At 33.7% G+C, this 115,343-nt stretch carries 80 protein-coding genes and 2 tRNA genes; 44 read left to right on the forward strand and 38 right to left on the reverse strand.

The annotated features are described in order from the left end of the window. Positions 1-567: 567 nt before the first annotated feature. From OM075_RS01930 to OM075_RS01940, 3 genes are all read left to right on the forward strand, one after another. Positions 568-915, forward strand: coding sequence for a translation initiation factor (locus tag OM075_RS01930; RefSeq protein ID WP_301188775.1), 348 nt, complete (start codon positions 568-570; stop codon positions 913-915). Positions 916-983: 68 nt separating this feature from the next. Further along, a complete protein-coding gene (locus OM075_RS01935) occupies positions 984-1,340 on the forward strand; it encodes a hypothetical protein (protein WP_301188776.1) in 357 nt (118 codons plus the stop codon). A gap of 269 nt (positions 1,341-1,609) precedes the next feature. After that, entirely contained in the window at positions 1,610-3,997 is a 2,388-nt protein-coding gene (locus tag OM075_RS01940; RefSeq protein WP_301188777.1) for a TonB-dependent receptor, read from the forward strand. Between the two features lie 271 nt (positions 3,998-4,268). On the opposite strand, the gene OM075_RS01945 is transcribed toward OM075_RS01940, so the two are convergent. From OM075_RS01945 to pyrB, 4 genes are all read right to left on the reverse strand, one after another. Beyond that, on the reverse strand, positions 4,269-4,850 hold the full coding sequence (locus tag OM075_RS01945) for a PhnA domain-containing protein (protein WP_301188778.1): 582 nt from the start codon (positions 4,848-4,850) through the stop codon (positions 4,269-4,271). 92 nt (positions 4,851-4,942) lie between these two features. Continuing rightward, positions 4,943-5,542: a flavin reductase family protein gene (locus tag OM075_RS01950; RefSeq protein WP_301188779.1), complete on the reverse strand. Its 600-nt coding sequence runs from the start codon at positions 5,540-5,542 to the stop codon at positions 4,943-4,945. Positions 5,543-5,579: 37 nt separating this feature from the next. Next, positions 5,580-6,038, reverse strand: coding sequence for an aspartate carbamoyltransferase regulatory subunit (gene pyrI, locus OM075_RS01955; protein ID WP_301188780.1), 459 nt, complete (start codon positions 6,036-6,038; stop codon positions 5,580-5,582). A 10-nt stretch (positions 6,039-6,048) separates the two neighbouring features. After that, the gene (gene pyrB, locus OM075_RS01960; RefSeq protein ID WP_301188781.1) at positions 6,049-6,957 is read right to left on the reverse strand and encodes an aspartate carbamoyltransferase; all 909 of its coding nucleotides are present in this window, start codon (positions 6,955-6,957) and stop codon (positions 6,049-6,051) included. Positions 6,958-7,334: 377 nt separating this feature from the next. Here pyrB and OM075_RS01965 point away from each other — a divergent pair, with 377 nt between their 5' ends. Continuing rightward, a complete protein-coding gene (locus tag OM075_RS01965; protein WP_301188782.1) occupies positions 7,335-8,231 on the forward strand; it encodes a DMT family transporter in 897 nt (298 codons plus the stop codon). Between the two features lie 12 nt (positions 8,232-8,243). Here the strand turns inward: OM075_RS01965 and OM075_RS01970 are convergent, their stop codons facing one another. From OM075_RS01970 to OM075_RS01990, 5 genes are all read right to left on the reverse strand, one after another. Then, positions 8,244-9,428, reverse strand: a complete 1,185-nt coding sequence (locus tag OM075_RS01970; protein WP_301188783.1) for a MalY/PatB family protein — start codon at positions 9,426-9,428, stop codon at positions 8,244-8,246. Between the two features lie 154 nt (positions 9,429-9,582). Then, positions 9,583-10,035 (reverse strand): DUF4625 domain-containing protein, encoded by a 453-nt coding sequence (locus tag OM075_RS01975; protein WP_301188784.1) that lies wholly within the window; start codon positions 10,033-10,035, stop codon positions 9,583-9,585. Positions 10,036-10,269: 234 nt separating this feature from the next. Beyond that, positions 10,270-11,802: a ribonuclease Y gene (rny, locus tag OM075_RS01980; RefSeq protein WP_301188785.1), complete on the reverse strand. Its 1,533-nt coding sequence runs from the start codon at positions 11,800-11,802 to the stop codon at positions 10,270-10,272. A gap of 108 nt (positions 11,803-11,910) precedes the next feature. Further along, complete coding sequence (locus tag OM075_RS01985) at positions 11,911-12,201, reverse strand: cell division protein ZapA (protein ID WP_301188786.1); 291 nt, start codon at positions 12,199-12,201, stop codon at positions 11,911-11,913. 14 nt (positions 12,202-12,215) lie between these two features. Continuing rightward, on the reverse strand, positions 12,216-12,509 hold the full coding sequence (locus OM075_RS01990; RefSeq protein ID WP_301188787.1) for a coiled-coil domain-containing protein: 294 nt from the start codon (positions 12,507-12,509) through the stop codon (positions 12,216-12,218). Positions 12,510-12,798: 289 nt separating this feature from the next. Between OM075_RS01990 and OM075_RS01995 the strand changes: the two genes are divergently transcribed. From OM075_RS01995 to OM075_RS02005, 3 genes are all read left to right on the forward strand, one after another. Next, positions 12,799-14,511, forward strand: a complete 1,713-nt coding sequence (locus OM075_RS01995) for a M23 family metallopeptidase (RefSeq protein WP_301188788.1) — start codon at positions 12,799-12,801, stop codon at positions 14,509-14,511. 223 nt (positions 14,512-14,734) lie between these two features. Next, positions 14,735-16,147, forward strand: coding sequence for a type III PLP-dependent enzyme domain-containing protein (locus OM075_RS02000; protein WP_301188789.1), 1,413 nt, complete (start codon positions 14,735-14,737; stop codon positions 16,145-16,147). A 208-nt stretch (positions 16,148-16,355) separates the two neighbouring features. Further along, positions 16,356-18,026: a dipeptidase gene (locus OM075_RS02005; protein ID WP_301188790.1), complete on the forward strand. Its 1,671-nt coding sequence runs from the start codon at positions 16,356-16,358 to the stop codon at positions 18,024-18,026. Between the two features lie 74 nt (positions 18,027-18,100). Here OM075_RS02005 and OM075_RS02010 read toward each other — a convergent pair whose 3' ends face one another. The 6 genes from OM075_RS02010 to OM075_RS02035 all read right to left on the reverse strand — a co-directional run bounded on the left by OM075_RS02010 (position 18,101) and on the right by OM075_RS02035 (position 27,519). Continuing rightward, positions 18,101-19,204, reverse strand: coding sequence for a methyl-accepting chemotaxis protein (locus OM075_RS02010; RefSeq protein ID WP_301188791.1), 1,104 nt, complete (start codon positions 19,202-19,204; stop codon positions 18,101-18,103). A gap of 20 nt (positions 19,205-19,224) precedes the next feature. Further along, positions 19,225-20,121, reverse strand: coding sequence for a hypothetical protein (locus OM075_RS02015; protein ID WP_301188792.1), 897 nt, complete (start codon positions 20,119-20,121; stop codon positions 19,225-19,227). 429 nt (positions 20,122-20,550) lie between these two features. After that, positions 20,551-22,041, reverse strand: a complete 1,491-nt coding sequence (locus tag OM075_RS02020) for a leucine-rich repeat domain-containing protein (protein WP_301188793.1) — start codon at positions 22,039-22,041, stop codon at positions 20,551-20,553. Between the two features lie 235 nt (positions 22,042-22,276). Continuing rightward, positions 22,277-24,301 carry an AAA family ATPase gene (locus OM075_RS02025; protein ID WP_301188794.1) on the reverse strand — a complete coding sequence of 675 codons (2,025 nt, stop codon included), beginning with the start codon at positions 24,299-24,301 and terminating at the stop codon, positions 22,277-22,279. After that, complete coding sequence (locus tag OM075_RS02030) at positions 24,302-26,413, reverse strand: tetratricopeptide repeat protein (RefSeq protein ID WP_301188795.1); 2,112 nt, start codon at positions 26,411-26,413, stop codon at positions 24,302-24,304. A gap of 128 nt (positions 26,414-26,541) precedes the next feature. Beyond that, positions 26,542-27,519: a metallophosphoesterase gene (locus OM075_RS02035; RefSeq protein ID WP_301188796.1), complete on the reverse strand. Its 978-nt coding sequence runs from the start codon at positions 27,517-27,519 to the stop codon at positions 26,542-26,544. 86 nt (positions 27,520-27,605) lie between these two features. Between OM075_RS02035 and OM075_RS02040 the strand changes: the two genes are divergently transcribed. Both OM075_RS02040 and OM075_RS02045 read left to right on the forward strand, forming a co-directional pair. After that, positions 27,606-28,589: a Gfo/Idh/MocA family protein gene (locus OM075_RS02040; protein ID WP_301188797.1), complete on the forward strand. Its 984-nt coding sequence runs from the start codon at positions 27,606-27,608 to the stop codon at positions 28,587-28,589. 42 nt (positions 28,590-28,631) lie between these two features. Then, on the forward strand, positions 28,632-29,144 hold the full coding sequence (locus OM075_RS02045; RefSeq protein ID WP_301188798.1) for an O-acetyl-ADP-ribose deacetylase: 513 nt from the start codon (positions 28,632-28,634) through the stop codon (positions 29,142-29,144). Between the two features lie 64 nt (positions 29,145-29,208). On the opposite strand, the gene OM075_RS02050 is transcribed toward OM075_RS02045, so the two are convergent. From OM075_RS02050 to hutH, 6 genes are all read right to left on the reverse strand, one after another. Further along, positions 29,209-29,595, reverse strand: coding sequence for a diacylglycerol kinase family protein (locus OM075_RS02050; RefSeq protein WP_301188799.1), 387 nt, complete (start codon positions 29,593-29,595; stop codon positions 29,209-29,211). Between the two features lie 24 nt (positions 29,596-29,619). Further along, positions 29,620-29,967, reverse strand: a complete 348-nt coding sequence (locus OM075_RS02055) for a response regulator (protein WP_301188800.1) — start codon at positions 29,965-29,967, stop codon at positions 29,620-29,622. After that, positions 29,954-33,946, reverse strand: coding sequence for a two-component regulator propeller domain-containing protein (locus OM075_RS02060; protein WP_301188801.1), 3,993 nt, complete (start codon positions 33,944-33,946; stop codon positions 29,954-29,956). The genes OM075_RS02055 and OM075_RS02060 overlap by 14 nt, the downstream gene beginning before the upstream one ends. A 197-nt stretch (positions 33,947-34,143) precedes the next feature. Then, positions 34,144-35,367, reverse strand: coding sequence for an imidazolonepropionase (gene hutI / locus OM075_RS02065; RefSeq protein ID WP_301188802.1), 1,224 nt, complete (start codon positions 35,365-35,367; stop codon positions 34,144-34,146). A 250-nt stretch (positions 35,368-35,617) separates the two neighbouring features. Beyond that, complete coding sequence (hutU, locus tag OM075_RS02070; RefSeq protein WP_301188803.1) at positions 35,618-37,612, reverse strand: urocanate hydratase; 1,995 nt, start codon at positions 37,610-37,612, stop codon at positions 35,618-35,620. A gap of 276 nt (positions 37,613-37,888) precedes the next feature. Further along, the gene (hutH, locus tag OM075_RS02075; protein WP_301188804.1) at positions 37,889-39,379 is read right to left on the reverse strand and encodes a histidine ammonia-lyase; all 1,491 of its coding nucleotides are present in this window, start codon (positions 39,377-39,379) and stop codon (positions 37,889-37,891) included. A 172-nt stretch (positions 39,380-39,551) separates the two neighbouring features. On the opposite strand from hutH, the gene OM075_RS02080 reads away from it, so the two are divergent. The 3 genes from OM075_RS02080 to OM075_RS02090 all read left to right on the forward strand — a co-directional run bounded on the left by OM075_RS02080 (position 39,552) and on the right by OM075_RS02090 (position 41,646). Continuing rightward, positions 39,552-40,430 (forward strand): LysR family transcriptional regulator, encoded by an 879-nt coding sequence (locus OM075_RS02080; RefSeq protein WP_301188805.1) that lies wholly within the window; start codon positions 39,552-39,554, stop codon positions 40,428-40,430. A gap of 62 nt (positions 40,431-40,492) precedes the next feature. Further along, positions 40,493-40,831 (forward strand): sulfurtransferase-like selenium metabolism protein YedF, encoded by a 339-nt coding sequence (yedF, locus tag OM075_RS02085; RefSeq protein WP_301188806.1) that lies wholly within the window; start codon positions 40,493-40,495, stop codon positions 40,829-40,831. A gap of 44 nt (positions 40,832-40,875) precedes the next feature. Beyond that, the gene (locus OM075_RS02090; protein WP_301188807.1) at positions 40,876-41,646 is read left to right on the forward strand and encodes a class I SAM-dependent methyltransferase; all 771 of its coding nucleotides are present in this window, start codon (positions 40,876-40,878) and stop codon (positions 41,644-41,646) included. A gap of 411 nt (positions 41,647-42,057) precedes the next feature. Here OM075_RS02090 and OM075_RS02095 read toward each other — a convergent pair whose 3' ends face one another. From OM075_RS02095 to OM075_RS02105, 3 genes are all read right to left on the reverse strand, one after another. Then, a complete protein-coding gene (locus tag OM075_RS02095; protein ID WP_301188808.1) occupies positions 42,058-45,237 on the reverse strand; it encodes an efflux RND transporter permease subunit in 3,180 nt (1,059 codons plus the stop codon). Positions 45,238-45,240: 3 nt separating this feature from the next. Beyond that, complete coding sequence (locus OM075_RS02100) at positions 45,241-46,434, reverse strand: efflux RND transporter periplasmic adaptor subunit (RefSeq protein WP_301188809.1); 1,194 nt, start codon at positions 46,432-46,434, stop codon at positions 45,241-45,243. A 296-nt stretch (positions 46,435-46,730) separates the two neighbouring features. Next, entirely contained in the window at positions 46,731-47,852 is a 1,122-nt protein-coding gene (locus OM075_RS02105; RefSeq protein ID WP_301188810.1) for a GNAT family N-acetyltransferase, read from the reverse strand. A gap of 221 nt (positions 47,853-48,073) precedes the next feature. Between OM075_RS02105 and OM075_RS02110 the strand changes: the two genes are divergently transcribed. The 9 genes from OM075_RS02110 to OM075_RS02150 all read left to right on the forward strand — a co-directional run bounded on the left by OM075_RS02110 (position 48,074) and on the right by OM075_RS02150 (position 54,958). After that, the gene (locus OM075_RS02110) at positions 48,074-48,598 is read left to right on the forward strand and encodes a flavodoxin (RefSeq protein ID WP_301188811.1); all 525 of its coding nucleotides are present in this window, start codon (positions 48,074-48,076) and stop codon (positions 48,596-48,598) included. A gap of 181 nt (positions 48,599-48,779) precedes the next feature. Continuing rightward, the gene (locus OM075_RS02115; protein WP_301188812.1) at positions 48,780-50,102 is read left to right on the forward strand and encodes an aminotransferase class I/II-fold pyridoxal phosphate-dependent enzyme; all 1,323 of its coding nucleotides are present in this window, start codon (positions 48,780-48,782) and stop codon (positions 50,100-50,102) included. Between the two features lie 183 nt (positions 50,103-50,285). Beyond that, a complete protein-coding gene (locus OM075_RS02120; protein ID WP_301188813.1) occupies positions 50,286-50,519 on the forward strand; it encodes a 4Fe-4S dicluster domain-containing protein in 234 nt (77 codons plus the stop codon). 71 nt (positions 50,520-50,590) lie between these two features. Beyond that, positions 50,591-51,676 (forward strand): 3-methyl-2-oxobutanoate dehydrogenase subunit VorB, encoded by a 1,086-nt coding sequence (locus tag OM075_RS02125; protein WP_301188814.1) that lies wholly within the window; start codon positions 50,591-50,593, stop codon positions 51,674-51,676. Between the two features lie 3 nt (positions 51,677-51,679). Beyond that, positions 51,680-52,441 (forward strand): thiamine pyrophosphate-dependent enzyme, encoded by a 762-nt coding sequence (locus OM075_RS02130; RefSeq protein ID WP_301188815.1) that lies wholly within the window; start codon positions 51,680-51,682, stop codon positions 52,439-52,441. 50 nt (positions 52,442-52,491) lie between these two features. After that, complete coding sequence (locus OM075_RS02135; protein WP_301188816.1) at positions 52,492-53,037, forward strand: 2-oxoacid:ferredoxin oxidoreductase subunit gamma family protein; 546 nt, start codon at positions 52,492-52,494, stop codon at positions 53,035-53,037. A 214-nt stretch (positions 53,038-53,251) separates the two neighbouring features. Next, a tRNA-Arg gene (locus OM075_RS02140) sits at positions 53,252-53,325 on the forward strand. A 725-nt stretch (positions 53,326-54,050) separates the two neighbouring features. Further along, positions 54,051-54,124: transfer RNA gene (locus OM075_RS02145), tRNA-Arg, on the forward strand. A gap of 591 nt (positions 54,125-54,715) precedes the next feature. Further along, a complete protein-coding gene (locus tag OM075_RS02150; RefSeq protein ID WP_301188817.1) occupies positions 54,716-54,958 on the forward strand; it encodes a hypothetical protein in 243 nt (80 codons plus the stop codon). A 119-nt stretch (positions 54,959-55,077) separates the two neighbouring features. Here OM075_RS02150 and OM075_RS02155 read toward each other — a convergent pair whose 3' ends face one another. From OM075_RS02155 to OM075_RS02170, 4 genes are all read right to left on the reverse strand, one after another. Further along, positions 55,078-57,024 (reverse strand): RagB/SusD family nutrient uptake outer membrane protein, encoded by a 1,947-nt coding sequence (locus OM075_RS02155; protein WP_301188818.1) that lies wholly within the window; start codon positions 57,022-57,024, stop codon positions 55,078-55,080. Between the two features lie 212 nt (positions 57,025-57,236). Continuing rightward, complete coding sequence (locus tag OM075_RS02160) at positions 57,237-60,527, reverse strand: SusC/RagA family TonB-linked outer membrane protein (RefSeq protein ID WP_301188819.1); 3,291 nt, start codon at positions 60,525-60,527, stop codon at positions 57,237-57,239. 734 nt (positions 60,528-61,261) lie between these two features. Then, positions 61,262-62,434: a glycoside hydrolase family 43 protein gene (locus OM075_RS02165; protein ID WP_301188820.1), complete on the reverse strand. Its 1,173-nt coding sequence runs from the start codon at positions 62,432-62,434 to the stop codon at positions 61,262-61,264. A 268-nt stretch (positions 62,435-62,702) separates the two neighbouring features. After that, positions 62,703-63,857, reverse strand: a complete 1,155-nt coding sequence (locus OM075_RS02170) for a glycoside hydrolase family 88/105 protein (protein WP_301188821.1) — start codon at positions 63,855-63,857, stop codon at positions 62,703-62,705. Between the two features lie 392 nt (positions 63,858-64,249). On the opposite strand from OM075_RS02170, the gene OM075_RS02175 reads away from it, so the two are divergent. Beyond that, entirely contained in the window at positions 64,250-68,311 is a 4,062-nt protein-coding gene (locus tag OM075_RS02175; protein WP_301188822.1) for a hybrid sensor histidine kinase/response regulator transcription factor, read from the forward strand. A gap of 74 nt (positions 68,312-68,385) precedes the next feature. Here the strand turns inward: OM075_RS02175 and OM075_RS02180 are convergent, their stop codons facing one another. Continuing rightward, on the reverse strand, positions 68,386-68,805 hold the full coding sequence (locus OM075_RS02180; protein ID WP_301188823.1) for a hypothetical protein: 420 nt from the start codon (positions 68,803-68,805) through the stop codon (positions 68,386-68,388). A 430-nt stretch (positions 68,806-69,235) separates the two neighbouring features. After that, complete coding sequence (locus OM075_RS02185; RefSeq protein ID WP_301188824.1) at positions 69,236-74,458, reverse strand: InlB B-repeat-containing protein; 5,223 nt, start codon at positions 74,456-74,458, stop codon at positions 69,236-69,238. A 954-nt stretch (positions 74,459-75,412) separates the two neighbouring features. Between OM075_RS02185 and OM075_RS02190 the strand changes: the two genes are divergently transcribed. Further along, positions 75,413-76,192 carry an EFR1 family ferrodoxin gene (locus OM075_RS02190; RefSeq protein ID WP_301188825.1) on the forward strand — a complete coding sequence of 260 codons (780 nt, stop codon included), beginning with the start codon at positions 75,413-75,415 and terminating at the stop codon, positions 76,190-76,192. Positions 76,193-76,251: 59 nt separating this feature from the next. Here the strand turns inward: OM075_RS02190 and OM075_RS02195 are convergent, their stop codons facing one another. The 6 genes from OM075_RS02195 to OM075_RS02220 form a co-directional block, all read right to left on the reverse strand. Beyond that, positions 76,252-78,891, reverse strand: a complete 2,640-nt coding sequence (locus OM075_RS02195) for a glycoside hydrolase family 3 protein (RefSeq protein WP_301188826.1) — start codon at positions 78,889-78,891, stop codon at positions 76,252-76,254. A 213-nt stretch (positions 78,892-79,104) separates the two neighbouring features. Further along, positions 79,105-79,953 (reverse strand): sugar phosphate isomerase/epimerase family protein, encoded by an 849-nt coding sequence (locus OM075_RS02200; protein ID WP_301188827.1) that lies wholly within the window; start codon positions 79,951-79,953, stop codon positions 79,105-79,107. A 24-nt stretch (positions 79,954-79,977) separates the two neighbouring features. Next, positions 79,978-81,369, reverse strand: coding sequence for a carbohydrate porin (locus OM075_RS02205; RefSeq protein WP_301188828.1), 1,392 nt, complete (start codon positions 81,367-81,369; stop codon positions 79,978-79,980). Between the two features lie 213 nt (positions 81,370-81,582). Next, a complete protein-coding gene (gene fucP, locus OM075_RS02210; protein ID WP_301188829.1) occupies positions 81,583-82,956 on the reverse strand; it encodes an L-fucose:H+ symporter permease in 1,374 nt (457 codons plus the stop codon). A gap of 38 nt (positions 82,957-82,994) precedes the next feature. Next, on the reverse strand, positions 82,995-83,897 hold the full coding sequence (locus OM075_RS02215; protein WP_301188830.1) for a carbohydrate kinase family protein: 903 nt from the start codon (positions 83,895-83,897) through the stop codon (positions 82,995-82,997). Positions 83,898-84,053: 156 nt separating this feature from the next. Then, the gene (locus tag OM075_RS02220; protein ID WP_301188831.1) at positions 84,054-85,055 is read right to left on the reverse strand and encodes a LacI family DNA-binding transcriptional regulator; all 1,002 of its coding nucleotides are present in this window, start codon (positions 85,053-85,055) and stop codon (positions 84,054-84,056) included. 466 nt (positions 85,056-85,521) lie between these two features. On the opposite strand from OM075_RS02220, the gene OM075_RS02225 reads away from it, so the two are divergent. The 21 genes from OM075_RS02225 to OM075_RS02325 all read left to right on the forward strand — a co-directional run bounded on the left by OM075_RS02225 (position 85,522) and on the right by OM075_RS02325 (position 113,780). Next, positions 85,522-86,238, forward strand: a complete 717-nt coding sequence (locus OM075_RS02225; protein ID WP_301188832.1) for an ATP-binding protein — start codon at positions 85,522-85,524, stop codon at positions 86,236-86,238. Further along, entirely contained in the window at positions 86,238-87,455 is a 1,218-nt protein-coding gene (locus OM075_RS02230; protein WP_301188833.1) for a radical SAM protein, read from the forward strand. Before OM075_RS02225 ends, OM075_RS02230 begins: the two co-directional genes overlap by 1 nt. 13 nt (positions 87,456-87,468) lie before the next feature. After that, complete coding sequence (locus tag OM075_RS02235) at positions 87,469-89,028, forward strand: polyprenyl synthetase family protein (protein ID WP_301188834.1); 1,560 nt, start codon at positions 87,469-87,471, stop codon at positions 89,026-89,028. Next, positions 89,025-89,891, forward strand: coding sequence for a prenyltransferase/squalene oxidase repeat-containing protein (locus tag OM075_RS02240; RefSeq protein ID WP_301188835.1), 867 nt, complete (start codon positions 89,025-89,027; stop codon positions 89,889-89,891). The genes OM075_RS02235 and OM075_RS02240 overlap by 4 nt, the downstream gene beginning before the upstream one ends. A gap of 61 nt (positions 89,892-89,952) precedes the next feature. Beyond that, positions 89,953-91,698, forward strand: coding sequence for a prenyltransferase/squalene oxidase repeat-containing protein (locus tag OM075_RS02245; protein WP_301188836.1), 1,746 nt, complete (start codon positions 89,953-89,955; stop codon positions 91,696-91,698). 48 nt (positions 91,699-91,746) lie between these two features. Then, positions 91,747-92,952: an outer membrane protein assembly factor BamB family protein gene (locus tag OM075_RS02250; RefSeq protein WP_301188837.1), complete on the forward strand. Its 1,206-nt coding sequence runs from the start codon at positions 91,747-91,749 to the stop codon at positions 92,950-92,952. 24 nt (positions 92,953-92,976) lie between these two features. Next, the gene (locus tag OM075_RS02255) at positions 92,977-94,404 is read left to right on the forward strand and encodes an outer membrane protein assembly factor BamB family protein (RefSeq protein ID WP_301188838.1); all 1,428 of its coding nucleotides are present in this window, start codon (positions 92,977-92,979) and stop codon (positions 94,402-94,404) included. A gap of 36 nt (positions 94,405-94,440) precedes the next feature. After that, a complete protein-coding gene (locus OM075_RS02260; RefSeq protein ID WP_301188839.1) occupies positions 94,441-95,349 on the forward strand; it encodes an NHL repeat-containing protein in 909 nt (302 codons plus the stop codon). A gap of 44 nt (positions 95,350-95,393) precedes the next feature. After that, positions 95,394-96,428, forward strand: coding sequence for an NHL repeat-containing protein (locus OM075_RS02265; RefSeq protein WP_301188840.1), 1,035 nt, complete (start codon positions 95,394-95,396; stop codon positions 96,426-96,428). Positions 96,429-96,438: 10 nt separating this feature from the next. Next, entirely contained in the window at positions 96,439-97,014 is a 576-nt protein-coding gene (locus tag OM075_RS02270; RefSeq protein ID WP_301188841.1) for a 4Fe-4S dicluster domain-containing protein, read from the forward strand. A gap of 134 nt (positions 97,015-97,148) precedes the next feature. After that, the gene (locus OM075_RS02275; RefSeq protein ID WP_301188842.1) at positions 97,149-98,435 is read left to right on the forward strand and encodes a 4Fe-4S binding protein; all 1,287 of its coding nucleotides are present in this window, start codon (positions 97,149-97,151) and stop codon (positions 98,433-98,435) included. A 56-nt stretch (positions 98,436-98,491) separates the two neighbouring features. Beyond that, positions 98,492-100,429, forward strand: a complete 1,938-nt coding sequence (locus OM075_RS02280) for an outer membrane protein assembly factor BamB family protein (RefSeq protein WP_301188843.1) — start codon at positions 98,492-98,494, stop codon at positions 100,427-100,429. 1 nt (position 100,430) lies between these two features. Next, entirely contained in the window at positions 100,431-102,833 is a 2,403-nt protein-coding gene (locus tag OM075_RS02285; RefSeq protein ID WP_301188844.1) for an NAD(P)H-dependent oxidoreductase subunit E, read from the forward strand. An 87-nt stretch (positions 102,834-102,920) separates the two neighbouring features. After that, positions 102,921-103,916, forward strand: coding sequence for a 2Fe-2S iron-sulfur cluster-binding protein (locus OM075_RS02290; protein ID WP_301188845.1), 996 nt, complete (start codon positions 102,921-102,923; stop codon positions 103,914-103,916). A 12-nt stretch (positions 103,917-103,928) separates the two neighbouring features. Then, positions 103,929-105,083, forward strand: coding sequence for an outer membrane protein assembly factor BamB family protein (locus OM075_RS02295; protein ID WP_301188846.1), 1,155 nt, complete (start codon positions 103,929-103,931; stop codon positions 105,081-105,083). A 4-nt stretch (positions 105,084-105,087) separates the two neighbouring features. Beyond that, positions 105,088-105,759: an ABC transporter ATP-binding protein gene (locus OM075_RS02300; RefSeq protein WP_301188847.1), complete on the forward strand. Its 672-nt coding sequence runs from the start codon at positions 105,088-105,090 to the stop codon at positions 105,757-105,759. Beyond that, the gene (locus tag OM075_RS02305; RefSeq protein WP_301188848.1) at positions 105,756-108,887 is read left to right on the forward strand and encodes an ABC transporter permease; all 3,132 of its coding nucleotides are present in this window, start codon (positions 105,756-105,758) and stop codon (positions 108,885-108,887) included. Before OM075_RS02300 ends, OM075_RS02305 begins: the two co-directional genes overlap by 4 nt. Before the next feature lie 58 nt (positions 108,888-108,945). Continuing rightward, positions 108,946-110,205 (forward strand): glycosyltransferase family 4 protein, encoded by a 1,260-nt coding sequence (locus tag OM075_RS02310; RefSeq protein ID WP_301188849.1) that lies wholly within the window; start codon positions 108,946-108,948, stop codon positions 110,203-110,205. Between the two features lie 35 nt (positions 110,206-110,240). Further along, on the forward strand, positions 110,241-111,497 hold the full coding sequence (locus OM075_RS02315; RefSeq protein WP_301188850.1) for an outer membrane protein assembly factor BamB family protein: 1,257 nt from the start codon (positions 110,241-110,243) through the stop codon (positions 111,495-111,497). A gap of 291 nt (positions 111,498-111,788) precedes the next feature. Beyond that, positions 111,789-112,799, forward strand: coding sequence for a sensor histidine kinase (locus OM075_RS02320; RefSeq protein ID WP_301188851.1), 1,011 nt, complete (start codon positions 111,789-111,791; stop codon positions 112,797-112,799). A 228-nt stretch (positions 112,800-113,027) separates the two neighbouring features. After that, positions 113,028-113,780 carry a LytR/AlgR family response regulator transcription factor gene (locus OM075_RS02325; RefSeq protein ID WP_301188852.1) on the forward strand — a complete coding sequence of 251 codons (753 nt, stop codon included), beginning with the start codon at positions 113,028-113,030 and terminating at the stop codon, positions 113,778-113,780. A 5-nt stretch (positions 113,781-113,785) separates the two neighbouring features. On the opposite strand, the gene OM075_RS02330 is transcribed toward OM075_RS02325, so the two are convergent. Both OM075_RS02330 and OM075_RS02335 read right to left on the reverse strand, forming a co-directional pair. Further along, a complete protein-coding gene (locus OM075_RS02330) occupies positions 113,786-114,556 on the reverse strand; it encodes a pyrroline-5-carboxylate reductase family protein (protein ID WP_301188853.1) in 771 nt (256 codons plus the stop codon). A gap of 127 nt (positions 114,557-114,683) precedes the next feature. Beyond that, positions 114,684-115,340, reverse strand: a complete 657-nt coding sequence (locus OM075_RS02335) for a hypothetical protein (RefSeq protein WP_301188854.1) — start codon at positions 115,338-115,340, stop codon at positions 114,684-114,686. Positions 115,341-115,343 lie beyond the last annotated feature (3 nt).

The following is a 115,343-nucleotide window of genomic DNA, read 5'->3' on the forward strand; positions in this document are numbered from 1 at the left end:
ATTCTTTGAACCATATGATCAAAGTTAAGATTTTTAGAAGCTAAAGCAAGATGCACTAAAGTGCATAGTTTTAACTACTTTTGAGACCAATAAAAATTTACATCTAAGCATTCTGCATAAATTGCTTTTATTTCATTCAATTCTTTAGACTTTACCATATCATTTTAATTTTATGATTATTCAAATTTTAAATAACAAAAGTATAGCAACACAAGGATGAATATATTACCAAATAAGACCAATCACTTATGAAAACAGATCAAAACCTCATAGAACAATTTCACATTCCATTAGTAAACGACATCGTACCCTTTGTAAAAAGAAATAAATTACAACATATGCAGAGATTGGTACGAAACGCAATACAGAAATATGACCCAAATTCAAAGCAAATTTATGACCCTATACAGATTAGATCCAATAGTTAAATTGGTGGTTTAGTAAATTAAATATCCCCAGAAAAGACACTATGCTTTATAAGGTTGGTTTCAATATTTCTTATCTTATTAGCTATTTATTTTAATTAATATTTCAAAATTCTATTTTTGCATCAAATATTAAAGTTATATGGCTAAGAAAAACAGAAAATTAAGAGATGGTATCGTATTTTCAACCAATAGTGATTATGAATACCAATATGATGATGAAACTCAAGAAGAAACACTACCTCCGCAACAACAAAACCTTAGAGTGATGCTTGACAAAAAGCAAAGAAAAGGTAAGGCAGTTACTCTAATCACAGGTTTTATTGGTGAAGAAGATGACTTAAAAGATCTGGGCAAAGATTTAAAATCAAAATGTGGTGTTGGTGGTACTGTTAAAGATCGAGAAATATTAATTCAAGGTGATTTTAGAGATAAAGTTTTAGACCTACTGATTAAAGCTGGGTATAAAGCAAAAAAAGCTGGTGGTTAAATAAAACCCCCAATAATTGGGATAGGATATTTGAAAGATATCGACCATTTTTGCATTGGAGATATTTAATGAAGAGGATAAGAAACATATTAGCCGTTGGATTTGCATCTTTAATGCTTTTTATCAATGTTGGTTTAACACTGACGTTGAACTTGGGATTGCACGTGCATTTCCTTGGTGATAATCAAATCCTTGTTCATTATCATACTACAGCAGGAACAGACAAACCTCACCATAGTCAGGATACCGGGTGTTCCTCTCATTATTCCTTTTCTACCACAATTACCTATTTAAATAATGCTCAAGGCATTCATTTAAATAATATTTGTGCTGAACTAAACAACAAATTAGTATTACCTCAATACTCATTTTATAGTAAGAAATATTATCATTGTTCTCCCTTAAGAGCTCCCCCTATTTCATAACAAGACAACATATTTCATCTAATTAAACAAAATAAACTACAGTTATTCTAATTAGATGATCTCATTACGAATAGTATAGAAACTCCTTCTGATTACAAGTTTAAAGGTTAATCTCAATTTTATAACATCTTAAAAATTGGGTTATACCCCTTTACTATTCTCCATCAGAAACAAACGTTATGTATCACAATTTTTGTGAATGGGATTGGTATATCATGTATACATGTAATATACCAAAATAGCCATTGAACACTTTAGAACAAGACAAAATGAACAAGATAATTATATGTATTCAACTATTAGTTTTTATAACTATAAATAGCTTTGCAAAGCCTGGAGTACCACCTATTCAAGGTGAAATTACTAACGGGAAAGATCCTATTCCCTTTGCAACAGTTCAATTAAAATCTACTACCATTGGTTCTGCCTCAGATTTAGATGGTAAATTTTATTTAGTGGATATACCAGAAGGTAAGCATACCCTTGTTATTCAAGCCTTAGGTCATGTTACAAAAGAAGTTGATATCAATTTATCTTATGATCATCCTTTAAATCTTGATATTTCTTTAGAAGAAGATGTTTTAGGTCTGGAACAAGTAGTAGTTACTGCTGATAAAACACAAAAGAGACGTATTGATGCCTCTAACATTGTAAACACAATGACTCCAAAACAACTGACGCAGGTTCAGGCAGTAACCCTAAGCGAAGGTTTAAACTTTACAACAGGATTAAGAATGGAAAACAACTGCCAAAATTGTGGAGCAAACCAATTACGAATGAATGGCATGGAAGGTTCTTATTCGCAAATACTGGTAAATGGCCGATCCATTTTTAGTGGTTTGGCTAGTGTTTACGGATTAGAAATGATACCTGCTAACATGATACAACAAATAGAAGTTGTTAAAGGTGGTGGTTCCGCTCTATATGGAAGCAATGCTATTGCCGGTACAGTTAATTTGATAACGAAGGAACCTTTAAACAACATTTTTGAAGCAAGTATTCAAAATGGAAGAATAGGTATCAATGATAAAGCTAAAAACGATTTAAACATTAATATCAATACAGCAATTGTTTCTGAAGATAAAAACTCTGGACTATCATTATATGCCACACACAGAAAAAGAGAAGGATATGATGCCAATAATGATTCTTTTACAGAACTTTCAAAATTAAACAATAACACTTTTGGTGCTAACCTGTATCACCGCATGGGCTACAGAAATAAGTTAACACTGGACTACTTCCATATTGAAGAAGAAAGAAGAGGTGGTGATATGCTGGATGCATTAGAGCACGAAGCAAACATTACAGAATCAGCGAATCATAAAATTAATACAGGATCGGCAACCTTTACAAGATTTATTGGAGAAAACAACGGTCAGTTATCAGTATACGCATCAGCACAAAATGTGGATAGATCGACTTATTACGGAGCGAGATCATATGCATCTGATTACATCTTTGATTTACCAATGAATAATCCTGAGCAGCTATCTGATGGTACCCCAGATTTAAGTGCTTATGGAATCACTCAGGATTTATCCTATTCCTACGGAGTACAATTTAAGGGTGGTGTTGGTCGACATTCATATATTACAGGTATTGAAAATGTGGGAAGTAACCTGGAGGACAAAAAACTTGGTTATACAGATAGTGAAGGATATCACGATGAAGTCATTATTTCTGATCAAAAAATGAATACTATCGGATTGTTTGGTCAATACGATTATGAATTTAATAAAATGACGGTATCTGCAGGAGTTAGATTAGACAACTACAATATTAAAAACAAAGCAGACGATAGTGATGATTTATCGAATACTGTAATAAGTCCCAGATTAAATCTTTTATACAAGCCACTAAAACAACTTCAGGTAAGAGGAAGTTTTTCAACCGGATACAGAGCTCCTCAAATTTTTGACGAAGATTTACACATAGAAATTGCAGGAAACAGAAAAGTGATTCATGCCAACGGTAAAAACTTAAAACAGGAAAGTAGCTATTCATTTGTTGGCTCTATGGATTACCAAGGAAAAATAGGAACATCTAACTTCGAAATTTTAGGCGAATATTTTTACACAAACCTTACTGACGCTTTTGCGAATGAACAAAGTGCACCCGATGAAAATGGAACTGTAACATACACAAGAATTAATGGTGGAAAAGCATTTGTTAACGGACTAAACATTGAGGCCCGCTATTTTCCTTCAGCAAACTGGGATTTTGAAATTGGTTTTACAACACAAGTAAGTAAATATGATGACGCTCAGGAATACGGTATTAGCAATTTCACTAAAGATTATCTTAGAACACCTAATAATTATGGGTATTTTACCTTGAACACCGATCCTTTAAAAAACTTCTCCGTTTCATTAAACGGAACTTACACCGGAAGTATGAAGATTGAATATTATGGCAACAATTCAAATGGTGAAATATTAGATACTCAAGACTTTTATGATGTTGGATTAAAAGGAGAATACTTTTTTAGATTTAATAAGGGTTTCGATCTTGGGATTTCATGCGGAATTAAAAATATATTTAACTCCTATCAGAATGATTTTGACAAAGGAATCAATAGAGATCCTGCATATATCTATGGCCCATCTTTACCTCAGAGCGTATATTTTGGTATTAGAGTAGGAAACTTATTATAAATAACATTTTAATTAAACAGTTTAGTTCTTTCACATAAGAATTAAACTGTTTTTTTTACAATTGAACCAAAGGATGTTTTACAAAAAACTCTGATCCTGTTCCCTTTTGCGAATGAAACCATATTTTACCATTTAATAATTCTGTCAGGCTTTATATGTCTTCCCCACTTCAATATTCGCCAAATATATAGACCATATTACATCATCTACACCTACAAAAAAGCCCGATTAATGAATTAATCAGGCTAACTATAATATAAAAAAAATATTATTAATTCGTTTTCTTTAAATATTGAGTAAGAAGTACAATTTGCTGTCCATTTACTCTACCTTCAATTTGTTCAGGGTTATCATGAACCAAACTGATGTTTCTAACCGCAGTTCCTCTTTTTGCAGTAAAACCACCACCCTTAACATTTAAATCTTTAATTAACACAACTGTATCTCCAGCCTGCAATACAACACCATTACTATCCTTATGTACAATGGCATCTTCATTATCTTCACCTTCACCTGCTGCTTTGGCCCAATTTAATACATCTTCCTCTAAATATAACATATCTAACAGATCCTGAGGCCATCCTTCAGACTTTAAACGATTTAACATTCTCCAAGCCATTACCTGAACTGCTGGAACTGTACTCCACATACTATCATTTAAGCATCGCCAATGATTAACATCAACCGATTCTTTATCTTCAATTTGACCTTTACAAGTAGAACATACATATACATTTGCATCCACTCCTTCAACCGGAGATGATGGTACCTCATATGCACTTAATTCATTGGTTGAACCACACAACTCACAAACAGAACCACTTCTTTTGTCTAATTCTTTTTCTACACTCATTACTATTAAATATGTTACAAATTTTGCGCAAAGATATTTTAATCATTGAAAAACAACAATTTATTATTAAAAATATATTACAAAGAGTAACATTAGGCTTTCTTATTACCTCTATTTTTCTTTTTTTTCTTCTTTTCTACAGCATGTCCAAATTTTCCAATTCTTTTACCAACCTCATAATAATGACCATGTGAATAGCATATTGGTTTGGCTTTGCTTAAAGAAAATGCACCTGTCTTTTCATCAATATAGGCTTCATCAGCTTTAACATTTACCACTTCCGCCATAAACATATCATGTGTACCTAACTCCACAACTTGTGTAACTTTACACTCTATATTTACAGGTGATTCTTCAATTACTGGTGCTTTTACAACACTGGCCTTTCCTGCTGTTAAATTCATTTCTTTAAATTTATCATATTGTCGACCGGATCTTACTCCACACCAATCTGTTGCATATGACAAATCCCTGGTTGTTAAATTAATAACAAATTCACCAGTTTCTTTTAGTACAGAATATGAATGACGCCCCTTTCTTACTGATATATATAACATGGGAGGATCGGAACATATAGTTCCTGTCCATGCAATAGTTATAATATTATAATTTTCAGGTTTATCACCAACACTAACCATTACTGCCGGTAAGGGATATAACATATTACCTGGTTTCCAATCTACTTTTGCCATTTTTGATATAATTACAGAATCACCTTAAAATAATAGATTATAAAATTACTAAATGTTCTTTTGTTGTAATTTTTTCGCAGTAATGACACTTTAATGCAATCTCCTTAGATACTACTAAGGAAAATTTAGTGGCCATAGCCTCAGTATTTGTAATACATTTAGGATTAAAACATTTTGCAATACCAACAATTTCATTTGGAAGTTCAACTTCCCTTTTTTCAACTACATCATAATCTTTAATTACATTAAAACGGGCTTCTGGAGCAACCAATGCAATTTTATTCAGATCTTTTTCATCAAAAAATTTATCAGCAACTTTAACGATAGCTTTTTTACCAAAACGATTACTTCCTAAGTTAGTACCAAATGTGATTAGATTTTTACATCTGTCTAACTTAAGTATACTGATAACTTTAAACAATTTATTTGCTGGAATATGATCTATTACTGTACCATGTTGAATGGCACTTACTCTTAATTCTTTTTTTGCAGTCATGTCTATGTCTTTAAACTAAACCTAAAATAGAAGCGATAATGGCCATACGAGCATAAACCCCGTTTTCAGCCTGCTGAAAATAATATGCTTTAGGATTTGCATCCACATCTGTGTTGATTTCATTTACACGAGGAAGTGGATGAAGAATACGTAAATTATCTTTAGTGTTTTTGAGCATCGAGTTTTTAAGAATATAAATATTCTTTACTTTCTCATACTCCAAAGGATCTGCAAAACGCTCCTGTTGAACCCTGGTCATGTACAAAATATCAGCCCTTGATAAAATATCTGTAAATTCGGTATGCTCATAAAAAGTAATTCCTTTTGAATCAAGCCAAAATTTATACTCATCAGGCATTCTTAATTCATCCGGGGAAATAAAATTGAAAACCGGATTAAAATGACTCATGGCTTGCAATAAAGAATGTACTGTTCTTCCATATTTTAAATCCCCAACCATAAAAATATTTAAATTTTCAAGTGTACCCTGGGTTTTCTTTATGGAATACAAATCCAATAAAGTTTGAGTCGGATGTTGATTAGCCCCATCACCAGCATTAATAATTGGCACTCTGGATTCTTCATCAGCATACCTGGCGCTCCCTTCCAACGGATGTCTCATAACAATTAAATCGGCATAATTACTTACCATTCTAATTGTATCTTTAAGTGTTTCACCTTTTGTAGTGGATGATGACGACGCATCAGAGAAACCAATAATTCTTCCTCCAAGACGATTTATAGCTGTGTCAAAACTTAATCTCGTTCGGGTAGATGGTTCAAAAAACAAGGTAGCAATAACCTTATTCTTCAATAATTCCTGGTTAGGATTCTCTTCAAATTTTGCAGCTAGATCTACAATTTGAAGAATTTCTTCTTTTGAGAAATCGTTAATAGAGACTAAACTTCTGTTTTTCATTTAAATGGGTTTAGTTCCTAAGCACATAATACCTGAGCATTATATACTGGAAAATTGTTTTATAATTATGACGATTTAATGATTGAATGCAATAGAACAATTTGCCCTTAAAAGAAATCTGTTGAGTAGTTGACATTTCCTTTACTTTAGGGCAAAAAAAAGACCTATTAAAATAGGCCAAACATATAGAAATATCACTTGTAGAAAGAAAAAAACACTTATTTGATTCATTATTAATATATAATGAATCTGCACTATGTCTCTCTTTGGATATCCTAAAAACTTTTCTCATTCCAAAATGTAAATGTAATACAAAATTTACAAACGCTTAAAGATTTAAAACAATATCTTTGAACAAAATTTATCAATCATAAAAAATGCAAAGATCCTATACAAAAAGCTTTATTCTATTTCATTTTATTGTAGTGATATATGGATTTACAGCTATAATCGGCAAGCTAATTCATATGAATGCCCTACAAATGGTTTGGTATAGAATGTTATTTGCAGCCATTAGTTTATTCATCTTTTTAAAATGGAGAAAAATTAATCTTTCCATCGCTGAAAAAGATATTCTAAAACTAATTGGTATAGGATTAGTTGTCGCTTTTCATTGGATTACTTTTTTTGGTGCTATAAAAATTGCAAATATCTCTGTAACACTTGGAATTATGGCTTCCGGAACTTTATTTGCAAGTATATTGGAACCTATTTTTTTTAAACAAAGAATAAACTGGCTCGAATTTCTAATTGGAATAGGTATTGTTTTAGGACTTTACTTAATATTCAGTTATGAGATTCATTATATCAAAGGAATATTAGTCGCTATTTTATCAAGTATTTTAGCTACACTATTTACCATCTTAAATAAATCATACACCCATAAATTTACACCTACATTAATTAGTTTTTATGAAATGACTGGGGGATTTATTGGTATCACTATTTATTTATTAGCCTCCCAACAGTTTAATCATGAACTGCTTACTCCTTCTGTAAGTGATGTTATATATATGTTATTATTAGGTGTAATATGCACAGCTTTTGCGTTTGCTGTTAGTGTAGATGTAATGAAAGAACTTTCTGCATATAACATATTACTGGCTATTAACATGGAGCCGGTGTACGGTATAATGCTAGCCTATTTTATTTTTGGAGAATCTGAGTATATGAGTGGTGGATTTTATATAGGTACAATTGTAATCCTTTTGTCAGTATTTTTATACCCAATGGTAAAGGCCAGGTTGAAACGAGAAAAACTCAAATCTGCCTGACCTTATTAGATTTTATTTGATGAAATGATTACGCACTTTGAGAATACGTTCCATTCCTTCTTGTATTACAGCTTTAGGTGAACCAATATTTAACCTTTGAAATCCATCACCTTCTACTCCAAATGACAGACCATCATTTAAGCCTACTTTACCAATTTCTATCATTGCTTTTTTAAGATCAGCATGTGGTATGTTCCACTTTCTAAAATCCAACCAAAGCAAATAAGTCGCTTCTGGTAGAACAAAGCCGACTTCAGGCATATTTTTGTTGATAAATTCCTTTACAAGGAGTGCATTACCTTCCAAATATGTTTTTAACTCACTTAACCATTCTGCACCTTCATTATAGGCAGCAGTTAATGCAACTCCTCCAAATAAATTACCCATGTACATTTGATAAGCACTTAACCTTTTATCAAAACGAGTTCTTAATTTATTATCTTCAATAACTGCGTATGCAGTAGATAACCCCGCAATATTAAAAGTTTTACTCGGAGCCATACCTGTAATAATACGATCTTTAAGTTCAGGACATAAATTGGCTAAAACAATATGCTTATGATCAAATAAACACAGATCGCTATGAATCTCATCTGAAACAATTAATAAATCATGCTTAATACAAATATCTGCAATTTTCTTAAGCTCTTCTTCATTCCAAGCTCTTCCTACAGGATTATGAGGATTTGAAAAAACAAATAATTTGGCTTTAGGATTACTCGCTTGTTTTTCTAACAATTCAAAATCAATAGTATAATATCCATCAGTTTCAATCAGTCTGTTTTGAACCAATTCTCTATTATTTTCCTTCACGATTGAATGAAAAGGAGGATAAACCGGAGTTTGAATAATTACCCGATCTTCTTCTTCAGAAAACTCATTAATTGCAATTACTAATGAAGCCAGCACTCCAGGTATGAATTTGACCCATGACTCTTCAATATTCCACTGATGTTGTGAACTTAACCAATTTTGAATAGCACCTGTAAATTTACTATCGCGAATTGTGTAACCATATATTTCATGCTGTGCGCGCTCCTTAATAGCATTAATAACAGCAGGAGGCGCTTTAAAATCCATATCTGCAACCCAAAGAGGAAGTACTTCATCGGTGCCAAAGAAGAATTTTCTTAATTCTAATTTAAAAGCATCCGTATTTTCTCTTTCTAGTATCTCATCAAAATTATATTGTGCCATATAATGTTTTATTATTATTTAATCAATTTAGAATTACAAAAGAAAGCAAATGAAACTAAAGATCCACCATGATTTGTATCATATATCATAGTAACTAGATAGGTATAAAAAAAGCCCGTTATAAAAACGAGCTTTTCAAATAAAGAATATATTCTTAGTAATTTGTACTTCCTAAATTCACCGTAATATTTTCTGTAGCTGAATTATCAGATGCATCTGTACAAACAATGGTTAACTGATAAACACCATCATTAACTCCTGCCGGAATAGTATAAATTGCTTCATCAATTTGCTCTGAAGTTCCAGTAAGAGGAAAAGTTACGACTTCTGGTGACCACAAAGGATCATCTATACCGGTAACAGCTGGGGCTGAAATTTTTGACACAGAAAAAGTGACTTGCTTCAACTCTATATCATCAGTAAAAGTTCCTGTATAATGAAAGGATCCACCTAAGGAGTAACTTTGATTAGCTGCTGGAACTGTTGTCTGTATTGTTGGAGATGTGGTATCTACTGGAGGATCATCTTTTTTATCTCCTCCGCAGGAGGATAATATCACCATACCAACAAATAAAAAAGAAATCATCTTTGGGAAATAGATTTTCATTTCAATATTGTTTTAGTTTATAAAATTTTAACACACAAATATATTAATTTTTAATCCATACCAATAAAGAAAATCAGTTCTAAAATAAAAGAATTCTACCTATTCAAAGATTATTCCATTACCAATCCATATTAATATGTAAGTATAATATCTATAAACAATTTAGGCCAATAAGTTTATCAAGATAAATAAACTATTGGCCTAAATATTAAAAGTTATGATATAACTATTCAATTATTTGGCATAATTGATAGCTCTCGTTTCTCTGATTACTGTAATCTTAACCTGACCTGGATAAGTCATTTCTGTTTGAATCTTTTTAGCAATCTCATAAGATAGTGTTTCTGCATCCTTATCTGTAACTTTTTCACTACCTACAATTACTCGCAATTCACGACCTGCCTGAATCGCATAAGTTTTCAACACTCCAGGGTATGATAATGCAAGATTTTCAAGATCTTTTAAACGTTTGATATAAGAATCAACAACTTCTCTACGTGCACCTGGACGAGCTCCTGATATAGCATCACATACCTGTACAATTGGTGCCATCATTGTTGTCATTTCTATCTCATCATGGTGAGCACCTATAGCGTTACAAATATCTGGTTTCTCCTTATATTTTTCAGCAAGCTTCATACCTAGAATTGCGTGTGGTAATTCTGGCTCTTCATCAGAAACCTTACCTATATCATGCAGTAATCCAGCTCTTTTTGCTTTTTTAGGATTTAATCCAAGTTCACTTGCCATTACAGCACAAAGATTGGCTGTTTCTCTTGAGTGCTGTAATAAGTTTTGTCCATAAGATGAACGATATTTCATCTTACCTACTAATTTAATTAATTCAGGATGTAAACCATGAATACCTAAATCAATGGCTGTTCTCTTACCTGTTTCAATGATCTCTTCTTCTACCTGCTTACGTACTTTATTTACCACTTCCTCAATACGTGCTGGGTGAATTCTACCATCAGTAACCAATTGATGTAACGCTAAACGAGCAATTTCTCGTCGCATAGGATCAAATGCACTTAAAACGATAGCTTCCGGTGTATCATCTACAATAATCTCAACACCAGTAGCCGCTTCTAAAGCTCGAATATTTCTACCTTCTCGACCAATGATTCTACCTTTAATTTCGTCAGAATCTATATGGAAAATTGTAACAGAATTTTCGATTGCATTTTCTGTTGCAACTCTTTGAATAGTTTGTAATACAATTCTCTTTGATTCTTTAGTAGCATTAATTTTAGCCTCGTCCATAATATCATTAACATAGGACATAGCTTCTGTCTTTGCTTCAGCTTTAAGTGACTCAATCAGTTGTCTTTTTGCTTCATCAGCAGTTAAACCAGAGATTGCCTCCAATTGTTCCACTTGTTGCTTATGCAACTTGTCCAGATCTGCCGATTTTTTTTCAACAATCTCCAATTGATTGTCTAAATTTTCACGAATTGCATCAGATTCTTTTCTTTTACGCGTTAATTCTTCCTGCTTTTGAGAAAAAGAAACCTCACGTTGTTTCAATTTATTTTCAGCACTCAAAAGCTTATTATTTCTTGCATTAATTTCTTTTTCATGATCTGATTTTAATTGCAAGAATTTTTCTTTGGCCTGTAAAATTTTATCTTTTTTAATTACTTCAGCCTCATTCTCAGCTTCCCGAATGATTTTGTGGCTATGAGATTTTAAAATTTTACCGTATACTATCCATGTGCCCAAAATCCCTATTACCAGGGCAACAATTCCGACTATTGTTATCTCCATTTCACACTTTATTAAATAAAACAAAACCGCAATCATTATATACAAATTCAAACACATAAGTGCCTGTTTGTAAAAACAATGCGGATATTATTGACATATATTGATTAATTATTCTCTCTCAAGAATTTCCGTTAGTTGCTGATCCAGCTCTCTGGCCATTTCAACTATTGGAGAATCATCTTGCTTCTCTTCAAACTCAAGAAGTTTAATTACAAACTGCAATGCAGCCATTCCCAAAAAATCCTGATGATCTTTATCAGAATAGTGTTGTTTATATTGTAATACTTTTTCGTTGATCATTTTAGCTGCTTTACGGATACGCTCTTCATCCTCACGATTTATCCTTAAAGGATAATACCTATCGGCCACATTAACCCGTATTGAAAGCTTATCGTCCATTTAGCAACTAAATATTATCTGTTTAAAAGAGCAATGCATTTATCAATTTCCCGCACAATCTGATTGATTTTAATTTTTGCAAAGTGAACGTCTCCACTACTTGCCTCAATCGTTTTAGAAAATTTTAATGTATTGTATTTTTCTTTTAAATCTGCCATCTCTCTGGCAGATCCTTCTAACTGGGTGGTAAGTTGATCGTTCTGCATCTTCAATTTTTCATTGTCCGATCGCATTCTCTCATACCGTTCAACCAACCGCATTATTTTATCTTGTAAATTATTTACTATTTCTATATTTTCGTTCGCCATATTTACAAAAATGCCATACAAAGTTAATATTGCAATTAAGAAATAAAAATAAACATAAACTTTCTTTTTACAATCTATTTAGATAAATAGAGATAAATTCTAAATATGAAGTATTTACAATGTAAAAAAAAGATTTGTTTACCAATCGAAAACTTTTGTCTTCTGGCATCGTTACAATTATTACAAGAAATAAATTGCCTTATGAAACTAGCCATAAGAAGGAATTCTCACACATGAGGATGATTTAATTGGCGAGTTCCATATGTCAATTAAAAACAAATTAAGACATATGAAATATACTATTCTGACTATAACACTACTCGCACTATTTATTACTTGCAACATTAAAGCTCAAAAAGTCAACCACGATGATTTCATCTTTCCTTTATCTATTGAACCTAGCGTAAGTGGTTCATTTGCAGAATTAAGATCAAACCATTTTCATTCCGGAATAGACCTAAGCACTAACGGAAAAACGGGATTACCTGTAAAATGTATGGCTGATGGTATTATTTCAAGAATTAAAGTTTCTCCAGTGGGCTATGGGAATGCCATTTATATTAAACATAAAAATGGTTATACAACAGTATACGGGCATTTAAATGCTTACGCAAAAAAAATTGAAAACATAATAACTAAAGAACAATACAAAATACAACAATTTTCAATTGATTATTTTCCCGAAGACTCTATCTATGTAAGCCAGGGCGAAACCATTGGATTTTCAGGAAATTCAGGAAGCAGTGGAGGTCCACATCTTCACTACGAAATTAGAGATAGTAAAACTGAAGAACCTTTAAACCCGTTCTTTTTTCAATCAAAAATAAAAGATGATGTTCGACCAAAATTACTGACTGCAAGAATATACCCATTAGATTCCAACAGTAGAATAAATGGAGAAAACAATGCAAAAAGCTACCCTATTGTATTTTACGATGGTAAATTTCATTTAAAAGGAAATCCTAAGATTTATGCTACCGGACACATTGGTATTGGAATAGAAATGCTAGACTATATGAGTGGTTCATGGAAGAAATGCGGTGTTTATAGTTTAAAAATGAATGTTAACAATACAACTACTTATGCTTGGAATCTGGATCGTTTTTCATTCAATGAATCCAGATATATAAATAGCCATATTGATTATGCATATAAACAATATTATGGCAAAAGATTTCAAAGATGTTACAGATTACCTAATAATCAATTAAGTATATATAACCATATTGTAAATGATGGTATCATTGCAATGGATAGCATTAAAAACATTCAAATTCTGGCATATGATGCAGCACAAAATCTATCTGAACTAAACTTCACGCTATTAAAAGGGCAATCGGTAAATATTGCCTTGGCCCCAGAAGAGAACCATACACAAATTTTAAAATATGATATAGATAACACGATAAAAGATAAATCCTTGAGTTGCTTTATCCCCAAGCTTACATTATATGATAATACTGAATTTATTGTAAAAGATGAAATTATCAACAACCAACCAATATTTTCAATTGGAAAAAAGAGTATTCCTTTACATAAAAACATCAGAATTACTGCCATAATTCCAGATTCGTTATTAGCTTATAAAGAACATTTATGTCTGGCATCCATTAATGGGAATAATAAGAAATACTTTGCAGGAGGAACTGTTAAAAATAATACTATTGTATTAGATACCAGAAATTGTGGAAAATATACATTCTATACCGATAGTATTAAACCAATCATTAAATCAGTTAATTATTACAATAATAAAACATATACAAGATCCTCAAAACTTATCTTTAAGATTTCCGATAACTTTTCAGGCATCAATAATTTTAAAGGTTATTTTAATGACACATGGGTACTATTTGAGTATGATGCAAAATCAAACACTCTATCTTGTCCTTTAAATAAAGCTCCTCAACAATGCAATGGAGAAATAGCCTTAAAAATCATTGTAGAGGATCAGTGTAATAACAAACAAACGTACAAAGGTAATTTCATATTACAACCATAACATTAACGCCTCAATATTCAAAGTTTTAATTATGTGATTGTTATATTTTTTTTGGTATTTTTTTGTAGCTTTATTAATATTATTCAATAAAAAAATATTTCTTTGCAACGCTATACCATTATTTATAGGAAGCACAAATATTTGGGAATAACTACAATGCAATATTCCACTGTTAATTAATTTTAGTTTTAATTACCTACTGGTTTCTATACTTTATATTTAAATGAAAAACACCTATTTTGATCTAATTGAACAAAGTTATTATTTTCCTCAGGAAGGATTTGACCTAAGAGATGGATACTTAACATTCCATGGAGTTTCGTTAAAATATCTGATTGAAAAACACGGAACACCCTTTAGATTTATTTATTTACCCAAGATAGGTGATCAGATAAAGAAAACACGAAATTTATTTAATCGTGCTATAAACAACAATGCTTATACCGGTAAATATCATTTTTGCTATTGCACAAAATGTAATCACTTCTATCATGTAATACAAGAAGCATTAAAACATAATGTAAATCTTGAAACTTCATCTTCTTTTGATATTGATTTGATTTTAAATCTTTATAAAAAGAAAAAAATAGACAAATCCAGAATTATCATTCACAATGGATATAAAACTGATGGCTATTTAGAAAAGATTGTAAGGCTACAGGAAATGGGTTTTGAAAACTCAATAGTTGTTTTAGACAGTATTAATGAATTAAGACGTCTTCAAAAGGTAAATACCAAAGAGAAAATAAAGGTTGGTATTCGTATGGCAATTACTGAGGAACCACAATCCGCATATCATACGTCTAGACTAGGAATTCCTCCTAATGAAATCCTTAATTTTTTTAAGGAATATATTAAAGAAAATGATAAAGTTGAACTAAAAATGCTTCACTTTTTTGTTGACTCAGGTATTAAAGATGCCATTTACTATTGGACAGAGTTTCAAAAGGCAGTAAAATTATACACTGAATTAAGAAAAGAATGTGAAACTTTAGATTCATTGAATTTAGGCGGAGGATTTCCAATTCGCAACCACTTGGGATTTGAATATAATTATGAGTACATGATCAATGAGATCATCACTAACATTAAGGACGCATGTACTAAAGAAAACATTCCTGATCCTAATATTTACACAGAGTTTGGTAAGTACACTGTTGGTGAAGCTGGGGCTATTATTTTTGAAGTATTAGAACAAAAACAACAAAATGATACTGAAACCTGGTATTTGATTAACAACAGTTTGATGAACACAATTCCGGATGCGTGGTCCATTCATGAAAAATTCATCTTATTACCTGTTAACAAATGGAATAATGAATATGGCAGGGTAAATATTGGTGGAATCAGTTGTGACCATTCAGATTACTATAACTCAGAAGATTTAAATCAAGAGATTCTTCTTCCCAGATATGATGCTGAAGAAGAAAAAAAAGAACCTTTATACCTTGGATTTTTCCATACCGGGGCTTATCAGGATTCAATTAGTGGTTATGGAGGAATCAAACACTGCTTAATTCCCGCTCCAAAACATGTAATCATAGACAGAGATGACAAAGGAAATATTATTGATTATGTGTACAGAGAAGAACAATCTGTTGATGAAATGTTCCATATTCTAGGATACAACAAATAACAAAGAATTTTTTATATCGTATAAAGGCTCAGAAATTCTGAGCCTTTTTTTTTATTTTAAAGTGTCGATTCAAACTCCCTGTACTTTTTTTAACAATTATTAAATAGTCTATCCCCTTGCAACCATCATTTTGCATTTCATATTGTTAGAATTAATTTATTTTTGTGATTACATAAAAGAATAACAATCAACAAAATATAAAATGTATATGAGTAAATTAAAAATTACCCTTATTGCATTACTAGCAATAAGTCTATTTTCCCCCACAAATTCAAAGGCTTGTACTAACTTTTTGATTACAAAAAATGCATCAGCAGATGGTTCTACAATGATTTCATATGCTGCTGATTCTCATGACTTATTTGGAGAACTGTACTATTGGAAAGGACAAACATGGCCAGCAGATGCAATGCTTGACATATATGAGTGGGATACTGGAAAATACCTTGGTCAGATAAAGCAAGCTGCACAAACATACACTGTTATCGGCAATATGAATGAAAACCAGGTTGCCATTGGCGAAACAACTTTTGGAGGACGACATGAACTTGTTGATACTACTGGTATTATTGATTATGGCAGTCTAATTTACATTGCCTTACAAAGATCCCGAACAGCTCGTGAGGCCATTAAAATCATGACAGACCTAGTTGAAGAGTATGGATATTACAGTTCAGGTGAATCTTTTTCTATTGCAGATCCAAACGAAGTTTGGATTATGGAAATGATAGGTAAAGGAGTTGGAAATAAAGGCGCCGTTTGGGTTGCAAGAAAAATTCCTGACGGAATGGTTTCCGGTCATGCTAATCAGGCAAGAATCACGACATTCCCACTTAAAGACGAAGAGAACTGTCTATTTGCAAAAGATGTGATTTCTTTTGCACGTGAAAAAGGCTATTTTGATGGTAAAAATAAAGAATTCAGTTTTGCTGATGCATATGCTCCACTTGATTATGGTGCGTTACGTTTCTGTGAAGCCAGAGTTTGGTCTGGATTTAGAATAATGAATCCTGAAATGGATAAATACGAAGGCTATGTAAAAGGAGAATCATCTGAAAGAATGCCTTTATGGATTAAACCATCAAAAAAAATATCTTACAGAGATCTTCAAAACATCATGCGTGATCACTACGAAGGTACTTCAATGGATATGACAACTGATGTTGGAGCTGGGCCATTTAAAAGCCCCTATAGATTTCGTCCATTAACCTGGGAAGTTGAAGGTGAGGAATATTTTAACGAAAGAGCTATTGCTACACAACAGACTGGCTTTTCGTTTGTAGCTCAAATGCGTAACTGGTTACCTAACGCCATTGGAGGTGTACTTTGGTTTGGAGTTGATGATGCAGCATCTACCGTTTATGTTCCTATGTATTGTGGAATTAATAAAGTTCCTCATGAGTTTGAAGTAGGAAACGGCAATTTATTAGATTTTTCATGGGAATCTGCATTTTGGGTTTTTAACTGGGTTTCTAACCAGGCTTACGCCCGATATAATTTCATGATAAAAGATATCAGAAAGGTTCAAAAAGAGCTTGAAGATAAATTTGAAACCAACCAACAAGCCATAGAACTTGGAGCCAGAAACTTATATGAATTAGATCCTCAACTGGCAAAAGATTACTTAACTGACTACAGCTTAAACCAAAGTACTATAACTTTAAGTTTATGGAAAAAACTAGGTGAGTTTTTAATGGTTAAATATCTAGATGGAAACCTTCACCGTGAAGAAAATGGTAAATTCCTTAAAAATGCACATGGAAATCCGGCACATGCAGAATTTCCTGGTTACGACAATAACTACTATAAGAAAGTTGTTGATGAAACCGGCGACAAATTAAAAATGAAAAAACTAGCTAGTGAGGAATCTTCACATTAAAAAATAAAAGGTCGTCAAATAATTGACGACCTTTTATTTTTTTAATTATTGATCAATAATTAAACTAATCAACCTTAAATTCTAAAGAACGAAATTAAGTTATTTAGTTTCGTAGATTGATCCATAAGCTGATTTGCACTAGCTGTCATTTCTTCACTATTAGCACTTGATTCCTGAGTAACTAAATTTAGCTCTTGCAACGAATTAGAAATTTGATTCATGGCTTGCTTTTGTTCCATGGCACCAGCACTAATTTCATCAACTAACGAGGCTGTAGAAAGAACTTCAGGAGCCATTTTAGCCAATGAATCAGAAGCCTCAACAGCAAATGTTAAAGCTGCGGATGACAATTCCTGAATAATATTTGAAAAATGTTTACTATTTTGAGCCAACGCCTGCACTTCATTTGCCACAACCGCAAATCCTTTACCATATTCACCTGCTCTGGCTGCTTCAACTGAAGCATTTAACGAAAGAATATTGGTTTGCTCACTGATGTCATTAATTTTTCCAACATTTTCGTAAATATTATTAATAGACAGTTTAGTTTCTTCAGACTTCTTAATATTATTTTGAATACCATTAGCTGCAAATGTTGAAATATTCTTAGCATTAATGGCATTCGTATTACTTGAATCAATAACAGAAATTACTTCTTCAATTGAACTACTTATCTCTTCTGTAGCTGCTGCCTGAGTACTTGTTCCATCTGCTAACATCTGAGCGGCAGACTTTAACTGCGTACTATGTGACACTACTTCTTCGGAAACATTTTTAATCTCACTCATAATATTTGCAAGCTTCACAGACATCTCCTGGATACTATTTGAGATATTACCTAATTCATTATTTTGTTTTAAAATTTTAGGATTTATATCTACGTCTATATTACCTTCTGAAAACTCTCTAATAACATTTTCAACTTCTCCAAAAGGCTTCTTTATTTGCCTTAAAAGAGAAATAAATGCAATAAATATTGATCCCAAAGCTGGAACAAATAACCAATAATTCATCGTTAGGGCAAACGAAAATGATGTATATGCTAAAATTAATAGCGGCATCATAAAAGTCATGGCTATCTTCCATACAATAGAACCTCTACCTATATAATAAGCAAATGGTACATAAACGATAGATGATAAAACAAGTAAAATCAGGTATAGTTCGTATTTATTCATTGTAGTATAAATTAGTAATATTATATCCAACAGGTCAACCTAGCGGAATATTCTGTATCGTCATTACTAAAAGCAAATGTATCTATTACATTTTCATCAGAACTTTCTGTACTACTTTCTAAAACACTTTTAACACTCATGGTTTCACCTGCAAACAAAAACGACTTGGCATATAAGATTACATGCTTAATTTTCATTGGTTCAGTAAGACCACTAGCGTTATTCTGAATTCCGGCAATTGATGTTAAAACCTGGGCAATCCTTGCAACAGGTAAAGCTGGATAATCATCAAAATGACCTACACAGATGTCTTTATTAATGACACCTAATGTTGCGGAACTGCTATCTTCACTGGTTTTAAGATCAAACAATGGAATACTTTCGGCATATGGATTGTATCCTTCTAAACAAGGAGTTTCCTGTTTATGCTGTTTGAACATTCTCTCAAACAATCTCCATGAAAGAACTTGGTATTCAACGGTTATAGTATATACCTTTTTTCCGGTTTTTGTGTTAAGATAACCTTTCGCAATTCCTTTTTTTCGGTCAAAATGAATCGTACTCATATACCCTACATGTTCTATTTCATCATAAGCCTGCTGGTAAACCCTTTTTACATAGGCTTTAGTAGCAAGATAATAATGTTTTTCTTTTACAGGATTTGATTTAGCTAATGCTAATGATCCTAAAATTGCAAGGTGGCGCCCAGCCTCTGAATAAGACATTCCTTTTACCTCGTGAGCGCAATCCAGTTGCTTATTCACATCGGCTTTCAGAACATTTTCTTCATCAATTGACAGATTCGTTAAAGAATAATACGGTTCTGTAACTTCAATAAGACTTTTTAATGAATCTTCCAGGCAAATTTCTTCTCTTTGAATTTGCTTTTCTTTGGTTTGATTTAATGTTTGATACATCTTTATAGGTTGTTTGTTTGTAACGGTTAAAAACGGGGGTTTATTAGATTTTAGGTAAATCTTAAACTAATTAGTAAGATTATCATGTGTTTATAATTATAATTTTTATCACATGGAACCACCCTTAAAACTAAGCCATTTCGTGTGTGAGAAATTACTCCTTTAAGATTGTTTCACCTGTTAATAATGCTTGTAAATATGTTTAAAATATTTTAAAATAATAAGTTCAAATATTCTAAATTAATATTTTTTCAGTCATTTTAACATTATATCACTAATTAGCAATACATTACTACAACAGTGTTTTACAACATATAAAAATACATAAATCAGTTATTCCATAATTAAACCGATACTTGCAAGTAGCTGCAAATTATCGGTTTAATGTATTTTTTATAATATATTATTAGTTATTAAATAAATTATTAATTACAATTTGATGGTACAATCAGGTAAAAGCTTCTGAATCTTTTCTACTTCTCCAGCCTTTAATGGATTTCCTTTAAGAACTAAAGTATTCAATTCTTTTAATTCTCCTAACTCAACTGGTAATTCAGTCAATTCATTTTTGCTAAGATCAAGTCTCTTAAGATTAACTAATTTCTTAATATCAGCAGGAATCGTTTTAATATGATTATTTTTTAGTATCAACTGATTTAATTGAACCAAATCACAAGCTTCAACTGGAAATTCCTCTAATTTCTTCATCGCAGCTTGTATCTCAGCCAAACTAGTTGCGCCTAATGAAGTTGGTAAAGAAAGCATATATCCCTGGGTTGCACTATGAAGCACTTTATCCTGATATTTATTAACTTCTCCCGAAGCTACTGCTTCTTCCTGAATCTTCTTTGCCTCAGCAATTTTATCAGTCATATCATCACGATTATAAGATGCATAATCACTCTTAAAATCAGCAAATGAATTTGTTCCTAAATCCTGAATAACTATATCATTAGAAGCAGTAGCTAGTTTAACTTCAGCCTCTTTGTTCATCTCATAATACTTCTTTTCATCATAAAGTCGCGATCTAAGAGATTCACAAGCAACTGTGAAATTATTTGAGATTCCAGAATACATAGCAAGACTAGCATTTAAACTTTTTATAGCATTATCATAGTCCTGACAATAAGCATAGGCCAGCGCTATATTGTGATATAATCGGCCAGCAGACCTTCTATTAATTCTGGCCTTTTTATCATTAACATCTTTTTGCGCAACAGCAGCATCCCAAACCTTAATAGCTTCCATAAGTTTTCCTTTGCCAACCTGATCCGCATAATTATTTTTTAATGCATTATAGCCATCTATTGCCGTATTAGCAGCTTGAAGTAATTCAGGGTATTGAAACTCTTTACTATCCTTAACATAGTACACTTCAATATTTTCAGTCTCATAGTAAAATGACAATGATTCATTAACAAAGTCTTGTGCTTTTTTATACATAGCACTTTTTTCATTTGCGATAATCATTGAATCATTCTTTGCCTTCATTTTATTGTAGGCACTTTCAAGAATTGCTTCTAAAAAATAACACTCATTTTTTCCAAAGTAATCATAATCGGAAGCTTTCTCACTTGTCTTTTTAATATATACAACTTCTCCAGAATTGTTTTTTATTCTAACAAAAGCATCTGGTGAAGTATATTTTATCTTGTAATAAAAAGTTTCAATGGCTTGTGCATCTTTTAACTTTGCACCTTTTGCCTTACATAGATTTGTTTCTTTAAGTACAGATTTTTCATCAGATACTGTAATTTCTCCATGTGAAAACTCAATTTTTGCAGTAGTTAAATCTATTTTTTCAATAGGTACTTTGGGATAAACCAAATAAGATGATTCTGTTTTTAGTTCTTTAATACTCTGAGCATAAGCACCAAAAAACACACAGAATCCAATTAAGATTAGTGATAGTTTTTTCATTTTCAATCAAGTTAAGTGTATTACTTTCCCTAATACCTTGAACTTGTAAAAAGGTTACTATACAAACAACAATTCTACTTTTCGTCTCTAATAGTCAATTGTTCGTCCGTAGATTCAAACCATTAATCAAAATTTACTGTCGTAATCATAGAAGCAATGTTTATCTTAAAAAAATTAGAAACCAAAAAATCTTAAGAGTAACTAATCAAAGTATTATCTTTTGTATATGAACAGCTTAATCCTTATGATCATCTTCTTCGTCTTCAAATCCAAGATTTCCTGAAATATTTCTATACTTCTCAGCTTCTTCGTCCTCCCCCAATCTTTCACAAACAAGGGACAAATAATAATACGAATCAGCATGATCATCTTTTAAACGAATTGCTTTTTTAAAATCATTGTAGGCCCCGTTATAATTTTTAAGTAAAATTCGGGTTCTCCCTCTATTATAAAAGATTTTAAAAGTTCTGGGCTTTAATTTACTGGCTAAGGTATAATCTTTATCTGCACCTTCTAAATCACTGATCTCTATTTTTAATCCAGCTCGTTTATATATGGCGTCAAAAAAATCAGGTTTTAGCAAAATCGCTTTATTTAAATTAGCTATTGCAGCACTTTTATCCCGTGCTTTTACCAAGCACTCATTAGCCATTAAAAAGTATTCACGCGCGAAATCTTCCAGTTGTTTATTTCGTTTTCTCTCTTTTCGCTCTAGTTCCGATACTCGTTTACGAAGTTTAGTAATGACTGAAAGTTGTTTGGCAATAAACCTTAAAACAACAGGTTTTGTTAAATCATTTCGCTTCGTAATAGCACTACCAAGACTTTCCATAGCAGAATGAAAGTCTCCCTTTTTATATGCTTTTAAAGCTGCTTTATAGTTATCATCAGCCTGAGCAGAATCTAAACTCTCTTTAATCAGTAATTTATTATTCGACTTTCTACTAAAATCAACACATTCTCTTTTTACAATAACATCACGTTGAGAGACTGTGGATTTCATTATGATGCCTTCTAGTGATCTGCAACGACTCAACGCTACATATAATTGACCTCCGGCAAATGCTCCTCCTGAAAAATCAATCATCACCTTATCAAAGGTTAAACCCTGACTTTTATGCACGGTAATAGCCCATGCCAATTTTAGAGGGTATTGTTTATAGGATCCTATTTCTTCTTCTATAACCCTATTATTCTTCTCATCATAATTATATCTTAGATTTTGCCATATTTCCTTCTCAATCAAATGGATTTCTTCATTTTCCATCCTAACATATATGCCATTATCGTTAATCTCATCAATTCTTCCCAGACTGCCATTATACCACCTCCGTTCCTGATCATTTTTAATAAACATGACCTGGGCATTTTCTTTAAGAATAAGTTTTCGGGGAGTTGGTAATGCTGATTCCGGGAACTCTCCTGTTACAGAACCTTCAAAAACAATTTCCTCTCCATTCAATTCTTCTAACTTATGATCATTTATAAAGTCTACAGTATCTCTGCGTGTAGCCAGCGTTATAAATAACTCATCTATTGGAGCATTAAACTTTGGATTAAATCGCTGATTTACTCTCTTAATATCATCTTGCTTAACAGCATTTACCCTAACCCTATCAAGAAGATTAACAAATTCAGGATTATTTTGCCTGTAAACCTTTTTTAATTCAATTTGAACCATAGGCAAATTTCGAAATACACGCGCCGAAAAGAAAAAAGGTGTTTGATAAAAGCGACTCAAAATGCTCCATTCTTCTCTTTTAACAACAGGCTCAAGCTGAAAAACATCACCTACCATTAACAATTGCTTACCTCCAAAAGGCACTTGCATATGACCTGAATACACCCTCAAAACACGATCAATAAAATCAAGAATATCCACACGTAGCATGGATACCTCATCAATGATCAGTAAATCAAGTTCTCTAATTAATTTCTGGTGATTCTTGCGGTACTTTAAGAAATCATAAATACGACCATCCTTTGTGCTTAAGTCAGGATCATCTGGTAAAATAGGCCTGAATGGTATCTTGAAAAATGAATGCAAAGTTTGTCCTCCTGCATTGATTGCAGCAATACCTGTAGGCGCAACTACAACATACTTTTTATGCGTATTGGCACATATATATTTTAAAAAGGTACTTTTACCTGTACCTGCTTTTCCTGTTAAAAATACAGATCGATTTGTAAACTGAACCAATTTAAATGCATCCTGAAATTCCGCATTATCCGTATCTATATTTTCAAGCCATTCATTCATTTACTCCTCACTTCCTTCATCTTCCTTGCTCACATTTTGCTTACCATAGCGCTTTATAATATTATAAGCTTTATATAAGCCTAACTCTCCTGCACGGCTAAGGTCCATGGTACCCTCTGAATCTTGCTTCAAATATATCCTTGTTAACCCTCTGTTAAAATAAGCCTCTGCAAATTGAGGATTTAATTTAATTGCGTTACCAAACTGACGCACTGCACCTTCAAAATCCTTTTTTATACAGTATAAAATACCTAAGTTATAATAAGCAAACTCATATCCCGGATTAATTTCAATCACCTGTTTTAAATCACGTTCAATAAGATCATAATCAAGCATTTGTTTTACTACCTTATCTTCTTTATTATCATTTTTATTACTTCCACCTGTGATTAAATCTTCTGGTAATTCTTCTTCTTCAAATGATTGCATGGCTTCAACCATTTTATATCTGATTGCAGCTCGGTTTAAATAATAAAATAATAGGTATGGATGATCTTTGGGAGTATGATCAATTAAATAATTATAATCATTAATTGCATTACTATAATTCATGATTACTCCATAAAGTATAGCCCTAACAAAACGTAGATCATTATTATCAGGATATGTATTTAGTTTCTGCGTAATCTCTTCTATAGATCTATAATAATGCCAGGTTAAGTCTCCATCATTTTCCAACTCTTTATTAGAAAACGCTAAAGTTCGATCTGTTGTATTTCGAGAATTAAAACTGGTAACCTCAGGTTTAAAATATCTACTACTATTCACTGTATTATCTTCAGAAAAGAAAGTTAAACTAAACACCTTCTCTAAATCTATAATAATGTTTCTATTCTGAATCTTCCCTTTGAGATCCTGTAGTTCATCAACATCATTATCTTCAACAGTAAAGTCATCCAACACTACAATTTTATCATGATTACTAATGTCTTCATCCTTTTCACTTCGAGTTTCCTTAGGCTTTTTATTTGAAACCCCGGCTTGAGCTAATTTTTCATTTTCTTCTGCTCTCTTTCGTTCATCTTGCTGAAGCTTCATAGCCATATTTCTATCCTTAGCTTGTTCCGCTTGCATATTTAATCCGGCATAAGCCTGGCTTCTGGCATAATAAGCATCTGAATAATTAGGATAACGTTTTATAATAAGATTCAAATCAGAAAGTGCATCTTTAAATTGACCAACTCTTATATACAATAATGACCTATTGAACAGTGTCAATAAATCTCCGGGATTAAGAGCAAGTACTCTGGAGAAATCATCGATAGCATTATTTACATCTCCAATTTCGGTTCTTAGCATCCCCCTGTTTGCATATGCATATATATTATTAGGTTGTAACTTAATAACCTTATTAAAATCTGCCATTGTTCCCTTAAGGTCATCCATCTGATACCTGATAACCCCTCTTAACATATAATAAACAGGCTCAGAACCATCCAGATTAATACTTGAATTAATACGTTCTAAAGCCTTACCAAATTTATTTACATCATAATATATAGCTGCACTAAAACGATAAGCTTCAGCAACCAGAGGGTTTACAGCAATAGCCTCATCCATATCAGTAACTGCACCAATGGTATCCTTTGCATTTAACTTGGCAATAGCACGATAAATATATGCTCCATATTGAGCAGAGTCAATTTTTAGTACCGAAGAAAAGTCATCAATACTATTTCCCCAATCTTTCATATCAATATGTACTAAGCCCCGATTAAAGAAAATACCTAAATCACCAGGTTCTATTTCTAATCCCTTGTCATAATCCTGTAGTGCTTCAGTATGCTTACCTAACCGACCTCTGATATCACCTCTGAATCTGTAAAATTCATAATAAAAAGGAATAATTTCAATAGCCTTATTCATATCAAGCTCTGCTCCTTTTAAATCATCAAGGTTATATTTAGCTCTTGCTCTGAAGTAATAAGGTAAACCCAGATAAGGTTTGCTTTCAATAGCTTTATTGAAGAATGAAATGGCAAGAACATATTCCTGCTGATATAATGCATATCTACCAGCTTCAAGTACTCTGCCTGTATTTATTTGAGCAGTACCACTTAAAGAAATAAGTAAAAACAGTGATACTAAAAGTGTTTTAATCAATTTTATCATAAATAAACAATTGGTAGGTATACCCTATTTAATCAGCAAACAAATATAATAAGATTAGGCAATTGAAATAAATACCATGCCAAAAGTTAATGTCAAAATGATATTTTATCAGAAAACAATAATTGATTTTAGAAGAAGCTGAATATTTGCTTTACAAAAATCATATTTTCAGGATTAATGGTGCTTTCACCATTCCATCTATAGGCAGCCAATGAGCCTCCATTTGCAACACAAGCATCTAAACAGCAAATATTATCTTTCGGATTCATTTGTCCGCTCCCCATGCAATAATGCCCAAAAAATACAGGAGGCTCATGATCCTCATATATTTCATATGGAAAAAGAATTTGTTCAGGAATAGTATAATCTGGTAATTTAAATTTATTACCATAACTTAATTCATGAAAAGTTTTTCCTTTAGGAGATTCCCACCATCTGACTCTAAAGTTATTACGACGAATATTATTTGAATCCTTAATGATTAAATCTTCGGGTAATCGAAATTCTATTCCTTTGGTAATTCTATTTATTGCGTTACACAACGGATGATTTGGATCAGCCATCATTTTCAGAGTTTTCTTTTTAAAACGACCATCAACTCGATATTCATCTATCAAATCGATATAATCATCATTCCAATATGCGTGAACAATTCTGAATTTATCGAAGCACAAGTATACTGGTAATGTCCTTAGCCACTTTACATATTTTTTAAGTAACTCTGGTTCATCCTCAAACTCATCTTTTACTTTTTCAATCAATTTCCTACTTGATTCTGAAGGCTTTCGAATAGGTTTACCATTTTCTTTGGTAAGATACATAATCAAATTTAGTTCATGGTTGCCCAAAATGGCATGCGCAGAACCAAACTCCACCATTCCTGATACTATTTGAAGGACTCTTTTTGAATCGGGGCCTCTATCAACAAAATCACCAACAAAAATTGCCTTTCGCTGTGCATGTCTCCAAATTCCACGTTTTTGGGTATAGCCAAGTTTTTCAAGCAGTTCTTCCAACTCGTTTGCAAACCCATGAACATCCCCTATAATATCATATAAACAATCTTCCTGAATTGTTTTTCGTCTATTTGTATTACCGAGCAACAAAATTCAATATATTTGATTTAAGCTTTGGCCAAAATTAAAAATTTTTACTTTAAATTTTATTTCAAATCAATAATAGTAGTCAAAAAATGGGCAATAAAATAAAATGGGGCATTATTGGATGTGGGGATGTAACTGAAATTAAGAGTGGTCCGGCCTTTAATAAGGTTGAGCATGCAGAGTTAACTTCGGTAATGAGAAGAGATTTTGATAAAGCAAAAGATTATGCAGAAAGACACAAAGTTGAACATGTGTATAAAACTGCAGAAGAATTAATTAACTCACCCTATGTAGATGCTGTTTATATTGCTACACCACCATCTTCACATGCTGAATATGCCATCTTGTCGATGAAAGCAGGTAAGCCTGTTTATGTTGAAAAACCAATGGCTACAAGCTACAAAGAGTGTGTTAAAATGAATGAAGCTTCAGAAAAATATAATATTCCTCTTTTTGTTGCCTATTATAGAAGAACACTTCCCGGATTTTTAAAGGTTAAAGAACTTTTAGATGATGGTGTTATAGGAACACCTTTAACAGTTCAAATCAGATTAACTCGTCCGGCACTTGAATCAGAAAAAGAAGCTTCGTGGAGGGTTGATAAAAACATTGCAGGTGGAGGTATTTTTTATGATCTGGCATCTCACCAATTTGATTTTCTTGATTTTATTTTAGGTCCAATAGTTAAAGCCTCTGGTTTTGCTACAAATAATAATAACTGGTATACGGTTGAAGACACCGTTACTGCAACTTTTCAATTTAAAAATGGGTTAATAGGTAGTGGAATATGGTCGTTCAATACCCATACAAATGAAGATCAGGATGTAATGGAAATAATTGGAACCAAAGGCTCCATCCTCTTTAGTGGATTTAATCATAATCCTATAAAATTAATTACTGAAAAAGGCGTGGTTGAGTTTCCATATCTGAATCCTGAAAATATTCAGTATAACCTTATTAAACAGGTTAACGACGAACTAAGCAGCAAAAATAAATGTGTTAGCACTGGAGCTACAGCAGCACGAACAAATTGGGTTTTAGAACAAATTATTCCCTTAAATCAAACTGAATAAACTCCATAAGTCAGATTTAATATTTATTAAAAATCTATTCTGATGAAAATTGAACTTATAAAAGGAGATATAACCAGGCTAAATGTTGATGCCATTGTTAACGCTGCCAATTCAAGTTTACTTGGGGGAGGTGGCGTTGATGGTGCCATACATAGGGCTGGTGGTAAATCAATTGTGGATGAATGTATTCTTATACGCAATAAACAAGGAGGTTGCCCATCTGGTGAAGCTGTAATAACCACAGCTGGAAATATGCCAGCCAAATATGTTATTCATACAGTAGGTCCAATTTACAAAAATGGCAAACATGATGAAGCAAAATTATTAGCTAACTGTTACATCAACTCACTCCTTTTAGCCGCTAAAAATAATTGCAAGTCGATTGCTTTTCCAAATATTTCAACCGGTGTATATGGATATCCCAAAGCAGAGGCTGCTACAATAGCTTTTAATGCAGTTTCAGAATATAAAAACTCAAAAATTGAACAGGTAATTTTTGTATGTTATGACGATGAAAACTATAATCTGTATAAAGAATTAATGCATGCAGACTAATTTATAGATTCGCAAAGTACTATTTGTGTAAGTGAGTTTTTTGTAAGTAATATTAATTTCTATACTATTGATAAAGTACATCTAATATTTTAGGGATAAAGATTATACAACCTACTACAACTGCAACTATTGCAGCAATTAGCACAGCTCCCGCACAATAATCTTTAATAAGACCAATTTTAATATTATGTTTAGGTTCTATAAAATCTGCCAGTCGCTCCATTGCTGTATTAAAAAGTTCAGATAAAATAACAATTCCTGAAACTATAACTATTGCCAACCATTCGATTATTGAAATTTGAAAAACAAACCCTAAAACAACTACACAAAACAATGCGATAAAATGAATACGGGCGTTATGCTCATTCTGGATTAATGACTTAATTCCATTGAAAGCATACTTAAAACTCTTTAACCTTTGTTTTAAAGAAAATTTTGCAGAGTTATTCATAGTTCATTTTATAATATTTAAATCTTATGACATAAAAGTCATCATCTTAGTAAGTAGTTGCTCCCTTGCTATTGGTTTCGCGATATAATCATCAAACCCCAAATCCCTTATTGTTTGTTCCTCATTAGCCATAGCAAAAGCTGTTTGAGCAATTACTGGAATATTATTATTCTGCTCTTTTATTTCCTTTACAACCTCAAAGCCATCCTTTACAGGCAATTTTATATCCAATAGTACCAGATCAAGTTTTGTACTATTTTCTTTAAACAAATGCATAGCTTCAACTCCATCCTTTGCCCAAACTATTTCAACATTTGTATTTCTAAGCACTTTTTCAATCAGAATATAATTAGATTCCTCATCTTCTACCACTAAGATTTTTTTTACTCGTCCAATTAGGAATAACATCAATACTTTCCACCTTTTCATCAACATATCCGCCGGTCTTATATATCAATTTAGGTAGCTTAAAAATAAATTCCGATCCTTTACCTACTTCTGATTCCACCCATATTTCTCCATCCAGTAATTCTATTAAATTCTTAATAATAGACAAGCCCAATCCTGTTCCTCTGTATAAAATAGAAGTATCATCCTCAATTTTTCGAAAACGATCAAATATTACTTTCTGATTTTCTTTAGCAATACCAATACCTGAATCTTTTACATAGAAAACCAATTTATCCTCATCTGCTTCTTTATACCCAAATTCAACAATCCCACTATCGGTGAACTTTAGTGCATTATCTAATAAATTCCTGAATATTTGTTTTAAACGATACGGATCTGTATATAAACAAGGCTTTACACTTATTTCATCCTGAGCAAGAGACTTTTGCAAAGCTACTTTTTTGCCCATACTCTGAATTTGAAACAGATAAGTATGATTAAGTTCATTTAATAAATTATCTACATCTACATTTGATTTTGATATAGACATTTGTCCTGCTTCTATTTTTGAAAAATCAATGATATCACTGATAATTTGCAAAAGTGAATCAGAATTAACTCTGATAACACCAGCCATATGCTCCTTTTCTTCCGGACTAAGATCCTGTGAAACCAAACAATCAGAGAATCCAACAATAGCATTTAATGGAGTACGTATCTCATGACTCATATTTGCCAAAAAAGACGTCTTCAGACGATCACTCTCCTCTGCCTTAAATTTAGCAACTTCAAGCTCTTTGGTTCTTTCTTTTACTTTTTGCTCCAACGATTTTTGCTGTTGTTCTAATTCTTTATTTTGACGGTTAACAATCCTGTAAGCATTAGCATTATCTAAAGCAATAGCAATATAGGACCCCAAAGTTTGCAAAGTAACGAGATCGTTTTGCGTATAAGCATTTAGCTTATAGCTTTGGACCAATAACACACCTATATTTTTCCCTTTTACTGTTAAGGCCAAATACATTACCGACTCAGGCATCACTGCATTTGGAAAGTAATATCCATCTACATATTTTAGATAATCACTTTTAAAGTTATTACTATATATAACATCCTGATTTTTAAAACACCATACAGCCAGACTTCTTTTACTATCTAAAGGTACACTAAAACTTTTTATTGGATGACCATCCTCAAAATAGGACGGAAATTCTAAACGATTCTTCTCTGGATTATATATTCCAATACCAAAAACAGGAACATCAAGGAGCGTTTTTACGTAATCAAAAATTACCCGGTTGATTTCTGAAAGACTTAAAATATTTGTGAGTTCCTGTCCAAATTTATTAAGAATAGCCATTTTTTGCGATTCTTTTTCCAGTTGTTCCTTCTTTTCCTGAATTTCATTTCTTTGAATCAGAATTTCTTCTTTTTGGGCATTTAATTCGATGTTAGCCTTATTTAAGTTATCAGTTCGTTCTTTTACTTTTTCTTCTAATACTGTTGTTTTTATTTTGTGAACTTTTTGCCTCAAACGTAAAAGAATAAATACTGCTAAAATTAAAATGCAGATTATAAAAACCTTAAAAAATATTGTATTCCACCAGGATGGTATCACTTCAATACGTATCGATCTTCCTTCTTCATTCCAAATACCATCATTATTTGATGCCTTTACTTTAAATATATATTTACCCGGGTTAAGATTGGTATAGGTGGCTGAATGATTAGTATTGACATAATGCCAATCTTTATCAAAACCAACTAACATATATGCAAACTGATTTTTATCTGAAGAAATATAATTTAAAGCACTAAAATCAATTGAAAAAGCGGAATGATCCGTAAAGAGTTTTACTAATTCTGCTTTATTAATGTGTTTTTTCAAAATAGGATTATCAGATCCCGGAATTACAGATTCATTAAGCACCTTAAAATCTGTAAATATTATATTAGGTATATGAGGATTAATCATTATATCCTCAGGTTTAAAGTAAGTAAAGCCTTTATTTCCACCAAAAAACACTTCTCCATCCTTTGATGTTGCATATACTGTAGGAGCAAACTCGTTATTACTCAGTCCGTCCTCATCTGTATAAAGAGATGAATATCCTGTTTTATAGTCAAACTGTACTATCCCAACATTAGTGCTCATCCAAACTATTCCATTACTATCAATTGATAATCCGTAAATTGAATTTGTTGGCAAACCGGTGTATGTATTAAAAACCTGAAATGAATTGGTTTCCGGATTGTATCTGTTAAGTCCGTTTTTTGTACCAATCCATAAACAATGCTCGGCATCTTCAATGATACAATGTATAATATTATCAGAAATACTATTGGAATCCCTTTCAACATGATAATATCTTACGAATTGATCGGTGGTACTATCGTAACGATTCAGACCAAAGCTGGTTCCAAACCACAACTGGTTCTTGGAATCTCTGAAAATAGATATGATTCCATTACTTGAAATACTACCTTCTGTATGCGAAAATTTATAATTTTTGATTTTTTTTCGACTTTTAATATCGAATACATCAACACCATTTTGATGACCTGCTATCCATAATTTACCATCATCTAAAAGTAACGATCGGATATTATTAGTAGATATCGTTGTTGAGTCTTTGGGATCATGCTTATAACAAATACATTTCCCTGTTTTTTTATTGAATAAATTTAAACCGCCATTCATAGTACCTACCCATAAAAAACCGGGTTGTGCATCACAGATAGCAAAAATATAATCATCACTTATACTTGAAGGATCAGAAGGGTCGTGTTGAAAATGAGTAAATGTTCGGGAAGTTTTATCAAATTTACTCAACATTCCTCCAGCCTTTGTGCCTATCCAAATATCGCCATTACGATCCTCATAAATAGTTTTAACCTTATTATTTTGCAACCCGTCTGCTTTAAAATTATCATGTATATTATTAAAGCGTTTTTTATGTGGAGAATAAAAATTTACACCACCATCAAAAGTTCCTATCCAAAGATTATTATTCTGATCTTTATAAATACATTGCGGCACATTTGAGTTAATACTGTTTTTATCGTATTTATCATATCTATAAACCTGGTACGAATTATTTATCCTGTTAAAACAATAAATACCATTATCCCGAACTGTATACCAATCAAAACCTTCATAATCAACTAATACATCAGTAACAACATAGCTACCTTGCACATCTTCAAAGAGCACTTTTGAAAAATTAATTTCATTCACAGATGGTGTTATATACCTCACAAAATTTCTTGTGATGGCCATTATCCCATCATTATATCTGGTTAACTTTACAAAATTTCCATCTTTAATATGAGTAAATGACTCCAAAACAGGGTCAAACATGTCTAATCCCTTATCTGTTGCAACCCATACTTTTTTATTTATATCAATATATAAGTCACTTACATTATTTGAACTAATAGAATTATTCTTATTTAAATCGGGTACGTAACCAACCAATTCTTCTTTTTCAATATCAAAGGTTACTAATCCGGCATTGGAGGCAATCCATAATTTACCATGAGAATCAATCAATAACTTACGTATACTGGATTGAGAGAGTGCTCCTACCTTGTCATTATTATACCTTTTAAAAAGATTTTGTTCTTTATCAAATCTACAGAATCCGCTAGTTGTACCAACCCAAATATATCTTGATGACTGTTCACAAATAGAAATAACATTATCATGACAGATGGTAGTAGTATCATTAGGAGAATAGGAATAGATATGAAACCCATATCCATCATAACTCGCAAGCCCATTGTATGTCGCAAACCACATCAGACCGTCTGAATCCTGAAGAATTTGACTTACATGATCAGAAGGCAATCCTTCATTTTGAGTAATATGATCAAATATCATTCTATTTTCGCCGAAAACAACGTGTATTCCAGTCCATAACAAGAAGAATGATATCAGGAAATTATTTTTTTTATTCATAGTAGTTGTGCTGAAAAACTATATATTTAAAGGGATTTGAATATACTTAAAAATTAATAAATAACAATTTCTGTGCACACATTACAACCTCGGATTCCCCCTACTTTCGATGATAAATAAAAATGGCCTGATTTGTTTGTTTAACAATCAAGCCATTTTTCAATTAGATCCTAATTTATTTAAAACCAATAAATATCCTACAACATCAGACTTTCAATATGATTTACTCCAAAAGAGTAAGCTATTGTTACATATGAATGAATGGGTTTAGTGATCATCAAATGGGCTTTTTTCCCTTTGGTAATACTCCCTAATTCTTTTTGAACACCCATAGCATAAGCTCCGTTTAATGTTGCTGCATTCATAGCCTCCTCTGGCGTCATTTTCATTTTAATACATGCAGTTGCTACAACCAGATTCATATTTCCTGAAGGTGTTGATCCCGGATTATAATCTGTAGCCAAAGCCAAAGGTAAACCTGCATCAATAATTTTTCGTGCTGGGGTATATGGAATGCTTAAAAAGAAGGAACATGTAGGTAAAGCCACAGGCATGGTTCCTGAATTTTTCAATATTTCAATATCCTCATCATTTATTAATTCCAAATGATCTACAGTTAGCGCTTTGTATTTTACAGCAGCTGCCACCCCTCCTATGGCATTAAACTGGTTGACATGTATTTTAGGCACCAATCCATACTTTTGTGCTGCAGCAAGTAGTTTTTCGGTATGTGCCACACTGAAATAGCCTTTTTCGCAAAAAATATCAATATAATCGGCAAGGTCTTCTTTGGCAATTTGTGGCAACACCTCTTTTATCAGCATTTCAATATAAGCATCGGCATTACCGTTATATTCCTCAGGAATGGCATGTGCCCCCAAAAATGTAGATTTTATAGCAATTGGATAATCTTCTTTTAATCGCTTAATTACCCTCAACATTTTTAGTTCTGATTCTGCTGTCAAGCCATATCCCGACTTTATTTCAATAGCTCCGGTACCTAACTCCATCACCTCTTTTAATCGGGATAAACTTTGCTCATACAAATCCTCCTCTGAAGTATTTTGTAATAGTTTGGCAGAATTTAAAATACCACCTCCCCTTTCTGCAATTTGTTCATAGGATAACCCATTGATTCGATCTACAAAATCTCCTTCACGATTTCCTGCATAAACAATATGAGTATGCGAATCACACCATGCAGGCATTACCACTCGTCCAATACAGTCTATTTCCTCGTACAAATTGTTTTGCGGACAAGTATCCATACTTCCGTAATCAGAAATAATTCCTTCTTTAACTAACAGCCATGCATTTTCTATAACAGGTAAGTCTTTCATCTCCTGCCCCTGTACATAGGCAATTCCCTCATCTCTTACCTGAACCAATTGCTTTATGTTTTTATATAATATTATCATCATTAATAGATCTTAGAGTTTAGATTATAGATATTAGACTTTAGATAAAAGATAATAGGTTTTAGGTGTTAATCTCACCTTAAGAGAAAACATTTCTCTTAAGGGAGGAATATATACATGATGTAAATCTATTCTCCTCCTTTTCAAGCCCGAGTTACGAGGGGGAGGTGGTTTTAATCATGATCCTTTATCTTTTATAAATCCTATCAAAGCTGCATATCAACTTCACCCTTGTTATAACAATTGATAGAGACTACAAATTCTCCAATAATTCATCATCTACCAAATTAGGTAAAGTTACTTTTAAATTTGGTGTACGTTTCATTTCACGTTCAATGGCAAAACGAGCCTCCTTATTTCGGGCCCAACTACGCCGAGCGATACCGTTATTCACATCATAAAACAGCATACTCTTAATTCTGTCTTCTGTTTCAGATCTTCCATCCAGCACCATTCCAAAACCGCCATTAATTACTTCGCCCCATCCTACGCCGCCACCATTATGTATAGAAACCCAGGTAGCTCCTCTAAAGCTGTCGCCTATTACATTCTGAATAGCCATATCTGCAGTATATTTACTACCATCATAAATATTGGATGTTTCTCGATATGGAGAATCTGTACCACTTACATCATGATGATCGCGACCAATAACTACAGGACCAATTTCTCCATTTGCCACAGCATTGTTAAAAGCTAAAGCAATCTTGGCTCTGCCTTCTGCATCAGCATATAAAATTCGAGCCTGCGAACCTACAACCAGATGATTAGCTTTTGCCTCACGAATCCATGTTATATTATCATGCATTTGCAATTGTATTTCTTCGGGCGAATGTTCCATGATATCCTGAAGAATATTGGCAGCCATTTTATCTGTTTTATCCAGATCTGTAGGTTTACCTGAAGTACAAACCCAACGAAACGGACCAAAACCATAATCAAAACACATTGGCCCGAGTATATCCTGAACATACGATGGATACCTGAAATCTGTACCATTCTCAGCCATTACATCGGCTCCTGCTCTGGAAGATTCTAACAAAAATGCATTTCCATAATCAAAGAAGTAAGTTCCTTTAGCAGCATGTTTGTTGATGGCTGCAGCATGTCTTCTTAGCGATTCCTGAACCTTTTCTTTAAATACTTCAGGTTCTTCACGAATCAATCGGTTCGACTCTTCATAACTAACATCCACAGGATAATATCCTCCTGTCCATGGAATATGCAATGAGGTTTGATCTGATCCTACATGAATAAAAATATCCTCCTGATCAAAACGCTCCCATACATCTACTACATTACCAATAAACGCAATGGAAACGGTTTCTTTATTTTGTTGTGCTCTTCTTATTCTGGCAATCAATTCATCCATGGAGTCAATCAATTCATCAACCCATCCCTGCGAATGTCTTTTGGTTGCCGCTGCTGAATTCACCTCAGCACAAACCGAAACACATCCAACAATATTTCCGGCCTTGGGCTGAGCTCCACTCATACCGCCTAAACCAGCAGTTAAAAACACTTTACCGGCAGTTGTTTCTTCTTTGCTGAGAATTTTTCTGAATGCATTCATTACTGTAATGGTTGTTCCATGAACAATACCTTGCGGACCAATATACATGTATGATCCTGCAGTCATTTGTCCGTACTGCGAAACACCTAAAGCATTAAAACGCTCCCAATCATCAGGCTTTGAATAATTAGAAATAACCATTCCGTTGGTAACCACAACCCTTGGAGCGGCTTTTGATGAAGGAAACAATCCCATTGGATGCCCTGAGTACATATGTAAAGTTTGTTCATCAGTCATTGTTGCCAAATACTGCATTGTTAACAAGTATTGAGCCCAGTTTTGAAAAACAGCCCCATTACCACCATAGGTAATTAACTCCTCAGGATGTTGAGCCACAGCAGGGTCAAGATTATTCTGAATCATGAGCATAATAGCTGCAGCATGTTTACTCTTTGCAGGATATTCTTGTATTGGGCGAGCATACATAGGATATTCCGGCATAAAACGATACATATAAATTCGTCCAAATTCTTTTAACTCTTCAGCGAAATCTATAGCTAATTCCTTATGCCATTGTTTTGGAAAATAGCGCAGAGCATTACGTACTGCCAACTTCTTTTCGTCCTCACTTAAAATATCCTTACGTTTAGGAGCATGATTTGCTCTAGTACTATAAATTCTTTTTGCCGGCAATTGCTCTGGAATCCCTCGTAATATTTCTTCTTGAAAAGTCATCGTCTTTTTGTTTAATTAGTTTAAGGATTAGATTGTAAGTAGAGATTATAACCACCACCCCCTCGTTCCTCAGGTACTCCTCCTTGAAAAAAGGAGGAGAGTGATTTACAGCACTTATAAGTATCCTCTTCGAAGGAAAAATGGTTTTGAGCAAGAACATTCCCCGCCTTTTCAAGGAGGGGTACCAGATACGAGGCACGAGTAGCTGACTGGGTGTTTTAATTATAACATTTACCCTTTGCTCCATGCTCCGTGCTACAGCTCTTGGCTTTCAACTCACCTCACTACAAAAGCTCTATCCTGCACCAGTTTAACCATAGCTTGTATATCATCTTTTATTAATCTGTCATCTTCTAATTTATCCACCTTTTCTCTAACAATGGCAAAGTTTTGCTCTATAACCGGAGAAAACTGATTGGGTCGGCGAAACTCCATAGCCTGTGCTGCATACATTAACTCTATGGCAAATATCTTTTCTAGGTTACCCAATATCTGATTGAACTTTCTACCTGAAATACTTCCCATAGAAACATGATCTTCTTGACCTAATGAAGTTGGAATACTATCGGCCGAAGGAGGAAAACACAGTGACTTATTTTCTGTTACTAAAGCTGCTGTTGTATATTGAGGGATCATAAAACCTGAGTTTAATCCTCCGTGAGCTGTTAATAATCGTGGTAATCCATACTTACCTTCCAGCAATAGGTAACATCTTCGATCCGATATATTACCCAACTCAGCTGTAGCCAATGAACCATAATCAATAGCCATAGCCAATGGCTGACCATGAAAATTACCTCCGGATATGGCCAACTCTTCAGTTAATACAATTGGATTATCTGTAACCGAATTCATCTCTATCTCTGCCAACTCATTTAAATGATCAAAAGCATTACGACTGGCTCCATGAACCTGTGGCATACATCTGATAGAGTATGGGTCCTGAATACGTTGGCAATGCTCATGAACTTTTACATTTTCAGAGTCTGTTAGTAAAAATCGAATGCGCTCAGCAACACGTAAATTCCCTTTAAACGGACGAATTGTATGAATCTCTTCTCTGAAAGGAGAAGCACTTCCCATTAAACCTTCCAAACTCATTGTCCCAGCCACATCAGCTAAATCGAGCAAGTATTCCATTCTGTACAAGCCCATAATGGTATGAGCCAAAATAAACTGTGTTCCATTAATAAGCCCTAAACCTTCTTTTGCTGCTAACTTTATTGGTTTAATATTCTCCTGCTGATAATACTCTTTGGTACTAACAATTTGGTCACCAATCCATAACTCGCCTTCACCTAACAATGGCAAAAACAAATGCGACAAGGGAGCCAAATCACCAGAAGCTCCAACTGAGCCCTGTTCCGGAACTACTGGTAAAATATTATTATTAATAAAAAATAGAATCCTCTGAATTACGTCTAATCGTACACCTGAAAAGCCATGACACAAAGCATGTACTTTACAGATTAACATGATTTTAGACAACTCTTTATCAATGAGATTACCAACGCCAACCGCATGAGTAAGCAATAAATTCTCTTGTAGTTTACTCGTTTCTTCTGGTGATATTTGCGTATCGCATAATGGACCAAATCCAGTGTTAATACCATATACTGGAACATTAGACTGAGCCATAACTTCAACTTTACGTCTGCATTCCTGTACTTTTTTAATGGCTTCATCCACCAACACTGCCTTCTTTTTTCCTATTACAATAGCCATAACCTTTGCTACTGTTAAATGATCTATGCCGTATTTAAACATGTAACTTAATTTTAAATCAGGAGTCACTGGCTTTAATAAAAACCAATGACTCATTTCTCAATACACTATTAACTTTTGTTTTAGCTTAATGAATTAAGCACGCTCCTGTTATTACAAATTTACAAGTAGTTTTGATACGAAATGAGACTATTTTATTCTATATTTGATAACTATGAGTAATCATTTAGAATTTAGACATTACAAATATTTTTTAGCTGTTGCTGAAGATTTACATTTCAGAAAAGCTGCAGAGCGCTTGTTTATTTCACAACCAGGTTTAAGCAGACAGATTAAACAAATGGAAGATGAGCTGGGAATAAAACTTTTTAAGCGACACAACAGAAAAGTTGAGTTAACAGAAGCTGGTTTATATTTGCAACAAGAATTAAAAAACAATTTCCGACAGTTAGATGACCTGATTCATCATGCCAAATTATTAAACAGCGGAATCAATGGTCACTTAAACTTAGGCTTTGTTGGTTCGGCCATGCAAAAAGTAATTCCGGATTTATTAATGAAGTTTCGTAATTCTCATCCTAATATTACCTTTAGTTTAAACGAGATTGACAATAACCAACAAGTAAAAGCGCTTATCGAACAAGAAATAGATATTGGTTTTGTACGCATTGAACGTGTACCCAAAGGACTTGAAATGAAACCATTATTCAAAGATACCTTCTCGTTAGTATTACCCAAGAATCATCCTATCGATGAAACAAATTTTAAATCGCTATTACAGTTCAAAGAAGAACCTTTTATTCTGTTTGATCCAACCTATAGTGAATCTTACTATGAAAAAGTAATGCAAATATTTGACGATTCAGGCTTTGCTCCTATTGTATCGCACTCAACCGTTAATGCCATATCAATATACAGACTGGTTGAAAATAATTTTGGCGTATCTATTGTTCCAACCACATTAAAAGAAGGCTTTAATCTGGATGTTAAATTCATTGAGCTCAAGAAAATTAAACAACAAACCACTTTAAAAATCATTTGGAACAGCAAAAACACAAACCCTATATTAAAAAACTTCCTTGATATTATTTAAAACGAAATCTGTGTTACATTTGCTTTTACAATAAGCAAAATTGAATCTAAAAATATATTACAATGAATAATACTCTAATACAAATCAACAATAACGGAATGGGTCAGGGCGATGAAGAGTTAGGCCTTTTATTAATCAATAACTATCTAAAACTAATTAGTGCAGAAAATAACCTTCCAAAATTTATCACTTTCTATAACAGTGGCGTTAAAATTATTTGTGAGGACTCTCCTATTATTGAAAACCTAAAAAACCTTGAAGCTGCCGGAGTAAAACTAATTGCATGCAAAACATGTTTAAATCACTATAACTTACTTGATAAAATAAAAGTAGGAATACCCGGAACAATGGTTGATATTATTGAACTTCAAAAAATGGCTGATAAAGTTATTAATCTGTAATCACCAGTAAATCACATGAACTATCTTGAAATCAACCGTAACCTTTGGAACAAAAAACAGATATCCATTATAATTCGGAATTTTACGATATCAAATCCTTCAAAGAAGGACAAAGCTCCTTAAAACCTGTTGAACTGGAATTATTGGGAGATATTACAGGGAAATCGGTGCTTCATTTACAATGCCATTTTGGAATGGATACCATATCGCTTTCCAGATTAGGAGCTAAAGTGACTGGTATTGATTTATCGAATAATGCTATAGATAAGGCCAAAGCATTAGCATCTGAATTAAACATGGATACTGAATTTATTCAAAGTGATGTATACGCTTTAAAAGAGAATCTTGAACAGAAATATGATATTGTATTCACCTCGTATGGTGTTATTGGGTGGCTACCTGACATGGACAAGTGGGCTCATATAATTTCGTACTTTTTGAAACCCGGAGGTAAGTTTATAATGGTTGAATTCCACCCTGTAGTATGGATGTTTAGTTATGATTTTAAATCTATTGAGTTTAATTACTTTGGAGGTGAACCAATCATTGAAGAATTAGAAGGAACCTATACCGATACTGAAGAAAAATCAAATATTAAAGAAAAATCCGTTTCATGGAATCATAGCCTTAGTGAAGTCTTTAATGCCTTACAAGTAAATTATCTTACTTTAAATAGCTTTAAGGAATATGATTATTCTGCTTATAATTGCTTCGAGCAAATGATTGAAATTGATAAGGATAAATACCAAATAAAAGGTACTGATGGTAAAATTCCGATGATGTATTCTGTAGTATACGAAAAGTTACAAGACTAAAGCTATTACAAAAAAAATTAATTTATAATAAAACAAAAAAGAGCTTCTCTTTGAGAAAGCTCTTTTTCTATTAACCCTAAACTCTAATCTATGAAAAAAAATCTAATCAAATCTATTTACTACTATAACGTTTTCAGATAAAAAAGGTTCGAAATAAAAACTTAAAAAATGTTAGTTAAAATGGAGCGTTATAAAAACGCTCCATAAAACTTAAACCCTAACCTAATTTATGAAAAAACACTTTTGCTCTTCGAGTAAAATATTATCAAATCATATGCCATAAAAAGAGTATAATGTATTTCAATCTTATTTTTAACAAGTATTAACAAGTGTAGTAACACAATCCCGACCAATTAGATACAAAACACCACTCAACAAGTATTAAATCAAGAGATTACACATACCAACAAACTATTTTTTATCTCCATTATCTATTTTAGTCTGTGCATTAATCCAGGCAATTTCTACATGTTCTCTTTCAACGCTATTGCCTTTAAACTTTTTTCGAATAAAATATCTCATATCATTCAGTATCATAATTAAGGCTGGAAAAAACAAAAGAATAAACAAAGTACCAAATGCAACCCCATAAACTAAAGATATAGCCATTGGAATTAAAAACTGGGCCTGAAAACTTGTTTCCAAAATAAGAGGATATAAACCAAACGATGTAGTTAAGGTAGTTAGAATAATAGGGCGAAGTCTTGCTTTACCTGCCTCAATAATCGCATTCTTCACTTTAAGTCCTTCTTCTATAAGATTATTGTACTTAGCCAAAAAAACTACTGCATCATTAATGATAACTCCAGTTAAGGCTACCACTCCCCATAGACTTAAAATAGACAATGGTTTTCCATGAATTCCATGCCCCCAGATAGCACCTAAAATAGAAATCGGAATCATTAAAATGATAATCAAAGGCTGCTGAAAGGATTTGAAATTAATCATTAAAATAAAAACTATGGTTAGAAAAGCTAGAGGAAACAAAAACATCAAGTCTTTCATATTTCGCTTACTTTCCTTTTGCTGACCTTGCGACTCAACAGTAATTCCTGGAAAGTTCAATTTCAATTGAGGGATCACTTCTTTGAAAATTGCTTCATTTATTTCTGTAACAGAAGCATCAGGATCTACCAAATCAGCATTTACCCGAATCTCTCTTTTACCATTAAATCTATTGATATTAACTGGCCCTCGTTTCAATTCATAATCCACCAATTCTGTTAATGGATATTCTCCCTGATAAGTAATAATTTTCATATCCTCAAGCTGACCAATTCGTTGTCGACCCTCAGGAGGGTATCGCACCCATATTCGTAACTCATCTCTTCCTACTTGTAAACGCTGAGCCTGTCCTCCATAAAAAGCCTGACGAACCTGACGTGCAATTGATGCTTCATTGAGTCCCATCATGTAGGCCTGCTGCTTCAATTTTAGCCGGACTTCTTGCTTTCCGAGTGCATTATTGGTTACAATATCTTTTAACTGCGGATATTCATGTAACTTCTCCATCAGGAAATCTTTTCCTTTCTCCAATTCTTCTATATTTCGGGAAAGTAAACCTATAGAAATTGGGTCCCCAAATCTTCCTCTGGCACCAATTGTAAACTTTTTGGCTTCATTTACAGCTCCTATCTTCTTCCGTATTTTTTCAATAATGTAATAAGTACTTATACCCGTTTCTTCAGAGTTTCGGGGAGATACATAAACATTTCCGGCATGTGCACCGCTTTCTGAACCATCAAATGCAGAACCTAAATACAAAATACTATTCTCTATTATTGGAATGGTATCGTTAAACTCCTCCATTAATTCATCATTAACCACCCAAACCACACTGTCAAATCTTTCAAGATAATCCATCGTTTGCTTTTCACCAGCTCCAGGAGTAAACGCTATATTAATATTAAATGAATCAAACTCCATCCTGGGGAAAAATGTCATTTTTATTTGTTGCCCTTTAAGAAGCCCCCAGGTAATTAACATCATTGCTAAAGGAATACCTATAACAACATAACGCCACTCAACTATTAACTTTAATACCCTGTCATAGGCATATTCTCTCAACCACTTAAAAAATCCTTCGGTGTATTTTTTCAATCCTGTAGGTTTTATATGGAGAGCTTTCTGATTCAATACTTTTTCATTTCCAATATGAGCAGGTAAAACTAAAAATGCCTCAAATAAAGAAACAGCCAAACTAAAAATTACAATTAAGGCCATTTCAAACATAAACTCCATTCTACCAGTAATAAAAATCAAAGGTGAGAAAGCCACGATGGTTGTTGACACCGATGCTACCACAGCTGGAATCACTTCCATAACACCATCAACAGCAGCCCTTTTGGGACTTTTCCCTTTTTCAAAATGCTGAAATATATTTTCGCCAATAACAATACCATCATCTACTAAAATTCCGATTACCAAAATCATCCCGAACAAGGAAATCATATTTATAGTAACCCCCATTGCATTAACTATAATAAACATCCCTAAAAAGGAAGCCGGAATTCCCCATGCCACCCAAAGAGATAATCTCATACTTAACATTAGGCTCAAGATTAATATTACCAAAATTAATCCCTGACCGCCATTGTAATACAACAGATCTAACCTTGAATGCAATAACTCCAAAAAGGATCTGGAATAAATGAGTTCTACTCCATGATTATTTTTATTAAAGTCTTCAACATAATCTCTTATATAAGTATCAATATCATCCAAATCCTCTGTAATCAATTTCATTACGTTTACACGAATCAGCGGATTACCATTTTCGAGCGCTTTGTTGGGAATTTCTGAAAATTTAATTTTTACTGATGCAATATCTCTGATTCTAATCACACTTCCATCAGAATTTGCTCTTAGAATGATATTTGCAATTTTATCAGGATCTGCACTTCTTGACCTTAACCGGATTAGTAGTTCTTCATCATCAGAGCGCAATTGTCCACCTGAAACATCCTGGTTATTTTGAGAAATAGCATTTTGCAAATCATCAAAAGTAAATCCATAACGCAACATATCAACTTCACTTGCTTCTACTGATATTTCCAAAGCCGGATAGCCGGAAATTGAAACCTGACTCATTAACCCTGAAGCCAGAAAATCTTCTTCAACCTGTTGGGCATAACTTTTAAGCGTCAATAAATCTACATCTCCTGTTACTAAAAGGTTTGCTGCTGGCGATGTAGTTCGTGATTTTGAAACAATGGGGCGTTCTGCAGCCGATGGAAGCGATGATATTCCATCAACAGCATTTTTTACTTCGATAAGTGCTTCATCAATATCATATTTGGGTTCTATTTCTATGGTAACAGAAGAACTATTTTCTGAAGAAACTGAATTGATTTCATAAATGCCAGGAATGGCTCTAACAGCTTCCTCAATCCTTGAAGTAACTCCTTCCTCCATTTCAACAGGCGAAGCTCCGGGATAAAAAACCCTAACTCGTAAAATATGAGATTGTCGCTCGGGGAAAAACGACTTTTTCATAGAACTTAAACTCAATCCTCCAATTATGACAAAAATGAGCAGAATCAGATTTGCATAAAAGGGGAACTTTACAAAAACCTCAACAATCTTTCTCATAATTTACTTCGTTTTTGATTGATGGTTTAAATCCTTATCCTTTTGCTTATTCTCAGGTTGCTCTTCATCACTACCCAGTATACTTACAGGTGTATTTTCCTTGGCGTTAATCAACGGTTCAACCACAACGTTGTATCCCTCAGGAATACCTCTGAATATTAAAGAGTTTTCATTTAACTTAAGAACCTCAAGCTGTGTTTTTTTAAGCATTCCATCTTTAACTATAAAAGCCTCATTAAAATTAAATATGGCATTTCTAGGAATCTCCATTGCTTGTTCAATCTCTTGCCCGGAGAATACAACTTTTTTGTAACCCCCAACAACAAGCTCATCTTCATTAAAGTCAGACACCAGAACAAAAACACTTCGGGACTGGGTATTGATATCAATAAATTTTGCTTTACGAACAACCGTTCCTTCCATAACAGAGACTTCATTTTCAGAAAACACCTGAACCTTATCTCCTATTTTAATCCATTTGCTATTTATATTTTTAACAGGAACTTCTATTTCCAGTTGATCTGTTCGAATCATCCTTGCCACTTGTGAACCTGTATTTGCATAGGATCCAGCCTGATAACTTACATTAGTAAAAGCACCATTGAATGGAGCATATAAACTATGGCGCTTTAACTTCTTCTCATCCTGAAGAATGCCATAATAAGCACTTAAAAGATTTCGGCTGGCCAGAAAAACTTTAAACTGATCATTCTCATAAGAAGGAAGATCAGGTAAATCTTTATTAATATCAATTTCTCTAAAAAATTGAGTAAATTCAGAAATATAATCAGGATAATCTACATTGATATCAGGCAATAAGTTAGCTATGGTATTCAAGAACTCACTTTTGCGAGCCTTTAACGCTAATTCAACTTCATCCTTGTAAATAACAGCAAGTAATTGTCCTTTTTTAAATGAGGTTCCCTTTTTAAGTACGACACTTCCTTCCTCTATTTTTCCGGCAGCTTCCGCAATAAGAGCAACCTCATGACTTGACACTACTCTCCCCTTGGCTGCTAAAGGCGATACAATAGTTGAATACTCAACTACTTCAGTTTTTACATATCGCTTTAATTCAACAGGAGGTTTTTTGGGTGATTCGGGTTTTAGCAATATAAACAAATAAGATAAACCAGCAGAACCTCCTAATAATACAATAAGAGCTACAATAATAAAGGTAGTTTTTTTTCTATTCATGATTTTTCAGGTATGCAGTATAAGACTTTATCTTTCTTTGAATCAACAAATAAAATACGATTCAGTTGAAAGATAAGAAAATCCTAATAGATATACACCACCTAAATTTGAATATATTGAGTCTAAAAGTGAAGAAATTAACCTTACACCCCTATAATATTTAAGATTTAATATAGGTTTAATAAATAAAACCGATATCACTTTCTGTTGGATAAAAACAATTTTGTGTACAAAAACGTCTGGATACAAAAAAAGCTGGATAAACCAGCTTTTCTAAATCACTTATATTGTTGTAACTAAAAAGTCTTTTTATAACAACGTTTTCGTTTATGTTGTATATGATCAAATGATTTCCACATTTGAATGGCAACATGATTGTTTTCTAGCATACCGGTAGTTTCAACATACTTAACTCCATCACTATTAGCAGTATTCCACAATTCGTTCATTAAAAGTGATGTTAATCCTAATTTTTGTAACTCCGGACGTACACCAGTAAGCATCAAATCCATTTCTTTGGGTTTATCCAATGCATTTTTCAAATGCCACCAACCAAAGGGTAATAATTTTCCATTAGCTTTCTGAAGCGCTTTTGATAACGAAGGCAGAGCCACAATAAAGCCAGCCAGCTGTTGATCTTTATCCAAAACAATTTTCACATATCTTGGATTTATTGAAGGGAAAAATTTGTCAATATAAAAGTTCACCAGATTGTCTGGTAATTTAAATGTTCCAAATAATCCTACAAAAGCATCATTAAAAACATTAAAGATCATTTCCCTATATGGTTCCAGCTCGCTTCTGTTTTTAAAATTCTTTACAGTTAAACCATAACGTCTTTTAATCATATCAGCTACCTTAAATGCTTTTTCCGGTAATGCATCCGGGAAAGTTATTCTAAACTCTAGCCAGTCTATTTCTTTTTCGTATCCAAGCGATTCAAAATGTGTTTTATAGTACTCAAAATGATAATCACTAGCCATACAAGGAAGATAATCATGACCTTCAATAAGTACACCGGAATGATCAAGGTTAGAAAAACCTAATGGTCCCATAACTCCAACCATACCTTTCGACTTTAAGTAAGCTTCAGCAGCTTCAAAAAGCGCTTTAACAACTTCTGCGTCATCAATAAATTCAACTCTTGTTATACGCCCGATCTTCTCACCAATCTTTTCAATCCAAAGATCATTAACAATAGCACCGATTCTTCCTACAACCTTTCCATCTTTATAGGCTAACCAAAACTTAGCTTCACAAAAATCAAAAGACGGATTTTTTTCAGGAGTAATTGAAGTTAACTCATCAGCCTTTAATGGTGGAACCCAATAAGCATTGTTTTTATATAATTGGTATGGTAATTCAACAAACTTCTTCCTTTGTGCCTGATTTACTACCTCTTCGACTTGAACATTCATGTTTTTTCAATTGGATTATGGCCACGAAAATAACTAAAAAAAATAAACTAGTATAAACAATCTTTCTTACTCACTTCCCTTTTTCTTAAAATCTGACTAAATTATAAAACAGAACCTTTAATTCTGTATTAAATAATATGACTATGAGAAATGTTATTGTTTTAATGATAGATTAAAAAGAAATTTGATAGAACAGATATAAACTATAAACAAATTAAAATATGGGAAAAATTGGTATTTTTTATGGTCCAGAAAAAGGTAGTGTTGGTAAAGTTGCTGAATTAATTGCAAATATTTTTGGCGATGATCATGCTGATCTTATTCTTGTTAAGGACTGTGATGCAAAAATTATAAACCAATACGACAAAATAATATTCGGTATATCTACAATTGGCACTTCCAATTGGGATTCTGAACATACAGACACTGATTGGGATGTATTTTTCACTCATCTACCAGAAGTGGAATGGAAAAATAAAACCGTTGCTATTTATGGATTAGGAGATCATATTAATTATCCTGAGCATTTTGTTGATGCTATTGGTTGGTTATATGAAAAACTAAAACCGCTTAATGCAAATATTGTGGGCTTCTGCGATACAAACGAATATGATTTTAATGAATCAGAGGCAATCGTAGATGGAAAATTTGCAGGGCTACCCCTTGATGAAGATTATGAAAGTGAAAAAACTGAAGAAAGATTAACTCAATGGATTAATATGCTTCAAAAAGAGAATGGTTATTAATATAAGATAAGGATTCTATAATATTATAGAATCCTTTTTACTCTGATTATATATCCTACTTTAATAACGTTTAAAGTTGCCATCAATTTTACCTGAATAGATAATGATTACATCGTAAACCCATCATTATTTCATGTTCATCTAGAATGGAATATTGTTTTTACCCTTAAAATCAAAAGTCATGATGGACACCGAACATAAAACTATAATAGACCCGGAAATTGTAAAATCTACACTCGAGCATAAAAACATTTCTGATCTGGGTCACTCAACAATTAGAGAAGTTGTTACCATTGTAAATGAGATTGAAGAAAGAACCGGAGAAAAATTTATCCGGATGGAAATGGGCGTTCCAAGTCTCCCTCCTTGTCCCATTGGTGTAGAAGCTGAGATTGAAGCACTCAAAAATGGAGTCGCATCAAAATACTCCATGCTCGAAGGAGTTCCAACTTTTAAATCCGAAGCCAGTCGTTTTGTTAAAGCTTTCATGAATATTGATGTTGATCCCGCAGGATGTATTCCTACAAACGGATCCATGCAAGGCAGCTACGCCTTATTTATGGGAGTATCTAAAATTTGGCCACAAAAAGATACCATATTATTTATTGATCCTGGGTTCCCTGTGCAGAAAATCCAATTAGAGGTATTGGATATTAAGCATGAAACTTTTGATGTTTTTCATTATAGAGGAGAAAAATTAAAGGATAAGTTAGAAAGCTATCTTGCCAAAGGAAATATTTGTGCCATAGTTTATTCAAATCCTAATAATCCTACATGGATCTGTTTTCATGAGGACGAATTAGAAACCATAGGAAACCTTGCTAATCAATACGATACCATAGTTATTGAAGATTTGGCTTATTTCGGAATGGACTTCAGAACTGACATATCCATTCCCTACAAACCTCCATATCAACCAACCGTTGCCAGGTACACTGATAATTTTGCACTGTTAATATCTAGTTCTAAGGTATTTTCATATGCCGGACAACGTTTAGGAACCCTCTGTATTTCCAATAAATTATTCAACTCTTATTTTGAATCGTTAAAAATAAGGTTTGGAAAAGCTAATTTTGGGCGTGTAATTGTAGGAAGATTATTATATTCGCTCTCCGCTGGCGCAAGTCATTCTGCTCAATATGCAATTGCAGCAATGTACAAAGCCGCCTGCGACGGCAAATTCAACATCGTAAAAGAGGTAAAAGAATATGGCATTAGGGCCAGGTTAATGAAAGAATTGTTCGTAAAATATGGATTTTCCATCATTTACGATATGGACATTGACACACCCATTGCTGACGGGTTCTATTTTACAATAGGATATCCAGGGTTCACCGGAGGTGAATTGTTGGAAAGATTATTGTGTTATGGAATCAGTGCTATTGCACTAAAAAATACTGGCAGTGAAAAAGAAGGGTTAAGAGCTTGTGTTTCTCATACCGAGCAAAGCCGATTCCCTATTCTTGAGGAACGATTAAAGCTGTTCGCTCAAAGTCTTCATTAACTACCGTCGAAAAGAAAAAAAGTAGTAGTTCTTATTAAAATTTTATTTTTGCGAACACAAAGCATTGAGTTGTTTTTTTGTTCCAATGAGGTGTGATTTTTAACATAGTATTAATATGACCCTCATCATAAATAAAAATAGCTTATTTGTATAAATTGCGGTTAAAATTTAAAAATTTAAATTATGGCAAAAGCTAAAGGAGCGATAGTTGTTGATATTGAAAAATGCAAAGGATGTAGTGTTTGTGTATCAGCATGTCCCGCTCAGGTAATTAACTTAGCAGCCGAAGTAAATGATAAAGGTTATCATTATGCTTACATGGAAAATCCTGACAATTGTATTGGCTGTGCAAATTGTGGTGTTGTATGTCCCGACACCTGTATTACTGTATATCGCGCTAAACCGGTAACGGCATAGCAAAAATCAAGTAAAAAGTTTCTACTTGCTATTATAGGTAAGTAGCAAATAAGAAAATAAATTTTAGACAAATGAGAGAACTAAAATTAATGAAAGGAAATGAGGCCATTGCTGAAGCTGCCATCCGATGCGGAACTGACGGTTACTTCGGCTATCCTATTACTCCTCAAAGTGAAGTAATGGAGACACTAATGGCTGAACAACCCTGGAAGACAACAGGAATGGTTGTTCTTCAAGCAGAAAGTGAGATTGCATCTATAAATATGGTATATGGAGGTGCCGGTTGTGGTAAAAAAGTAATGACCAGCTCCTCAAGCCCCGGAATTAGTTTAATGCAGGAAGGATTAACATATATTGCCGGAGCAGAACTCCCTTGTGTTGTAGTAAACGTGGTTAGAGGGGGCCCGGGACTAGGAACTATTCAACCTGCTCAGTCAGATTATTTCCAGGCTGTTAAAGGTGGTGGTCATGGTGATTATAAATTAATTACGCTGGCTCCCGCTTCTGTACAAGAAATGGCAGACTTTGTTGAACTTGCTTTTGACCTGGCTTTTAAATACAGAAACCCAGCAATGATTCTATCTGATGGTGTTATTGGACAAATGATGGAGAAAGTTGAGCTTAAACCTCAAAAACCAAGAATGACCGAAGAAGAAATCATTGAAAAATATGGAGATTGGGCAACCACTGGTAAAACAAGAAATCGTAACAGAAATATCATTACTTCAGTTGAGCTTTCTTCTGAAAACATGGAAAACTTCAACCATAAACTTCAGGCTAAATACAAAAAAATGCAGGAAGAGGAAGTAAGATATGAATCCATTAACTGTGATGATGCTGAATATCTTTTAGTGGCTTATGGTTCAAGTGCTCGCATTTGTCAAAAAACAGTTGAATTAGCAAGAGCACAAGGTATTAAAGTAGGATTATTAAGACCAATTACATTATTTCCATTCCCTGAAAAGCCTATACATGAATTAGCCAAACAAACAAAAGGTATTTTGAGTGTTGAAATGAGTGCGGGTCAAATGGTTGAGGATGTAAAACTTTCAGTAAACGGTATTACTCCTGTTGAGCACTATGGTCGCTTTGGAGGAATTATTCCTTCACCTGCTGAAGTTCTTGAAGCCCTTAAAAGTAATTTTTTAGAAGGATAAGCCATGGATATTAAAGAAATTATAAAAGAAGAAAATATAGTATACAAAAAAACTTCTGTTCTTACCGACAAAGTAATGCACTATTGCCCGGGATGTACTCATGGTGTTGTGCACAAACTGGTTGCTGAAGTTATTGAAGAAATGGGTTTACAGGAAAAAACCATTGGTGTTTCACCGGTTGGTTGTTCTGTATTTTTATACGACTATATTGATATTGACTGGCAAGAAGCTGCTCACGGTAGAGCTCCTGCCCTTGCTACAGGTATCAAAAGATTGATGCCGGATAAAGTAGTATTTACTTATCAGGGAGATGGTGACCTTGCTGCTATTGGTACTGCTGAAACAATTCATGCCTGTAACAGAGACGAAAACATTGTAGTAATTTTCATCAACAATGGTATTTATGGTATGACAGGTGGCCAGATGGCACCAACCACACTTCCGGGAATGAAAGCCTCAACTTGTCCTTTTGGTAGAGAACCTGGTCAGGATGGTCATCCTCTTAAAATTACAGAAATCGTTGCTCAATTGCCAGGAACTACTTTTGTAACTCGTCAGGCATGCCATACACCAGCTGCTGTACGAAAAACTAAAAAAGTACTTAAAAAGGCCTTTGAAAATCAAATTAATAAAAGGGGGACTTCTTTTGTAGAGGTTGTTGCTACTTGTAATTCGGGATGGAAAATGTCTCCTGTAAAGGCGAACGAATGGATGGAAGAGAATATGTTCCCATTTTATCCATTAGGCGATATAAAAGACATTTAAAATAAATTACCTATTGGGTATAATATTTACTCAATGTTAAATAAAACAAAATGACAGAAGAAATTATTATAGCCGGATTCGGAGGCCAAGGTGTACTTTCAATGGGTAAGATACTTGCATATTCAGGAGTAATGCAAGATTTGGAAGTGTCATGGATGCCTTCATATGGTCCTGAAATGAGAGGAGGAACTGCAAACGTTACTGTTATTTTAAGTGACGATAAAATTAGTTCTCCCGTTTTACATGAGTACGACACCGCGATTATTCTAAATCAGCAATCAATGGATAAGTTTGAGTCGCATGTTAAACCTGGCGGAATCTTAATCTATGATGGTAATGGAATAACTCATCACCCTACTAGAAAAGATATTACCATTTACCGAATTGATGCAACAGAAGAAGCTGCAAGAATGCGTTCTGCTAAAACATTTAATATGATCGTACTTGGAGGATATTTAAAAGTTAATCCAGTTGTTAAAATGGAAAATGTAATCAAAGGTCTTAAAAAATCCCTTCCTGAAAGACATCACCATTTAATACCTATGAACGAAAAAGCAATTAACAGAGGTATGGAAATTATTAATAAGGTAGAATAAATTATCCCCTTTTATATTTAACAAAAGCGTATGGTATTAATCATACGCTTTTTTTTTATTTATGATATAACACTCTAATATCTGACTATCAATCTACAATAAAATCACACTACAAAAAGGTTTATATTTTCTTTATTTTTTTTCGCTTATACTATTGCAGAAACAAATAATTTTACGATCTTTGCATCGCCTTAAGAAAAAGGAACTAAAGGATGGTCTAGTAGCTCAGTTGGATAGAGCAACAGCCTTCTAAGCTGTGGGTCACAGGTTCGAATCCTGTCTGGATCACAAAAGCCTTACAATCATAAGATTGTAAGGCTTTTTTTGTATCCAGGAGCTACAATATAATCTCACTTATTTTCCCTTTTTATCCTTTAATTCCACAAAATTAGTACTGATATTTTTTCTTTCCACATTCTATTTCAATAGCAGACTTTATGAATTAATTTATTTAAAGATAGATTTAATTTGGACCTAAATTTAAATGAAGTCCTTTCCTATTATTTACTCAAATTCGAAATTTCATTTCTTTTAAAAATCTATTTCAAATTATCCTTATGTAAAATTGCAAGCACGTATTTTCAGAAGAAATTAACATCCTTAGCAAATATTTTTCATTAACAGCACCGTTTATATTTCCATTGCTTCATTGAGTGGAAAACCAACTTTGGATAATTTATATTTATGACTGATTTTGTTAATTTTCTAATCCGAAATTATTTTTTTATATTTTTTTTGCTTTAGTTTTTAAGTTACCTATAGTACTTGGCCATTCACTATAAGACACTGATGTTCCATCACACACATCTACTTGTTTCCTATTGACTATGAATGCAAAAGCCACACCACCCTTCCTTCAATCTAAACCTAAAAATACTATCAGTAATACTCAAAATTGAGGTTATATCTATTATTTAAACAGAGACTAAACAAACATCTTCAAAGCCTTTTTTCTTGCAGAAACAAAAAAAATTGCGATATTTGCATCGCCTTTGAAAAAAGGCATTAAGGATGGTCCAGTAGCTCAGTTGGATAGAGCAACAGCCTTCTAAGCTGTGGGTCACAGGTTCGAATCCTGTCTGGATCACGAAAAGAAAAAAAAAAAAATTAAAGCTTGCATGTTAAAAGATATGCATGCTTTTTTTTTTGTTTCATAAAGTTTTAAAATACCAATGCAGGATCCGATTGCTTCCAACTTCAAAAAAAAGGATTACTTAATATTTAGTCTTTATCTAATTTCATAGAGAACCTGCGCTATATCCCATTATCTTTAAACAAGTGGTACATGGTACAAGTAGGTACCACAGACGGACCTGATACGTACCATAAACCGAACAAATGCGGATATCACTCACTATTCACTCACTTATCCTTCACTATTAGCTCACTATTGACTCACTACTGAGTGAATTAATAGTGATGTATATATGTAGAATATCAATAATATATTTATTGAATATCCATAGCAGGTGCGTTGCCTGTACGTTTATGTTACGTTGCAGACCTCATTCTGATACAACACGATTGTATCATTGTTTTAATTATTCCATTTTCCAAAACTGATCCAACAATTATTCTAAAACAAAACTCGTTGCTAATAGCTACCATTCCTAAATACTATTCTGTTAAGAATAAAATTACATGAACTATCATATAATAATTCAAGTATCTTTGCAATATGAACACGGCCTTGTATTATTTTTCAGGAACTGGTAATAGTTTAAGTGTTGCACAATCCCTTAATACGATTATTAAGGAAAGTGAATTATATCCTATTATTGGATGCCTAAAACATAAACCGGTACAAATTAAGGCACAAAGAGTAGGTATTATATTTCCTATTCATTTTATGACCATACTACGAATGGGAAAAAAGCTCATCACAGAAATTAATTTTCAAAAGCCCAAAATGTTTTTGTAATTTGTTAACTCCTCATACAAAAAAGAGGTTGTCTCAATAAAACATGAAACAACCTCTAAATAATTAATAAAACTTTCTTTGATAACGAGTGCTTGTATTATGATATAATCATAAACTTATTATTCATCTGCTACAGCATCTTCCCAATTAGTCCACACGTCCACATTAGGATCATAACCATCGTAGCCTGGATTTTGGCTTAATACACCTTCTCTGTTTGCATTAATTGCATATTGAGGGATTGGCCAATAGATGTTATTTGGAGCTATAGTATATGGTCTGTTACTTTGTTGCCATACATATGCATTAGCTTTATTATAAAATCCATTTAATCCATTAACTCTATTCCACCAGTAACTATCTGAAGCAAGAGTATTAACATCATAAGTATTTCCCCATTCGTCTGCTTTTCCACTCATGGCCAAACAATATGAAACTCTGCTTAATTCCATGTGACGCCATTCTTCAAGATAAAGCTCGCGAGCTCTTTCATCCATAATATCGCCAATAGTAACTGTAGTAAACAATTGCTCACATCCTGCACGCTCTCTAACTTTATTTACGTCTTCAGCCGCTCCTGTAGCATCACCATTGTAAAACTTAGCTTCAGCTCTTAATAAATATGTTTCTGCCAAACGATAGCAATACCAATCTCCTGCTCCTCCTCTATGGTTAGCATTTGTTGATGTAAGCTCAGTAGGACATTCTACATACATTTTATAATGTGGCCAATCAAACCAACAACGAATCGTATCCTGACAAAGAATATTGCCATTATCATCATACAATTGAAGATTTTTTCCATACCACTCTTCATCTGATGAATTATTATACTTAAGATCAGTCATTTTAACCCAGTTACCAACTGTACTACTGTGTCTTAAATCTCCGGCATCTTCAACATTATTCACATTCCAGATTTGATGCGTATAATAATAAGTAGGACGGATATGCGCAATACCTCTACCATAAGCTGTTCTGTAATCTAAATTCTCATCATAGCTCGACCAACTTGGAGCTGTATATCTAATTGCATTAACACCTGCTGGTGATTTCAATTCCCATCTGTTATCCAATAAAGGAAGCCAGTTACGCATTGATCTCATTTTAATAGAAGCATCAGTATCTGCCATATTAGGTAATCCCAATATAGTTTCTGTATTTGATGATGCACATTTATTTACAGGTCGGTGCAAATCCCAAATTACATTACGTGTGATTGGCCAAGTTGCTTCTTTAGGATCTTGAAATACTCCAAAACTATCCATCATAAGTGAATATCCGGATTCATTAATTAGTATATCAGCCTGTTCAATAGCCTTTTGCCATTGTCCTGTAGCTAAATAACACTTAATCAACAATTGTCGACATGCACCTTTACTTACCATTCCGATGTAATCCATTTCTGATTGCTCCGGAACGTACTCAACGGCCTTTTCCATATCCAATGTGATCATTTCAAGAATAGCCTCACGTTTGGTGCTTTTGTAATCAAATTTAGGTCCCTGAACTAACTTAGAAATTAATGGAACATCGTTAAACTGAAACACCAGTGCCAAATATCTGAATGCTCGGTGAAAATAGGCTCTACCTAAAAATGTTTTTTTCGTATTTTCATCTAAACCTTCCACTTTATCAACATAACTAATTACTGTATTAGCATGTTTGATACCTAAAAAGTGTTCATTCCAAAAATAGGCAATTCCATTTTGGTCGTTATCACTAATTGCATTAGTAGGAGTTAATGTACTTGCAATGTCTGCAAACACTCCACTATTATCTGTCATTGCAGCCACAGCCTCTTCGGAGAACATATATTCAGTACTGATTGGAAGCGCTCTATCTCTGTCTTGATAATAAGTCCAATAAGTACGAATATGTCTGTCGCACATTGCTAACGTTGATTCTAAACCAGCTTCTGTAGTAAAAGTGACTGCCGGTTCATAAAACGATAGTGGGTCAGGCTTTAAAAATTCCTCATTACAGCTTCCTAATCCTAATAAGAGCGAAGCTGAAACCAGAAATTTTCCTGATATAGAATATATATGTTTAAATGTATTTTTCATGTGTCTAAAATTATTTTATTTGGCCACATGGAACTCGCCTAAATAGTCATTCTCGTGTGTGAGAAGTTTTTATCATGGCTCGTTTCATGTGTTTAATAATTTGTTTTTTATGGTCATATGGAACTTGCCAGTTTTGTCATCCAAGTGTGTGAGAAGAAGTTTGACTTCGTCGAACTCACGATTCTCACAGCTCGAACCATATCGTTTTTTTTTTACAATACAACATTAACACCAACAGTAAATGTTCTTGGAGCAATACTTCCTGTTTCAGGATCCCAATAATTCCAATCTTTGGCCCAAACAGCAACATTACGAACATTACCATATACTTTTAACTTTTCCATTCCTAATCGTTTTACAATTCGGGAAGGGACATCATAACTCAATGCAATGTTTTCAAGACGAATAAAATTACGGTTGAATAATCTACCTGGAGATGTTAATCCAGTAGGTCCACTAGCGTTTAATCGACCATATTTATTGGATGGATTATCTATTGTCCAATATTTTCTTTTATAAACATTATAGTTATTATCAATTTCTGATCTATTATTAAGTCTGTTCAAGTAATCTGTAGAAAGACTCTTGTGCCCCATATAAGAATAAATATTGAACGAGAAACTTAAGTTTTTATAGAAGGTAAAATCATTTCGTAAAGACCAGTTAACTGGAGGTGCTGACTGACCTAAAAATTTCTTATCCTCATCGTTATAAACAGGCCTCATTGTACCATCTTCATTTTGAACATCGTCAGCTGTATATCTGTTCTCAACTTTTGGATCTCCAGGTCGCTGACCATAACGTGCAGCCTCATCAACTTCATCTTTTTGCCAAATACCTGTTACATTGTAATCCCAGATAGTACTAATAGGTTTTCCTATAAACCATTTGTTTGAAATATCATCATCCTCTTCTACTGATAATACATTACCATTTTCATCGTAGGTTGTAGTGTAAGTATAATACAAGTGTTTGATTACATTTTTATACTTTGAGAATCCAATAGAAGTATCCCATGTAAAATTATGGTTATTCACATTATGCGTTGTAATAGCAATTTCAAAACCTTTGTTATTTACTTCTCCAAGGTTACAAGTAATTGCGCCAAATCCGGTAAAATTAGGCAGACTTTGATTCATGATCATATCTGTTGTAGACATGTCGTAATACTCAAACGACCCAGTAAATCTATTACCAAAAAATCCAAGATCTAATCCAACATTCACGGCAGAAGTTTTTTCCCACTGTAAATTTGTATTTGCAAGGCGTGTAGCTTTTAATACCTGAAATTGATCATAACTACCATCGTTCGTATAGTAACCTTGTGTACCAAGTGCTGAAGCTAAATTTGCTAAAGCAATGTATGGATCACTTAAAGATCGGTTTCCATTTTGTCCCCATGAGAATCTTAATTTACCCATACTCAATGGTTCCCAGTTAATAAATTCCTCATTAGCAAAAGTCCATGCTAAAGCCATAGAATAAAAGTTAGCTCGTGGATTTGATGTCCCGAAAGCAGAATAACCATCACGACGAATAGATCCTGTAAACATATATCGCTCATCATACGAATAGAATAAACGACCTAACATACCATCAGCAGTTTCATGACTATCATAACTATCAAAGGAACTTTTATCTTTATTTGCATTCCTTGTTGAGTGGAATCCTAAAGCATCACTAGGAGTAATATCTCTTGCTTCAATTCTATCTTTCCAAAATTGTCTTTCTTCCGCTTCCTGAACAAGTGTGACGTTAAAGTGGTGTTTATCTGCAAAAGTTTTATCCCAGTTAATTGTATTGTTTAACGACCAATCAAAACTTTTAGATTGCTCTCTGTTCACTAAACCATTAGTACCAGCCCAATCGGGATGATTAGCAGATTCAAAATATCTATCGTAAAAGAACTGATAACGAGGAGACGCATTAAATGAATAAGTGATATTAAAAGGTAATGTTAATTTTGCTGTAAAAATAGAGTTAAGCACTGTAAAACCTTTTTCTAACTCTCTGTAAGGTCTGTCATAGTCATAATTATATCCCTGCGCATAACCACCATCATTCATTGGATGAACTACTAAATCGCCATTTTCATCTTTATAGCTGGCAAACGGACTATTCTCAATTATTTGTTTTCCCCAGTCTATGCCAAGATCTCCATCGGTTCTTTGTTGAAAATTAACATTTGCACCAATAGTTAATCTGCTGTTAACTTTTCCTTCAACTTTTAAATTTGAACGAATTGTTGAATAATCATTTCCTATAGCAACACCCTGGTTATCCAAATATCCTATTGACATATAATAATTCATATTATCGCTGGCACCAGAAACACTAAGATTATAATCCTGATTTACACCTGTACGAAAAGAATGATCGTACCAATCATAAGTTTTACCTTGTAAGTAATTATCAAGCGTTTTATCCTTAATACCTAGTCTTTCTGCCCAGATTTGGTCATTCCCTTTATCAGGAGATACATTTGATTCGTATCCTCTCCATTGATCAGAAGTTACCCCATATTGAGAAAAATTTCCTGAAGAAGGATTTGAATAATAACCGGGTTGATCAACTCTGGTTGTTTGATATGCTTCGTAATTACCTGTTGCTTCATTAACACCATAAGTTGGTGCAGTATACCAATCTTCATAAAACTGCATATAGCCATCCGGACCGTATACTTCACGATTAGCACCCATTGTTACAATACCTGTAGAAGCTGTGAAATTAATTTTTGGTTTTCCTTTTTTACCTTTTTTTGTGGTAATAATGATAACACCATTGGCAGATTTAGCTCCATATACTGCAGCAGCAGAAGCATCCTTTAACACATCAATTTGCTCAATATCATCAGGATTAACCTCAGATAATTCTCCATAAAAAATCATTCCATCTAATACAATTAAAGGATTGTTATGACCACCATCTGTATAAACAGAGCGTTGACCGCGAATAGTCATATCTCCACCTCCTTTTGCATCAGGACTGAATCCTACGCTTAAACCTGGCTTACCACGAAGTAAGTCAGCAACTGTGTTTGGATTTTCGTTAGCCACCTTATCTGGCTTAACCTGAGTAATTGAACCTGTTAAATCAGATTTTTTCATTGATCCATATCCAATTACAACTACTTCATCCATACCAATGGACTCTTCAACCATTTTAACATTAATAATTGACTTTCCCTCTACTGGTAATTCCTGTGTGTGCATACCAACAAAAGAAAAAACAAGCGTACCATTAGCTGGAATTCCCTTTAAGGAATAATCTCCATCAACAGATGTTATTGTACCAACTGTTGTACCTTTTAAAACAACAGAGACTCCGGGAATTGCATCTCCTGATGAATCTATAACTTTTCCTGTAACTCCTATTTCCTGAGCAAAAGACTCAATAGGAATAAATGCAATCATAACAATGAAGGCCAATAACAGAACTGATTTCTCTTTCCATTTTCTGTAACATGTCCTTCGACAATTAAAACTAGATAACTTTTTTTCCATAGTCGAATTTTAAATAATTAATCATTCATGTTAAACTTTATATAGATTTTCACTTATTGTTAGCAAAGTAATTTTGAACAATAATTAAGAACTATTAACATTGCGAATGTACCCACGGCTATATGAAAAAAGGTTCATAGATCATTCGATAATCCCGAATTATGTACCACCCCTATAAACAAAGGGATTCGTGCATCTTTCTGATCTATTTTTAATCTTTTTTGAATGGTATTTTTCTTAAAATATTGGCAAGTAAAAACGTTATACCTTCTATAATAATCCGATAGAAAATTAACTCTGGAAAAGCAAATTTATTAGGGCTGTCTATTGTTAAAAGAATAGAAAAACACACTCTTCAACTTGTTATATTGACAAATAAATAATACAACTCAGAAGTATCGTATTGAGAGAGAAAAGGAGAATAACATTTAAATTAATATCTTATGTATTTGAAAAAAAACTCTAATAACCCCTACCAAAGCTCAAGTAATTTGGCACAACTGACAATTACTCAATAGTACCCCATAAAAAAACCACAATGGAAAATACATCCATTATGGTTTAAATATGAAAGAATATCTGAATATTGATTTTTGAAATAAAATTTATATTATTCAATAATGATGAAGAATATTGACTATTAATAAAATATTCTATTTCAGACTAACTATAACTTACAACAAACAACTTAGCTATCTCATTAAAATCACTTATAAACAACAAACATCTTTCTTTTATTTTAATACCCATTCATTATGCCATTTAATAAGAGGTTTATCTTTTTCAAAAGTAATGGGTAGCCAAATATACCTTCCATCAATATGTTTCTGGGGATTCCATCTGTCACCCATAAAAATAAAAGCATCTTTTTTTCCTTCAACAGGTAAAACAAAGGTACTTTGCGAATTAAATGTTAACTCTTTATCCTCTCCAACACATGGATTTCCTACCTGCTTCCATGGTCCCCATATTGATTCTGCAACAGCTAATCGTGCTTCATTAGGAGCCCAACCTGTACAACCAGATGTAATTAAATAATAAATGTCTTTTCTTTTAAATAAAGCAGGTGCTTCATTATGCCCACCGGGGAACATTCGTATATACTTTCCTGTATAATCTAGGTAATCATCAGTTAATTCTGCAAGATGTAAAGTCAAATTATCCTCGGAAGAATAGATATGATATGCTGTACCATCATCATCAACAAAAAGAGACATATCACGCGACATTTGTCCCCCTTCAAAATCACGCCTTACAAACATTCCTCCTTTTATCGCCTCCATCCAATCCGGAGTCCACCATTTATCAAAATTACCAGGTTTTATTGACGACAAGCGTTGTTCTTCAGTCATATTCATTGGCCATTTGCCGGCGTTAGGGCGCAGATTTTTAATAAATTCATAAGGACCCTGAGCATTTTTACTTACAGCAATACCAACATTAGCTGCACTATAGCCTTTCCCTTTCAGTTCAAGATGAAAAAACATAACAAACTGATTGTTCATTTTATTATAAATTACTTTAGGTCGCTCAATCGTACAACCTTTTGTAATTGGGCTCAAGGTATCGTTTTTTACAACTTCAAGAGCAACTCCCGAATCAGTCCAATTATATAAATCTTTTGATTTATAACATTTCACACCTACCAAGGCAGAACTTGTATGTTCACTTTTATGCTCACCAAACCAATAATAATAACCATCATGAAATAAGATACCCCCGCCATGAGCATTGATATGAGTTCCATTATTATCTAACCAAAGTTCTCCTGGATGAAATTTTTCATACTCCTTGTCTCTGTTTTGAGCCGACAGGTTTACTCCAAAATAGTTATTTATGGTTATAACAAACACATTAAAAATAAAGAGTAAACAAAATAATTTTCTAATTCTTCCTTTAAATACCATATTAATACACATTTTAATTCACAACTAAGATCATTAATAAATGGTATAGAAAAGTTCAAATATCATCCTGAAAGGGATAAATTTCACCCAATAATTTTACATATAAAGACCACTCACAACTAGTGTTTTCATTAATTACTAGCAGATTACCTCAAATCAACGAAGGTAATTCTGCTAGTAAACCAATACAAACCTATACTACCTGACTAACCCAAAAACATAATTTGTCCCCATGTTTTTTATACAAAATTCAATAATCCTGATTTTATTAATTCTTACTATTTTCGAGAAATTTAAAAACTTCTGAAGCCGCCAATAAAAAAGCCCCTACACCAAAGTTTGCCGTTGAATTTTCATCAACATGCTGGCCCGGGATAGCTCTTTCGCCTATTGGTTGTACATAACCTATTCCTCCATCTTTTTGTAAAGCTACTTCCGTTAGGTACTTCCACGACTTATCCACTACAGGCATATATTCCTCTTTATTTAAACATCCGTTATTTATTCCTGATAAAAAACCATATGTAAAAAATGCGGTACCACTCGTTTCAGGCCCGGGAGCATACTCCGGATCTAAAAGACTTCTTGTCCAATAACCTTCGGACTGTTGTGTCTTTTTTAAAGTAACAGCCATTTTTCTATAAATTTCTATGAATTTATTTTTATGCTTGTAAGTATCTGGTAAATCCTGAATTGTTTTTGCTAAACCGGCGAACACCCATCCTTCACCTCTGGCCCAAAAATCTTTTTTACCATTTGTTGTTTTGTGTTTCGGATAAACATATCTGCCATCCCTATAAAATAAACCTGTTTCTTCATCATACATTATAGAATGAGCATACTTATAATACTGATATAACTTATCTAGATACAGATTTTTTCCTGTGATATGATAAAGTTTGACCATAACCGGCATTACCATAAACAAACCATCAGCCCACCACCAATAATCATTATTCTCTGTTCTCATCTGATACTCCATAACCTCTATGGATCTGGCAATCATAAATGAATCTTTCTTTTCAGAAAGATTAAATAAATCAATATAGGTTTGAAAACAACTTTGCCAATCACCGAAAAGAACATATTCAGGAGATTCTCCATAACTATATTTCCACAGATTTTTATTATCGGACATGGCTCCTTTCCAATTATTATGATTTGCCCATGCTAAAGAATAGTTTTTATATTTCTCTAATTTAGTAATTTCATATGCAGCCAAATTACCTGTATGATATGCTGAATGATCCCAAAAAGCTCTGCCTTTATAACTATTGTTCTTTTGCCAGTTATCATTTACCTTGACAATAATATTTACAATATCTTGTTGCGAATAATTTTTACTAATTGAGATATTTTGGGGCTTACGAGCACATGCAAGTAAAAAAACGCTAACAACTAGTAATAAATACATTCTATTCATAAACTCTAATTTATTTTCATTGACTGTATGGAACTCACCATTTTTGTCATCCTATTGTGTGACAACTTTTTATCATGGTTCATTTCATTTAGAAAAATTTATTTTAAATATTTTAGTTGGATTTAATTACGTATCTTAAACTAAATTGAATTAAATCATTGTACTTTGATTCCGAAAAGTGATGATTCCATACCACAAATAGGTTCAACAATTATCCTATTAAGTTGAATTTAAATGCAACTCTTTAAAATAGACAGATGCGGAATATTGATGACTTATATACCGCTATTTTTTGAACGTTTTTTACCCCGTAAAAAGAAAGTTAATTTGTTAATATTTAATATTATTACACCATAAAAATCATGTCGACTCAATAAAAATTATCATAACAAATGAAACTAAGCTACTTGCTATTCATAATATTATTAACACTTTGCCAATCAACACTCACGCAAAATATTTCGATTAATCAGCTCGACATATTGGATAAATTACCTTCAAATTCAATAAGAAGTATTTTTCAGGATAAAGAGGGATATATATGGTTCGGTACAACGGAAGGATTATGCAGATATGATGGTTATAGGATTAAAACATTTAAATCCGGACTTAATGACAAGCACTTGTTATCAAATAATGAGATAAACTGCATTACTGAAGTTGATAAAGGAAAATTACTTATTGGAACTAAAAAAGGTTTAAACATTCTTGATAAATCAACTTATCAAATTAACCATTTCCCAGACAGTATTTTAAAGGATAGAAACATAAATAATATTGTATATGGTAGTGATTCTACAATATGGGTTTCCTATAATAATGGATTAAACAGATACAACAATCACTTTAAAATTATAGAACGATACATGGTGCCTGATGAAAGGTTTAACATACCAATGGGAGGAGCACATGTGTATGAAGATTCCTATAAAAATATTTGGGTAACAGTATGGGATCGGGGTTTATATAAACTTAACAAAGAGTTAAATGAGTTTGTAAAATATCCCAAAATTGGTGAGTTTGATAATCCATTCTTTGTTTTTCAGGATAATAAAAACAATTATTGGGTAGGGACCTGGGGGCAAGGCCTTTACCAATTCTTCCCCAATTCAGCACCAGAGAATACATACAAAAAAATGCCGGTTCCTCAATGGATGGAACAAAACATAAATCAACAATATTATTCCATCACACAAGACCAAAACAATGAGTATATATGGGCTATGTCATATTCCGGAATAATTACTTATAAATACAATGAGTACGGAAATATTGAGATAGTCGATAACAGATATCTATTTAATAACACCAATAATATCTTTAGTAAAATAATAAAAGATAATAAGGGTAGCTTATGGATTGGAGCTTTTAGCGAAGGTGTATATAAAATAGACTTTGATAAAACGAAAATATCCAATTTCCCTTTAGAAAGACTTGATGATAAAATAAATATTGCCCCATCATTTTCTAATTTATGTGAAGACAAGGATGAAGATGTATGGATTAAACAAAATAGAGGACAAAGCTATGTATACTCTGAAAAAACAAAAGTTTTAAAGAGACTTACTGACTTTCCTGAATTAGCAGCAATTCCGGATTTCAACTATATCACCTACTTGTCATATATTCCGGGACGCGATGAAATTTGGGCATGTAAATGGAATGAATCAACCATTTATAAAATAAAGAAGAAGAATGGAAAAATAAGGAAAATAACCTCACAACCACTTGATAAAGAAAATGCCACTCCCGGTGATGTTAAAATTATTTATGAAGATTACTTTGGAAATGTCTGGATTTCAACCGACCATTCCATATATGTTCAACCTGCAAATTCAGAAAACATTTCTATTGTACATGAAGGAATTACTAAAATTACATCTATCTCAATGGATATAAATAACAACTTATGGCTAAGTTCTGCCGAAAATGGCTTTTACAAAATAGAACTTCCGTCAAAGTTAGAAGAGGATAATATACCAGAGCTGAAAAATAAAATTTATCAACACCTAGAAAAAGGCAAAAACATACAGGCTCTTGTTGCTGATTTAAGTGGAAACATCTGGATAGCAGATGAATTTGGCAACTTATTTTCGTATAATCTGATTGATAAAACTTTTAAAACCCAAACTCGTAATTGCGGTCTAGATGACGAAATAATTTACGACTTAATTGTAGATCAATTTAATCATTTGTGGATTGTAAGTCATAAAAAAATAATAGAATATAATCCAGAAAACAATGCTTCTTATATTTATGATACACATAATGGATTATCTATCAATACCCATATGAAAGGTGCTTTTTTTATGTCTAAACTATCTGAAAAAATATATTTTGGAGGAAACCGAGGATACTCTTGTATTACTCCATCTGAAAGATTAAAGCAACCTGCACAGCCTACCAAAACAATTTTAACTGATATCAAAATCCAAAATGAATCTATAATTAACAACAAGGATATTTATAATAAAGAAGATAACACCCTAACCTTATCTCCTGATGACCGAAATCTTGAAATTCATTTTTCGAATTTAAACTATGACGATCCTTTGAAAATAAGATATGCCTATAAACTTGAAGGTATAGATGAAGACTGGATAGAGCTAAAATATAACAGGCAATTTGTTGTATTCAACCAGTTAAAACATGGTAATTATACGTTTAAGGTTAAATCCACAGACATCCATAACCTATGGAGTAATAATGAAACTAAATTAACTGTAATACGAAGACCTGCATACTATGAAACTTCATTCGCGTTCTTTGTATATTTTGTTATGGCTGTTGTGGCAATTAGCTTCCTTGTTTATTTTATTCGTGGTAGAATTAAATTGATTAACAAGCTGGAAATGGCTGAGTTTGAAAAAAATAAAACTGATGAATTAACGCATCTTAAACTAAAGTATTTTACAAATATATCGCACGATTTACTAACTCCACTTACAATTATTTCATGCATTATTGATGATATTGAAACCACAACCCCCAATAGAAAGAAACAGATAGTAACCATGAGATCAAACGTGGTGCGTTTAAAAAGAATACTTCAACAGATACTTGATTTTAGAAGAGTTGAAGATGGAAAAATGAAACTCAGCATTACAAACTCTGATATAACATCATTTGTTAAAGATATTTGCCAGGAACATTTTGTACCAATGTTAAACAAGAAACAAATTAGTTTTAATTTTTCATCTAACCCCGAAATAATAGATGCCTATTTTGACCATGATAAAGTAGATAAAATAATATTTAATTTATTAAGCAACGCCTATAAATATACTCCCGAAAAAGGCGAAATTAGTATTGTTATAAATCAAATAAATAACAACGACGAAAGATTTATTTCGATTGAAGTGAAGGATACAGGCATTGGTATTCCGGACAATAAAATTAAGGATATATTTACTCGTTTTTATACAAACAGATCAATGAATGTAAGTAATACAAATGGCATTGGCTTGTCTCTTTGTAAAGACCTTATTGAATTACATCATGGATCTATAAAAGTTTCAAGTATTGTAGATAAAGGAACCACATTTACCATCACACTCCCAATAGACAAGAAAAATTATTCATCTGAAGAAATGACTTCTGATTCTATGAAGGAAATCTCTGAACGAAGCTATGATTCTGATATAATTTTTGAAGAAGAAAAGTCTCAGGAAGAAACTGGAGTTATCAAGGATATAAACTTATTAGTTGTTGAAGACAATGCTGAATTACTGCTAATCATGCAACAACTTCTTTCCAAACATTATCATGTTTATACTGCCACAAATGGAATAGAAGCTATTGAGATCATAAATAAAGAGGAAATAAACATTATTATAAGTGATGTGATGATGCCTGAAATGGATGGTATTGAATTATGCAGAACGATTAAAGAAAATTTAGCAACCAGCCATATTTCTGTAATTCTATTGACTGCTAAAAACAATATTGATGATAGAATTATGGGATTTAAAGCCGGAGCTAACGCCTACATCTCAAAACCTTTTAACTTAAAAGAATTACATGCAAGAATTGACAATTTTGTAGTACAAAAACAAAATAAACAAGAAAGTTTTAAGAAAAATCTGGATATAAATATTTCAACAATAGAAAACCATAATTTAGATAAACACTTCCTAAAAACGGCCATTGATATTATTGAAAATAATCTTACTAAAAAGGATTTTGATGTAAACGGATTTGCCAGCGAACTTAATATGTCGAAATCGTCATTATATAGAAAAATAAAATCGATTACTGGATTATCTCCTGTCGAATTTATCAGAAATATAAAACTTAAACATGCATCTGAATTACTAAAAAACAATACTGCTGTTATTACAGATGTTGCCTATGCGGTAGGATTTTCTGATCCAAAGTATTTTTCATCATGCTTTAAAGCAGAATTTAATATTACGCCAAAAGAGTTTCAGAAACAAAATACAGAAAGTAAATAGTTGTTTATTTTCTAAAAAAGAAAGGCTGCTTTATAAATATGTAAACAGCCTTTTTTTGTATACAAAGGATAGGTTTAAAACACTTGTTCCAATAATTTTACGGTTTCATTAAACTTGGTCATTTCAATATTAATTTTAAAATATTTTAAAGCCAATTCCACAGTACTACAGTAATAACACGTTTTTTTACCACATAGTCTTTTTGAATACAATGCAGCAAATACAGTAACTTCAGGATGATCTACTAAAAATACAATGTTGTACTTTTTTTTGATAACTGTTTTTCTAAACAATACTAATTCCTGAATACAATCAATTAGACTAAGTATATTTTTAGAACTCCTTAAATCTATTAAAACTTTATCAATAGTGTTCCACTCTTCTTTTTGCATCAGGAAATAATAAAAGGATCTCCATTTTTCAATAGACACCTCATCCTGGATATGATAAAACAATAGATTCTCTTCGGGTAAAAAATTATAATTGATTTTCATATACTCTAATTGATTTTTATGTTCACATGGAACTCGTCAGATATAATCATTTTCCTGTGTGAGCATCTATTCTCATGGCACTTTTCATAAACTAAATTTATATTCAACGGCCAAATAGAGCTCTAAAATAAAATAGATCATCCTCCAGTAAGTAAATTTGGATTATCAAATTTACCTGGTCGTTTCATGTTTTTTTATTGAATTAAGATGATCACCCGTAATTCCTCAGAAAAATAATCATCCTCGTGCGTAAGAACTTTTTGTATTGGATTGGTTGTTTAAAATTTACTTTGATTGATTTTGGAAAAAATAAAATCACCTTCCTTCACACACAAACATTTTAATTATAAAATGTGGGAAGTAAGCAATAATCATCTTACTTCCCACTCACAACAAATAAATATTAATTAGACTACCAACCTTATGCTCCCTATTTAGATAACTCTACCACTTTATTAACCCATCCAGTGCTTCCTTTCACAATTAGTAGTTTACTCCTTGATGGAACTTCTATATCAAAGGAACCAACAGACTTTTCTTTTTTTATGAGTAACTGACCTGTTAAATCATATACTTCAATAACCTCTTGATTTTGACTAACCACTGTAAGTACACTATTTTTAAGTGTTACATAAGCCTTAGATTGTAATTTATTAAAGCCTGTAAAAGTTGAAACATTAACAACACAATTCGTTACAACCGATCCGTCTGAAGTTTCAAGACAAACTTTTGCAGAACCTAATCCTTTGGCGGTTACAAGTCCATCAACCACAGTAGCAATATTCTCATCGGTTGTATTCCAAACTAAATCGCCAGTATAAGCGTTATCCGGGAAAACATCTGAGGCTAACTGAGACGTTTCTCCAATTTTAAGATTTAATTCATTTGAAGATAAATCCAGAGAATAAACACTTTCATTCATTAATGCATTTACTTCCTCTGCATTTAAAGCTCTGTTATAAATTCTGAATTCATCAAGCATACATGTTGTATATTTATCCGACGACCATCTTGATCTTATCAGATAATTGTATAGATTCTCACCCATATCCGAAGGCTTAACTACTGCATTATCATCCTCGAATATGAGATTTCCATTCATATACATTTTAAAAGTTGTTCCGGCTTGCGAGATTGCTATATTAACCCACTCTCCTGTTGGTATAGAATGACCGCTTGCTGTTACATCGTATGTTCCGGAAGGACAAGTAATTTTATATCTTAAACCAGGTGTAAGAATCATAAAAACTCCTGTTGAATTCCCAAAGTCAAATATTCTACTCCCTTTGTTTGAAAAGTTACCCCATAAAGAAATCGTAAAATCATTAAGTTCACTGGTAATTCCACTTTCAACCTGTACGTATGATTTTCTGGCAGCATCAAATACTTTTGCATTGTTAGTTATTCCTTCGCTTTTTGTTGTTTCATAAGATATACCATGATATCCTCCCCATAAATCGTGAATAAGTCCATTGCTTTCATCAAAGTTAAAATAGGCACATTGCCCTAATGTTGGTACAACCGTATAAACTTCCTGATCAATATATTCACCTGCTGAATTATATGCAGCTACTTTATAATAATATTCCTTTCCATTGACAAGGTTTTTATCAGCATATCTTGTTGCATCAATATTATCGGCAATGATTTCATAATCCCCATTCTCACTATCTGAACGATATATTCTATGCAGTACATCGTATTGAAAATCCCATGTAATTGCCACTTGAGAATCACCATTTGATAAGAAAACTCCAGGTATATCTGTTGGAACTGTTATTGCATTTGTTGTTACAGCAATAGGTTCAGAATCGGCTGTTTCTCCTAAATTATTAACAGATGATATTTTGTAATAATAGGTGGTATTAGGTGTTAATTCAGAATCTCTAAATGTATTTTCAGATAAATAACTTCCTATCGTCTCATAGGTTCCATCAATGGATGATGATCTTTTTAGATTATACGATCTGGCATCGCTATTTAACGACCATGAAAGATCTAATATAGAAGAGGAAACAACTGTTCCTGTTAAATCAGATGGAGCTGACACTACTGCATCAAGTTTTAAAGAAATAATACGAGAATAAATTGACTCGGTACCTTTATAACTTGTAGCTTTTATTCTATATTCAGCAAACTTATCTGTAATTAAATCACTATATATAACATCTCCCCCATATTCATAATCCTCTCCAGGAATCAAAGTTGCAAGAGTCGTAAAGTCCGTTTCTCCATCAAGCTTTCTTTCCAAAACATAGTTGGTTCCTGTTTCCCCATTATGATCGTACCAGTTAAGAATAAAGGATTTAAAATCATCAGAATAGGTATAACCTGGCAATGGTGGTGCTATCCTCCAATTATGTATGTACTCTTTTGATTTAGAGAATGCAACCTTTGACTTATAATCTGCAAAATACTTTCCTGCCGGTGTTAATTTTCCTCCTAATACCATAGCTCGGGCATCCTGAACCCAATTATATAAAGAGTGACGTTCCAGATATTCACAACGATCCAGACCATCTAGTGCATCCTGAATCCATGCCAACTGTTTGGCTGAATTTTCTGGAGATAATGGTCTGTTTACAATAATTTCATTTCCATTTTCATCATATACGATGTTTAAATCTGCATCACGCAATGGTCCGGAAGCCGTTGGCCAATACTCTGTTGTCCAGTTTGCACCATTGTTCCATTCGGTAATCCACATTGGTCGACCTCCATATCTATTCACACATGCATCAGTAATACCATTATACAAGCTTTGTCCTGTTTGACTATTCCAATACATATGACCAACAACAAAATCTACACGATAATTTAAACTATCGGCCATTGCCAAGAAATCAATTAGCCATTGTTTTCGAATAGCATCCGGAGTTGGCGATCCCAGTCTTAGTCCGGACTTAAATAATTCAGGCCACTGTCTTATGGCTTCTTCCGGAGTACAATTGGACTGATCACTATGATCCGGTTCATTATAACCTAATACATGAGAAACATTGGTTCTGGCATTGATTGTTTCAAAGGAATCCCAACCTAAATTATGACGCATTGGAACATATTCATAATCCGGACTTTCAGTGTATCCGCCAGCAGCCCAATCATTATACCAAGTTACATTGGTTAATTCACCAAGACCTCCACAAATTCCTTTTTTACTCACCCATTCCCAACGAAATACACGAACAAATGAAACAAAATCAAGGCCTTCCGGCATAACAGGAACTTCAACATCCTCATCACTAGCAATATAAACACGAGAAAAACCAGTACCATCCGGGTTATTAGCCAATGTACATGAGTAGCCCTTTTTCAATTTAAATGAACGAACATTATTATTGAAATCAGCAAGTTCAGAAGTTCTGTAATATTTATTTACTTCAAACTGCATTGACTCTCCTGAATAGTTAGCACTGCTATAAACAGTTAAGGCCTGCTTTCCAATTGCTTTTCCATTTGGAATTACAACAGTTCCTCCTCCATAAATTGCTATGCGATCTGTTTCCGGATTAAACGCATTACCATTAACATTAATAAATGAAGCATAATCTGAAGCAACTTTTGATGGTCGGGCCGAATCAAAATAAAGCCATGCATCTTCTGACATTAAATTAATCGTACTTTCTAACAAAGCGTCTTCAGAAGTCAGATGCAACTCTGATGTTCCATTAACCGTAATGTTCATATATTTAGCAGTAGGCAAGCTAAGCTGCTCATTATTTAAGGTAATATTTGCATAATCCGGATTATCATTTGAAACAAAGCGTGCATATACTGTTGTATTTTCAACAACGGTAGCATTAAAATCAAAAAGTTCAGAGTAACTGTTATCCGTAAACCATCCGGCAAATGTGTAACCTTCTTTAGTTGGCTCCTCAGGTTCTACTACTTCATATGTATCTCCATTGGCAAAGTACTGTTTAGATACTTCACTACCTCCATCTGTATCAAAAGTTACTGCAAGTGCATTACCAGTCTCAACAATTTTAAAATTCCACGCTATATTCCTGTCTGAACCATTGCTAGTTTGCCATACCATATAATAAGTACCCCCATCTGCAGGAGTTGCAAAAATAAAGTTATAATCAATGGTTGCATTCCATCTTGGAGCTAGTTTTGTTTGCGAGTTTAACATCACTCCTGTAGCATCTGCTGAAGTGTTAATTCCAAATGTTGTAGAAACAGTTCCATTCATATTTGTATTAGAACAAGTAAATTCATATACTTTCCCTCCTTCTAATTGAATTGGATATGAAAATACATTGTTATTGATAGGGTGAGTCACAACACGTCCAACTCCAAGATTATCTCTGAACCTATATGCATAATTATCATTACCATCAGCTGCATTAATCCATGATACCGGAGTACTACATGCCCAACCAAAATCACTTGGAATATCTGTACTTGTACCTATACCATTGCCATCCCAGCCCATCATATAATCATATCTAAAAGCAATCGTATAGCTTACAGTTGTTCCATCACCAGATGTTAATACTACAGTAGCAGTGCCTGGTATTTCTGTTATCTGTGTTATATCAATGGTAGCGGCATCAGAACCTACTGCTGAAACATCAGGAATAATTGCCCCAGTAGCAAAATCGTAGGTATAATCATATACAGTTGAAGAAAAGCCATTTAGATCCACATCATTTACCTGTAAAGAATAGATATTAACATCCTGATATACATTTATTGCATCTGATAAAGTATCAAAAGCATTGGTAACTTCTTCAATCGTTGCTGCTGTATTATCTACCACTTCCTGTGCAATTGTGATTTGAGCTTCCAAATAACTCTGTCCGGTTGCTGTTCCTCCGGAAAGCAACGTTTTAGCATCTGAAATTAAGGTGTTTAACTCATTTTTAATACCATTCCATTTGGCATAAACAGTTGTATTTACCCCTACAGCTGTTGAAAAATCCATCACATTAATACAAGCCTCATCCGAGTACCATCCGTCAAAAATATATCCGTCTCTGGTAGGTTCTGTTGGAACAGTAATTTTATATGTTTCTCCTTCTAAAAAATATTGATTTTCTACGGAACTTCCTCCATCAACATTGAAAGTAACGCTAAGAGCATTTCCTAGTTCCGTCATATTTAATAACCACAAACTAGCATCGTTCCAATATCCACCGCTTCTGTTTACGTCCCATAATAAATATCCATCAGTAAAACCCTCCGGGGCAACAAAACGTAAACCATTTAATGTATTAACAACATTATTACCATAAAGTGTTATTGAACTACTGGAAACAGGATTTGAGGCTAAAAGGTTGTCTGCCAGATAGAAGTTAAAAGTTAAACTTCCATCCCCACCATTCCTTCTCCATGCTTTACCTGAAAGCTCGTAAATTTTTCCTGCAGTTGTCGTAACCGGATATCCGAATTTTGTATCTTCCAATGTGATGTAAATCATTGGATCCGAGCCATTACTAGCCGGAAAACCAACATTTGTACGGTATCTGTTATCCCCACCATTGAGTGTTCCCCAAAGAGCAGAAACACTTTCATCAACGCGCCAACCTGCATCGTAAGGTGTTCCGGCTGTATTATCCCAGCCTTCTAATAAGTTTTGTGCCTGCACATTAATTATGCTCATGCAAAACATAAAACCAATTAATATTATAGTATATAATTTTTTCATGTTTTTAATATTTGTTTCTTTGGCCACATAGAACTCCCCTTATTAGTCATTCTCGTGTGTGAGAAATTTTTATCATGGCTCGTTTCATATGTTTATTTTTTCTTCGAATTACCATATGGAATTCACCAACTTAGTCACCCTCTTGTAAGAGGATGGATTGAATTCTCCGAACTGACGAGTCTAATGGCTCATTTCATATGTAGCTAAACTTTTCTATTTGACATTTTGGTTTGTTCACATAACTGATTTGAATATGTGTGGTTTTTGGTATCTTGGTTAATAACCAGATAGCTTATTCTCCTTAATTACGTAGATCCCATTATTGTGATGATTAACATTCCAATTTCATTTTTTTTCATAGACATTCTTTTTAATTTATTTTAAATCATAGATAATAGTTCATTATTGATGGGACTAATTTGAGTAATGTTAGCCTTAGAAAAGTTCAATGATGGATCGATAAAGATGAATTTTAATCCATCACTAATAATCAGTACATTAACTAATTAATTACGAATCATTTCCCTTCTTTTGTGAATTATATTCAAACCTGAGAAAAACTATAATTCAATGGAGTGCTCATTATAAAATGCAACAAGATTAATGGGAAAGAACTAATATTGCGTATTTGAAGACATTGATAAGGTTTTTGCTAAAAATAGTTAGGAGAATATAAGATGAAGACCAAGTAAGTATAATAAATCTATTATCTGTTTGAATATCGGCTGACCGACAAATTTAATTTCACTATTTTTGCTCATGTTGTAAAAAGTTTCGCAAAATTAATTTACAACTTTGAGGGGAAACCGAAAGGAAGTACCCTCTTTTATTTTTTTACTCGGTCACTAGTGATAAATTATAAGAGATCTGAATACCCTTCCAAATAGATGACTGCTCTTAAATCTCTTCTTACAATTTAATCAAGTATATTTGGAAAACTTATTTATTTGAGACATGAACACAGCCTTGTATTATTTTTCAGGAACTGGTAATAGTTTAAGTGTTGCACAATCCCTTAATACGCTTATTAAGGAAAGTGAATTATATCCTATTATTGGGTGCCTAAAACAGAAACCGGTACAAATTAAGGCACAAAGAGTAGGTATTATATTTCCTATTCATTTTATGACCATTCCATGTGTTGTCAAAGAATTCTTAACAGAAGTAAGTTTTCTTCATCCCAAATATGTATTTGTAATTGTTACCGGAGCAAGTCCAAAGTTGGGAAATACGCTTTCTCAAGTTGAAAAATATCTGAATAAAATAAATGTAAATCTTAATGCTGCTTATTTTGTTCCAATGATTGCAGCACATTTTCCTTATATCAGAATTTCAAAAGCTAAGGACACTAATGAGATTTACAAAGCGGCTAAAGAAAAAGTGATTGAAATAAGTCTGAATATCATTAATCAGAAAAATGAAATAGACAAGGAATTCTCTGTAGTTGGAAATATAAAGCAGTTGATATCAAAAGAAGCAAAAGGTAACCAAAATCACTTTTCTGTTGGTGAAGGCTGTATTAGATGTGGTTATTGCATGCAGGTATGCCCTTTCCAAAATATAAGATTACATGGCAAACAAGTTCAATGGCTCGATAACTGCCACTATTGTTTTGCCTGTCTGCATTTTTGCTCTCAATCTGTTATTCAATATAAAAATTTATCTATTGGTAAACCTCGTCAGCATCACCCATCTATTTTACTTAATGACATTGCCTTACAACGAGATATTTAACTAAAAAACAAAAGCGAAGTAAATGACTTCGCTTTCGATATCTTTTTCTAAATAAATGATTATTTAATTTGTAGGCTCTGTTGACCAATTACTTTAAAACTACCTTTTATTACTTCTGTTGATGATGCATTATTATTACCGGTAAAACCAGGTTGCTCTCCTCCTACAAAAACATCAAATATTCCTGCTTCTATCACTCGTTGAGCTTTCTTATTTATCATTGACAACTGGCGTGGTTCAAGAATAAATTCTACTATTTTACTTTCTCCAGCTTTTAAGTGTATGCGTTCAAATCCTTCCAACTGCCTTATTGGTCGTGGTGTAGAACCCTTTTTATCTGACAAATATAATTGAACAACTTCATCTCCTGCCATTTGTCCGGTATTGGTCACCTTTACTGAAACAGAAATGCTATCTCCGGCTTTTATAGTTGAAGATAGTTTTAAATCTGAATAAGCAAATGTTGTATAACTTAAGCCATATCCAAATGGATACAAAGGATCTCCGTTATAATACCTGTAAGTTCGCCCCTTCATATCATAATTTTTAAAATCAGGCAATTCACTTAACGAGCGATAATAGGTTATTGGCAATCGACCTGCCGGATTATAATCTCCCCAAAGAACATCAGCCAATGCATTTCCGCCTTCCTCTCCCGGATAACCCACATTTAGAATGGCATCAATATTTTCTTTTTCCCAATTTATGGCCATAGCACTCCCTGCATTAATTACCAATACAACTGGTTTCCCTGTTGCTTTTACTGCCTTTATTAGTTCTTCCTGCTCTTTGGGTAATGAGATATCTGTACGATCTCCACCTTCTCCTTCCAGACGTTGAGATAAACCAACAACAACAATAGCAATATCAGCTTCTTTTGTAATTCTTATTGCTTCATCTATTAGGTTTTTATCTGGTCTGGCCCACAATAAACTAGCCTGTGCATTGGTATCATCTGTATAGAACTCTATTTCGACTGCATACTTTTTACCACCTTCCAACTCTAATCTGTCTGTAGCGTATATGTTATGATGCACTGAACCTTTGCCATTGGAAATTTCTTTTCCTTCAATTTTAACAGACATTCCTCTTTTTGCCATTAAGCCTAATTCATAAGTGCCATTTTCAGGAGGTACAAGATACCCCGTCCAGCGTACCGAAAAAGTATCAATTAATTCTTTTGATACGGGAGTATATTGCCAGGAGAAATCGATATGATCATCAATTCGGATAAAGACAGGTTCTCCGGAACATTTTGTATTATTATAGTATTCACCTTCTAATCCTTGTTTACCATCTTTCGTTTGCAAATACACAGAAGGAATAGGTTTAAGGTTTAATTTTTCATCATTCAAATGCGATCCTTCTGCATAAAGAACCTCAACAATAGGCTCTACTTTGTTCTTTATTCCATGTAAAAAGGTAACAGGATTTTTAGGCGTTCCATGATAATTACCAACCAATGATTCCCAATTATCAGCATTAGGACCGATAACTGCAATTTTTGTAATTTTATTTTTAGAAAGAGGTAATATGTTATTACTATTCTTTAAAAGTACGATACTTTCTTGTGCTGCCTTCCTTGCCAAAGTAGTATTTGCATCAGAACAAACTACGCCAATAGGAATTTTAGAAAAAGGAACTTCCTCATCCGGATCAAACATCCCCATTTTAAAACGAGCCAATAAAATTCTGCGTAACGCAACATCAATCTGTTCTTCTGTTATCAATCCTTCTTCAACAGCCTTACCCAGACTTTTATAATAACTTCCGCAATTTAAATCACAACCTCCTTTAACTCCAATTGCTGCAGCCTCAGGTTTACTTTTTGCGATATGATGTCCGGTTTCAATATCGCGTATAGCACCACAATCTGAAACTACATATCCATCAAATCCCCAGGTATTTCTTAAAACCTGATTTAATAAAAAATCATGACCGCTACACGATTCCCCTCTAAAACGATTGTATGCCCCCATAACAGAGTATACTTTAGCATCTTTAATTGTTTTATAAAATGCTGGCAAATAGGTCTCATACAAATCAATATCACTTACATCCACATCAAACGAATGCCTTAATTTTTCAGGTCCGGAATGAATTGCAAAATGTTTGGAAGTAGCAATCGTTTTAAAATATTTAGGATCATTTCCCTGCAAACCCAGAATAAACTCAGTAGCTAAAGCTCCTGTTAAATAAGGATCTTCACCATAGGTTTCGTGACCTCTTCCCCATCTGGGATCTCTAAAAATATTTATATTAGGAGACCAAAAGTCAAGACCTGTATATATGGTTCTTTTATTCTGACGTAAAAAATCATGATGCTTTGCTCGTGCTTCATCAGAAATAACAGTTCCAATATCTTTCATTAACGCTTTGTTAAATGAGGCAGCTACAGAAATAGATTGAGGAAAGACAGTAGCATACCCAGATCGGGCAACCCCATGCAAACATTCATTCCACCAATTGTACTCAGGAATCTGCAAACGTGGTATCGCTTTTGACTCATTGGTCATTTGACTGATTTTTTCATGTAGTGTCATTTGACTCATTAAAAGATCTACCCTTTCTTCAAATGGCAGGTGATAATCTAAATAGCTGAAGTCAACTTCTTTTTCCTGTGCATTACAATTATTACTACCTATTGAAAGAATACCCAAAAGGCAATACCATGTAAGAGATTTAAATTTTGAAAACATACTTTGATTTAATAGTTAATTTTAAAAATTATGCTGCTACCCCTGAATTTTTAAAATTTTACTCTATCGTTAAAAAGATAGATGTGAATATATACACAAACTATTTGAAAACAAAATACATAATAGTAATTAAAACGATTAGAGGAGGCAAATACTTACCTCCTCTTTTGACTAATTGAAATTATTATAATTATTCTTGGATAAAATTCTATGTTAATTGCGATACCATTTATCAACCATTAGTTTCATAAACAAAAGACTTCCTTTTGCTAAATCTTCTGAATTATATTTTGATGGTCGCCATAAAGAGGTAGGTCCAACTAGCTCTTTTATCTCTGAAGAAAAATTTTCAAGAACTAGTGGTCCCTGATAATCAATTTCTGACAACGCTTTAAAAAATAAATCCCAATTTACATTTCCCTCTCCGGTCATTCCCCGATCACTTTCTGTAATATGAGTATGCTTTAACTTTTTCCCTGCCCTGATAATCGGATCATAAAGGTTTCTTTCTTCAATATTCATGTGAAATGTATCCAAATGCAATCCCAGGTTTGGCATGTTAATAGATTCAATCATATCCAAAACCTCATCTGCTGCAGTAAAAACATAGCTTTCGTAACGATTAATTGGTTCTGGTGCTATGGTTACACCATGTCCCTGAGCATACCTGGCTAATTCTAAAAACACCTGCTTTACTGTTTCCCGTTCATTTATTGAACATGGCTGACCAGTAAAACTACCGATTGCAGAATGCAATACTCCTCCTAAAAAATCACCACCCATATCTGAAACAATATTGACAGCTGATTTTATAAGTTTCAAAGCCTTTTCAGGATACAAAGGCATATGACAGTCTTTGGGTAAGTTTAAACTGAATCTGGCCTTTATATTATTCTCCATCAACTGCCTTTTAACCGTCTTTACGTCAAATTCCAGAGATGATGGCAGACTTATTTCCAGGAGATCAAATCCATATTCTGCAGTTTTTTCTATTGCATATTTTCCTCCTTCTGCAGACCAGTGAGGAATAAATGATAAATATGAAGTTCCAAAAGTTGGCATAATTATAAATTTAAGTGTAAAGTATTAGAATAACCACATTTCTGTTTTTATTCCGATATATGTTCCCCAGCTTTTATTATTCAGTTGAAGGTATGGTGAATATTGATTATCCTTAGCGTAATCATTATACTTTGCTGCTGACATAACCAGGCGAATATGTGGTCGGCACCATGCATTTTTTTTGCCAAGAGGTACTATAGTCGGTGCAAATGAAAATTTCCACATAGATGCTGTTGGATTATTTCCATCCTTTCGGGTGGCATAATGAACCTCGTTGATTAAATGCAACCAGTTTTTCACATAATACAATGAACGAGCACCTACTACAAAATCTGTTTTTCTGTTATAAATTTCACTTTTGTCAAAAAACTCTGCCTTATGATTACTTGATGCACCACCTTTACTATTGGTATAAATGCCATAACCATTGATGCTAAAGTTTTTATGTAAATTCAACAAAAAGTGTTCTACCATAGTAATTGAATAAGCATTTGTGTACTTTCCATTTTTATCAGGAGCTCCATAGGTAGCCCAGGTCCATGTGTTGCCATTATCACCTCCATTCGCAATACCTTGTCCGTATCTGATTGCAAACTGGTTAAACGACCCTCCTATTTTTGTTTTTAGAGGGGAATTTAATTTTGCTCCCAATACCCACCCATTATCAGCAGGATATGGGTGATCTACATTTTCTGAATTATCGGCTACATAATGATACTCTCCTAACAGTTTAAGAGAATTCCCTCCTTTAAAATTCATAGTATGCTCTCCCACAAAAACCATTCGTTGACGAATTGCAGGGTTGGTAGCACCTTTAACGGTTATTTCGTAATTATATGGGTATATTCCTGATGAATCAGATGATGATGGCATGTATATGGCCAATTCGGTGTTTTTATAACTAAATCCAGCTCCTTGTGCCGAATGATCATCAAAATAAAAGTAGTCGCAAATATGTATATCATCATATCGTCTAAACCTAACACCAACCCATGCAGACCAGTCACTACCCATAATATTTTTGGCTTCAACATAGGTCTCGGGTAATATAAAAGTTAATCCTTGAGGTGATCGTGAACTCACATTACCCATAAACTGTCCATTTTGCGAATACATACCAAGTCGCACTTGTAATGTGACACTTGTGGTATCTTTTCTTTCACTCAAGGGAGTAAAATGAATCGCAGGTAACAAATCCATATAGTCATATTGCTCCATTCTTCCTGCAAGTGATCCCTGTCCTGAAAGATTCAGAGGTTTCCATTGCATTCCTTCTCCATTTGGAGATGTTCCTATACCAATTCTTCCTGTGGTTCCCATCGAAAAATTAGTATTTGTAATAACAACCTGTGCTTTTAATATTGATCCAATAAACAAAAAAGCAGATACCAAAATATAATATATTGTAGATTTCATGTTTTTATCATTTGATTTTTATTGCCAGATGGAACTCGCCAAAATTGATCTTTTTATGACATGAGAAAGGTGCACGTCATAGAAATCACAATTTTCATAGCGCATTTCATGTGTCTAAAATTTGTTTTTAATTGAATGGTTAAGCCTAACTGTGAACAGTTAAACTTCTAACATTAAAGAATCCAGGGATGGTGGTATTCATGTTTTGAAGTGTTAAACTTCATAATTATAGCTTAATTTCTTTTGTGCTTTAGGTTGCAAAAAAGACTTTGCATCGTACTTTTTTCCGGATACAGAGTATCCATACCAACTCACAAAGGCAAAGCAAATTAGCGGTAATAAAAACGATAGATTCACTTCTGAAATTCCCATCACTTGTATATCTGAAACACCGCTACCTGCGATATCAATTATCGAACCTTGTAATTTTGGCATTAACGCACCTCCTACAATACCCATAACTAAACCTGCTGAACCAATTTTTGATTCTTCTTCTGACAAGCCACTAAGTGCTGTTCCGAAGATTGTTGGATACATAATTGACATAAAAAAAGAGGCTAACACAATACAATTTAGTCCAATGGTATTATTTAAAAACACAGCTCCTGTAACACAAACTGCTGCAAGCATACCATATATACCCAATAACCTACCTTCACTCACAAACTTTAATAAATAAGTGCCCACACCACGACCTAACGTAAATAGAATAAAAGCAGCAAATTGATAGTAGCCTGCAGTAACATTATCAATATTGCCTGCTTCAGCATAATGATAAATATAAGTCCAACACATAATTTGTGCTCCGATATATAGCGTTTGGGAAATTACTCCGGAAGTATATTTCTTATTTTTTAATAGTGCCTTTAAAGCATCTGATATATTTTCAGAGGTTGATTTCTTTTTATTTTTTGATTCCGGGATTTTATTGACAAGAAACAATACAAAAATACCAAGAATCACTAAACCTAAAATCACATAAGGATTTCTAATGGTCATTAAATCAGTTGTTTTGATAATTACTTTTGAAGCTTCATCTAAACTTGCAAAATTCTGAATATCATCAGACTTTAAGTTTTTAAGTACAAATTGCTGAGCTATCAATAATCCTCCTAATAGTCCTACAGGGTTAAAAGCCTGTGCTAAATTTAATCGTCTGGTTGCTGTTTCTTTACTTCCCAATGACAATACATAAGGATTGGCTGCTGTTTCTAAAAATGCCAAACCGAAAGTTAAAATATACAATCCTAAACAGAAGAACCAAAACTGTTCTGTAATAGCTGCAGGATAAAATAATAAAGCTCCGGTTGCATAAAGTCCTAAACCTATTAAAATTCCGACTTTATACGAGTACTTTTTCATAAACAGTGAAGCTGGCAGGGCCATACAAAAATAACCACCATAAAAAGCCATTTGAACCCAGGCTGCCTGTGAATTGGATAACTCCAGCACCTTTTTGAAGGCCTGAACCATAGGATCTGTAACTGCATTAGCAAATCCCCAAAGTCCGAATAACAGTGTGACTAAAATAAAAGGAAGAAGATTTTTTTTGGATATACTTTGTGTATTGTAGTTTGTAGTATTCATAGCTGACATTTTTTTAATTTCAAGATGATTTTTAAGTGTTATTTTACTAACAGTTGATCAAGAGATTCAATTTTATAATCAGGGCAGGCTCCTTCCTGAGAAGTAACAAAGGCTCCTAATGCAGAAGCATAGTACATTCCGGTTTCAATAGGTTCGTTCTGAATTTTTTTAGCAAGGAAGGCAGCTAAAAAAGAATCACCACTTCCTACAGTATCTTTTACCTTAACCTTATTGGCTGGTACAAAATATTTACGCTCCAAATTATAATAGGTTGCACCTTTACTCCCCTTTGTAACAATGATTTCATCTATTTTATAAGTGTCCTGAAGAAAATGAACATTACTGCTTCCTTCATTACTTTCGCAAGAGTACCAAGAGCTGATTAATTGAAGTTCTGACTCATTCAATTTGAGTAAATTACATTGATTTAGTAGATATTCTATGGTTTCCTTATCATAGAACGGAGGACGTAGATTAATATCAAAGACTTTGTAATTTGCATAGTTCAATAGTTTATACAGTGTTTGCTTCGATGTTTCATTTCGAGTAATCAATGTGCCAAAAACAAAAGCATCCGCATTTTTTACTTCTTTGATATGATGTTCACTAAATTCAATGTTATCCCAGGCTGCATTCTCTCTGATGATATAACTCATCTCATGATCCTGATTAGCAATGGCATTTACAATACCGGTTTGGTTTACATCATCAATTTGACAATGATGAGTAGAAATGCCCCATCTGTTAAGTATTTGCAATAGTCCTTGCCCGTACTTATCAGTACCTACACGACTAATCATTTTACTATTGACACCAAATTTATTAAGGTGATAAGCTACATTCATCGGTGCCCCACCTGGTTTTGTTTGATTTGGAAAAATATCCCAAAGAACTTCACCATAACATATTACAGATTGATTTTTTGATTTTGTAAGCGTCATTTTAATAATTTATTTAAGTTGATCCCTGTTTAAACGTTTAAACAAATAATTAAAAAAATATTATTTGATTATCATTTGTTTATAATTAAACCATTTTCTTTCCTTCGTTCTCTAGCTCTTTGTGTTTAATCGTTTAAACATTCATTTAAAAAAATATTATTTTCGAGAAGTTGAATCCCGAACGATGAGTTCCGCTAACAGAAATATCTGTTCTCGCTTAGTATTATCATTAATAGCCTGATGCATTAATCTTACAGCTTCTCTTCCCAACTTATTAAGAGGCTGATTTACATACGATATGGATGTATAAAATAAATCAAAGGCATCCGTTTTATCGAATGCAATTACCCCCATATCCTCAGGAATAATTACTTTTTTCTTATTTAAATATTTAAGTCCTGAAATTGTTAATAGGTTGGATGTAAAAAATATCGCATCGATTGATTGTTCAGTGTTTAAAAACTTATCAATTGCACATTCCACATCTTCCTGAATATGACCTAAACGCACTTTTCCAACTGTAGAATTGATCTCCTTTTGCTCCGTTGCCCCCCTTAATCTTTCATTAAGATGAACCAATTCTGTATCATAGCTTATGATACAAATATTGTTATAATTATTAGATAACAGATGATTCACAGCACTTTCTGAAGCTGAAAAATTATCAATAGCTACAGAATTTGCAGCCACTGAGGGGAAATATCTGTCCAGCAACACAAATGGTATATCCTTGGATTTTAAATCTGCTACAATTTGTTCCGATTTTTCTGGGAGAGATAAAATCAAACCATCAACTTGTCTGTTAAGAAAAACTTCTATAATCTTTTCTGATTTTTCAACACTCTCATCCGAACTACCAATTATAACAGCATATCCCATCTTGTCTGCCTCATTTTCTACAATGCGTGCAATTTGTGATGAAAAAGGGTTAGAGATATCTGCCAATAATAAGCCAATTGAATTGGTTTTATTGGTTTTCAGACTTCTGGCAATTTGATTGGGATGATAATTTAATTCTTTGGCAACCTGTTTAATACGATTGGCTACTTCTTCACTAATACGGCCTTTCATCTTGCCGTTTAAAACATAAGAAACCAAGGCTGTAGAAACCCCTACTTTGGTTGCTATATCTTTTAATGAAGTTTTCTTTTGTGCCATACTAAATTTATTTATTGTTCTAAAAACAACTTGCGTATAAAAGGTTTTCGAAATCGGACTTTGATCCAATTATTAAATATTTCATCACAAACTTAATGTTTAATCGTTTAAACGCCAAATAAAAATATACTTTTTTTTATTTTTTTTCACAGTTTGAGGATAATATACCTCCACAAGGTTCAATTTTACTGACTTTTATATACTCATGTAAATAATAACAAATAGATGTTAATTGAAAGCTATAAAGATTTAATTATTAGATAAAAAAATGTAAGTACCATAGCTTCCTACAAAAGCGAAGCACTAAAAACACTATTCATAGCCGATTAAATATCAGAGATTAAAAGAGTTTTTTGTCTTATTTATATTTCGTTTTTATAGGTATATTTTTCTTTTTTATGAAATAAATAAGAGTAGCAACCATAAAAGATTGTAATTTAAATTTCCGAAATAAAATGTAAATAAAATGCCATCTGATAACATTACAATTTGCTGCTGTAAATCAAGATCTTTTATTGATAAGGAAAAAGTTGCTTCAATTGCCAGTAATTTAATACATAAAGGCAATCAGGTTACATTGGTAGATGATCTATGTGCTATTGTTACTGAAGATCCGGAGAAAATTAAAAAAATTGCTCAAGGTACTATCATGGCTTGTCATACAAGAGCAATAACTTCTCATTTGAATAGCTGCAACATCAAGTCAGAGCGTATTATAAATATTAGAACTCAATCCGAAAAGGAAGTTTTAAATAGTTGTAATATTAATGATGAAAAAAAAGATGTTACGTCTTCAGCAGATTATCAAGATATACTTCAGCAAATTGAAGATTTACCAAAATCACCAGGTACTGATGCATGGTATCCTGTAATTGATAAATCGAGATGCACCAATTGTGGTAAATGTAATGACTTTTGTCTTTTTGGAGTTTATACAATTAAAGATCATGAAGTAATAGTTACCAATCCAGAAAATTGTAAAAACAATTGTCCTGCATGTGCAAGGATGTGTCCTAGCCTGGCCATTATATTTCCCAAGTACGAAAAATCGCCTATAAACGGAGGAACAGAGATTGAAGAATCTTTTACAGAAGAAGATAAGCAGGCGATGTATCAAAAACGACTTCAATACAGATTGCAACAAAACAGAAGCAGGTTTTCATTGCTAAAAAAAGACGAATAATGACTTTACGAGAATATGCTGCCAATTTTAAAACTGCAATGCGAGTTCCCTTGGAATGCTCACCAAGGCTGGTATGGAAATTTGCATATAATTTTGGTTGGCGAAATCTTAAAAATATAAATCAATTCGAGAAAAGGCAGGCTAAAGGAGATCCCTTCTTCCCTGCTTTTATCATGATTTCAATAACTGAAACCTGTAATCTTTCGTGCAGTGGTTGTTGGGTAACTCCGGGAGGAAAGAAAACAATGACACCTGAACAATTGGATGGTATCATCACTGAAAGTAAAAAGAAAGGATCCTATTTTTTCGGTATACTGGGAGGTGAACCGCTGTTATATAAAGGTTTATTTGAGATTTTAGAAAAACATTCAGATTGCTATTTTCAGTTGTTTACCAATGGCATGCTAATTACAGATGATATTGCCCTACGCATGAAAAAGTTAGGTAATATTACACCATTAATTAGCATCGAAGGTTTAAAAGAAGAAAGTGATCACAGAAGAGGTAAAAATGATGTTTTTAATAAAAGCTTATCTGGAGTAAAAGCATGTAAAAAGGCCAAACTTATATTTGGAGCTGCTGCAAGCATCTGTAAAAGCAACTATAACGATTTAGTTTCAAGAGAATATATTGATTTGTTGGCAAAAGAAGGTGCACACTACTTATGGTACTATATATATCGTCCGGTTGGTCCTAAACCTAATGTTGAAAATGCTTTGGATAAGGAAGAGATATATAAACTCCGAAAATTTATTGTTGAGCAACGTAAGGATGCGCCCTTATTTATAATTGAAACCTATTGGGATGCACATGGAAATGCTCTTTGTCCTGCAGCAACAGGAATGAGTCATCATATCTCCCCCAACGGAGCTGTTGAATTTTGTCCTCCGTTGCAAATGGCAAAAGAGTACCTAAACCAAGATGCATCGAACCTTACAGAAGTTTTTGAACAATCTGATTTCTTATCAAACTTGAGAGCATTAACCGTTAAAAACTCGAGAGGTTGTATTTTGCTGGAGGATCCTCGGGGACTGGCAGAATTTCTTGAGAAACACAACGCTGTGGATACAACTACACGAAACACGGTTATATCAGAATATAAAAACATGATACCTGTTGCTGGTCATGATCAAAGAGGGAGAGAAGTACCTGAGAAAAATATTTTTTATAAATTAATGAAGAAGAAGTATTTCTTTGGTTTTGGTGCTTATGGTTAATAATGAAAATAGTATGGAAAAAACGCAGTTTAAATATAAAGTACCGTCAGGTTTAGAAGTCCGAAAACAATTAAGGTCGGCGCTAAACCTGTTCGTGAAAAATAAAAAGCTAAGTCCACCATTGTCTATGAATTCATTAACATCACTGGCTATAGAGTTCATCACAGTCAATTCTCTTGAATCCGCAATAAAAGGATGGATAATGGTAGAAATAAACAATGCGGTTTGGTTTGAAACTGTGGCATCCATCCCATTGGAAAAAAGAATATTACTATTACCCAAATGCTTAAGCAATTCCAAAAACTGCAAAGCTGAAATTGATGATTTAGGATTATTATGCAACTTATGTGGCAACTGTAATATTCCTGATTTACAAACCAAAGCAGAAGAGTTGGGTATGATGAGCCTGGTTGCAGAAGGATTTACATCAGTAATTGGTTTGGTTGAGAGTGGAGTTATTGATGCCATTATTGGAGTAAGCTGTTTAGAGTCTCTGGAAAAGACTTTTCCTCTGTTAATCAATCATGCTGTACCCGGTTTGGCTATACCATTAAATAAGGATGGTTGTATAGATACCGAAGTAGATGAAGCGTACGTTCGCGAGATCATGGAAATGCATTCATCTAAGGAAACTACCTTATTGGATTACGATCAATTAAAATCAAATATACAAGATTGGTTTTCGAAAGAGAATCTGGAAAATACTTTAACTACATCTAACGACCATACTTCATTAATTATGAGAGAGTGGATGAGTGATGAAGGTAAACGTTGGAGACCCTATCTCTTAGCAGCCACTTATATGGCACTGAATGGGAAAAACGAAATACCTGAGGAAGTAAAACAGGCTGCCATTGCCATTGAGTGTTTCCATAAAGCATCTTTGGTACACGATGATATTCAGGATGAAGATTCTCTTCGTTATGGTAAAAAAACCATTAACGAAGCCTATGGGGTTCCAATAGCCATCAACGTTGGAGATATGTATCTGGGTGAGGGTTACAGGTTACTTGCTCAATGTAAACATATTGAACTTTTTAAGGTAGCATCTGAAGCCCATATTGCATTATGCAAAGGACAAGGCATGGAGCTGGAATGGAGTAAGAATCCTAAGTTCTTAAACATGAATTTTGTTTTGGATATCTTTTGTCATAAAACAGTCCCTGCTTTTGAAGTTTCCCTTTTAATGGGAGCTATTTGTGTAGATAATAATGAAGAAACAAAACAGCTATTAAGTGAATATGCAAAGGCTTTGGGTATAGCCTATCAGCTTAAAGATGATATTGAAGATTTTAACGATAATGAAACGCTTAGTATTCGTCCGTCAGCAGTATTAGCAACAATATGCGAAAATACAACTGATGATCTATTTGTGCATACTATGTTGCATCAAGATGAAATTAAAGTATTTCTAAAATCAGAAGAAAACATTGATACATTAAATGAAGCTATTGATGCCGTTGAAATTATGGTAAAAGATTATCATAATCAGGCCTTAAACATTATTGAAAGCATACAAAATATTGAGCTAAAAAGACTTCTGTTCAGAGTTACTGAAAAGATATTGAAATGACAGATACAGTTTCATCTAAAATATTAGAACGTCTTTTAAAAGGAAAAGAGTCTCTTGGAAACGAGGCCCGAGAATATTTTGAAGGTTATATTAAATCTCAATTATTGGATGATCAATCTTTTAAGGACAAAGCTGGCAAGTCAGATTTATATTATACCCTGTTTGGTTGGACGCTTTGTTACGTTTTTAAAATTAAGCTTGATACAAAAAAAATGATTGAATACTTAAATACACATAAGAAGGAGGAACTTGATCTGATTCATTATGCTGCTTTAAAGCGATGCTATTTAATATATCAGCTTATAAAGATGGGAAAAGTTATTACAGGTATTGGATTACTTAAAAAACAAAATATTAAGCCTTTAAGTGAATTTATCAGTGTCCCAAATCAGGATATATATGCCCCATATACTCAATATATATGGATGCTATTGACTGAAGATACCGGTAATAAAATAAGTAAAGATGTTGTTAGTAATCTGGAAAATTATCACATAGAGAAAGGTGGATATAAAAATAGTGAATCCGGAGTGCATGCATCGGCTAATGCCACTGCTGCAGCTTTATCAGTTTTAGGACAACTAAAAGGATACGATAATAATGAAGATTTGATTGCATTAAAAGCATTTCAAAATCCAACTGGTGGTTTTAGTGCAGCTAAAAACTCTCCAGTTCCGGATTTACTTTCAACGGCAACTGCTCTATTTGTTTTAAGCTGTTATGGAGAAAAACCGAATTATCCGGTAATGGATTTTATTGAAGCCCATTGGTCAGAATCTGGCGGTTTTGTAGGAACAATAATGGATGATAAAAGTGATGTTGAATATTGTTTTTATGGATTATTGGCTCTTGGATGTTTATAAGCAGAGAGTAAAGAGCAAAGAGCATGGAGTAAGAATAAAAGAACAATTATATTATTAAATAATGCAAAATAGTAAAGTAAACACAATGATTGATTTTCTTAAGGATGAACTCCTTAGAAGACAAAATGCAGATGGATTATGGACCGGATTTTTATCGTCCAGTGCTATTTCTACATCTGTTGCTGTTTTTGCATTATTTATGGAAGATAGAGAAAAGCATCAATTCTATATTCAAAAAGGCATTCAATGGCTTCATCATAATATGCTACCAGATGGTTCCTGGGGCGATAGTCCGGAGAGTCCATCAAATATGACGGCGACACTTCTCTCCTATGCCACTTTAAGTGCTACAGGTAATATTCCAGAGCAAACGAAGAATTATATTGTCAATCATTTTAAAGGACTAACAGACCAACATATTATCGATGGTGTTTTAAAATACTACGGCAAGGATTTAACCTTTTCTGCTCCTATTTTGGTGATGTGTGCGTTGGCAGGGGTAATTTCTTCCTGGAAAAACATTCCACAGCTTCCGTTTGAAGTTTCTGTATTACCACAAAAGTTATTCAGGTTTTTCAGGCTTCCTGTTGTTAGTTATGCGATTCCTGCTCTTATTGCCGTTGGAATACTTAGATATAAAAAAGGCCGAAGAAATATCATCAGGCAATCATTTATTAATCCGTCCTTAAGCGTTCTTGAAAAACTACAACCTTCAAATGGCGGTTTTCTTGAGGCTGCTCCACTTACAGGTTTTGTTGTAATGTGTATGTGTGGAGCAAAATACCAAAGTCATGCTTCTACTCAAAAAGGCGTTCAATTTCTACTTGATTCTATTCGTTCTGATGGTTCGTGGCCTATTGACAGCAACTTATCAGCGTGGGTTACTGCTTTAAGTGTAAGAGCTTTAAATACAGATATTGAGCATCCAGAAGTATTAGCTGATCAAATAAAGCGAAATGCCTTTACTTACAAACATCATTTTACCGGAGCACAGGAAGGTGGCTGGGGCTGGACTAACTTACCTGGTTCTGTTCCCGATGCAGATGATACAGCCGGAGCTTTGGTTGCACTCCATATACTAACAAAAGGAAAGTATGACCAAACGATAACAAAAGGAATAGAATGGTTGCTCAACTTGCAAAACAGAGATGGTGGAATGCCAACATTTTGTAAAGGATGGGGAAAATTACCTTTTGATAAAAGTAGTCCTGATATTACAGCGCATACCTTACTTGCTTTTCAGTTATGGAAAGATGATTTGGATATAAGTACAAAAAAGAAATGCATCACAAGTATGAATCGCATGCTCAAATGGATGCAAAAAGAACAAGCTACCGATGGTTCATGGACACCGTTATGGTTTGGCGATCAAAATGCCAAAGATGAGCGAAATCCTGTTTATGGAACTGCCATCACAGCAGAATACTTATCTGGCATTGATCATCCTATAGCAATTATAATGTCAGCAAAAGGAGTTGACTATTTATTAAACACACAAAATCAAGATGGTGGCTGGGGTGGAGCTAAAGATGTATCATCAAAAGTTACGCTAACAGCAAGAGCTTTAAGTGCTTTAACCTGCTTTCATGATAAAGTTGATATCAATACTTTAAACAAAGCTCTAGATTATTTGCATTTAAAATTCACGAATCAGGAATTATTAAAACCAGAGCCCATAGGCCTTTATTTTTCACGTTTATGGTACTCTGAAGAGATGTATAATATTACTTTTTCACTAAGCGCATTAAAGAATTATAAACACATCATAAAACACAAAGAACCAGAATATAACGAAGTAAATATTTAATATCATATAAAACTAAATATCAGACAATAACAACTTAAAAAACTAAAAATGAAAAATGTAATTATTTTATGTTTCCTTTTTGTTTCTTTCCTAACGAATGCTCAGGATAATATTCAATGGAGAGGAACGGATCGTTCTGGCGTATACAATGAAAAGGGACTTTTAGAATCATGGCCTGAAAACGGACCAAAAATGAACTGGCATTACGAAGGCTTAGGCGAAGGTCATTCATCTGTAGCTATTGCTGATGATAAATTATACGTAACAGGAATCAAAGATGAGGTAGGCTTTATTTATGTATTTGATTTAAATGGTAAACTAATTCAACAGAAAGAATACGGTACTGAATGGTCAAAAAGTTTCCCTGGCCCTAGAGGTACTGTAACTATTAACGATGATAAGCTATACCTGATCAGTGGAATGGGAGAAATTTATTGTTTCAAACAAAAAACACTTGATCTTATCTGGAAAAAAGAAATCTTAGAAGCTTTTGATGCTTCAAATATTACCTGGGGATTAAATGAAGCTCCTCTGATTGTAGACAATATGGTAATTGCAACTCCCGGAGGTAAAACTAAAAACATTGTAGCCTTTAATAAAAAAACAGGTGATGTTATTTGGACCAGCGAAGGAGCCGGAGATCTTTCTGCTTATTGTTCTCCTCTATACATTGATGATCAGGAGGTCCCTCAAATTGTTACCATCACTGCAAATCATGTAATTAGTGTTGATGTTAAAACGGGTAAAACGCTATGGACATTTGAAAAAACAAATCGCTGGTCTGTTCATGCCAATACACCTGTTTATAGCAATAACATGTTGTTATGTACAAGCGGTTACGGAGCAGGTTCTGTAATGCTTAAACTGGTTAACGGAGGTAAAAGCGTTGAAAAAGTTTGGGAATCGGCTTTATTAGATAACAGAATTGGTGCCATGGTTAAGGTTGGTGATTATGCTTATGGTTCAGGTGATAAAAACCGCTACTGGTTTTGTGTAGACTGGAATACAGGAGAGATCAAATATCAGGAATCAGGTCTTGCAATGGGCAATATTATTGCCAACAACAACATGCTTTATTGCTATACCGACAAAGGCGATATGATCTTAGCTAAAGCTACACCTGAAAAATTTGACATTATAAGCCGCTTTAACATTACATTGGGGACTGCTCAACACTGGGCTCATCCAGTAATATACAAAGGTATTTTATATGTTAGACATGGAGATTCTTTAATGGCTTATCAAATTAAATAAGCTGGTTAATTTATTAAACAATTCATGACCAAAGAAAAACAAATCATCCAAGGCGTAACTATAGGTATCATACTCATTTACTTTTTGTTAATGGTAGGATGGCATGTTATGCCTTCAAATGAAAATTTTACTATCCAGGCTCCGGGTGCTGATAATCGCCCGGAAAACCTGGCTCGTTCTGCCAATGACGTTAAAATTGGTGAGTTCTTCATGAAGTATGAAGAAGAAAACTCAGCTTTAACCGGAAAATGGACTGGTTTCAGAGGAGAAAATTATGATAACATTTTACAAACAGCAGAAAAGATTAACACTTCTCAGGATTCATTCCCTGAACTTTGGAGTGTAGAAACCGGCGAAGGACATGCTGCTCCTGTAATCTTTAATGGTAAAGTATACTTTTTAGATTACGATGAAAAACTAAGTTCGGATGCCCTCCGCTGTTTTTCGTTAGAAACCGGAAAAGAACTATGGCGCAGATGGTATCGGGTACCTATTAAACGTAACCATGGTTTTTCGCGAACCATACCGGTTATTAGAAACAACTATATTATTACCATTGGTCCGGAAGGACATGTGATGTGTTGCGAACCTCAAACCGGTGATTTAAAATGGACACTCGATATGCAAAAAGAGTATGAATCTGAAGTTCCGTTTTGGTATACTGGTCAATGTCCTACTGTTGAGAATGATGTTTTAGTCCTGGCACCAGCTGGCAAAAATATCTTACTAACAGGACTAGATTGTAATACTGGCGAAGTAATCTGGAGTACGCCCAATAATTTAGGATACAAGATGTCACACTCTTCAGTTATTCCGATGACTTTGAAAGGACAGAAAACTTTCGTTTACACAGGTGTTGGCGGAATATGTGGTATAGCAGCTGAAGGTAAAAACACAGGCAAATTATTGTGGGAAACCAACGAATGGCAACCATCAGTTGTAGCACCTTCTCCTGTAAAAGTAGCCGACAATAAATTTTTCATGGTTGCGGGTTATGGTACTGGTGGTGCATTGGTAGAAATAACAAAATCAGGAAATAACTGGATAGCTAAAGTTACCGATCAATATAAGCCCAATTCAGGTATTTCGTGTGAGCAACAAACACCTATTTTCTATAATAATATGTTGATTAGTGTAATGCCTAAAGATGGCGGCCGATTACGAGGAAAGCTGGTTTGTTACGCTCCTACTGATTTACATAACCCTTTATGGAGTTCTGGTGCAGAAGAACGTTTTGGCTTAGGGCCATATATGGTCATCAACAAACACCTCTTTGCTTTAAAAGATGACGGTGAACTGTATGTTTATCAAGTTTTAAACAAAGAGATGAAACTCATAAAAAAACAACGCGTGATGGATGGTATAGATGCATGGGGGCCAATGACCTATGCCGATGGAAATCTGATTTTAAGAGATGCTCATCATGTAAAATGCTTTAAAATAGCTGATTGATAAAACAATCTAAAATTCGTCAAAATAAATATTGTTATGAGTAATACAATAAAGGTCATTATTAACTTTTTCATTTTTGTGATGGTAGCCGGATTCATCGTGTATATAATAAAATCGGTGAATAAGGATAAGACAACCTTTGTTGAAACCGACACGGTTAATACTTTTATTAGTTATTACTCTAAAGTAAACACCATAGAACTTGAAGATACGATTGAGGCATTTGCAGTATTAAACAAAGATATATTTGTATTACATAACGATAACATCCTAAAATACAATAGCAAGGGCATCAAAGAACTATCATTCAAAACTAAACCGGAAGTCAGAGATATACATTTGTATGACAATAAAATATTTGTGCTCTACTCAAAAATGATTGAGGTTTATTCATTAAAAGGTGATTCTGTTTTTGGATGGAATGCGTGTAGTGATTTATCTGATTACTGTGCTTTTACAATAGTAGAAAATTTTGTTTTTGTAACAGATGCCAGTAACAAAAATATTTGTCAATATACTACTGATGGAAACTTTGTTCAATTCATCAATAGTCCACATGATTTTATTACGCCAAGTCATGCTTTTGACATCACTCATAAAAATGATACAATTTATTGTGTAAATCCGGGAAGACACTTGATTGAATCATATACTTTAAAAGGAAGATTTATAGCCTCATTTGGAGGACCGGGAACTGAAGCAGGATTTTTTGCAGGGTGTTGTAATCCTGCCTACATCAGTTTTAATAGCAAGGGAGATCTTTATACTTCAGAAAAGGGATCACCTCGCATATGCCGCTACAAAAATGGAAAATTTCAGGAAGTTGTCTTAAATCCTCGCTTATTAGGAGGTGGATATCATGCTTACGAAATAAAAAATATTGACAATACCTTATGGGTAGCCAATCATAATAAGATTGACGTCTACAGAAGAAAAGAGAATTAACAACCTGGATTAAACATAAATATTGATTCTATAACGATTGAAAAATGGACTCAAATAAAATAAACAAACAAAAAATATCCCGAAAGAGTTTTCTTCAGATGGCAGGTTCTGTCATTGCCGGAGGAACTATTATTGGAACCACAGGGTACTTAATTGGGAACAGAATCAACGCATCAAAAAATGAGAGTGAAGGCTTATTGTCAAACAACGATGCCATTTCCAATGAACCATTTCAATCACCATATAAATTAGTTTCATCTTTTAGTACATCAGATGAAATTAATGGATTTGAGATCTATAAAAACCAGATGGTTGTGGCAACAAGTAACAACATTGCCATTTACAATTCATCTGCTCAATTAAAAAAACAATTTTCAATAGCACCAAATCTCCGGGATATTTCAGTTGAAAACGATAGCATATATCTTTTATTCCCTTCTCGGATTATGGTTTATAACTTTGATGGAGACCTTAAAAATGAGTGGGAAGCTTGTGGTGAAAACTCAGACTATTGCTCTATAGCTGCTTCACCATATCATCTTTTTGTTACTGATGCATCCAACAAAAACATTTGTCAATATACTATTGACGGTCAATTGGAAAGATTTATTGAGAGTCCCAATAGGTTTATCATCCCAAGTTACACCTTTGGTATCACCTATGCCAACAATAGTATCTACTGTTCCAATCCGGGAAGACATTGTGTAGAACGTTATTCTGTAAAAGGACAATATTTGGGTTCGTTTGGAGAACCTGGTAATGCACCGGGAAAATTTTGCGGTTGTTGTAATCCGGTTTACATCGATTATACTTCTGCCGGTGAAATCATCACTTCAGAAAAAGGAAACCCTCGAATCAGTTGCTACGACAGCGAAGGTAATTTTAGAAACATGCTACTTGATGTAAGTAAAATGGGTGGAGGTAATAAGGCCTATCGTGTAAAAGTGGATCTGGATAAAATTATGATAGCAGGAAATAATATGGTTTCAACATTTCAGTATGATAAAACGCTGGCCAATAAAAGTGGATGTTCCAGTTGTGGAATTAACTGTCCTTTAAAAGAAGGAATCACGATTTAAAGGTTAAAGAATGAGCAAGAATAATCAACATAAAAAGAGTCCGATAGAGCGACGACAGTTTCTTAAGGTTGTTGGCTCTGGTATTGCAGGAGGAACCATACTTGCCACAACAGGTTTTCTGTTTAGTAAAACCGGTAAAAAGGAGGAAACATCCTATTATTGGCAAATAGATCCAGCCAAATGTACGCAATGCGGAAGATGCGAAACAGACTGTGTTTTATATGTTTCTGCAGTTAAGTGTTTTCATGCAAATAAGGTTTGTGGATATTGCGACTTATGCGGAGGCTACTATCGTTCAAATGTAAAAGAGCTAAATACTGCTGCCGAAAATCTAATGTGCCCTACAGGTGCTATTCAACGAAAATTTGTGGAAGATCCTTATTTTGAATACGAGATCATTGAGGACTTGTGCATTGGATGTGGAAAATGCGTAAAAGGCTGTACTTCATTCGGTAATGGCTCTTTATATCTGCAAATCAAAAGAGATTTATGTAAAGATTGTAATGAATGTGCCATAGCTAAAGTATGTCCTTCAAATGCAATCACCAGAGTTCCAATTGAACAAGCATATAAATTAAAAGGGTAATGCAAATAAGTAAAAAGTCAAAAGGTCCAAGTTAAAAGTAATTTTCAATTTAAAATCTGCCTAAAGCTTGTGTCCGTTGCTGAGTGTAAAACACAGCATAATCTTTTGTCTTAATACTTTACAATAATTAAAAAATGAAACGTATTATATCAATTATATCATCCATTATACTGGTCACCTATGCTACCGCTCAAAACAGGTTTCCCAAACCAGACTTTGAGTCAGGTTACCAATATCCTGATATCAGCTATGCACAGCCTAACGAACAACTTTGGCTATATATTGATATTATCTTACTGATAGCTTTAATGAGTTTTGTAGCCTGGGCTGTCATAAAAAAACAAACACGAAAACCCATCATCTGGGTGTCAATCATCTCAGTAGCTTACTTTGGATTTTTCAGAAGTGGATGTGTTTGTAGTATCGGATCTGTTCAAAATGTTGCTTTAGCTATTGCTGATCACACGTATATTCTGCCTATTTCTGTATTGCTGTTTTTTATACTACCCATCATTTTTGCCTTTTTATTTGGCAGGGTATTTTGTGCAGGTGTTTGCCCTTTTGGAGCATTACAGGAACTGGTCAATATTAAAAATTACCGTTTATCTAAATCTGTTACTTCAATATTGAGTATTATTCCATGGGTATATCTCATATTCGGTATTTTATATGCGGTTACTAGGAGTAGCTTTATCATTTGTCGCTTTGATCCCTTCATCGGGATTTTCAGACTTGGCGGAGATTTTGGCTTAATATTATTTGGTGCTTTACTTTTGATTGCTGCTATTTTTACCGGACGACCATTTTGTCGATTTATATGTCCCTACGGAGCTTTATTGAGTTTATTCTCCAGAGTTTCTCTTTGGAAAATTCAAATTACAAAACAAGGTTGTATCAATTGTGAGTTATGCCATAATGCTTGTCCTGTTGATGCCATTCATCCTCCATACGATAACAAAGTAAAAGAGGATCGATTACATGGCGTGAAAAGAATACTCATGTATTTTATAATACTACCACTAATGATAGCTGCCGGAACTTTAGTGATGCGATATTATAGTTCAGACTTAAGCAGAGCTCATAAAGATGTACGCTTGTACGATATGGTCATTCAACAGGAATCCAATCCTCAGGATAGAATATCTCTTGAATTAGAATCATTTTATGGCCAGGGTGGAAAAGTAGACGAATTAAAAAGCCAAGTTGAGCTTATTCAAGAGGATTATAAGTTTTATTCTTCTTTAGCCGGAGCCCTGATAGGTTTGGTATTTGGACTAGTATTGATTAAACTTTCTGTGAAGCGATCAAGAAAACTATATGAAATAGATCATGCAGATTGTGTAGCCTGCGGAAGATGTTTTAGTTATTGCCCTCAAAATAAATTATTAGAAAGGAATATGGAGAAAAGAACAAGAAGCTGATTTCTTACTAAATTTTCAAATACTGAACTCAGAGTAAAAAAACGAAATAAACAAAAATGAAAAAGATAATAGCAAGAAACATAGCCTTCATCACGGCGATTTTCATGATAACATTGGCTATCATGCTAATCACCAATTATTTTCAGGCTAAAGATGTTTCGCCATTGCAAACTCAGGTTATTGAAACGCTCAAACAGCTCAACGATCAAAATTCGGGCAATCCGGAATTACAGGAGCAAATCCGTCAATTGGATTTAATGGCTCGTAAGGCCTATTTTGTAAATATGGATCACTTAATGAGAGGTGTTTACCTTTTATTGGGCATGCTGGCTGTATTCTTGATCAGTCTAAGAGTATATTTTTCAGAATACAAAGACATTCCTGATAAAGACATTGATCCTATTGATGAATGGGTCATGAAAACACAGGCTCGGAAATATGTTGGTATTTTAGCTACCGGTATGGCCGCTATTGCACTTCTATTTGTGGTATTCAGTATGCCTTTTATGCAAGCTAACGAAAGTAGCAAAGAATCTGAACCTGAGGCTGAGGCAATCATAGCACAAAATACAATTACAGATCAAAGTAATGATAATAAGGAACCTGTAGTTATTACCAATAATAATATAACAGAAGAAGAAACTATTAGTAGCAATACTGAAACGGTAGAAGAAATTACTGATAGTGAAGACAAAAATGCTGATGAAAACGAGAGTAATAATGAGCAAAAGGAAGCTTCTATAAATCAAGAAGCTGTGGTGAAAGAGACTCCAGTAGAAGATGTAAAACCGGAAAAAGATGTTATTACCACTGAAGTAAAGGAAGAATCGACTGCTAAAGTGTCCGTACCTAAAATCACCAGTAATGCTTTCAGAGGGAACGAAGCAAACGGACATTCAAAAGCTACAAATATTCCTGTTAAATGGGATATAAAAGCCGGCACTAACATTGCCTGGAAAACTGAAATTTCACTTTCAGGTCAAAGTTCTCCGGTTATTAACGGTAACAGAATATTTATTACTGGTGCCAATGCCGAATCCAGACAGCTACTTTGCTACGATTTAAATAGCGGTAAACAACTGTGGAATGTTGCCGCAAGTAATATTCCCGGATCTCCAAATGAAGTTCCGGAAACAACTCCAGATACAGGACTGGCCTCTCCAACTGCAGCAACCAATGGAAAACAGGTTTGTGCCATTTTTGCAACAGGAGATGTGATTTGTGCTGACATGGAAGGTAAATTACTTTGGGCAAAAAACATTGGAGTCCCAGAAAATCACTATGGATATGCCTCATCTTTATTCATTTTAAATGATCAGTTATTTATTCAATACGATAATTCAAACGCCAATCAAATTATTTCATTAAACACAAATACAGGCGAGGAAATTTGGAGAAAAGAAAGAGACGATAAAATTTCATGGAGTTCTCCATCACTGGCTTATGTAAACAATACACCTCAGCTTATATTAATGAGTGATCCAAGCATTACCGCTTATAACCCTGTAAATGGAGATCTGTTGTGGCGCGTTGAATGCATGATGGGAGAAGTTGGAGCCAGTACATGTAGTTATAATGGGATCATATACGGAGCCAGTGAATATGCAAAATTAGTGGCCATCAATGGTGCTGATGGATCTGTTTTATGGGAATCGATGGATTATCTTCCTGAAGCTAGTAGTCCGGTGGCTACAGAAAATAATTTGTATCTGGCTACTTCATATGGAGTTGTAGCATCATTCGATACCAAAACCGGAGCACTTAAAAAGGAGCATGAAACAAATGCCGAGTTTTATTCATCGCCGATGCTGGTTGAAGGTAAAATTTACCTTTTCAGTAATAGCGGTAAAATGCATATTTTCTCAGCTGATGATGAGTTTAATTTACTGGATTCTTTTGAAACAGGTGAAAAAACGTTTGCTACTCCGGCATTTACCGAGGGTCGAATGATTGTAAGAACAAACCAGAGTATTTACTGTGTAAAAGGGAATTAACATGAGTCGTTGTCAATGTGATAATAACAGTAAAGTAAATAAGGAGGAGTTGATTGCAACTATGGATGCCATCATTGAGCGTGTGGGTACTTCCAAAGATGTAATCATTCCTTTATTGCAGGAAATACAGGATGAGTTCAGTTATTTGCCTTCTGAAGCTCTGGAGCGAATCTATGAAAGAACGGAAATTGACAGAGCTCAATTAATTAGTGTTTCAACTTTTTATTCTCAATTCAGGCATATTCCCTATGGTAAGCATCTGATTAAAGTTTGTACCGGAACTGCTTGTCACGTAAAAGGGGCTACCAATGTTTACGATTCGTTTAAGCGTGAGCTAAAAATGGAAGGAGACAGTATAACTACAGATGATCAACTGTTCTCCATTGAAAAAGTGGCTTGTCTGGGATGTTGCACTTTAGCACCTGTGGTTCAGATTGATGATAAAATATACGGTCATGTTCTACCTGGAAAGGTAAATGAAGTCATAGAAGAATTTATCGAGGAACAGTCTTCTGAAGAAAAGAAAGCTTCCGCAAAAAAACATCATAAAGTCGCAGGTGAAATAAGATTAGGAATGGGTTCTTGTTGTCAGGCAAGTGGCTCGTCTGATATCTATAATGAATTACAACGAACCTCCAATGAACTGGGAATTGAGGTCGATATTAAATCTGTAGGCTGTGTTGGTGTTTGCAATAAAGTGCCCTTAATTGACGTAGTTTCTGAGGATGGTTCTATCAAACGCTATCCTAATGTAAAGGCTTCTGAAATTAAAGAGATTCTGCATTATCATTTTAAACCGGCCGGTTATTTTACCCGGTTAAAAAACAGTTTAATTAACCGTGTGGATACTTATCACACCGATTTAACCTGGGATAATGTGATTTGGAAACCTGAAAATGAAAGAACAGGATTAATCGACAGTTTTTTAGCTTCACAAAAGCATATTTCAACAGAAGGATTTGGATATCTGGCTCCTCTTGACCTGAATGAATACAGAAAACATGAAGGTTTTGATGGCTTACAGAAAGTTTTGACTGATGCTAATCCCAAACAATTGGTTGAGGATATATTGAACAGTGGCCTTCGCGGTCGTGGAGGTGGAGGTTTCCCAACCGGTAAAAAATGGGAAATTGTTGCGGCATCTGATAAAACAGATAAGTACGTAATCTGTAATGGCGACGAAGGGGATCCGGGTGCTTTTATGGATCGTATGATTTTAGAATCCTACCCTTTCAGAGTTATTGAAGGAATGGTTATCGCCGGATACGCCGTTGGAGCCAACAGGGGTGTTTTTTACATCAGAGCAGAATATCCTTTGGCTGTAAAAAGAATTCAAAGAGCTTTGGAGCTTTGTAGAGAACAGAATCTGATAGGCTCAAATATTTTAGGAAGTGATTTCTCTTTTGACATTTCAATATTTGAAGGAGCCGGAGCTTTTGTTTGCGGTGAGGAAACTGCTTTAATTGCTTCTATTGAAGGAGACAGGGGATTTCCAAAGCAGCGTCCGCCCTACCCTGCTGTATCGGGGTTACATGCTTGTCCTACATTGGTAAATAATGTAGAAACACTCAGTCAGATTTCTTATGTCATCAGAAATGGTGTCAATACATATAACCAGATAGGAACAGAAAACAGTAAAGGAACAAAGGTATTTGCCTTGGCCGGAAAAATTAAAAACGGCGGATTAATTGAGGTTCCGATGGGAATTTCACTAAATCAGATTATTGAAGAGATTGGTGGTGGAGTTGAAAAAGATGAAAAGCTAAAAGCAGTTCAGATTGGAGGTCCATCAGGCGGTTGTATTCCTGCCAATTTATGTGATGTAAAAGTTGACTTTGATGCGTTCAATCAAATGGGTGCCATGATGGGATCCGGAGGTTTGGTGGTGCTGAGTGAAAAGGACTGCATGGTGGATATGGCCCGCTACTTCCTGACTTTTACTTCAGAACAGAGTTGTGGTAAATGTACTTTTTGCAGAGTTGGCACTAAAAGAATGCTGGATATTCTGGATAAACTATGTAGTGGCAAGGCTCAAATGGAAGATATTGATAAGCTGGAAGAATTAGCTATCAATGTAAAAAGATCTTCTTTATGCGGCTTGGGAAAAACAGCACCTAATCCGGTTTTAACCACACTAAAATATTTTAGAGAGGAATATGAAGAGCATGTTCAAGGAATTTGTAAAACAGGGACATGCAAAGATATGATAGAATTTGAGGTAACCGAAGATTGTATTGGGTGTACCAAATGTGCCAAAGCATGTCCAGTTGATGCCATACCGTACGAGCCTTACAAAGTACATCATATAGATACAGAATTATGCGTAAAATGTGGTTTGTGTATTGATGAATGTAGCTATGATGCGATCATAAAAGTGAAAAAAGAGGACAAGAAAAATGGTTAAAGGTAACAGGGATTAAGGTTTTATGGCAATTAAGATTTTAAAACTATAATCCTGGAACTATAAACTAAGTATTTTATACTAAGCAAAATGCAAATAACAATAGATCATAAAAATATAGAAGTATTAAACGGAGAAACAATTCTGGAAGCTGCTCGTCGCTATGGAATTGAAATTCCATCCATGTGTTATGCTCAAAATGCAGAACACAAGTCCTCATGTATGGTGTGTGCTGTTAGAAATATGGCCAATGGTCAGATTATACCATCTTGTACAACATTGCCTGTTGATGGTATGCAAATTGAATCTGAAACAGAGGAAATCAAACAAATCCGCACGCTCTCTTTTGAATTATTACTTAGTGATCACAGAGCTGACTGCGAAGCACCTTGTTCTCTGGTTTGTCCTCATGGCCTAGATGTAGAGCATATGCTGTATTTTTATGATCATCAAAAATATAAAGAAGCTTGTCAGGTGATAAAGGGAGCTTTCCCTTTACCTGAAATTAAATGTGATCAGTGTAAAGCACCTTGCGAAAAAGCCTGCAGAAGAGGAAACATTGACGAACCTGTATCCATTAGAAAAATCATAAAAGAGCTTGTTAATCAGTTTAATATTGCAGAAATCAATCCTATTGAAAATAGAAAGATTGACAAAAAAATGTTTCAATCGCGATTGGGTCGATTTAACGATAAAGAAAGACAGCATTTAAAAGAGCATGTCAACACAGATTCAAGATGTTTACATTGTGCTTGTGCCGGAAAATCGGATTGTAAACTAAGAACATATGCGACTCAAAAATCCATTAAACGTCCCAAATATGATGTTTCTTCTGAATTGCCTGTCATGAATAAAGTTCTTGTTACTGGTAAATTATGGTTCGAACAGGCCAAATGTATTCGCTGCGGCTTATGTGTTTACAACAGCAAAAACGGATTTACATTTAAAGACAGAGGATTTGTTATGCAGGTTTACATACCGGAAGAAAATCGAATGAATGTAAATGAAGAGTTAGCTACGCTCTGCCCAACAGGAGCTTTGTATCTGGAGAACAATCCGGCTTCAGCATCAACTGGTAATAAGTAAAACATTAGTACTATGCAAAATAGGTTCATATATTATCTGATTACTATTATTTCTTTCACTTCATGCGGATTACAGTCCAATACTTCAGAATCAGCAGGAGATTTAAACTGGAGATTATTCCGTGGAAACAGCGGTTTAAGCGGATATACAGAAAAATCATTGCCTGAGCAACCTGAACTAAATTGGATATATGAAACAAAAGAAAGAACAGTTTCCTCTCCTATTGTTGAAGAAGGGACAACCTATTGGTGCGATAGAAAGGGATTGATTTATGGCGTTGATATTAATGGACAACAAGTATTTTCATTTGCCTTACATACTGCAGTTGAAGCCACGCCTATAATCAAAGATTCTGTATTATATATTGGCCGAATTGATGGATATTTATCAGCTATTTCATTAGCTCAGAATGATTCTATATGGAACTACGAAACTCTGGGACAAATATCAGCTTCTCCAAATGTGGCAACCTTTCAAAATCAAGAAGCTATTGTTGCTGGGAGTTACGATAACTTTATGTATTGTGTTAACTTACAAGATGGTTCTTTGATCAGTAAGTTTGAATCAGGCTATTACCTGAATGGAGCGGCAGCGTTATGGAACAATCACGTTATATTTGGTGGTTGCGACAGTTGGCTGAGAATTATTAATTGCGAAACCGGTGAAGCAACGGATTCTTTAAAAACAGAGGCTTATATTCCATCTTCCCCTGCCATCATGGGCAACTATTGTTATGTTGGCGATTATAATGGTAATATGTACGAAATATTACTAGAAAATGGAAAAATATCAGGTCATAAAAAGATTTCTTTGGGGTCAGACAAAAACGGATCCTTTGTTTCTGTTCCGGCAATCAGCTCCCAAGATGTATTCTTTTACCCAGATGGTCGCCATCTGCTTTCAATAGATAGAAGAACTGGCAAAACTAACTGGAAATTTATGTTTAAAGGTGATGTTGGTGAAAGCGCTCCTGTTATTTGTCAGGATAAGATTATCACATGTACCAAAACCGGAATCATCAGTATAATTGATACAGAAAAAGGTCAATTATTATGGGAGTACGACACAGGTGAACAAATCATCGGTTCACCGGCCATCATCAAAGATCATTTTATGATATTAACATCAAAAGGTACCTTATTCTGCTTTGGACCTCAAAAACAATAAACCAATGACTATACTTAAGTTATTCAATATACAAAAGCAATTTCAGGATGGTGAAAGCCACGTAAATACTGTTCTTAATGAACTTGATTTAGAAGTTACTAAAGGGGAATTTGTTGCCATTAAAGGACCATCCGGTTCGGGTAAAACAACATTATTATCAATTCTGGGAACACTATTAAATCCGGATGATGGCAGTTATTTACTTGAAGGGATTGATGTAACAAGCCAAGGTGTTGATAAATACAAAATCCGTAATGAAAAAATTGGTTTCGTTTTTCAGGATCATCAATTACTACCACAATTCTCAGCACTTGAAAATATTCTATTGCCTGTTCTTGCTTATCAATCTGAAGCGAATAAAGAACAAATTGATTATGCGCATCAATTAATGCAAATCACAAAAATCGATCATGTTGCCCATCAATATCCGCAGACCTTGTCGGGAGGAGAAGCTAGTCGTGTTGCTGTTTGCAGGGCTTTAATAATGAAACCTGCTATTTTACTGGCCGATGAACCTACCGGACAATTGGATATCAGTAATGCGCAAAACATTATTTCAATGCTCGCTGAAATAAATGAGAAGCTGAATACAACTATTATTATGGTTACGCATTCAGAAGAAATGGCGCAACAAGCTCATAGAATAGTAACACTTAAAAACGGCGTTTTACAGTGAAAGTTAAAGACATCATACAAAAAAACTTAGTTTTCTATGCCCGTTATTTTAAACTGGTTGGTCTGGCTATTCTTATTTCTGTAGCTGTTATAGTTGGTAGCCTGGTTATTGGCGATTCTGTTCGATCAAGTTTAATAAACCGGGTAAATGAAAGACTTGGTGATACACAAACTGTGGTTTTTGCACATCAATCATTTTTGAACAATGATTTTTGTGAAGACTCTATTTTCGGTAGTTCTGCCAGGGGTATTTTACTAACCAATGGATTTATCTCAGTTAATGGCTCATTATTGCCGGTTATGGTTTGGGGCGTTAACGATATGGAAATTTCAAACGGAAGTGCAAAAGTTAATGAGGCTTTATATCAGGAATTAAATTTCCAACCAGGAAATGCCATTGTTTTGCGACTTCCTGCACAGGGCTTGGTTCCTTCCGGATCTTTGTTTGTTACAGAAAACTATACCACAAGTTTACGATTGGAATTATCAACAATAGTTAATGCTGAACATGGCGGAAATATTAGTCTTAAAAATGAACAGACCCTGCCTTTAAATATTTTTGTTAGCCGAGAGGAATTAGCTGAGACGATGGGTGTTCATGGTAAAATAAACCTGATTTTAAGTGACCTAAATGTTACTTCAGCTGATATTGAAAAAAAATGGAATTATAGTATTTCGGGATTATCCATTTCTCAGCATCATAATTTTAAAGAAATTACATCTGACAGGGTATTTTTGCAAAAAGAAGTCTTAGCAAACATCCAACATAATAATTCCTCCATAAACCGGATTTATTCATATCTGGCGAATTCTATTGATCTTAATAAATCTTCAATCCCCTATTCTTTTGTTAGTGCAGTTGATCAGTATCAAAATGAAAAACTAAAGCGTGATGAAGTCATCCTGTCCGATTACACAGCCAAACGATTAAACGCTAATGTTGGTGATCAAGTAAATATCAGCTTCTATATATCGCAGGATTTTAAAACATTACAATCGGATTCTGTTCTATTAAGAGTTAAAAAAATTGTTCCGCTATCAGAATTAAGATCCGATTCAACTTTAAGTGCAGATTTCCCGGGAATTTCTGATGTTGATCGCTGTACTGAATGGGATAGTGATCTTCCAATTAATATGGACTTAATTACTCCCGAGGATGAACATTACTGGGAAATGTATAACTCCACACCCAAAGCTATTTTACCATACGAAGCAATCGCCAATAAATGGGGAAATGATTATGGTTACGCCACAGCAATCAGAGTGTATGATTCGGCTGCAAATCTAAAGTCATTAACTCCAGATATGTTTGGTGTACAGACTTTCCACCCTCGGGAATCAGGAATTTACGCTGCTAAAAATGGGGTTGATTTTGCTGGTTTATTCATGTCATTGGGATTCTTTATCATTATTTCTGCCATGCTTCTAATGATTATTCCGGTTTCTGAAATGATGATTCAAAGAAAAAGTGAACTGCAGCTTTTAAATGCCTTGGGGTATACACCCCAAAAGCTAAAAAAAATGATTTGGCTTGAATCGGCTCCTGTTGTGCTGGTTTCATCTATTATGGGCGTGATAGCGGGTGTAATTTATACTGCAGTAATCATGTGGTTATTGGGAACCTACTGGAAAGGTGCCACACATACCGAAGGCTTTTCTGTATACCCACATTGGATTACGCTTATAGCCGGATTATTGACTGGCATCCTTATTTCTCTATTTATTTTGAGACGAGTTATTGCCAAAAACATCAATGAGAAAACAAGAAAAATCAAAGCTCATACGCAAAAGTTGAAACGTAAAAAAGGATTGGTAATCATTGTAAGTTCTTTAACCGTATTGATTGCACTATACAACCTAATCATCGCTACTTCATTAGCCTTATTTTCTGTGGTTGGTTTATTATTGATGATTACTTTTGCCTTACTTGGAGATTATATCATTTGTTCTAAAGGAAAAACGTCTACACATCAGTTTAATGATGAGAAAATGATTTTCCGCACACTCCTGGCCAATCGAAAACAGGCTTTACTTTCCTACTTTTCCTTGGCTTTTGGTGTTTTTATTGTGTTTTCGGTAGGATTGAATCGTCAGGATTTTTCAAATTCTTCTAAACTTGAAAATGCCACCGGTGGTTATACCCTTTGGTGCGAAAGCAGCATTCCTGTCTATCACAATATCAATACTATATCAGGTAGAGAAAAACTAAACCTTCAGGATTTACAGGATGAAACTCAAATTTTACAGTGCCTGAAATACAGTGCTGACGAAGCAAGTTGTTTGAATCTAAATAAAGTAAGTACACCATCTGTTTTGGGTGTAGATCTGAAATCATTGTTAAGCGGACCAATGCAGGTGCAAAACAATATATATGATCTAAAAGGAGATGATTTACACAATCAGCTGAAAGTGGAAAATAATAAGGTAATTCCGGCTTTGGTTGATGCTACTGTTTTGCAATGGAGTTTAGGAAAAACATTGGGAGATACCATCTATTATACCGGATCTGATGGACAGGAATATCCGGTTCTTTTAGCAGGAACGCTTCCCAACACCATTTTTCAGGGATATATTTTAGTGGATCAATCTCTCTTCTCAAAAGTATGGGAAACCACAAAAGGAAGCGAGTTATTTTTATTAAATACAGAGCCTGATCATTTGCAGGAAGTGAAAACGTTAGTTTCTCAAGCGTTGCACGAATATGGAGTTAGAGTAACAACTACCAACGATCGTCTCAAACAGTTTAACACAGTAACTGATACCTATTTAACTATATTTTTAACACTGGGAGGTATTGGCTTATTATTGGGGATATTTGGTTTTATTATTGTGATTCGCAAGAATTTAAGTATTCGACAAAAAGAAATTGAATTATATAGTACACTGGGATTTTTAGGTTTTAAGATCAAAGATATTCTATATCGCGAAAACAGAATTGTGCCCTTATACGCTATTGCAACCGGACTATTTAGTGCTTTAATTGGGATTGGAACCAACTTTAAAAACGTGCAAGCAAGTGTTTGGATAACAGCAATTTTCTTTGCCTTTTTATTTGTATTACTTACAATCCTTTTTGTGAAAAGAATCGTGAAAAAAGAAATTGAGAAAGGTTTAATGGATAAAGGTTAAAGGGAACAAGGAACAAGGTTAAAGGAATTAAAAAGTTGTAAATCAAATAAGATTAAACATGAAAGTAGTATATATCATACCGGGAGCTGGAGATTCCTTTTATTGCGGAAACTGTTTTCGTGATAATTTACAGGCTTCAGCATTAAGAAAAATGGGACATGATGTTATTATCATGCCTTTATATCTACCATTAAAAAACGAGGCTTTTAAAACCAATAGTCCTTTGTTTTTCCCTGCCACTACTTATTTTGTTGCGCAAAAGTTCTTTCAAAAAATGACGATGCCCAACTGGATGAAACGACTTTTAGGTACTGATTCCATGCTTAGTTTTGCTTCTTCAATGTCAGGCACCACTTCGGCCAAAGGAATGGAAAAAATGACCATGTCGATGATTGAAGGAGATAATCCTGCATTTTTAAAGGAAGTAAAACAATTAACCGAATGGCTAAAATATGAAAAACCGGATGTGGTTCATATTTCAACTTCTTTATTAATAGGTATTGCGAAAGCCATAAAAACCGAAATCAATATTCCTGTAGTTTGTTCCCTTTTAGATGAAGAAGTTTGGATCGATTCCATGAAAGAAAGCTATATCGACATGGCATGGAAAGCTATCGGACAAAATCTTCAATATGTAGACAAACTAACAACAGTCAGTAATTATTATAAGGATTATGCCCAAACCAAAGTCCCTGAAATAAAACATTTAGAAGTCATATATCCGGGTATTGATTTAGATGTATACAAGCCCGGAGCACAAGTGGAAAATCCTACCATTGGATTCTTTTACAGATTAAATAAAAAAAATGGTCTGGATATTTTGGCAAAAGCTTTTGTGTGCCTGAAAAAGAAAAATACCATTCCAAACCTTAAACTCAAAATTGGAGGTGGATTTACCTCTCAGGATAAAAGCTTTATTAATAAGGTAAAAAAGATCTTAGCTGCTTATATTGATGATGTGGAATTTGTTAACTCCTATTCCATGTCAGATCATATTGAATTCTATCAATCCATTTCTGTACTATCAGTACCACTCACTTTTAACGAGGGCATCAGTGTTTATACATGCGAAGCGCTGGCTTGTGGTATTCCTTCGGTAGAGCCCAAAACAGGAGCATTTCCTGAAGTAATTGAAAACGGAGGTGTTTTATACGAGCCTAATAATTCAGATGAATTGTGCAATGCTTTGGAATATCTTTTAGAAAATAAGGATCGATATGATCAAGCTGCAAAAAATGCCAGAAACAGGGCTATCCAGCTTTTTGACGATAAGTACATGGCTCAAAAGCTTCTAACTATTTATGAATCTATTCAATAACTCAATAATTTAAACCTATAAAACAATTTAAACAAATGAAAAAAAGATACTTAGCTATAGCTATTGGTGGTTTGTTTTTTGCCCAAATAAGTGCACAAGATCAACATGGATGGCGAGGTCCAAATCGTGACGGGATTTATCCGGACACCAATCTTCTAAAAACCTGGGGCGAAAACGGTCCTAAACAACTTTGGGAAACACTTGATGTGGGCAAAGGGTATTCTAGTCCGGTAATTGTTGATGATCATATTTATATTACAGGCATGAATGAGACTGAAGATAAAGAAATATTTTCAGCCTATACTTTAGATGGCAAAAGGGATTATGTCATTGAATATGGTTCACCCTGGAACAAGTCTTTTCCTGAAACCAGAACAACTCCAACCATTGTAGGTAAAAAAGCCTATGTGATAAGTGGAATGGGCGAAGTGGTTTGTATCGATATAAAAAAGGGTGAAATATTATGGACCGTTGACGGTGCCAAAAAATTTGGCGTAAAAACCGGCCGATGGGGCGTTTCTGAATCTCCTTTATTCTTTGATAATAAAGTCATTTTTTCTCCTGGTGGCGACCAAACAACCATGGTTGCTTTAAATGCAAAAAATGGTGAAGTAATCTGGAAAACAAAAAGTCTGGGTGACATTTGCAACTATGCCTCTCCCCTGCTTATTGAGCACAATGGAATTATGCAAATTGTAGGTATCACCGGAAAAAATGTGATTGGTGTAGATCCTGATAAAGGTGAAATCATGTGGACTTTCAATGATTGGGGACAAGAGCAGCAAGAGAAAGGGTGGGAAAAAATTTCTCCGAATACCCCATTGTTTAAGGATGGAAAAATATTTGTTTGTAATGGATACAATCTTAATTCCTTTTTATTACAACTCAATGAAGATGCAACAGATGTGAGTGTTATATGGCGCAATGAAGATTTAGATACACACCTTGGAGGCTTTGTTCTGGTTGATCAAACGATTTATGGATCTAACTGGTTGAATAATTCCAAAGGGAATTGGGTAGCTGTTGATTGGAATACGGGCGAAACAAAATATGAAACTACCTGGGAAGGAAAAACCAAAGGTTCTATTATTAGTGCCGATGGTATGCTTTATTGCTATGATGAAAAACAGGGTTATGTTGGATTGGTTCCTGCAAAGCCAGATTCCTTTAAGGTTATTAGTGAATTTAAAATAACCAAAGGAGAAGGACCATTCTGGGCTCACCCTGTCATTAACAATGGTGTTTTATACGTACGACATGGAAATGCTTTAATGGCCTATGCTATTAAGTAATAGCAATCTATTTTATATTAATAGAGCTTCGGTTAATGATTTACTAATGCGAATCAATGATTGAAAAATATAACACCGAGTAGAAAAAGAGAAGTAATCAAACACCATTATTATGAAATTACAAAGAGTGCACAGAGGTAAATCCTTGCGGAATTAATGAATTTCATAAGAAACTCAGTGTCTCAGTGTTCATTTTTAACTCTTGATTGACATTACTAATTAAATATAATCGAAGGTTTACCTATTAATACTTATTTTTGAAGCAAATTTTTCGTTAACAGAAAATTATATATGAACTTTCTTAATAGTTACAATCCGTATAAGTTAATATTAATCAGCCTCATCGGATCTCTAATTATTGTTTATCCCAACATTGCATGGTTACCATGGAAATTAGGCTACCTTGAGGGGCATGCACGAACCACGCATATTAACTTTTTTATATTCCGGTATATATACTTTTCTGTACTAATCGGATTATTGGTTCATTTTAATTTAAGGAAGATAACCACCTTACATTTTGGTCGCAGGTTATTTCGTAACATCATTATTGGCACCATTGCCTACATCATTTATTTGTCTGTTTCCTACTCCTTTTGTTCTCAGGCCGACTGTTTTGGTAGCATCCTTATTTTCCAGTTTATTGTAATGTGTTTTTTATGCTCATTTGTTGGCCATGTTTCATTTATGTATAAAGATCAACGTCAGAAAGACCTGGAAATTGAACAGTTAAAAGTAGAAAATCTTCAAAGCCGTTGTGATGCGCTTGCCAATCAGATTAATCCACACTTCTTCTTCAACTCATTAAACAGTATTACAGCACTGGTTCGTAAAAAGAATGATGAGAACACTTTAGAGTTTGTGAATAAACTTTCAGATGTATTCAGATATATCCTGAAAAGTGAAAAGAAAGGTTTAGTCACCTTAAAAGAAGAACTCCTTTTTATATCCTCGTTCAGGTATATGCTTGAAGTTCGTTTTGCCAACAAAATTGAGTTTCAAATTAAGGTGGATGATACCAGGATGGATCTTAAAATCCCCAGCTTGTCGTTACTACCTTTAGTTGATAACATTGTGGTTCATAACACCATTGACAGTGAACACAAAATGGAGGTAATGATTAAAACCAATGATAAAGGAGAACTAGAAATTAGTAATCCAATTTATCCTAAAATTGCCCCAAATATTACCAATGGGATTGGCTTGAAGTCTCTGGAAAACAGATTTCACCTTTTGATGAATAAAAAGATTAAAATTAAAAATGACGGTAAAACATTTACTGTGATTCTACCTTTAAAGTAATTGACACTCTAAATATCTTAAATGCTTATTTTTTATTCAAAATGAAACGAACATGTAAATTTGATTATCAAGAATCCCAACAAGGAATAATTAAATTTATTTGATAGTTAGAATTTGCAATAAGAAGAAAAAGTAAACAGATGGAACGAGCCACGAAAACAAATTCTCACGCATGAGGATGATTTAATTGGTGAGTTCCATGTGGCAATTAAAAGAAAAAATAAACACATGAAAGTATTGATTGTTGAGGATGAAACCGTAGCCTTTGAAAACCTGGTTCAGATTATAAATGAAATTGATGATTCAATTGAAATTGTAGGTAATACAGAGAGTATCAGGCAAACCATTTCGTGGCTCAATAAAAATATACATCCGGATTTAATTTTAATGGATATTCATTTATCAGATGGAAATGCATTTGAAATATTTCAACAAATTACCATTGAAGTTCCTATCATATTTACAACGGCTTACGATGAATATGCCATTGAAGCTTTTAAAGTTAACAGTGTGGATTACCTGTTAAAACCCATTAAAGTACATGAACTGGAAAAATCATTGTTAAAGTTTAAAAAATGGACAAGAACGGAAGTTGTTCAATATCTTAGTAACATGTCTGAACTTCATCCTCCGCAAAAGTATATAGGTAAAATGCTGATTCCGTTTAAAGATCAATTGATACCGGTCAGCATTAATGATATTAGTTGCTTTTATACCAGTGATAAAAACACTTTAGTTTTACTAAAAAACGGACAACAATATTCTTACACAAAAACTCTGGAACAAATTGCTTCCACATTAAATCCAAATCAATTTATACGGGCTAATAAACAGTATTTAATTGCCCGTAATAGTGTTTCAAACATTACTATTTGGTTTGATAATCGTTTACTACTTCAATTAGATATTGATACTCCTGAAAAAATATTTGTGAGTAAAAATAAAGCTGCCGAGTTTAAAAACTGGATGATGAATGAGTAAACCACTTACGAGGGTTTAATTTTCTGATATAGAGTAATCAGGTTCTCGTTAAACGCATCTTTAATTACCGTTTCTTTATCAGCTAATGGCTTAATTGGAATCAGATCATTCACCCCTTCAAAACCTAGCTTCGAATGATACATCAAGTCCAAAGAAGCTTTTAATGTTTCATAAACCGTTTCCATACTTTCTTTAGACGTCAAGCCCATTTTTTGAGCTATTAACTCCATCTCGTGCCATTGAAACCAAAAATAGGTTGGTAACATGGCTGATGCAATGGCATAAGCTTCTAATTTTTCCTCATCAGTTTGAACATATTCTCCCATTATTTCCAGCATATCTAATATTAGATTTTTATTTTTTGGAAGGATATCTTCTGAAAAACATACCGGATTATAACCTCTGTTAATGATGGAAGTAGCATTAGGAATAATTCGTACGATCTGTTTGGTAGGTATTAATTTTGAAAGTATTTCAATGGTAAATTTTGGAGCCAATGAAATAAGCAAGGTTTCATCTGATATAATTTCGGCAATCTCATTAGCTACTTCTCTTATTACCGGAGGATGTAAGGCTATAAGAATCAGATCCTGGCCTGCTAATTCTGAAATAGATGAGGTCGTTTCTATTTGCGGAAAGTTTTCTTTTAAATTTACTAATGTATTTTCATTGGTGTCGCATACTTTAATTGAAGTAAATACTACATCTTTTAAGGCCTGAAGAAATATTTTGGTGATTCTGCCACCACCTATAAAACCTATTGATTTTGTTCTCATAACAATAACTCTTGAATTTTTGAACCTATAAAAAAACAAGACAATAAGTTACGATAATTACAGCATGAGATCAATACTTATAAACACATTGTATTCGCTATAACAATATTGAGTTTTTTTATTAATCCTACAATCTCATACTCAACTCCTTTAAATAATATTTTTGCATTTTAAGTTTATGAAGAGTGGTTTCAAAAGTTCTTGTTTCACTTATATTAGGGAAAGATAGTCTGCCTTTTGCAAAAGAATAAGTAATTGTAATGTTGATATAATTGAATACCAAAATCAACTTTTGCAATACATCAGTTTTAACAATATTAAATCCAATACGTTTCGCTGTTCTTGCATTTATAATATAACTCGTTCCTTGAATAATCATATTATCTGAATTGTTTTCGTATTCTTCTATTAATGTAATGAGCCCTTCGATATATTGTTTTAAAATAAATCGTATTCGCTCGTTACCATTCATATTTTTATCTAAAACAAAAACATAATCAAATAGAGTTCCTCCATGTACTTTAATCAATCCATCTTTAGGTGCTTCAGATAAAAGAAGAAGCGAATGGTAACGTAGTTTTCCGCTTTTATATAAAGAGGGCACATCAAAAAATGATGCTGCTACAGAAAGAGTTACAGCTAGCATTATAAATGCAATAAAATACAACTTAGTTATCCAGGAGAGTAAAACTGATAAAAGCAATACAATAGCAATACTTAAAACAATTGTCAGTTGAATATATCGTTGTTCCTTATTTGTTTTTGAATAAAATCTATGCACCATTAA

The organism is Plebeiibacterium sediminum (genome assembly GCF_026013605.1).
GTDB classification, from domain to species: Bacteria; Bacteroidota; Bacteroidia; order Bacteroidales; family Marinilabiliaceae; genus Saccharicrinis; species Saccharicrinis sediminus.

Coding starts and splice junctions, on each gene's coding strand:
- OM075_RS02060 (WP_301188801.1), bottom strand. CDS start 33,946: ATGAATAAAAAAAATAATTTCCTGATATCATTCTTCTTGTTATGGACT.
- OM075_RS01950 (WP_301188779.1), bottom strand. CDS start 5,542: ATGGCAAAAGTAGATTGGAAACCAGGTAATATGTTATATCCCTTACCG.
- OM075_RS02180 (WP_301188823.1), bottom strand. CDS start 68,805: ATGAAAATCAATTATAATTTTTTACCCGAAGAGAATCTATTGTTTTAT.
- pyrI (WP_301188780.1), bottom strand. CDS start 6,038: ATGACTGCAAAAAAAGAATTAAGAGTAAGTGCCATTCAACATGGTACA.
- OM075_RS02255 (WP_301188838.1), top strand. CDS start 92,977: ATGACCAAAGAAAAACAAATCATCCAAGGCGTAACTATAGGTATCATA.
- OM075_RS02000 (WP_301188789.1), top strand. CDS start 14,735: ATGAAAAACACCTATTTTGATCTAATTGAACAAAGTTATTATTTTCCT.
- OM075_RS01985 (WP_301188786.1), bottom strand. CDS start 12,201: ATGGACGATAAGCTTTCAATACGGGTTAATGTGGCCGATAGGTATTAT.
- OM075_RS01990 (WP_301188787.1), bottom strand. CDS start 12,509: ATGGCGAACGAAAATATAGAAATAGTAAATAATTTACAAGATAAAATA.
- OM075_RS02005 (WP_301188790.1), top strand. CDS start 16,356: ATGAGTAAATTAAAAATTACCCTTATTGCATTACTAGCAATAAGTCTA.
- OM075_RS02265 (WP_301188840.1), top strand. CDS start 95,394: ATGGACTCAAATAAAATAAACAAACAAAAAATATCCCGAAAGAGTTTT.
- OM075_RS02125 (WP_301188814.1), top strand. CDS start 50,591: ATGAGAGAACTAAAATTAATGAAAGGAAATGAGGCCATTGCTGAAGCT.
- OM075_RS02250 (WP_301188837.1), top strand. CDS start 91,747: ATGAAAAATGTAATTATTTTATGTTTCCTTTTTGTTTCTTTCCTAACG.
- OM075_RS01995 (WP_301188788.1), top strand. CDS start 12,799: ATGAAATATACTATTCTGACTATAACACTACTCGCACTATTTATTACT.
- OM075_RS02215 (WP_301188830.1), bottom strand. CDS start 83,897: ATGACGCTTACAAAATCAAAAAATCAATCTGTAATATGTTATGGTGAA.
- OM075_RS02185 (WP_301188824.1), bottom strand. CDS start 74,458: ATGAAAAAATTATATACTATAATATTAATTGGTTTTATGTTTTGCATG.
- OM075_RS01930 (WP_301188775.1), top strand. CDS start 568: ATGGCTAAGAAAAACAGAAAATTAAGAGATGGTATCGTATTTTCAACC.
- OM075_RS02030 (WP_301188795.1), bottom strand. CDS start 26,413: ATGATAAAATTGATTAAAACACTTTTAGTATCACTGTTTTTACTTATT.
- OM075_RS02100 (WP_301188809.1), bottom strand. CDS start 46,434: ATGAATAGAAAAAAAACTACCTTTATTATTGTAGCTCTTATTGTATTA.
- OM075_RS02315 (WP_301188850.1), top strand. CDS start 110,241: ATGAAAAAAAGATACTTAGCTATAGCTATTGGTGGTTTGTTTTTTGCC.
- OM075_RS02295 (WP_301188846.1), top strand. CDS start 103,929: ATGCAAAATAGGTTCATATATTATCTGATTACTATTATTTCTTTCACT.
- OM075_RS02290 (WP_301188845.1), top strand. CDS start 102,921: ATGCAAATAACAATAGATCATAAAAATATAGAAGTATTAAACGGAGAA.
- hutI (WP_301188802.1), bottom strand. CDS start 35,367: ATGATGATAATATTATATAAAAACATAAAGCAATTGGTTCAGGTAAGA.
- OM075_RS02285 (WP_301188844.1), top strand. CDS start 100,431: ATGAGTCGTTGTCAATGTGATAATAACAGTAAAGTAAATAAGGAGGAG.
- OM075_RS02310 (WP_301188849.1), top strand. CDS start 108,946: ATGAAAGTAGTATATATCATACCGGGAGCTGGAGATTCCTTTTATTGC.
- OM075_RS02050 (WP_301188799.1), bottom strand. CDS start 29,595: ATGAATAACTCTGCAAAATTTTCTTTAAAACAAAGGTTAAAGAGTTTT.
- OM075_RS02260 (WP_301188839.1), top strand. CDS start 94,441: ATGAGTAATACAATAAAGGTCATTATTAACTTTTTCATTTTTGTGATG.
- OM075_RS02150 (WP_301188817.1), top strand. CDS start 54,716: ATGAACACGGCCTTGTATTATTTTTCAGGAACTGGTAATAGTTTAAGT.
- OM075_RS02160 (WP_301188819.1), bottom strand. CDS start 60,527: ATGGAAAAAAAGTTATCTAGTTTTAATTGTCGAAGGACATGTTACAGA.
- OM075_RS02225 (WP_301188832.1), top strand. CDS start 85,522: ATGCCATCTGATAACATTACAATTTGCTGCTGTAAATCAAGATCTTTT.
- OM075_RS02175 (WP_301188822.1), top strand. CDS start 64,250: ATGAAACTAAGCTACTTGCTATTCATAATATTATTAACACTTTGCCAA.
- OM075_RS02025 (WP_301188794.1), bottom strand. CDS start 24,301: ATGAATGAATGGCTTGAAAATATAGATACGGATAATGCGGAATTTCAG.
- OM075_RS02110 (WP_301188811.1), top strand. CDS start 48,074: ATGGGAAAAATTGGTATTTTTTATGGTCCAGAAAAAGGTAGTGTTGGT.
- OM075_RS01975 (WP_301188784.1), bottom strand. CDS start 10,035: ATGAAAATCTATTTCCCAAAGATGATTTCTTTTTTATTTGTTGGTATG.
- OM075_RS01935 (WP_301188776.1), top strand. CDS start 984: ATGAAGAGGATAAGAAACATATTAGCCGTTGGATTTGCATCTTTAATG.
- rny (WP_301188785.1), bottom strand. CDS start 11,802: ATGGAGATAACAATAGTCGGAATTGTTGCCCTGGTAATAGGGATTTTG.
- OM075_RS02020 (WP_301188793.1), bottom strand. CDS start 22,041: ATGAAAAAACTATCACTAATCTTAATTGGATTCTGTGTGTTTTTTGGT.
- OM075_RS01965 (WP_301188782.1), top strand. CDS start 7,335: ATGCAAAGATCCTATACAAAAAGCTTTATTCTATTTCATTTTATTGTA.
- OM075_RS02115 (WP_301188812.1), top strand. CDS start 48,780: ATGATGGACACCGAACATAAAACTATAATAGACCCGGAAATTGTAAAA.
- OM075_RS02195 (WP_301188826.1), bottom strand. CDS start 78,891: ATGTTTTCAAAATTTAAATCTCTTACATGGTATTGCCTTTTGGGTATT.
- OM075_RS02135 (WP_301188816.1), top strand. CDS start 52,492: ATGACAGAAGAAATTATTATAGCCGGATTCGGAGGCCAAGGTGTACTT.
- OM075_RS02130 (WP_301188815.1), top strand. CDS start 51,680: ATGGATATTAAAGAAATTATAAAAGAAGAAAATATAGTATACAAAAAA.
- OM075_RS02240 (WP_301188835.1), top strand. CDS start 89,025: ATGACAGATACAGTTTCATCTAAAATATTAGAACGTCTTTTAAAAGGA.
- OM075_RS02320 (WP_301188851.1), top strand. CDS start 111,789: ATGAACTTTCTTAATAGTTACAATCCGTATAAGTTAATATTAATCAGC.
- OM075_RS02155 (WP_301188818.1), bottom strand. CDS start 57,024: ATGAAAAATACATTTAAACATATATATTCTATATCAGGAAAATTTCTG.
- hutU (WP_301188803.1), bottom strand. CDS start 37,612: ATGACTTTTCAAGAAGAAATATTACGAGGGATTCCAGAGCAATTGCCG.
- OM075_RS02095 (WP_301188808.1), bottom strand. CDS start 45,237: ATGAGAAAGATTGTTGAGGTTTTTGTAAAGTTCCCCTTTTATGCAAAT.
- OM075_RS02015 (WP_301188792.1), bottom strand. CDS start 20,121: ATGTATCAAACATTAAATCAAACCAAAGAAAAGCAAATTCAAAGAGAA.
- OM075_RS02280 (WP_301188843.1), top strand. CDS start 98,492: ATGAAAAAGATAATAGCAAGAAACATAGCCTTCATCACGGCGATTTTC.
- OM075_RS02235 (WP_301188834.1), top strand. CDS start 87,469: ATGGAAAAAACGCAGTTTAAATATAAAGTACCGTCAGGTTTAGAAGTC.
- OM075_RS02080 (WP_301188805.1), top strand. CDS start 39,552: ATGAGTAATCATTTAGAATTTAGACATTACAAATATTTTTTAGCTGTT.
- OM075_RS01970 (WP_301188783.1), bottom strand. CDS start 9,428: ATGGCACAATATAATTTTGATGAGATACTAGAAAGAGAAAATACGGAT.
- OM075_RS02120 (WP_301188813.1), top strand. CDS start 50,286: ATGGCAAAAGCTAAAGGAGCGATAGTTGTTGATATTGAAAAATGCAAA.
- OM075_RS02325 (WP_301188852.1), top strand. CDS start 113,028: ATGAAAGTATTGATTGTTGAGGATGAAACCGTAGCCTTTGAAAACCTG.
- OM075_RS02205 (WP_301188828.1), bottom strand. CDS start 81,369: ATGAAATCTACAATATATTATATTTTGGTATCTGCTTTTTTGTTTATT.
- OM075_RS02335 (WP_301188854.1), bottom strand. CDS start 115,340: ATGGTGCATAGATTTTATTCAAAAACAAATAAGGAACAACGATATATT.
- fucP (WP_301188829.1), bottom strand. CDS start 82,956: ATGAATACTACAAACTACAATACACAAAGTATATCCAAAAAAAATCTT.
- OM075_RS02230 (WP_301188833.1), top strand. CDS start 86,238: ATGACTTTACGAGAATATGCTGCCAATTTTAAAACTGCAATGCGAGTT.
- OM075_RS02275 (WP_301188842.1), top strand. CDS start 97,149: ATGAAACGTATTATATCAATTATATCATCCATTATACTGGTCACCTAT.
- OM075_RS02010 (WP_301188791.1), bottom strand. CDS start 19,204: ATGAATAAATACGAACTATACCTGATTTTACTTGTTTTATCATCTATC.
- OM075_RS02170 (WP_301188821.1), bottom strand. CDS start 63,857: ATGAATAGAATGTATTTATTACTAGTTGTTAGCGTTTTTTTACTTGCA.
- OM075_RS02200 (WP_301188827.1), bottom strand. CDS start 79,953: ATGCCAACTTTTGGAACTTCATATTTATCATTTATTCCTCACTGGTCT.
- OM075_RS02300 (WP_301188847.1), top strand. CDS start 105,088: ATGACTATACTTAAGTTATTCAATATACAAAAGCAATTTCAGGATGGT.
- OM075_RS02105 (WP_301188810.1), bottom strand. CDS start 47,852: ATGAATGTTCAAGTCGAAGAGGTAGTAAATCAGGCACAAAGGAAGAAG.
- OM075_RS01945 (WP_301188778.1), bottom strand. CDS start 4,850: ATGAGTGTAGAAAAAGAATTAGACAAAAGAAGTGGTTCTGTTTGTGAG.
- OM075_RS02245 (WP_301188836.1), top strand. CDS start 89,953: ATGCAAAATAGTAAAGTAAACACAATGATTGATTTTCTTAAGGATGAA.
- OM075_RS02045 (WP_301188798.1), top strand. CDS start 28,632: ATGAAAATTGAACTTATAAAAGGAGATATAACCAGGCTAAATGTTGAT.
- OM075_RS02040 (WP_301188797.1), top strand. CDS start 27,606: ATGGGCAATAAAATAAAATGGGGCATTATTGGATGTGGGGATGTAACT.
- hutH (WP_301188804.1), bottom strand. CDS start 39,379: ATGTTTAAATACGGCATAGATCATTTAACAGTAGCAAAGGTTATGGCT.
- OM075_RS02220 (WP_301188831.1), bottom strand. CDS start 85,055: ATGGCACAAAAGAAAACTTCATTAAAAGATATAGCAACCAAAGTAGGG.
- pyrB (WP_301188781.1), bottom strand. CDS start 6,957: ATGAAAAACAGAAGTTTAGTCTCTATTAACGATTTCTCAAAAGAAGAA.
- OM075_RS02270 (WP_301188841.1), top strand. CDS start 96,439: ATGAGCAAGAATAATCAACATAAAAAGAGTCCGATAGAGCGACGACAG.
- OM075_RS02190 (WP_301188825.1), top strand. CDS start 75,413: ATGAACACAGCCTTGTATTATTTTTCAGGAACTGGTAATAGTTTAAGT.
- OM075_RS02165 (WP_301188820.1), bottom strand. CDS start 62,434: ATGGTATTTAAAGGAAGAATTAGAAAATTATTTTGTTTACTCTTTATT.
- yedF (WP_301188806.1), top strand. CDS start 40,493: ATGAATAATACTCTAATACAAATCAACAATAACGGAATGGGTCAGGGC.
- OM075_RS01940 (WP_301188777.1), top strand. CDS start 1,610: ATGAACAAGATAATTATATGTATTCAACTATTAGTTTTTATAACTATA.
- OM075_RS02330 (WP_301188853.1), bottom strand. CDS start 114,556: ATGAGAACAAAATCAATAGGTTTTATAGGTGGTGGCAGAATCACCAAA.